The following is a 101329-nucleotide window of genomic DNA, read 5'->3' as shown; positions in this document are numbered from 1 at the left end:
TTTAGGCAATTTTAGGCAATTTTAGGCAATTTTAGGCAATTTTAGGCAATTTTAGGCGAGGCGCGGGTGATTAAAATGCAGGTGATTTACTTATTGCAGCTGTGTAGTTTGGCAATATCTTTAAAATTTTAATTTATGAAAACAGCGATAAAATTTTATCGCCTCTTAGCATTTAAGTTAAGGCACAGAATTCGCATCGCTGCGTTTAAAGCCAAATTTAAAAGCCGCTCGGTCGCCGCCGCACAAGGCTAGAATTTTATCAAGCTTTGAGCCTCCTCCTTTTGTCTTATTCTTTTATCTATTATGTTATTTAATCTTGATATTTTGCCGTGCTTGCTTGCGGGTGACATTGAGCGAGAGAGAATTTAATCTTGCTTTTTCATTTCGCGTAGTTAGCGGAGGAGCTTTGGCGAAGCGTGCCAATCTGAGATTTTAAATTAGTAGCGTTCATAAATTCCACATTTTAAAATTTCAGTGCTTTTATCTTGCAAATGCCGCTTTTAAGTGAAATTTGCTTCGGGTTTTCTTGTTATATAAAGCAGTGAACTTCAAATAAAATGGCAAAATTTTAAAATCTACACGTTTAAACATCACAAGCAATGAGAATTTAAAATTTTGTCTTTCGGAGATTAAGCACGAAGCATGTTAGAAAAAATTTTGTAGGTCAAATTTCATTTTAAGCGATTGCAGATTTAAAGCTTGTATGCAAATACTTTTAAAGCCTGCTCTAGTTAGAATTTATCACTAAACTAGACAGGCTTAGCCTTGGGATTACACTGCGTCAATTTTAAAATTTTGTGCGAGTTGCGCCTAAAATTTTTAAAATTCAATTCTACCTGCTAGAACTCTTAAATTTCATAGCTTAGAATTTTGATGGAGAATTTTGCCGCAACGCTATTTCTTGGGATGCGATAAAACTACGCGGCATGCAAAAGCCGCGTAGAATATTGAGCTAGGCTCGCTGCTGCAAGCCTAGCGAATGTCGTAAGCTAAAAAGGCGCTACTGCAAAGCGTAAAATTTTATTTCAAAGCCTTAAAAAGCTCCACGCCGTCAAGCTGCTCCCACGGATATTCGTCGTTTCCGACCTGTCCGCGCGCGGCGACGTCGGCGTAGAGAAAGCTTCCTTTGCCTGGGCGATCAAGACCGAATTTATCGATAATCCAGCGCGGCGTGAGCGGAAATTTTTCAAGCACGAAAGCGGATAGCTCATCGTCGCTCGCCGCGCCTAAATTTGTCCCCATACAATCGACGCTGACGCTGACGGGCTTTGCGACGCCGATTGCGTAACTGAGCTGGACGATGCATTTTTTCGCAAGCCCTGCCGCGACGATATTTTTGGCGATATAGCGCGCCGCATAAAGCCCGCTGCGATCGACCTTGGTGTAGTCTTTGCTGCTTTGAGCGCCGCCGCCGATCGGGCTGTAGCCGCCGAAGCTATCTACGATCAGTTTGCGCCCCGTTAGGCCGCTATCGTGAAGCGAGCTGTGATTTACGTAGCGGCCGGTCGGGTTGATGTAGATGATCGTTTTGCTTTTGTCGTAAAGCTCCTTCGGAAGCCCTGCAGAATCGATTAAATTTCCGATCAGATCTCGGACGCGCTCGATACTCATACTCTCGACGCATGGCGCGGAAACCACGATCGTATGGATACTTTGCGGCTTGCACTCCTCAAAATTGCTCTTCGTGCCGTAATCGACGCTAACCTGCGTTTTAATATCGACGCCAAGCTCGTTGGGATGGGATTTTGCGTAGGCATAAACGTGATCGCAAAGAAGCCTCGCGTAGGTAATCGCCGCCGGCATAAAATTTTTCGTCTCGCAGCTTGCGAAGCCGAACATTATGCCCTGATCCCCCGCTCCGATCTCACCACCCTCTTGATCGACGCCTTGGTTGATGTCGGGGCTTTGCTGGTTTAAAAATACGTCCACTTGCAAATCCTGCGGATGCAGGCACTGCGCGCGCGTGAAATGAGGGTTGTCGTTGTAGCCGATCTCGCTAAGCGCGCCCTTTACGATGTGGCGGTAATCGTCGTGGGTAAAATCGATCTTAGCGTTTACTTCGCCGCCGATTACTACGTGTTTGCCCGCGATGAAAACCTCCGCTGCTACGCGTCCGTTTGGATCTTGTTTTAAAATTTCATCCACGATGCTGTCTGCGATGATATCGGCGCATTTATCGGGATGTCCGGGGCTTACTACCTCGCTTGTGAAAAGATACATATCTGCTCCTGATTAAAATTTCGGGGTATTTTATCTAACGAGGTTTTAAGATTGACTAAAAATTACGAAATTTCGCCCAAATTTAAATGTGCTTAAATAAAATTTCGATATATTTCAAACGACGTTTTGATTGAAAGGTAAAAAATGAGTTCGATTCAAAAATTAGTAGCCAGCTACAAAGATAAAAATCTAGTTCTGCGCATAGTTACAGGTTTGATAATAGGAGCTATTTTGGGCTTTGCCGCACGTTCAGCGGCAGGTGATATTGCGGCAGAGCACAATTCGTTTTTAATAAACGTAGTAGCTTTTGGGGAAATTTTAGGAAATTTATTCGTAGGTGCCCTTAAGGCGGTAGCTCCGATTTTAGTTTTTATCTTGATTTTAAGCTCGATCGTAAATAAACAATACGGTAGCGCAAGCGGCTTAAAACGCGTGGTTGTTCTATATATCGTAGGCACCTTTTTAGCCTCGTGCGTGGGGGTAGCAGCCAGCTTTTTATTTCCGACGCAGCTTGCTCTAAGCAATGTCGGCGCGGCAGAAAATGCGGTCCCTGCGAGCGTTTGGATCGTGCTAAAAGATCTGCTTTTTAAGGTTGTAGATAATCCGCTAAACGCTATCGCACACGGAAACTACGTAGGAATTTTAACCTGGGCGATAGGTCTTGGCGTCGCGCTTAAATTTTGTACCAACGAAACGAAAAAAATTTTTACCGATCTGAGCGAAGCGGTAACCAAAATCGTGCAATTCGTAATCCAGCTCGCGCCGTTTGGAATTTTCGGCCTAGTAGCTTCTACCGTGTATCAAACCGGCGTCGATGCGCTGCTTGGATATGCGCGAATCGTAGTCGTGCTCGTAGGCGCGATGGCGTTCGTAGCCCTCGTGGTAAATCCGCTCATCGTTTTTGCGGTGATTAAGAAAAATCCGTATCCGCTCGTATTTACCTGCCTGCGCGAAAGCGGCCTCACAGCGTTTTTTACCCGCAGCTCGGCGGCAAATATCCCGGTAAATTTAAATTTATGCAAAAAGCTCGGTATCAGCGACGAGCTAAGCTCGATCTCGATCCCTTTGGGAGCTACGATAAATATGGCGGGCGCTGCGGTGGTAATCGCGATCTTGGCGCTTGCTGCGGCTCATACGCTCGGCGTGCGCCCCGATTTTTGGACGGCGCTACTGCTTTGCGTGGTCTCGGCGGTCGGTGCGTGCGGTGCTAGCGGCGTGCCAGGCGGCTCATTGATGCTGATACCGCTTGCGTGTTCGCTCTTTAATATCTCAAACGACATCGCAATGCAGGTGGTCGCGATCGGCTTTATCATCGGCGTGATCCAAGACTCGGTAGAAACCGCGATCAATAGCTCCACCGACGTGATTTTTACGGCGATCGCGTCGCAAAGTATGCAAAAATAACTAACCTTAAAATTTTACCGCGAATTCCGCTTAGATGGCGGATTTGCGGTTTTTAAAATTTTACTTATTCTTTTTTGATAAAATTATCCAAAAATTTTAAAAGGAAATCGATGAATTGGAATTTAGGCGAGCTGTTTGCAAACGAGGCGGAATTTAGCGGCGCGATAGATAGCGCGGCTGCGCAGGCTAGGGATTTTGAGCTTAAATTTAAAGATAAGCTGCACACTCTTAGCGCGGAGGAGTTTTTAGGCGCGCTTGAGCTTTATGAGGGCATCAGCGAGCAGATCGGCAAGATAATGAGCTTTGCGCATCTTAGTTTCGCGCAAGATACGAGCCTTGGGGCGCAGCAGGCTAAGACGGAGCAGGCTTGCAACGATATTTCGCAGAGCCTGCTTTTTTTTGAGCTCGAGTTTAACGAGCTGGACGCCGCAAAACAGGACAAGTTTATCGCAGGGGGCGGGAGATTTCGATACTATTTGAGCCTGCTTAAGCAGCGCAAGGCTCACCAGCTAAGCTTGCCGCAAGAAAGCGTGCTTTTAAAAACTTCACCCGTAAGCGGCGAGGCGTTTTCGCGACTTTTTGACGAGAGCATGGCGCGGATGAGCTTTGATTTTCGCGGGCAAAAGCTTGGCGAGGAGGAAATTTTAAGCTTGCTTCATAGCTCCGATCGCGAGGTGCGAAAGGACGCCGCAGCCTCGCTAAGCGCGGTGCTAGAGCAAAATTCTCACCTGCTTGGCTACATCTACAATATGATCAAAACCGATCTTAAAATTCGCTGCGAGCTGCGCAGTTACGATAAAGCCGAGGCGGTGATGCACGAGGAAAATCAGATAAACATCGCAAGCGTCGATGCGCTGATCGCAGAGACGGAGCGAAGCTTCGCTCTAGTCGGCAAATTTTACGCCAAAAAGCGCGAAATTTTAGGCTACGACGCGCTGTATGATTACGATAGATACGCGCCGCTCGGCGGCGATGAGAGCGAGTTTAGCTTCGAGCAGGCTAAGCAGATCGTGCTAGCGGCGTTTGAAAAATTTAGTCCGAAATTTAAGCAGATCGCGCTGATCGCGTTTGAGCGAAACTGGATCGACGCGATGCCCGCGCAAAATAAGCAAAGCGGCGCGTTTTCGCATTCGGGTTCGCGCGATACGCATCCCTTCGTGCTTTTAAATTTTACCCGCAAGCGCCGCGACGTATTTACCCTCGCGCACGAGCTGGGGCATGCGATACATCAGTATCTAAGCTACGGCGTGGGCTATTTTAACTCCTTCACGCCGCTTACGACTGCAGAAACCGCGTCGGTTTTCTGCGAGATGCTGGTGTTTGATTATATGCGCGAAAATTTTTCAAATTTAAACGGCTTGCAAAATTTTAAATGCAGCACTTCGCAAGAGGCTCAGGGCGGTGAAATTCCAAACGAGCGCGCCGTAAAACATGCCGCCTCGCAAGACTCTGCGGGTCCGAGCGAGCTTGCAGCAAGCGATACGGATACGCCCTCGCAGACCGCAAGCGACAAGGCCGCGCTAAGAGCGATGCTTGCGGCAAAGATCGAAGATATCTTCGCTACGCTTTACCGCCAGATCGGATTTACGACCTTTGAGCGGCGCGTGCACGCTAGCGCGGATGAGCTAAGCGTAGACCGTATTGATGAGCTTTGGATGGAGGAGTCGCGCAAGATGTTTGCGGGCGAGTTGATCTTACAGGATCATTACAAAAGTTGGTGGAGCTACATCCCGCACTTCGTTCACACGCCGTTTTACTGCTACTCCTACGCCTACGCGCAGCTTTTGGTGCTCGCGCTTTACGGGCTGTATAAGAGCGGCAGGCTCGAAAATTTCGTTCAAATTTACACCGAGTTTTTAAGCTCGGGCGGCAGCGACGAGCCGCAAAAGCTAGTGGCGAAATTCGGGTTTGACATCAATAAAAGTGAGTTTTGGCGCATCGGCATAGAGCAGGTCGCGGCGCTTGTAGATGAGTTTGTGAGGGGTTAGGATGATAGATAAAATTTTAAAAGACGATAAATTTATCGCTGCGAGCAGTGCGAATATAGGCGCGGTTTTGGACTACGTTTTGGCTCTTGGATATGGATTTGGCATCGTTGCGAGGACGGATCAGATAAAATTTGACCCGCCGCTGCCGGAGGAAATTTTAAAAAGCTTCAAAATGCCCGCGATCTTTTTGCAGCTAGAGGAATACACGCTTTCTAGCGCGCATCTTAGCAAGGATGAGCTGGTTTTCGAGGCGGGATTTGGGCCGCAGGATTTTGCAAGCACGCTTAGCGTGCCGTTTTACGCGGTCTTGCAGATCGTCGTGGACGGCAAGCCCATCGCGGTAAATTTTTCTCGTCCCGAATCCGAGTGGCTTAAGCGCGAAAAATCGCGTAAAATTTTTTCAAAATGAGCGATATTTTAGAAGGTCTTAATCCCGCTCAGCGCGAGGCTGTGAGCCACGTGGACGGAGCGATGTTAATCTTAGCGGGTGCGGGCAGCGGCAAAACCAAAACGATCACCGCGCGCCTTGCCTATCTGCTATCAAACGGCGTGCCTGCGGAAAATACTCTCACGCTTACGTTTACGAACAAAGCCGCCGCCGAGATGCGCTCGCGAGCGCTTAATCTGATAAGCGGGCTAAATTTAAGCAGCGTGCCGCTTTTGTGCACCTTTCATAAATTTGGGCTTTTGTTTTTGAAATTTCATATTAGTGAGCTTGGGCGTAGCGCAAACTTCCAAGTAATCGATACTGACGATAAGAAAAAGATCATCAAGGGCTTTGAGATAAATTTGCCCACGTCGCTATTGGCGGCTAAAATTTCAACTTACAAAAATTCTCTGATCGGCCCCAAAGATATCGACGAGCTTCTAAAGGGCGAAGAGGACGAGCTAAGCAGGATGTATAGCGGATTTTACGCGCATTGCGCTGATGCATACAAGCGCTACGAGGCGTATTTGGCGGCGAATAATCTGGTGGATTTCGATGATCTGCTGATATTGCCTTATAAAATTTTAAGCGCCAATGAGCGGCTATGCGATGAAATTTCGCGCCGTTACGCCTATATCACGGTGGATGAGTATCAGGACACCAACGACATTCAATTCAAGCTGCTGCAAAAGCTCTGTACCACGCATGAAAACCTCGCGGTGGTGGGCGATGATGATCAGAGTATCTACGGCTGGCGCGGCGCACGGATAGAAAATATCTTAAATTTTAAAGATCAGTTCTCAAACGTGAAATTTATCAAACTCGAGCAGAACTACCGCTCCACGGATGAAATTTTAAATGCTGCCAACGAGCTCATCTCGCATAACAAAAACCGCCTCGGCAAGAGCCTTACTAGCATGAACGGCGGGGGCGAAAAGATCGAAATTTTGCGTTCAGACGAGGAGGGCATCGAGGCGGCAAAGATCGCAGAAGCCATAAAAAAGCTGCTTTCAAGCGGCGTAGCGCCCTCTCAAATCGCCGTGCTTTACCGCGTAAACGCTCTTTCGCGTGCGCTGGAAGAGGGGCTGAATCGCGCTAAAATCCCGTACAAAATGGTAGGCGGCGTGAAATTTTACGAGCGCGCCGAGATCAAGGATACGATCGCCTATCTACGCTTGGTAAACGACGAGCACGACGATTTTTCGATGAGGCGGATCATAAACGTTCCCAAGCGCGGCATCGGCAAGGTCTCGCTGGCAAAGCTCGAGGAGCTTTCGCGCCTGCGACTTATCAGTCTATTCGACGCTTTTAGTGAGCCTGATGCGGGGCTTAGCGCCAAGGCGGCGCAGGCTCTAGCGGAGCTTAAAAGCGGTATCGCTTCTATCTCCGCGCTAGCCGATACGATCAAAAAAATAGACGCGTTGGAGCCTGCTTTCGGGCTAAAGGCTTACTACGCCTCGCTTCCGGACGGCGCTGATCGGGTAGCGAACATCGACGAGTTTTTGGCTATGCTAAAGGATGAGGCGAGCAATAAGCCCGATTTTGATCTGGCGGAATTTTTAAACGAGCTGAGCCTTCTTAGCGATCAAGACGCCATCATGGGCGATGCGATAAACATAATGAGCGTGCATGCTAGTAAGGGGCTTGAGTTCGAGCATCTTTTTGTAATCGGGCTAGAGGAGGGGTTTTTCCCGCTTTTGGGCGACAGCAATGACATCGAGGAGGAGCGCAGACTCGCATACGTGGCGATTACGCGCGCCAAGCGCACGCTTACGCTTAGCTTTGCCGCTAGCCGCTTTTATCGCGGCAAGCGCGAGAGGCTGGATGCTAGCAGATTTATAGCCGAGGCGGGTTTGGTGGCTAAAGAGCCGCCGCGCGAGCAAAGCAGCGGCTTTAGTAAGGGCGAGCTGATCAAACACAAGCTATTTGGGATCGGACAGATCACGGCGGTAAACGGCGACCGACTCACTATAAATTTCGGCGGAATTTCGCGCGTGATAATGTCGAATTTCGTAGAAAAGATCGGCTCTTATGAATAGATTGTTTTTGGCGGACAAGCCCGCGGGCATCGGCAGCAATAAATTTTTAAGCGCTTTAAAGCGCAAATACGGCGTGAAAAAGGCGGGCTTTAGCGGCACGCTCGATCCCTTCGCAAGCGGCGCGCTGATCGTCGCGTTTGGGCAATACGCGCGCTTTTTTAGGTTTTTGAAAAAGGAGCCAAAAGTTTACGCCGCGGCGCTGTGGCTGGGCGCGCAGAGCCCAAGCGGCGATAATGAAAACATAGGGCGCGTGGAGCAAATTCCGCCGCTTTCGCACAAAATTTTAGACGCTGCGATGGCGCAAATGCGCGGCGAGATAAAATTTATCCCGCCCGCTTTCAGCGCCAAGAAAATTGACGGCGTGCGCGCATACAAGCTCGCTCGCGCGGGCGAAGAGGTGAGCTTGAAAGAGAGCTCGATGCGGGTTTTTGATGCCGAAATTTTAAGTTACGCTCATCCTTTCGTAAGCTTTCGCGTAGCACTCAGCGAGGGCGGATACGTGCGCTCTTTCGCGCAAATTTTAGCAGAAAAGCTAGGCGTTTGTGGCACGCTAAGCGCGCTTAGGCGAGAAAGCGAGGGGTTTTTTGATTTGAAAGATCCGCGCTTTGCGGACGAGGCGGCGCTAAATCCGCTCGAGTTTTTGGATCTTCAGCCGAATTTTTACGACGGCGACGCGCGCGACGTGATCCTGGGCAAGAAGCTCGCCGCAAAGGATCTGGCGAGCTGCGCGGACGGGCGCTATCTGCTTATCTGCGGCGATTTTTACTCGATCATCGAGATTGGCGCGGGCGAGGTGAGGTATCTGTGGAATGACGTCCCGATCGCGGGCGGTGCGTTTTAATCAGCGCCTCTAGCTTGCGGCGGAATTTTGATCGGGCGGCCCTGGCTTGAAATTTGAGCGGTTATAAATACGGCGCGTTTTAAATTTGCTCGCATAGCGCGCCGCCATGTGCGGCTAAATTTTATCACGAGCGGTGGCGGGATTGCGCTCTTTCGTTGCGCACGGATCGTAAATCGGCCTTAAGCGGTATAAATTTCAACGCACGGCGGACGGCAGCCGCTCGCAAAAAAGGAATAAAATTTCGAAACCCAAATTTAAATGCGGCGGAGCGGCGTTTAAATTTACTTGTGCCGCGCGATGGCGACGCGCCGCGAGATTAAAATTTGACGATTTAAAAAGCGCGCAGGTTAGAGCTTAGTGCTGCGGCAAGCAGTCTTTGCTGAATGAAATTCCAGCTCGCGGTAATGCGTAGTTTGCGCCGATGGGTTTGATTTTGCAGCAGGCGACATACCGCTAAACTAAATTTATGACCTAGTGCGGCGTGCAGCGGTGCGGCTAGAATTTTGCCGGCTTGGAATTTTAATCGCTGAGATAGATTTGCGCCGCGGGTTGAAATTTAGCCGCATGCGTCGCAGATTTAAATTTCCGCGCTTTATAAAATTTACGTATCGGGCGCTGCGATCGTGGGTTAAATTCCGCGGCGCGCACTTCACGGCACGCAGTTTTAAATTTTGATTGCACTGGATAGGGCTTGCCGCAGGCTGAAATTTAACTCGCGCACGGATCGGAATTTTAATCGCGCCGGATGAGCTTGCGGCGGGCTAAATTTAACGCAAGCGCGCCTAGGCGCAGAAGGAGTAAAATTTTGAAAGCTTATGCAAAGATCAATGTTTTTTTAAAAGTCGTCGGCACACGCGGCGGTTACCACGAGATCGCCTCGCGCTTCGTGCTGCGCAGGGAGCTGTTTGATGAGATAAGCTTTGAGCGCGCGAGCGGCTTTGCGCTTGAATGCGACGCCGCGCAGATCGCGGACAATATAATTTTAAAAGCCAAGGCGGCGCTTGAGCAGGCGGGCTTTGCGCGCGAGCTTGCGGAGTTTTTCGGCTTGCACAAGATCGTGCTTAAAAAACGTATTCCGATCGGCGCGGGTCTTGGTGGCGGTAGTAGCGACGCGGCGGCGTTTTTACGGCTTGCGAACGAGGAATTAAGCTTAAAAATTTCACGCGAGCGGCTTATAGCGATCGCGCAAAATATCGGCGCGGACGTCGCGTTTTTTGTTAGCGGGCTTGAGGCCGCGAACGTGCGCGGCATCGGCGAGATCATCGAGCCTTTCGAGGACCGGCTGCCTGCGATCGAAATTTTAACGCCAGCGATCTTTTGCTCTACCGGCGCGGTTTATAACGAGTTTCGCGCAAGCTTTATGCAAAATATAAATGCCGCGCAGGCGCAAGAGATGTTGCGTTTAAGCAGCGAGCAGCTGCTGGCGCGATACGGCGGCTTTCAGCTAAACGATCTTTTCGCACCGTGCATAAAGCTATATCCGCAGATGGATAGGTACCGCGATATGTTTCTAAGCGGCAGCGGCAGCAGCGTGTTTTTCTTAAAATAAGAATTCCAAGGTGCGCGGTTAAAATTTAAAAGCTAAATTTAAAGATAAAATTTAAAATTTCGCTCGCCCGCTTTTAAATTTAAGCAAAAACGGGCTAAGCTTAGGACCAAATTTAGAAGGAAAAAGATGAAAGAACTGAGTAAAAATCGCAAGGCATTTCACGATTTTACGATACTTGAAAGCTTTGAAGCGGGCATCGTGCTAAAGGGAAGCGAGGTCAAAGCTCTGCGCGCGGGCAGGGGCAATCTCAAAGATAGCTTTTGTCGCGTGATCCGCGGCGAGCTGTTTTTGCTAAACGCCCATATCAGCTATCTTGAAAGCACCAACGCGCATTTTCGTCCAGACGAGGGGGCGGCGCGAAAGCTTTTGATGCACCGAAAGCAGATCGATAAACTGCTTGGCGCGGTTAGCAAAGAGGGCCTTACCATCGTGGTTTTGTCGCTGTATCTGAATGATAAAAACCGCGTAAAGGCACGTATCGCTTTAGCAAAAGGCAAAAATCTGCACGACAAGCGCGAATCGCTAAAGCGCAAGGAAGCCGACCGCGAAGCGCAAAGTGCGATGAAGCGATACGACAAGCATTCATTTTAAATTCACAAAACTTTGGTTAAAATGCGGGCTTAAATTTAAACCCGAAGGAAATGCAATGAAGAAATTTTTACTATCATGTTTGGCGATTTTTGTTTTAAGCGGCTGCGGAGATGATTCGCAGAAAAAGACGGGCCCTGCCGGCGAGAATCCTACCGCGAGCGAGAGTCAGATGGCAAAAAATTCCGCGCAAGATAAAAATGGCGAGCGTATTGGTGGAGAAAGCGGCGAGGAGGTAGCTTTTACGCCGTTTAAAACGGGAGAGCGCCTTACGCTTAAAAGCGTCGTAGGCGGCGAGGTAACGATCGAGCGCACAGAAAAGGGCTTTAAGCTCGCGGACAGCGATAAAATTTTAATGTTTGATATTTTTGGTACGTACTGCCAGCCGTGCCGCATCGAAGCGCCGCATCTGATGGACTTTCAGCTAAAAAATTCAGCGGATTTTCTGATGGTCGGGCTAATCTATTTTGAGGATATTACGGACGCGCAAGTGATCGAAAATTTTACGAAAAAGTTTAATGCGTATTATTTCATCTCCAATTCAAAACAGAACGAGCGCATAGTGGGTCAAATTTTAAGCGACATCGGTTATCGTCACGCGCTTTCGATCCCTTTTAAGGTAGTACTTAAAGATGGAAAATATCAAAGGCTCACCGACATTAATGAAGGCGATGAGCGGGGCAAGCCGTATTACTTAGGCATGGTCGATACCGATGTGATAAAAAGCGATATCGCCAGGATAAAAAATGGCAACTAAAACCGGCGTGCAGATTCGCACTCGCGCCAAAACAAAATCTTTCGTGCCTCGTCCGTATAAAGTGATTTTACTCAACGACGACGTGACGACGATGGATTTCGTGGTTTATATTTTGATGGAGATTTTTGCCAAAAACTTTAACGACGCCGTAGATTTAATGATGAAAGTTCATAGGCAGGGTCGCGCGGTTTGCGGCGCGTATCCTAAAGAGATAGCCGAGTGCAAGCAACAAGCGGTTTTACAAGCGGCAAAGGCCGCAGGATTCCCTCTTAGATGTGAGATCGAAGAGGATTAAATTTAAAGGAAAGCAATGATAGGATTTTTTTTAAACAAACATTTTGAACAAGCAATCAGCGTCGCAAACGACGGCGAGGACGAATACATTACTACTTCGCACGTAGTTTATGCGATTTTTAAATACAATAAGCCCTTTCACGGGCTCATCGCCAAAGAAATTCCGGATATTAACTACCTAAATATCTTGGATAATCTGGGCGGGCTTTTGGATATGATGCCTAAATCAAGTGGCAAGGCTCCAGCGCAGACGATAGAATTTAAGCAGTTCTATACTGAATTAAATAACGCTAAAGAGCCTAAAAATGAGCTTGATTTTATGCTTAAAATTTTAAATGATAAGGAAAACGACTGCACTAAAATTTTAAATCACTACGGTATCAATGCCGCGATTTTTGAGCTCATTGTGCGAAAGTACAAATCTGCTTTCGATCACCGCGACGAGGTCGTTTCTCGCGACGAAGCCGCAGCGATTAAGCTAAACTCATACGATATCGATGATATCACGCATGCGATGAATTACGACGAAAGTCGCAGGCAGTGGCAGAATACGGAATTTGAGCCTGCGTTTGAGGGCGAAAAGGACGCCATAAACGAGCGCGATATTAAAAAGGACTCGCCTAGCTCACTTTATACGGCAAACCTCAATAAAATCGCGCTTGAGGGCAAGATCGATCCACTCATCGGACGCGAAAAAGAGATCGAAAAGACGCTGCAAACCCTCTGTCGCCGCAAGAAAAACAATCCTATCTTAGTGGGCGAAGCAGGAGTTGGTAAAACCGCGATCATCGAGGGTATCGCACTAAAAATCGTCCGCGGCGAAGTGCCAGAAAAGCTAAAAAACAAGGTGATTTACGCCCTTGATGCTGGCGCGCTGATCGCAGGCACTACGCTGCGCGGGGAGTTTGAGGAGAGGCTAAAGGATCTCATAGACGAGTTTAGCGCCAATCAAAACGCGATTTTATTTATCGATGAAATTCACACGATCGTTGGCGCAGGCACGGGCAATCGCAACGAACTTGATATGTCAAATATCCTAAAACCTTCGCTTGCAAGCGGCGAGCTATCGGTCATCGGCGCTACTACATACGGCGAATACCGCTCGTTTTCGCAGGATAAAGCACTTAGCCGCAGGTTTTGTAAGATCGATGTGAGCGAGCCTAGCATTGACGATAGCGTCGAAATTTTAAAAGGCGTAGCCAAAAAATATGAGGAATTTCACGGCGTAAAATTTAGCGACGAAATTTTGCGTGATAGCGTAACGCTTGCTAAAAAATATCAAAGCGATAAATTCCTTCCCGACAGCGCCATTGATCTCATCGACGAGGTGGGCGCGAGCTTTGCGTTTAAACCGCACGAAGCTCCGCTTGAAATCAGTAAGGATGATTTAGTAAATACACTTTCGATTAGCGCGAATATTGCAAATTTAAGTAGTAGCGTCGATAATAAACAGGTACTAAAAAATCTGGAAGCCAATATCAAGCGTGAAATTTTCGGTCAAGATGAGGCGGTTAGCAGCCTTTGCAAGGCGCTTTTGCGCTCTTACGCCGGGCTTGGAGGCGCAAGCTCCCCAATCGGCGTATTTTTATTTGCAGGTAGCAGCGGTGTGGGCAAAAGTGAGCTAGCCAAGGTTTTAGCCGCGCAGCTTGGAGTGCATTTTGAGCGCTATGATATGAGCGAATATATGGAAGCTCACAGCGTCTCGAGGCTCATCGGAGCACCTCCTGGATACGTGGGCTTTGAAAATGGCGGAATTTTAACGAATAACATTAAAAAGCACCCCTACAGCGTCATTTTATTTGATGAGGTGGAAAAAGCTCATCCTAGCATGACGAATATTTTTTTAGGAATTTTCGATAACGCAAGTCTTACCGATAACAACGGCGTTACGACCGATTTTAAAAATACGATCATAATAATGACGTCGAATTTAGGCACGAAAGAAGCGCCGCAAGTTGGATTTACGAAGGACGAGAGATATAAAGTGGATAGTGCCATAAAAAGCTTTTTTGCGCCGGAATTTCGCAATCGTATCGATAAAATCATAAATTTCAACCGCTTAAGCGGCGAAATTTTAGAAAAGATCGTGGATAAAACTATCGGCGAGCTAGAGTCGCAGCTAAAAAACGTAAAGATTAGCCTAAGCAAGGAAGCAAAAGATTTGATTATCTCGCGCGGCTATTCGGACGAGTTTGGAGCGCGAAATTTAAAGCGCGAGATCAGCTCTCAGATCAGCGATCATATAAGCGGCGAGCTGCTTTTTGGCGCGCTGCAAGAGGGCGGCTTGGTTAGCGTGAGCGTAAAAGATGGCGAGCTAAGCTTTAGCTTTGCTTCTACGCCTTTGCCGCAGATAGAAAAAAAGCAACCCGCACTAGCTCAAAGCAGCGTCGTTAAATAATGGCTCGGTTTTACGATTTTCCAGATCCTATGGATGCGCCCGATTTTGCGCCGCTTGCAAGTGGCGGCGATCTGAGCGAGGATTGTTTGCTTAGCGCTTATAGCGCAGGGATATTTCCGTGGTTTAGCGAGGATGAGCCGATTTTATGGTGGTCGCCCAATCCGCGCGCAGTGCTTGATCCGCGTGAAGTGCGTGTGCAAAAGTCCATCAAGCCCTATCTTAAGCGATATGAAGTGAAATTTGACGCAAATTTTAAGGGCTTCATCGAGCGCTGCAAAGACGTACGAAAAAAAGAGAGCGACGGCACTTGGATCAGCGAGCAGATCGTGCAGGCTTACTCGCGTTTGGCAGCAGACGGCTACGCTCACAGCGTCGAGGTGTACGAGGATGGCGAGCTTGTGGGTGGGTTATACGGGCTAATTTTTGGGCGTGTGTTTTGCGGCGAGAGCATGCTGAGCCTAAAGAGCAACGCTTCGAAAGTCGCGCTGATTAGGCTTTGTGAGGTGCTTGCAAATTTCGGCTTTCTAATCGATTGTCAGATTATGAACGAGCATCTGAAATTTATGGGTGCTAAAGAGATGCCGCGAGCGGAATTTCTCGCTCTATTTGCTGAGCTTAGTGTGCAAGATAGCGGCTTTGAGCGCTTTGCGGATCTTAAAGTTCAGCGCGGAGCGCAGCATTGAGCCAAAGCTTGAAACGCAGTCGCACAAGCAGAGAGTGCGCGGAATTTAGAATTTTAAAGAAATAAGATGTGGCAAAGAGATAAAAGCTCCTCGGTCGGTATGATTATTGTGATGTTTATATTCGTGCCGGCGGCGCTTTTTGTATTTTTGGCGATTTTATATTTTTGGGGCAGCACTGAGCGCAAGCTACCGCGCCTGGATGTCAATGAAACCAACAGCGCGATCCGTGGCGCGATAATCGCAAAAGATAACTACGTCGCGGCAAATTCCGTCAAACTCTATAAAGTTAGCGTCGATGCGCGTAGCATCGATAAAAACAAGCTTGATCTTTTCGTGCGTCTATACTGCATCTACACGGGCGATAGCGAAAAGCGTGTCAAAAGCGCGATCGAGGGCTCTGGCGGCACGACCGTGCTGTCGTATAAGATCGACGCCAAAACCGCCGTGCATCTAAAAGAGCTTGCATATAAGCTAAATTTAAAAAAGGTCTTTGTTAGTTTCATAGGCGCAAACGGCAGACTAAATCCGCCTATCCGCATGAGCGTGAGCGAAAGCGGCGAGAAGCGCAGCTACAATGTCGGTGATTCGCTCACTCCGTTAATCGGCTATATCAATAAAAAAGAGGTTGATGGCATCACCAAGGTTAGCGGAATTAAGGGGATCGAGAAGTACTATGAGTATTATCTAGCGCCGGTTAGAGATGAGTTTATCGTGGGCCCGCGCGATATCGGCGGCAACATCATTCTAGAGCGTAGCAGCAAAAAAACGGGCAGGATCGACGGCTACAATGTCCGCCTAAGCGTGCCGCTAACGCTGCAAAGAAAGATAGAGCGCCTAAGCGATGAGGGCGCGGATAATTACGATGCGCGAGAAATCGTGGTGGGCATTATGAACTCTAAAACGGGCAAAATTTTATCTCTTGCGACCAATGCCCGCTATGATCCATCAAACATCACAAAAAACGATCTTAAGAATTTAAATTTTACCGCGAGCGAATACGCCTACGAAGTGGGCTCGATTATGAAGCCGATAATTTTCGCAATCGCCTATGATGCCAAAGCCGTCAAACCGGGCGAGATCATTAATACCTATAACGGCAGCTATAAGCTTGGTACTCGCACGATCCGCGACACGCACCCGGCTAAGCAGATGAGCGGCGAGGAGATCATCATCCACAGCTCAAACATAGGAATGATTAAAATTTCAGAGCGGTTGGAGGGACAGGCTATTTATGACGGACTTATGAACTTCGGTATGTCGCAAAAAACGGGTATCGATCTGCCGTATGAGCAAAGCGGAAATATCCCAAGCATCAAAAGCCTGAATAATAAAATTTACAAAGCCACGATCAGCTACGGCTACGGCGCGCAGATGACATTCCTTCAGATGCTCAATGCCTATACCGTCTTTAACAACGGCGGCGTCATGATTAGCCCGCGCCTAGTCGAAAATCTCGAAAATAATGGCAAAACTTACACCGTTAACGAAAGCGAAACCCGCCAGGTAATCTCTAAACCTACCGCTGACGTAATAAAAGGAATTTTAATCAAAACGGTTGAGAGCGGCACGGGGCGCAAAGGGCGGGTAGCGGGGCTGCAAATCGGCGGCAAGACGGGCACTGCGCGTATCGCTAAGGGGGGCGGCTATTCGAGCGCCTATAATAGCTCGTTTTTTGGCTTTGCCAACGACGCGGACACCAGCTACACGATCGGCGTTTTGGTGCGCGAGCCTAAAAGGGGCAGCTACTACGCCGCTCAAAATGCGCTGCCGATCTTTAAGCGGGCGGTAGGAATTTTGATAGAGGAGGGCTATCTAAAGCCCGCAGCCGACGCAAACGCCACGCAAAAGGTCGAGATCAAGGATGAAGCGGTTGAAATTAAAGATTAAATTTGCTAAATTTCGCGAGGTTTTTTAAAATTTTGCGGCGACGAAATTTCATGGAATTTAACGCGACTTTTGAAATTTTAAGGCGTTTAAATTTTACGGCGCGGAATTTTGGCGGCATAGAATTTCCGGCGTAAAATTTTAACGGAACGAAGATGGAATTTTATCGTGATGCGGGATTTTGGCACGGTAGTAAAATTTTATCGCGGCTTGAAATTTTGCATGGCGCGGCTCGCTGAGCTAAGGCATTGGAATTTTATCGTGGCTTGGGATTTTGCCGTAGCGCAAAATCCCGCGTCAAGGCAAAATTTTAAATTTGCCATCGCGCAAGCAACATAAGCAAAATGGCGAGCAAGCTTAATTGCTTTAAATTTTTAAGACGCAGCGCTATAAATTCGCGCCGTATGTCTGCACAACTGCGAAATTTGGCGAGTTTGGTTGCGAAATTAACGATGAAATTTAACGCAAAGAAAAGAGGAAAATATGAAAGCAAATGAGGGAAAAATGAAAATAGCGATAATCGGACTTGGCTACGTGGGGCTTCCTTTGGCGGCGGCGTTTGCGGCGAAACACGAGGTCATAGGCTTTGACGTCTCGCAAGAGCGCATAGAGGAGCTGCGCGGCGGGCACGATCGCACGCTGGAGCTTAGCGACGAGGAGCTTGCTGCGGCGATTCAAAACGGGCTTAAATTTAGCGCAAAGCTAGATGATATGAGGCAGAGTAATTTTTATATCGTGTGCGTGCCGACGCCAGTAGATAGGCTAAATCGCCCCGATCTTACGCCGCTAATCAAGGCCAGCGAAAGCGTCGGAGCCGTGCTTAAAAAGGGCGACATCGTCGTGTATGAAAGCACCGTCTATCCGGGCGCTACGGAGGAGGACTGCGTACCGGTGTTGCAGCGCGTAAGCGGGCTTAAATTTAACCGTGATTTTTTCTGCGGATATTCGCCCGAGCGGATAAATCCTGGCGATAAAATTCATACTGTCACGAAGATCAAAAAGATCGTCTCGGCAAGCACTCCCGAGGCTCTAGACGTCGTAGATAGCGTCTATCTTAGCATCCTGCAAAACGGCACCTTTCGCGCTAGCAGCATCAAGGTCGCCGAGGCTGCAAAGGTGATCGAAAACACCCAGCGCGACATCAACATCGGCTTTATCAACGAGCTTGCGATCCTATTCGGCAAGCTCGGTATCAATACCAACGACGTCATTGACGCGGCGGCTACGAAGTGGAATTTCTTAAGCTTTCGTCCGGGGCTCGTGGGCGGACACTGCATCGGCATCGATCCGTATTATCTGGCGCAGAAAGCGACCGAGGTGGGCTATCACCCCGAAATCATCCTCTCAAGCCGCCGTATCAACGATAATATGGGAAGTTACGTCGCTACGGAGGTCGTTAAGATGATGATAAAATACGACGAAAAGGTAAAGGGCGCAAAGGTCTTGATCTTGGGGCTGACGTTTAAAGAAAACTGCCCCGACACCCGCAATACGCGCGTCGTGGATATGATAAACGAGCTTAAAAATTTCGGCTGCGAAGTAAGCGTCTATGATCCTTGGGCGAGCGCCGCCGACGCTAAGAGGTACTACGACATCGATCTGCTGCAAAAGCCCGACTTGCGCAAATTTGACTGTGTCGTAATCGCCGTGGCGCATAAGCAATTTTTCGAGCTTGATTACAGGGGCTCGCTGGTTTACGACGTGAAAAACGTCTATAAAGGCGCACAAGGAAAACTCTGAAATTTAGCCGAGGTTTAAATTTAGACTTCTAAATAGGCGGTTTAGCGGGGATAAGGATGAACGAGGCAAGGCTCGAATAGCTAAAGAAAATTCTAAACGAACGACGTCAAAATTTAGAGCGAGGCTCACAGGAAAATTCTGACGCTCAAAATTCCAATGCCTTAATTTTAATAAAGGAGATATAGATGAGTAGAGGAAGTGTTGATAAAAGGTGTACTTATTACAGGTGGTTTTAAATCGCTACAAGAATATTCTGATTTGCCAAAAGCTACTAAAGGAATACAATGAAAAACCCGCTTTACTACGTAGATTATTGGTATGATTTGATTAAATTCGGCTTTGATCGGAAGCATACTTTTATAACGCTAATCGTTGTTTGCGTTTCATTTATCGCACCGATACTTCTCTTGTACTCCTACTCTATCGTACCAAGTACTCAAAGCATAAGAGATCCATTCGTATTTTCCGGTACTATAAAAGAACTTAAAAGGCACAAAGGACATTATCGTACGAAAGCCAATTGTGTAGTGTCAATCCAAAATAATAATAAAATCATCACTAGACGCTTTGTAGATGTAAAAATTTCAGAAGGAACATATATTTGTGATATATTTTTTAAAGAATATGTATTTAATCGATGTATAATCATAAATATGTCTGATTTTGTATTGAATAAGCTGAGCCGCTGCGATGATGGTTTGGTTTTATTTAAAGATACGACAAACATGAGCTATCTCTACAAAGGAAGAAAAACTAGCGTTATAGCTGGTATAATTTTAGTTTTAATAGCTTTTATATTTACTTTCAAGCTTCATATAGAATATAAAAAATCCAAACTAAAAGATTAAATTTTAATCTCTAAATTTACAGCGCTTGCGCGAGTATAAATTTTGCAAAATCCTCGCGAGAGTTCGGGCATTTGCACACTTCGTAGTATTCATAACCCAGCTCGCGCGCACTAGCCCTATAAAAAATATCCAGCTCAAAATCGGTCTCGGAGTTATCCACGCAAAACGCGATCGGAAATATGAGCGCTTTTTTGCTCTGCAAATCTCGCAAAACGTCCGCGATATTGGGCTCTAGCCACTTCACGGGGCCAAGGCGCGATTGATACGCCAAAATGATCTCTTTAAATTTAATCCCGCGCGCAGCCAGCAGATCTTTTAAAATTTCCACGTGCGCTTCTACCTGCGCCTCGTAGGGATCGCCCGCGGCGATCATTTTTACCGGCAGCGAATGGGCAGAAAATATGAGTGAAATTTGCGAAATTTCATCCGCGCTAAATTTTGCGACGCAGCTTGCGATTAAATTTAGCAAAATTTCGTTGTAAGCGGCGCTGTCGTAGAAGATGTCGATGATTCTATAATTTTTTATACCGAGCTGTTTAAGTGCCGCCTCGGCAGAGCACAGGCTCGATTGCACCGTAGTTTTTGAGAAGTGCGGATACAAAGGCATCAAAATTATCTCGTCAAAATCCGCGTATTTTTTAAACACATCCTCCGCAAAAGGCGGCGTGTAATTCATCGCATAATCGCAAATTAGCTCATCTATCGGTTTTTCATCCTGCAGCGCCGCGTTTTGCGACGGCTCGCCCTGTGCCTGTGCCTCTTGCGGCGGCTCACCTGCGGCGCTTGCGTCCGCCGCACCTTTAAATTTTAATCCCGCGCTTAATTCGGCTCGCGCTAGTTCATTTACCCGCTCACAAAGCGCTTCGGTAATGGAGCATATCGGCGAGCGTCCGCCCAGTTTTTCGTAGTTGCTACGCGCCGCCGCCGCTCTACTTCTTACGATGAGCGCGGCTAAAACGCTGCGCCAAAAATCGCTCTTAACGCCCAAAATAAAGGGGTCGTTAAACATATTTTTTAAAAAAACTTCAACCTCGCTCAGATTGTTCGGACCGCCCATGTTGAGTAAAATTAGGGCTTTTTTCATGAGATGATTTCTCTGATTTTTATCGCGTCCTCAACGCTTGCAAGACCTGCGTTCGTGCTGCTGTCGCACATCTCGCAAAACGCTTCGTGTTCACGCCGTAGCGAAAAGTCATCGCGATCGACGCGCAGATTTACGCGCCCGTCAGGCGTAATTTTAAAAAGAGTTATTGAGACCAGATCGCCGAAATATACGCCGCTATCGGTGCAAATCTCGATACCGTGGCGTCTGATCGGATAGAGATTGGACTGCATTAGCGTGCAATAGCAGCCGCTTTTTGTGTGGAGTGTCGCGCATGCGGCTAGAGTGCGCTCTTTAGAGATATTTTTGCTAAGTTCTATGCAGGCGATCTCGCTGTGAGAAAGCAGCCGCACAAGATCGATATCTCTAAAAAGGGCATTGGCTACGATATCTGCTCTATCATCGTTTGCAAAACCGCTTACGAAGCTCATCGAAAAAATTTTATCCCCCTTGGCAAGCTCGCGTAGCAAGGATACGATGACAGGATTGTAGCGGTCGGAGTAGCCTACGGCTAGGCGCGTGCCGTTAGTGGTGACTGCGTAGTTTATCTCTCTGGCTTCGGCTAGGCTTTGCGCGAGCGGAGATTCTACAAAGATATTTTTGGTAAACGGCAGGCATTTTAAAATCAGCTCTTTATGCGATGGCGGGGGAGCCGTGATGACTACGGCATCGGGCTTAGCGACGTTAAAAAGATCGGTTAGATTATCAAAGATCGGATAGCGCGGGCCGAAATTTTCACTGCTGCCCTTATGATAAAGCGCTACAAGTTCGAAATAATCGCTCCTTCTTAGCTCGCTGAAGTGCTTTTGACCAAGCTCGCCCATGCCTATGATCGCTATCTTTTTTTTCATCGTTATGCCCTAAATTTAATCTTTCGCGCCATTATAACTAAGAATGGTTAAAATTTTATAGTTTTTAAAATCTAATTTAGCTAAAATGCGCCTTTAAAATTTAACTTGAAATCAGGACAAATCATGGATATTAGAAGCGAATATTTAAATTTCTTTGCAAGCAAGGGCCATCAGATCATCCCCAGCGCGCCGCTAGTGCCAGATGATGACAGCTTACTTTTTACAAACGCGGGCATGGTGCCCTTTAAAAGCATATTCACTGGAGCCGTACCGCGCCCGACGCCGCCTATTCGCACGAGCTGTCAGACCTGCATCCGTGCCGGCGGCAAACACAACGACCTAGACAACGTCGGCTATACCGCGCGCCATCATACGTTTTTTGAGATGCTTGGCAATTTCAGTTTCGGCGAGTATTTCAAAGAGCAGGCGATCGCCTATGCGTGGGAGTTTATCACCGAAATTTTAAAGCTTCCTAAAGACAAACTTTACGTCACCGTGCATGAAAAGGACGACGAAGCTTACGAGTTCTGGGCGCGCCACATAGCGCAGGAGCGCATCTACCGCTTCGGCGATCACGATAACTTTTGGGCGATGGGCGATACCGGACCATGCGGTCCGTGCAGCGAAATTTTTTACGATCAGGGCGAGGAGCATTTTCACTCATCCGAGGATTATATGGGCGGCGACGGCGACCGCTTTTTAGAGATTTGGAATTTAGTTTTCATGCAGTACGAGCGCAGCAAAGACGGCAAGCTTAGCCCGCTTCCAAAGCCTAGCATCGACACGGGCATGGGGCTTGAGCGCGTCACGGCGATTAAAGAAGGCAAGTTTAGCAACTACGACAGCTCGCTTTTTATGCCGCTAATTGATGAGGTTGTAAAACTTTGCGGCAAACCTTACGTTTATGAAAGTGGCGCGAGCTACCGCGTCATAGCCGATCATATCCGCTCGGTTACGTTTTTGCTAGCGCAGGGAACAAATTTTAATCGCGAGGGTAGGGGATATGTTTTGCGTAGAATTCTGCGCCGTGCCGTTCGCCACGGCTATTTGCTCGGTATAAAAGAGCCCTTTATGTATCGCCTCGTGGATAAAGTATGCGAGCTGATGGGCGGGCACTATGCCTATCTGAACGAGAAAAAGCAAGCCGTAAAGGAGCAGATCAAACTCGAAGAGGAGCGATTTTTTGCCACTTTGGCAAACGGCATCGAGCTTTTTAACGAGGAGCTTGCGCGCACTAAAGAAATTTTTAGCGGCGAGGTCGCGTTTAAACTATACGATACCTACGGCTTTCCGCTCGATCTGACCGCCGATATGCTGCGCGAGAAAAATTTGCGCGTGGATGAGGCTAAATTTGACGCGCTTATGAGCGAGCAAAGGCAGATAGCTAAAGCCGCATGGAAGGGCAGTGGCGATAAAAACGTCCGTGGCGATTTTAAGGCACTGCTAGAGAAATTTGGTGAGAATAAATTTAGCGGTTACGAAGAGCTTAGCCGCACGAGCAAGGTTTTAGCGCTGCTTAACGAGGATTTTGCGGAAGTGGATGAGCTCAAAGCCGGCGATATCGGCTGGGCGATGTTTGATGTCACTCCGTTTTATGCACAAAGCGGCGGTCAAACGGGCGATAGCGGCGAAGTGGAGTCCATAGCCGATGTGTTTGATACGCAGAAATTTTATGGGCTAAATTTATCCCACTTGCGCCTTAATCGTAACCTAAAAATTGGCGATATCGTCGGGCTCAAGGTTTCTGAGGAGCGTGAGCAGATTGCACGTCATCACAGCGCGACACATCTTTTGCACGCGGCGCTTCGTGCGGTGCTAGGGGCTCATATCGCTCAAGCAGGAAGCTTGGTTGAAGCGGACCGCTTAAGATTTGACTTCTCGCATCCTAAGGCACTTAGCGACGAGGAGCTAGCTAAAATCGAGGAATTTGTAAATAACGCCGTTTGCAAGGGCTGTGCGGCAAAAACTGAGATTATGGATATAGATGACGCTAAAAACAGCGGCGCGATTGCGCTTTTTGGCGAAAAATACGGCTCAAAAGTGCGCGTTGTGAGCTTTGGAGAGATTAGTAAGGAGCTTTGCGGCGGAATTCACGTGCGTAATTTAAGCGAGATAGGACCGTTTTTTATCGTCAAAGAAAGCGGCGTAAGTGCGGGTGTTAGGCGTATCGAGGCAGTTTGTTCGCGAGCTGCTTTAAATTTGGCGCTTCAAAATCGCGCTAAGCTTGCTGAAATTTCTACAGAACTAAAAGGGATTGAGCCTCTCCGCGCGATTGAGAAATTAAAAGATGAGATCAGATCACTAAAAGATCAGATCAAGCATGCAAGCAGTTCCCATGCACTGGCATTTTTAAATGTCGGCGATATCAAACTTTGCGTAGCCTCGGTCGAAAGCGGTGATATAAAAACTATGATAGATGAGTTTAAAAATAGCCACGAAAAAGCGGCGATAATGCTAATGCAAGTGGGTGCAGACGGTAAAATTTCAATCGCAGCGGGCGTTAAAAACGCGCCTATTAAAGCGGGCGAGTGGGTTAAGCTAGCAGCGCAAATTTTAGGCGGCGGCGGCGGCGGACGCGATGATTTTGCAACCGCAGGCGGCAAGGACGTGCTAAAAATCGAAGAAGCAATTAAAGAAGCGACCTCTTACGCAAAAGGTAAAATTTGAACGAAATCGATACCGGCTTCATCAAAGCCTCGCAAATTTTGCCGCTGATTCATATTTTAAGCGTGATTTTTTTGGTCTGCGCGCAGATCTGCGTATTTTTGATCGCGCGGATTTTTATGAATTTAAGCAGTAAAAGTCAAGCGGATGCGAAGGATGTAAAATTTGCAGAAATTTTACGATATATGAAACGCTATGAGCAGTTCTTTGCACTATTTTTGGTGATCGTTTGCGTAAGTGGATTTTTTCTTGCGGACGGCGGAAGTTTTAAATTTTCAGATCCTATGGTAAAAGGTGCGATTGCGACGCTATGGGCTGGCGCCGGCTTTATACTACTAAATTTTATCTACATGCATTATAAAATTTCATCTTTGAAGCGAGCTTTGGATGCAGGAAATGAGCTTGAGGCGAATGAGCATTTAATCATCGTCGTTAAATATTTCATCCCGTTAAATATCGTAGTTACGCTGATTTGCGTTTATCTAGGCGTGACTGTGGGCGAGTTTTGATGATTTATTTAGCTTCCAGCTCGCCTACTAGGGCGCAAATTCTAAAGGATAACGGCGTAGAATTTACGCAAATTCCTTTTAATTTCGATGAAAGCGGCATTAGCAAGGATGATGCACGCACCTATGCTTACCGCGTTGCCGTAGCCAAGAAAACGCAGTTTTTTAAAATTTATAAAAATTATGATAGAGTGCTGTTTGCCGATAGCTCCATACTTGCCGGCGGCGAAATTTTAGGCAAGGCACGTGATGAAGCGGACGCATTAAGGATGCTGCGAGCTCAAAGTGGTGCTAGCTGCGCCGTTTATACTGCGATGATTTTTTGCAGTAAGGCGTTAGAGCTTTCGGCACTTAGCGTCGCAAGCTTTGAATTTGCGGAATTTACTGAAGCGGATTTAAAAGGCTATATCGCTAGCGGCGATTGGCGCGGCAAGGCGGGTGCGATGAGCATCGAGGGCTTTAACGAAAAATATATCTTAAGTTCGCGCGGTTCTAAATTTACTGCGATGGGGCTTGATCTGGAAATTTTAAAGAGGTTTGTATGGTAAGAGTTTTATTTAGTTTTATTACGGTTTGTGCGTTTGCCGCAGGCGGAATTTTTTTGTATTTTTACTCGCAAATCCGCTTGGAATCGGACTCTATCATCGATTATCATCCCGAGCTTACGACTAAAATTTATGATCGCAACGGTAATTTGATAGCCAATGTTTTTAATGAACAAAATAGAATTTACGTAAAATTTGACGAGATCCCAGGTCGCGTGATCGAGGCGCTCGTAGCTATCGAGGATACGGCGTTTTTCGAACATGGCGGTGTGAATGTCGAGGCGATTTTTAGGGCGATTATTAAGGACGTCAAAGCGATGAAATTTGTCGAAGGGGCTTCTACGATTACGCAGCAGATCACGCGAAATTTAGTTCTTTCGAGCGAAAAGAAGCTTGATCGCAAGATCAAAGAAGCGATCCTATCGCTTAAGATAGAAAACGCCCTAAGCAAGGAACAAATTCTAGAGCGTTACTTCAACGAAGTATATTTCGGACACGGATATTATGGCATCCGCACGGCGGCTTTAGGATATTTCAAAAAAGATTTGCAAGATTTGAGTCTTAAAGAGATCGCGATTTTAGTGGGCTTACCGAAAGCTCCTAGCAGCTTTGATCCTACTAAGCACCTGGATTTGTCGCTTTCGCGCGCCAATAACGTGATTTATAGGATGCATGAGCTCGGCTGGATAAATAAGACCGAATATGAGCTTGCGATGAACGAGCAGCCTACGATTTATAATGAAACGCTCACGCAAAACGCAGCGCCGTATGCCGTAGATGAGATCATAAAAGAAGCGGAAAAAATTCTACCGGATGTCCGCACGGGCGGATACCGTATAGATACGAGCCTTGATCTAAAGGCGCAAGCGATGGCGCAAGAGGCATTAGTTTTCGGCTACAATGAAATTTTAAAGCGCAACAAAGACGCCAATGCAAGCAACGTAAACGGCGCTATGGTCGTCACGCATCCGCAAAATGGCGAAATTTTAGCCTTAGTAGGCGGCGTGGATTACGCGAAATCAAATTTCAATCGTGCCAGCCAATCCCAGCGCCAAACTGGCTCCAGCTTCAAGCCTTTCGTCTATCAAATTGCCCTTGATATGGGCTACTCGACGATGACTGAGGTGCCCGATATAGCTAGAGAATTCGACGACGGCAGTGATAAAACGTGGAAGCCGAAAAATTACGACAAGACTTACAGCGGCTATATCACGATCAAAGAAGCTTTAACTCGCTCGCGCAACCTTGCCTCGATCAATCTGATGCAATCTATCGGCGTTGATCGCGCGGTAAAAAAGCTGGGCGAGTTCGGCTTTAAAAACGTCCCGCCCGCCCTGTCGGTAGCTATTGGCAGCTACGGAATTTCGCCGCTTGAATACTCCACGATGTATTCGATGTTTCCGGGGCTTGGGATTACTGCAAAATCAAAATTTATCGTTTCGATTACCGATAAGGACGGCAAAACTCGCTTTATCGAGCCTGAGCGCCGCCGCGTGCTGCGCCCGGAGCAGGCATATCTGATGACTACACTACTAAAAAATATCGTGCAGCGCGGCACCGGTACTCGCGCACGCGTGCAAGGCATCGACATAGCGGGCAAAACAGGCACCTCAAACGATAGCATAGATGCATGGTTTTGCGGCTTTACGCCGGATTTACAGATCATAATCTGGTATGGCAACGACGATTATAAACCTATGCGAAAGGTCGAGGGCGGTGGGCGTACTGCAGCGCCTGTCTTTGCGCGCTTTTTAGCAAACTACCTCAAAGAGTATCCGCAAACTAAACGAAATTTCACGGTTCCAGACGGCGTCTTTAGCAGCTCATACAACGGCAAAGAGGAGTATTACACTAAAATTTCGCCGCTTCCTAAACCTCGCGAAAGTAGCAGCGACGGATCATTTTAAATTTAGAGCAAATCCAAATTTTATCCGTTTTCGGAAGCCCTTACATAGATTGCGTTTATTAAGCACAATATAAATATGCTAATTTATAGTTTGTTTAAGGTTGTATGCGCTAAAATGCGTAATCATTTTATTTAGGGGTTAAGATTGCAGGATTTAGAATTTTAAAGTAAAAAGATAAGAATAGAAAATACTCGTATAAAATTCGGTAAATTTTTTACGAAATTGTGTTTTATATATTTTTTATATTCTCTTAGCGCTTTTATAATTCCCGAAAATATTTTAGATATTTCTCCTGCGTGCTTAAATTTCGTAAATTTTATGAAAAGCTATTTTCCAAATATCGAAATTATCGGTAGTATTAGCCCATACACCCAACTTTTGGAATTTTACGTTAGTATTATGTGGGTATACGGGATTATTATTTTTGCGGTTTCTAGCTTATATTCATTGGTTTATTATATTTACTTTTGCAGATATGATGATGATTTTATCTTGGTTGCAAAAAAGAAGCGTAAAAACGATTGCCCGTTTTTGTTGCTTCCATTTATGTTCGGTCTAGGTATTTTTATGTTTGAGGTTTATTATACCGGATATTTTGCAAGCAGCGGTATAAGCATAAGAACAAGCCATTTTATGCCGGAATTTCAAAGTAGATTTTCAATTTTTGGATATATCTTTTTCTTTCAATCCGGTTTATCTCTTTCGAGTTCCGCAATATTAATGTCTGCATTCGAATTTATTTACAAAATATATTTCTATCTAAAAGGAGTGAAAGATGCAGAGCAAAGTCAATGAAAAGAGCGGCGTATTGAATTAAAAATTTGGAGTATTATCGTATGAAATTTCAAAGTTATAAATCTGAAATGCCTCTTTTTATGATCAAAGATTATTGGACTAAAATCAGTACGGAATGTTATTTAATATTAGCTGTATTTTTAGTTATATTTCTATTTTTCTGCAGAGGAAGTGCTTGGGCATATCAATTTTTAGGAGCTGTTACTTTTTTGGTGGGAATTTTATTTATTAATAAACATAAATTTTTAAATTTCTATTCCGATAGAATAGAATATAATTCTTTATGCAAAAATTATAACGATGTATATTCGGTACATAAAAGTGTAAAGGCTTCTAATTTCGATAAAATCGCTATTTATAAATTTTCTGGACTCGTGATTGAAGACGCGTGCAAATACAATGCCAATATAACTAGGTTTAAAAAATTTCTCTTGCTAATTTTATCGTACGCTTTGCATCCGATAAATCTTCTTTGCTTTTGTGTACTTAAAATTTTAAGAAGAATAGATAGCATAAATTTAAATGTTCTAATTTTATTAGATAGTACTCATAGTAATTATTTTGCCATTCCGCTAACTATGTTAAGTGAGTATGAACGAGTAAATTTGAAAAAGTATTTAAAAGACAAACTAAATCTAAATCTTGATAACATTGAGATCAGGGATAGATTTGTAGATATAAACTTTGGCTCAAGATAAGTTAAAAACTTTCAAAGGAGTTTTTAACTATGATCCTGCCGATGAAAAACAAGTATATAATTCGTTTTCGAATTTCAGAAAAGAAATTTAGAGAAATTTTAAAGTATTTTGCAGAGGATATAGAGGCTACTAAAATAGCAAATTTTACAGGAATCTCTAGAATTTCCATTAATAAGATTCTAAAAAGCATTAGAGTTTTGATCTCTCAAGAATGTGAAAAGATAAGCAAATTTAATGGCGAGATAGAGATAGATGAAAGCTACTTCGGAGCTAAAAGAGTAAGATGTAAGATAGGTAGAGGAGCAAGCGGAAAGCAACCGGTATTCGGTATGTTTAAAAGAGATGGTAAGGTCTATACTCAGATAGTAAAGAACTGCTCTGCTAGTGAACTAATACCAATACTATCGCAATATAGCGAGCTTGATAGCTCTACTATCTATTCTGATTGCTGGAAAGCTTATGACGGATTGGTTGATTACGGAGCTAAAGCTCACTATAGAGTAAAACATTCAAAGAATGAATTTGCTAATGGAAAAAACCATATAAATGGTATTGAGAATTTCTGGGGATATGCTAAACATAGATTATCTAAATTTAAAGGCATCAAGAAAGAGAATTTTTTGCTTCATATTAAAGAATGCGAATTTAGATATAATACTAAAACTACACAGGAAAACCTATATCAGAAACTGTTGAAATTGATAAGAGAGAATCCGCTTAACTTATCTTGAGCCTAAATTTTATATAAAATTTTCTAAAATACCTTATTCCAGTATACTTTAATAAATTCCAGCTTAAGCAGATAAATTTTATCTTTTTATTGACGAGCCTCAATGCTTATCGAAATTTAAATAGGTAAAATTCTCTCCTAATTTCAGTTAAAGGAGTGAGAATGGCAGAATATAAAAAGCTCTGGATGACGCTTGTAGCGGTACTCATCGTGGGCTTTAGTTTCTTGGGTTTTTACGGCGGCGAGGTGTATAGGCAGTCTCCGCCGGTGGTAAAATTTACCGATGCTAGCGGAGCTGAGCTAATCAGCACCGAGCGCATTTACCGCGGGCAGGAGGCCTGGCAGAGCATCGGCGGTATGCAGGTGGGCTCGATCTGGGGTCATGGAGCGTATCAGGCGCCCGATTGGAGCGCGGATTGGCTACATAAGGAGCTGGTTGCGTTTATGGATATCAAGGCGCAGGAGCGTTTCGGCGTGAAATTTGACGCCTTAAATGACGAGCAAAAGGCGCAGATCAAAGCGCTTACAAAGGCCGAGTACCGCACCAACACCGTAAAAGACGGCACCGTTAAGCTAAGCGATGATCGCTTAAAGGCTATGGCGGTCGTAAAAGACGAGTACATGGGTGTTTTCGGAAACGATCCGCGCTTTAAAAAGCTTCGCGAGGATTACGCGATGAAGGAAAATACGCTCGCAAACGAGCAACACCGCGCCGAGCTCGTGGATTTCATCTTTTGGACTGCGTGGGCGGTTTCTACGGATCGTCCGAGCGGAGAGGCGACCTATACCAATAACTGGCCGCACGAGCCGCTGATAGACAATGTCCCTACCACGGAAAACGTCGTTTGGACGATCGCAAGTCTCGTTATTTTGCTTACCGGCATCGGTCTTTTAGTGTGGTTTGGAAATTTCTACGGCAAAAAGGACGAGGATTTCGAGGCTCCTGCGAAGCTTAGCGCCGATCCGATCGCCGCTTTGGCGCTTACGCCGTCGCAAAAGGCGCTTGGCAAATATCTTTTCGTAGCGGTTGCATTGTTTGCATTTCAGGCCTTCATCGGCGGCTTTGTTGCGCACTATACGATCGAGGGTCAGTCCTTTTTCGGGCTGGATATTTCGCAGTATATCCCTTACTCGCTAGCGCGCACCTGGCACGTGCAAGCGTCCATTTTCTGGATCGCTACGGGTTTTTTGGCGGCGGGATTGTTTCTAGCTCCGATCATCAACGGCGGCAAGGATCCTAAATTTCAAAAGCTCGGCGTGGACGTGCTTTTCTACGCGCTTCTTTTCTTGGTCGTCGGCAGCTTCGCGGGCGAATACATGGCGATTGCGGGCAAGATGGATCCAAGCAGCAGTTTCTGGATCGGACATCAAGGATACGAGTATTTAGACCTCGGTAGAATTTGGCAGCTGATACTGTTTGTGGGCCTTGTGATCTGGATGGTACTCGTGCTTCGCGGCTTTATCGCGGGCTTTAGAGCCGAGGGCGATAAGAATTTATTGGCGATTTTTACCGCTTCGGTTATCGCCGTGGGGCTTTTTTACGGCGCTGGACTATTTTACGGACAGCGCTCGCCAATCCCTGTAATGGAGTATTGGCGCTGGTGGGTCGTGCACCTTTGGGTCGAGGGATTTTTCGAGGTTTTCGCGACGGCGTCTTTGGCGTTCGTGTTCGCGTCCTTGGGCTTAGTAAGCAAGAAATTTGCCACCTACACTTCGATTGCTAGCGCATCGATTTTCCTAATCGGCGGAATTCCGGGCACCTTCCACCACCTCTATTTTGCGGGCACCACTACGCCGATAATGGCTGTGGGTGCGAGCTTCTCGGCGCTTGAGGTCGTGCCTTTGGTGCTTTTGGGCTCAGAGGCGTTTCACTATTACAAACTTCAATTCGCGCAGGATTGGGCTAAGCGTTTAAAATGGCCGCTTTACTGCTTCATTGCCGTGGCGTTTTGGAATATGCTGGGCGCGGGCGTTTTCGGCTTTTTAATTAATCCGCCGCTTGCGCTATTTTATATTCAGGGCTTAAATACCACCGCAGTGCACGCTCATACGGCGCTATTTGGCGTATACGGCTTTTTGGCGCTCGGCTTCGTGTGGCTCGTGGCGCTGTACATTTACAAAGACAAAAGCTTCGACGATACGCTGATGAAGATCGGCTTTTGGGCGCTAAATGCGGGTCTGCTTCTAATGGTGCTAATCTCGCTTCTGCCGGTTGGAATTTTGCAGGCATTCGCGGCGATCGACGTGGGTATGTGGTACGCAAGAAGCGCGGAATTTTTGCAAAAAGATAGCCTCTACGGGCTTCGCTGGGCGCGCATCATCGGCGATACGATCTTTTTGGTAGGAAGCGTGTGCTTCTTGCTCCAAATCGTGCGAATGATATTCTCACGCGCTAAATAGAGCTTTCGCGAGCTTTTATCGCTTGTTTGCCTCGCAGGAATTTTATATTCTTGCGAGGCTTTTTAAATTTAGCGCGCTTCGCGCGAGCTTTTTTCCGCAAAGGGGAGCTGCGCGCGAGTCTTTGCCGCGGACGATATCCGCGCGAGCTTTAAGTTTAGCCGCAAATTGCGCTAAATCTTTAAAATTTTAAAATTTCATCCTCTTAAATTTACCCGAGCCAAATTTTAAATTTGCTACAATTACCGCCAAAATTTCAATCTCAAGGAGTGGAAAATGGGTGTGCGAGAGCAAATTTTAGAAGACATTAAAACGGCGATGAAAAGCGGCGATCACTTCCGCAGAGACAGCCTGCGGATGCTTAACGCCGCGCTTAAGCAGGTCGAGGTGGACGAGCGCATCAGCCTTAGCGACGAGCGCGTCTTTAGCATACTTCAAAGCGAGATCAAGCGCCGAAACGACTCTGTGGAGCAGTATCGCGCGGGCGGTCGCGACGATCTGGTGCAAAAAGAGCAGGGCGAGATCGAGATCATCGCGTCCTATCTGCCCGCGCAGCTAAGCGATGCCGAGCTTGCCGCCGAGGTTGGCTCGCTAATCGCCAAGCTCGGTGCGAGCGGCGCAAAGGATATGGGGCGCGTGATGAAAGCCGCCAAAGAAGCGCTCGGCTCAAGAGTGGACGGCAAGCGTCTAAGCGAGGCGGTCAAAGCGGCACTGAAGTAGCCTTAGAGGCTTTGGATTTTAAAAGCTGGAGCTGCTTTTTATAGTCGTTGCAGCTTTACGGAGTGGAATTCTATGCCGGAATTTTACGACGCGGAATTACACGCCAAAATTTCGCTGCTGAAATTTTTTAAGATAGAGCTTTAGCTGCGGAATTTATACGCTAATTTAAAATTTTAAAGGATCATCATGAAAAAATTTATCGCGGTTTTACTAGCTGTCCTGCTTGTGGGATGCCAGTGCAAACAAAACGTAGTGCCTGGGGCAAATGAAACGCCCGAAAAGATTACGGCATTTTTCATAAACGATGGCAAGGAATACATCGTAGGTGAGAAACTCAGCTATGTCCTAACGAACGGCTCGTCGCTTAAGAATATCTCGGAATTTTACGATGGCGGATACGCCAAAGGGCTTAAGCGCGAGTTTGTACAGATCGAAGTAACCGATGCTAAAAACGGCGAGGCGCGCGGTAGCTTCAGTGCTTTTTTAAACTCTGCCGCAGGAGCAGACGTCGCCAAAATCAAAGCTCTAGCGAACCGCATCGAAATCGATGAGAAAAAAGGCGAGATAGAAGCGATTTTCTACTTCGATGCGCGCGTCGTACAGATCAAAAATCTTAGCGAAATAATGAAGCCAAGCGATAGGCTGCGCTCTCCGATTCCGGCAAACATCGAGGTTAGGCCCGAACGCTGCGAGGGCAACGCCCTATTGTATACGATAAGCACCATCGTAGCTGTGCCGATAATAATCGTGGGAACGGTACTGTTTCTGCCCGTGGTGATGATGCAGGAATATAGCCCGCGATAATAAAAGCCGTAAAATTCCGTATCTTGCAGCGAAACTTACAATGTAATGATCGATGAAGCTCGGCGAAATTTGGTATAACTTAGATCGCAAGTTCGATCTATTTATGATCGCATTTTATTTGGCGGCGATGTGGTACGGATTTCTTTTTAGCTTGAATCCGAAAAGCTTAGACGATCTGAAAATCGCAAATGGAATAATCATGGATGTCAGAAGCGATGATGGGCGCGAATATATGCAGATTTTTACGGATGAGCGCAAATTTATCAAAGTCTTTTTAAATGACGATACGGATAACTTAACCTCTTTTTATAAAAATAAAATTTTGCTCAATGCGGCAATTGTTGAAGCTAATTTTAAGCGCTCAGGAGCGGACGAGTGGCAAGGCGTAAATATCAAGCCTTCTATCTCGCTAATCGCATACGAATGGCTGGAAGGCAAGCGAGTTAAAGCTTGGTATCAAAGCCGTCCGTTTCCGTTTCAGGGTCGCGGCACGGCGTATCAGGTTTTATTTTTGGATTATAATGCGAGCGTCGACCCACCGCAGCGCGAGTATCTGATGAAATTCAGATATGACAAATACGCTACGACGGATGATAAATTTACGGCTACGGTATTTGGAGCTTTGACGCTCATTTTTCTTGCGATAATGGCGGGCAAATTTTATCAAGCATGGCGCCAACTGCAATAAACATTGCGCCGCAGAATTTTAACGGCGGCAAGAAAACACGGTGCGCAGTATCGATACGAAACACTTTAAAAGACGCTAGGTTGCGACGTACATTTCATTGCAGATAGCGCGCGAGCAGGATAAGCTTACGGCGATAAATTTAAATCGTCATCAAAAACAGACCGAAACGAGATTTAAAATTTTGATAAATAGCGTGCGCCGAGTTTTGAAATTTTGCGGCTCTAGCTGCGCCGGCAAGCGCAAAATTCTAAATTTTAAACTGCATAAAATTTCAAAATTTAAACTGCGCAAGATTTCAAAATTTTAAATCTCGCGCTCGTTTAGCAGTATCCATAAATTTTAAGCTCCAAATGGGAGCGAATGGGCTAAAATAGCCCATTTATCAGCCCCTTAACCACGTCTGATTTCTCCTTTTTCGCGTCGTTTTTGCTGCTATTATCGTCCTTTTTCACGCCGAAAAGCTTGTCGATGCCCTTGCCGATCTGCTTGTCGAGCTTGCCCTTGAGGTAGTCCGATTGGATATTGTATTTCGGCTCTTTAATCGTGCCGGTGATGTTTATTTCAAGATCGGTTTTTTCGATGTTTGCCTTAACCGGCACCGAAATCGCGCCCGTTTTACTATCCAGCGTGCCGTCCGTTACGTTTAGCTTGCTTTTTTGCGCGCTCATATCGGCGTTGAAATTGATTAAATTTTGCTTGATCGTGCCGTTTACTTTGGCGTCGTTATAGACCTCGCCGCCTAGATCGCGGCCTAAAATTTTGCCGATTTTATCGATCAATCCGCCGCTAGGAAGGCGACCGTTATTGATGATCGCGTCGAATTTTCCGCTGTGCGAGCTAGTATTATACGTAAGATTTGCATTGCCCGTGCCGTCGTAGACGTGATCGATATTTAGAAGCGTCGTAAGCTCTTTGACGATAAAATTTTGGATTTTAAAGTTCGCTTCATCGCCCGCAATCTGTCCGTTTAACTCGCCGCCCGCAACCTTGGAATTTATGGTCGCAAACAGGCTCTTGCCGTCGTGCGAAAGCTCGCCGGTAGCGGCAATCTTGCCGTTTAGTCTGCGATTTAGAAAAAACTCGAGTCGCTGCAAACTCGGGATCAGCAGCGCGTAGTTTGCTTTAAGCGCTTTGTTTTTGAGCTCGTAGGTGCCGTTTAGGCTCTGAAGCTGCGCTAGATCGGAGTTTGCGCTTACGCTAAAGGTCGCGACGGAGTTTTTGATATTCGTCTGAGCCTGTGCGTCCGCTTTCAGATCGCTCGGGAAGTTTTTGTCCGTCGCGCCGTCTAAAAATTTCTTAAAAATCACGCCGCTAGCGAGCGAAATTTGCGCCGTGCCGTTGATGCCGTCTTTTAAGCTTAACTTCGCATCGCCGTTTATCGTGCCCTCTCCGATGGCGCTACCGTAAAACAGAGCCGAAAGCACGGCCAGATTTAAATTGCTCGCCTTAAGCTTTAAATCGCTCAAATTTCCGCTCGCATTCAGGTTGCCGCCCATAGCATTTAAATTTAAGCTTAGATTTTTAAGTTCGTTCTGCGCTAACGCCGCGCTGAGCTCGCCGTTTGCCTTGCCTTGCAGCTTCACTCCCAGGACGTTTTGCAGCGCAGCCAGATCGTTTGCATTTAGCTTCGCGGACAGCTCGCCGTTTTTGTTTTTTAGATCGTATTTAGCCTCCGCATCCGCTTTAAGCGCATCTTTAAACGCCGAAATTTGCGAGTTTGAAAGCTCAAGCGTAGAAAAATCGGTCTTTAAATTTCCGTTTGCTTTAACGTCGCCCGAAATTTTACGCCCGATAAGGCTTTCGAGCTTCGCTAGATCGGGCAAGCTTAGATTAAAATCTGAGTTTAAAGTTTTGTTTTTCAGATCAAATTCCGACTTTTCGGCGCTGATTTTGCCCAGAGTCGAATCGATCTTGCTTGCTGCTCGCAGGACGTCATTTTGCGCCGCGATGTCCGAGTTTAGCGTGATTTGCACGCCCTTTGGGATGGAGATATTCATATCTTTAAACGCAGATTCGTTTAGGATCAAATTTGAACTTTTGATGCTCGCGTTGCCCTCTGCGCCGCCGCTGCTAGCCTTGATGTCCGAGAGCACGTCGATATTTCCTTTTGCGTAGATCGGCAGAGAGACCACGGCAAGGGCTTTTTCGACGTTTAGAGCTTTAGCGTCGATTTGCAGATCAAGCGGCTTAAGGTCTTTTAAATTTGCTAAAAATTTTACGTTGCTATCAAAAATCCGCCCGCTACCGTTGATGCCGAATTTGTCAAGATCGCCTAAAATTTGCCCTTTTAGGCTTAGCCCTTCACTCGTTTTGATGCCGAGCTTGGCTAGATCGTGCGCGTTTGCGTCGTAGATAAGATCGAAAGAGCGCGCAAAAAGCGAGTATTTGCCCTTTACGTTTACGTTCGCAGCGTCATTTACGTTGGCGCTGATGTCCAGATCGCTGAAATTTAGATCGAATTTCTCAAGTTTCACGTCAAGCCCGCTTTTTTCTTTGATCAAATTTTCTACGTAAGGCTTGGTGAGATTGTTGCCAAAATCGCTGAAAAATAGGCAGCCTGCGCATACTATAAGCAGGATTAAAATTCCTGCGATTATGCCGAAAATTTTCATTTCGTCCCCTTAAAAATTTAAAATTTGAGGGTATTATAGCCCTTAAAATTTAACGTTTGAAATCTCAATACTTGAGTTTAAATCACTAAAGTTTTATAAAAATTTTTCATAAACTATTGACAAGATTTTAAATTTTGCATATAATCTTAGCACTCAAACACATTGAGTGCCAATTTTAGAAATCACAAATCAAAGAAAGGACTGAAATGAAATTTCAACCACTTGGCAAGCGCGTTCTAATAGAGCGCGGGGAGGAAACAAAAAAGACCGCTTCGGGCATCATCATCCCAGACAATGCTTCAAAAGAGAAGCCTTCGACCGGCAAAATCGTAGCCGTCGGCAGCGAATGTGAAGGCGTCAAAAATGGTGATACCGTAGCGTTTGCAAAATACGCAGGTAGCGAGATCAGCTTAGACGATAAGAAATTTCTTATCTTAAATTTAGAAGATGTTTTAGGCATAATTAAATAAAAAGGATTAAAAATGGCAAAAGAGATTATTTTTTCAGACGATGCAAGAAACAAGCTTTACGCGGGCGTTAGGAAGCTAAACGATGCTGTAAAAGTTACGATGGGACCTCGCGGTCGCAATGTCTTAATCCAAAAGAGCTTCGGCGCTCCGGCGATCACAAAAGACGGCGTTAGCGTGGCTAAAGAGATCGAGCTAAAAGATACGCTCGAGAATATGGGTGCTTCTTTGGTGCGCGAAGTAGCGAGTAAAACTAACGATCAGGCAGGCGACGGCACTACTACAGCAACCGTGCTAGCTCACGCGATTTTTAAAGAGGGCCTACGCAACGTAACTGCGGGCGCAAATCCGATCGAGGTTAAACGCGGTATGGATAAATTTAGCGCTGCGGTTATCGAGGAGCTAAAAAAATCATCTAAAAAAGTAAGCGGCAAAAAAGAGATCGCTCAGGTTGCTACTATCTCTGCTAATAACGACAGCGCGGTGGGCGATCTGATCGCAGATGCGATGGAGAAGGTCGGTAAAGACGGCGTCATCACCGTTGAAGAAGCAAAATCGATCAATGATGAGTTAAACGTAGTCGAGGGAATGCAGTTTGACCGCGGCTATCTAAGCCCATATTTCATTACAAATGCCGAGAAAATGCTAGTTGAGCTAAGCTCGCCGCTAGTACTTCTATTTGACAAAAAAATTACAAATTTAAAAGACCTATTACCGGTTTTGGAGCAGGTTCAAAAAAGCGGCAAACCGCTTCTAATCATCGCCGAGGATATCGAGGGCGAGGCACTTGCGACTTTAGTCGTAAATAAACTTCGCGGCGTGCTAAACATCTCTGCGGTCAAAGCCCCTGGATTTGGCGATCGCAGAAAGGCGATGCTTGAAGATATTGCAATTTTAACGGGCGGTACCGTCATCAGCGAGGAGCTTGGCAGAACGCTAGAAAGTGCTTCTATGGCCGATCTTGGACAAGCCGAGCGCATCGTGATCGACAAAGACAACACCACTATCGTAGGCGGCGCGGGCAAGAAAAAAGATATCGACGCGCGCGTTTTGCAGATCAAGGCTCAGATCGCCGAGACTACGAGCGATTACGATAAAGAGAAGCTTCAAGAGCGCATGGCTAAGCTTAGCGGCGGCGTCGCGGTCATCAAGGTGGGCGCTGCGACCGAAACCGAGATGAAAGAGAAAAAAGATCGCGTGGACGACGCTCTAAACGCAACTAAAGCAGCCGTAGACGAGGGTATCGTAATCGGCGGCGGCGCTGCTCTAATCAGAGCGGGACTTAGCGTAAAACTAGCTCTAAGCGGCGACGAGCTTATCGGCGCAAACATCGTTAAGCGCGCGCTTTTCGCTCCGCTTCGCCAGATCGCCGAAAATGCGGGATTTGACGCAGGCGTCGTAGCTAATAAGGTCGAGCAAGGCTCAGATAAAAAATTCGGCTTCAACGCCGCAAACGGCGAGTACGTCAATATGTTTGAAGCGGGCATCATCGATCCTGTGAAGGTCGAGCGCATCGCGCTTCAAAACGCGGTATCCGTCGCAAGCCTACTTCTAACGACCGAAGCGACCGTAAGCGAGATCAAAGAGGAGAAACCTGCAATGCCTCCAATGCCTGATATGGGCGGAATGGGTGGCATGGGCGGAATGATGTAGCCCCATAGGAGCGTCATTCGGCACTCCTATGCCATTGCAACGGTGCTGTGAGATTTTGCAGCGCTCTGCAATGCCTTATATGCGGCGATATTTTAGCTACACGCCGCTAAAATGATATGTGCCGCGTTTTAGATACGTCTAAAGCGCGGTGATTTATTATTAATTAACGATTAAGTGGTGTAATTTTTAGTTACCGCTTGATCTCGCGAATTTCGTATCTCACCGCGAATTTGCAGTTTTGCCGTTTTATCCTTTAATTTAAAAGCTTTATATGAGTTTGCTTTTTACCTTAAATTCTGACTTGCCACTCAAAATTTAAGCGCAGAATTCTAAAACTTTAAAATTTTTTAGCTCTCCTTCTTAAACGCTTACAAGATAAAATTTTGCTGTGGCGTCATATTTTTAATGTGATAAAATTCTATTGCCAAACAGAATCCTAGCTGTGGAATTTTTACAGCTTAGCCTTTATCAATGTTTTTATTTGGCGATACGGCTTGGAATTAGAGCTGAAATTTCATAGCCTCACTCATTAAATTTAACGCGGCTTAATCTAAGCTTTGCTAAATTTCGCCTAAAATCCATGGAAAGGAAAACGATGAAAAATTTAGCTCGTATTTTTTTAATTGCGTTCATTTTGACGAGCTTCTCTAGCGCTTTTGCTGCGCAGCAAAGCCACAAATCTACCGCCGCGCAGCAAAACCATAAATCTAAAATTTCATCTCAGAATTTACGAGCCAAAGATCATCCGAGTAAAAATACTTCGGTGAAATCCTCTACCGAGCCGCATGCTAAAAAATCTGCAAATGCTAAAAGCCTTTCAAAATCCAAGCTCACAAAAAATACGCGTGCGTCTAGGAATTTCGCTAAAAATTTCACGCAAAAAAGTGCGAAAAATTTTACTAAAAATCCCGGGCAAAATTCCGCATCGCATTCTGCGAGAAATAAAGCATCTAGGCGCTCAGCTAATCAATCAAGCAGTCAAAATAGAGCTAGTAAGAGTCTAGTCGCGACGCTGATGCGTTTGCCAAAGATCCGTATCTATGAGGACGAGGCGCCAAGCGCCCGCGATACGGAGCAAACTTACAGAGGCGCAGATATGCGGAGAAGCGCAAGCGCGCAAACTCACGGAGGTGCAGATGATCAGACCGGCAAAATTGTAGACGCACAAGCTCGCAAATTAACGACGACTCAAATTGCACAGCCGCAAGCTCGCTACGGCTATAGTGCAACTCGTTCTGGCGCTATGGGGCATACAGCTGCATCTCATTCGAGCGCCACGAAGTATACGGCTCGTCAAAATGCCCGCGCGCCCTATCTTCCCACATCTGCTCGCTCTAGCCGTGCGATAGGGCGCTCTGGCGGTAGCACGCTTGGTAGGATGCCGTCGCCAAAGCGGGGTAATGCGCTAGGGCAAGGTGCTGCGATGCGTTATGATGAGCGTTGGGCGAAGCCCGCTCCACAGCCTTACGAGCCTGCGCCTGAGACCGAGAAAAAGCGCGGGCTGATATTTTCGTCGCAGTGGGGCCCCGCAGCGCCGAAAAGCAAGTGGCAGCAGCACGAAGCCCCGACGGATGACGCTTCGTCGCGCAATGAGTCGGTGATGGATATGCTGCAGGACAAGATGAGCAGGGTCAAGGTGAATATGGAGCTAGTGCGCTAGCCTAGGCGGCACGCCGGCGCAATTTATATGCGTAGGCGGTTTAAATTTTACTGCCTCTGTAAGAACGGCGCTTGCATTGCAAAAACACGAACGCTGATGTTTTTTCGGCTTTGTCGCCGTGCGAAACAATGCTCCCTACTGCTGCAATTAAAAATAAAATTTTCATATTTCATTCACGGGCTTTGAAATTTCACGGCTGCATGCCGCGCTGCTAGGATAAACCGGACTGCACTCGTTTTGCACGAGCAGGCACTGCGACGATACTGCTGTTAAAATTTCACCGAAATTTCAAGAGCTTAATTTCGTAATTTTATGTCGAGGACTTCGCCCACCTGCTAAATTCGCAGAATTTTGCTTAGCTGCGTGGTTTATTAAATTTCGCTTGCCATCAAATTTTGAGAGTTTCATTTGTCGCCGGAATTTTTAGAATTTTATTAAATGACGGAATTTTATAGAGCTCTATTCGCTCAAATTCCGCGGCGAAATGAAATTTTTTGCAAGCGCGAAAGCAAAATTTAGCGGGTGAAATTTTGCAGGCGAAATTCTATGGCGGCTGGCAAGCGCGAATTATTAAATTTTAACCCCGTTTTGAATAAAATAGCGCAAAAAATTCTAAAGGCTTAAATTTGAAAAATCGCTATCCGACCCGCCAAATCTTCGTCGGCTCCGTCAAAATTGGCGGCGACGCGCCCATCTCCGTGCAGTCGATGAGCTTTTCTAAAACGAAGGACGTGGAGGGCACGCTAGAGCAGATTAACCGCCTGTATTTCGCGGGCTGCGACATCGTGCGCTGCGCCGTACTCGATAAAGCGGACGCGGACGCGCTCGCACGTATCAAAAAAAGCTCGCCGCTTCCCATCGTAGCGGACATCCATTTTAATTTTCGCTTGGCGCTGCAGGTTGCGGAGTTTGTCGATGCTATCCGCATCAATCCGGGCAATATCGGCGGCAAGGACCGCATTAAAGAGGTCGTGCGCGCGTGCAAAGCTCGCAGCTTGCCTATCCGCATCGGCGTAAATTTGGGCTCGCTAGAGGAGCAGTTTGAGCAAAAATACGGTCGCAGCGTGGAGGCGATGGTACAAAGCGCGCTGTATAACGCCGCGCTGCTTGAGGATGAGGACTTTAGCGATATCGCGATCTCGCTTAAGACTTCGGACGCGCCGAGCACGGTGGCTGCGTATCGCGCGCTGCGCCCGCTATGCGAATATCCTTTTCATCTGGGCGTAACCGAGGCCGGGACGAAATTTCACGCGAGCATCAAAAGCGCGATAGCGCTGGGCGCGCTTCTGATGGAGGGGATCGGCGATACGATGCGCGTGAGCATCACGGGCGAGCTTGAGGAGGAGATCCGCGTCGCGCGCGCGATCCTACAGGACGCGGGCGTGCAAAAAAGCGGCGTCAATATCATCTCGTGCCCTACCTGCGGGCGTTTGCAAAGCGATCTGTTAAGCGCGATCAAAATCGTCGAAGAAAAAACCGCGCATATAAAAACGCCGCTAAATATCAGCGTCATGGGCTGCGTCGTAAATGCCATCGGCGAGGCGAAGGGCGCGGACGTGGCGATCGCGTTCGGCAACGGGCGCGGCATCGTGATACGCCACGGCGAAGTGGTCGCCAAACTCGAGGAGAGCAAGCTCGTGGAGCGGTTTTTGCAAGAGGTCGAGGACGAGGTGCGGATTCGCGAAGGAGCGTGAGAGCTGCGGGGCGCCTAGCCGGTTAAAGCGGTTAAAAGCCGCTACGGCGCGTGGCTTAGTCCTGCGCTTTCGTGTTTCGTCGCGCTGGGCTCACTGCGGTTCGTCTAGGTTTATCGGTACAGCGCGTCTGAGGCGTGAAATTTTAAAATTTCATCTTTAGGGCAACGTTTTTAAATTTGAGCTTTTGAGAGTGCGGCTTGGAATTTTAGTTTGGAATTTCAGGTTTAAAATTTTAGCTCTAGGATTTCGTTTTGGAATTTTGGGTTTGAAATTTTAACTTTGCAATTCGCCGTGAAATTTTATTTTAAAATTTGAGCCTCGCGATTCGGTGCTAAATTTGCGGCGTGAAATTTCGATACGTAAAATTTTAAACCATAGAGCTCAGCGGCGTAAAATTTCAAGGCACGGCGCGGAAGTCGAGCCGCATTAAATTTAGCGCGATTTATCGCGATAGACGCACTGTTTTGCGAAACAGCGGGCGAGCGTTAAATTTAAATGCCACGGCATTCGGCTCATTGTTTAAGGAGTTTGAAAAATTTCAAATCGCGACGCTCGGTTTAAATTTAGAAAGGTTCGCTCGCTGTAGCTCGGGCGCAAAATTTAATGCCCGAGCTTTAAGGCGCCAAATTTTTAATGGGCGGGCTTAAAATTTTAAAGAATTATAAGCCCTAGCGAAATTTCAAGCTCTATGAAATTTCAAAATTTTAAATCCGCTGCCGCAGCCTTTGGGTGTAGCCTTAAAGTTGCCGCGGTATATGCGGCATAAGAGTTCAGCGGCTTAAAATTACGCGGCTTTCGGAAGCGCGAAATTTTCAAAGCCGCGATAGTTCTAAGGTCTCGTGACGAGCGCTTAAAGCTGCATCAGTTTTCGAAAGCGCTGGACCAGGGCTGCGGATTTAAATTTACGATTTTATAGAGCTTAAAATTTAGACGCGCAAAAGCGCGCGAAACGAGGGGAAGCGATGGCAACGAAGCAGAATGTGCCTGCAAATTTATACGATTTGGATATGGAGCGCGCGATTTTAAGCTCGCTTTTGCAAAACGAGGACGAATACGGCGAGCTGAGCGAGATAATCTCGGTCGGCGATTTTTTCTACAAGCCGCACGCCGACATCTACGAGGCGATCGTCAAATGCTCCTCACACAACGAGCCGATCGCGCCGAGCTTCGTTAAAAAATGGCTAGCCGAGCGCTACGACGATGGCGCATTTACCGAGGTCGTAGCCACTAGCGGCGTGGTCGATGCCCCAAAATACGCGCTCGAGCTGCGCGAAAAATCGATCAAACGCTCGCTAATCAAGGTCGCGCACGAGATCCCTTCGATGGTAAACGAAGCCGTGCGTAGCAAGGACACCGCCGATAAGATCAGCTCCAAAATTTACGAGCTTATCGACGAGGAGCGCCACGGCGGCATCAAAAAATCACACGAGATCATCGCTGACGTAGTAGAGGAGCTGAAGCGCCAAAAGGCACTCGCAGGCTCGGAGCTCGTGGGGCTGGATACGGGCTTTCGCTTCCTAAATGACTGCACGAAGGGGCTAAAGCCCGGCGAGCTAATCATCATCGCCGCCCGCCCCGGCATGGGCAAGACCGCCTTTGCGCTAAATTTAATGATGAAAACGCTGCAAAGCGGCAAAGGCGTCGTATTTTTCTCGCTAGAGATGCCATCCGTGCAGCTGATGTATCGCATACTAAGCGCGCTTAGCTCGATCCCGCTAAGCGACATAATGAGCGCCAAGCTCAGCGACGACGACTGGACGCGCTTCAACGACGCCTGCGACGCGGTGCTGAATATGCCTCTTTTCGTCTATGACAGCGGCTATGTAAACATCCACCAAGTCCGCACCCAGCTGCGCAAACTCAAAGCCGCGGACGCCAATATCGAGCTTTGCGTGATCGATTACATCGGACTTATGACGAGCACGAGCAACTACTCCGAGCGCCACCTGCAAATCGCCGAAATTTCGCGCGGGCTTAAGCTCTTAGCACGCGAGCTCAACATCCCGATCATTGCACTATCGCAGCTAAACCGCTCGCTTGAGGCGCGCTCGAACAAACGCCCGATGCTAAGCGATCTGCGCGAAAGCGGCGCGATTGAGCAGGACGCCGACATCATACTTTTCGTCTATCGCGACGAGGTTTATAAAGAGCAGATGGAGCGCGAGCGCATTTCGCGGCTGGAGGCCGAGGGTAAGGACGCGGGCGAGCCCGTGTTTAGGCGTAATGACTATCAGGAAAAGGCCGAAATCATCGTCGGAAAAAACCGCTCGGGCGAGGCGGGCAGGACGATCGAGGTGGGCTTTCAGGGCAGATTTACCCGCTTCGTCGATACGAGCTTCGGCGGCGAGCCCAGCGAGAGTGCGATCTTTAACGAAAACGACAATCTCGACTACGTCTCGCAGCTGCAAGATCAGGGCTTCGAGGAGCCTGCTGCGCCGCGCCTCGATACGGCGCAGAATTTGCAGCAAAATTTAACGCAGAATTTTAATGAAGCGCAAAATTTTAACGAAGCGCAAAACAGCAGCGTAAGCTTAAATGAAAGATCCGCTAGCGCCCGAAATTCCGGAGTAAATATAGATTTTGATGAGATGCCTAGCTTTGGCGAAAGCGACGAGGAGATAGACGGCGAGTCTAAATTTAGCGCAGAGCAGGGCTTAGCAGAGGTGCGTCGTGCGGCACAGAACGCACCGCAAAAGCAAGAATTTCAGGGGCAAAATTTAGATGATACGAGAGCGGGCGTCGTCGCGCCTCAAACAGAGGGCGCGCATAAAAATTTAACGGGCACTCCGCAGGGCGTAAAAGACACATCGCGGGGCGCAAAAGGCGCGCGGCAAGATGCAAAAGGCGTATCGCAAGGCGCAAAGAACACGCAGCAAGTGAACGCTGCGTATTTTGAAAGCGGCGAGGGCGATGAACTGCCTTTTGAGGCGCAAGAGGATGAGGCAAAATTTAAACCCGCGCCGCCTTTAAATATCGAAGAGATGGGCATTCCAAAGATCAATGAGGCAAACAGGCTCGATGATGACGACGCGCCGCTGGATCTGTGAAATAGCGCTTAGGCTAGCGCTGATCGTTAGCGTTTTTTGTTTCGCACTTTACGCGCAGGATTGGGACGACGTGGGCTTTTGCGCGCTGGCGGCGTTTTGGGCTTACGCGCTATTTTGGGTGCTATTTAGCTTTTTTTACGAGGCGAAGCAGCGCGCCAATGCGGCGCTATTTCGCAGCGGCGGGACTTTGATTAAAATTTTTAGAGGCAGGCTGATAAGCGGGGTTTTTGCCTGCGCGGGCGCGATTATCTTAAGCGCCACTTTGGCGCTAGGCATAGCCGATCTGCGCGGCGCGGAGCTATTCGTGACGCTCGCGGCGCTGCCTGCAGCTCTTGCTCTGATGCGTCTGGTGGTGCTTAAGCTTAGCCTAAAAGAGATTAAAAATCCTAGAATTTTATCGCTCAAACTTAGTATTTTGCTGCTCGCCGCGCTTGCCGTAGCGGTAAATTTCGCTCTAAATTTAGCCTATTTGCGGCTTGCGGACGCTGCGGATCCAGTTGCGCACTCTTTAAATTCTGCGATAAATTTTACCCCGCCCGCCCGCAACGCCGCATCCATGGGAAATTTCGCGACAAACGACGCTTCCGCACCCGTCGGAAATTTTGCAACAGATAATTCCGCTAAGAATTTCACGGCGAACAACGTCGCCATGGTTGTGCGAAATTCCGAGGCGAATAGCATTATCAAGCCCGCGCCGAACGCCGCTAAAAATCTCACCGCTTCGCCCGCAAATTTTAAAGCGGGCTCCGTCAGGGCGGTGCAGGTCTCGGCTGAAAATTCTAAGGCAAATACTGCCGCTGCGCTGCAAATCAACGCTAAAAATTCTACGACTAGCCCCGCCGCAGCGAAAAATTTAGCCCAAAATCCCGCCGCACCGAGTATGGCTGCTGATAGTTCCGCCAAAAATTCTGCGACAAACTCCGCATCGGTAGCCGAAATTTTTGAAATTTTAAAATCTACCGCGCCGCAAGCGCACTTCAAATCCGCCCTGTTAAATGAAATTTACGCTTTGAAATTTTACAAAAACGCGCTGTTTGAGCTGGCGCTGTCGCAGAGCCCTAGCGCGCTAAAAATCGCTCTTTTGTTTCTGATCTGCGCGGGAGATTTCCTCTTTTACTGCGCGATCTTGCATCTTTGCGCCTTCGTGCTTTTTATGCCGCGAGCCGCAGCCGCGCCCAAAATAGGGCGCTTTAGCGGCACGATATTTGCGCTTGCCTACGTCACGCTGTGTCTGATCTGCGCCGCGCAGACGCGCACGGCAGGCAGCGGAGCGGAGGGCACACATCCTAAAAGCGCGGTCGAAACGAGCGTGCAGATCGTGCTGCAAAGCGGCGAGCGGCTGATCTTAAGCGCGCGCGAGGCGGACGTTCTAAGAGGCGAGCTAAACGCTACGCGCTTCGCCGCGGAGGCAAACGCCGCATCTGCGCTGAATAGCTACATCGACGCCGTTTACGACGAGGGCGCGAGGCTCAGCGCGCAGAAAATGGCGGATTTCAATTACTCGTTTCTGAGCGATTATCTGGTGCTGTGGCACGGCGTGTGGGACGATGACGCGGGGGCGTATCTGAATGAGAAATTCGCGGGCTTCGTAAGCGAAAGCTTTCCGAAAGATTTTGGTGAAAACATCGCTAAAATCGCTGCGGCAAACGTCAAAAATTATGAGAGCTCGCTAAATTTTACGCTCAAAAAATACGGCGCGAAAGTCGATCTTAACGTCACGCAGAGCTTCAGCCTAAAAAGCAAGGCGTATCGCGCGAGCGGGACGGGGCTAGGGGCGCTGGGTGGCGTGCTGGGCGCAAAGCTGATAAGCAAGAGCCTCGCTAAAACTGCGGCCAAGACGGGCGCGAAGACCCTTACCAAGGCGGGCGCCAGCGCGACTAGCGGTAGTGCGGGGCTCGTGTGCGGTCCGGGCGCGGTGGTGTGCGTGCCTGCGTTTGCCGTGGCTACGTGGTTTGGGCTGGATTTTGCGTTTGCTAAGGGCGACGAGGCGCTGAACCGAGAGGAGTTTGAAGCTGCGATCGTGCGCGATATGATGGCGGCGAAAGAGGAGCTAAAGCGCGCGCTGGCGGAGGATTTCAACGCGACGATAGATGAAATTTCGAGTAAAATTTTAAATTTAGACGGGAAGTAGGGCGGCGGATTATGCCCGCGCAACTTAGATTCATTGCGAGCGAAATTTTACGGCGGATTATGGAGTTTTCGTGCGTAGCGGGCGGCTAAATTTTAAAATTTCATCTAAGCGCAGGCGGGTGGGATTACGGCGCACTTATTGCACCGCCGTGCCTCTTAAATTTTAAGAAGCAGCTAAAAATTTTTAAATATAATCGTCGCTTAAAACAAGGAGTACTAATGAAAAAATTCTATCTTAAAATTTATATACTCACGTTTATGGTGGCATTAATAGCCATCCCCGCTGCAGCAAAATCGCATTTGACAAGCTTGATAAAGTTAGAGGATTTTAATAACGAAGAGCAAAGGATGCTTTTTAAATCCTGCGATTACGGTGATGGAAAATATAGCTCGTGCAATAAACTCGTTGAAATTTTATCTAAAGAGTGCGACGACGATAGGCGTTATTTAAGTTGCGAATTAAATGCGCTTCTTTTATTGACATTAAATAGAGACGAAGAAGCTATAAATTATCTTGTTAAAAGTTGCGATGCAAATTTAATGACGAGTTGCTTATGCCTTAATTGGGAAGATCTGTATTTCACCGGAAATACAGATAGAGTTTTAAAGAGCTTTAAAAAAATATGTAGTATGGATTCGGAATCTGCACATGAGTATTGCGGATTTTACGATGAACTTAAAATTTGTATGGAAGATAAAGAGTGCAATCCAAGAGGAAAAATGAAAGAAATTTATAATAAACTATATGGGGAGTTGAAATGACAAGGCTATGCTTTATATTTTATTCTATGATATTTTTAGCTTCTATCGCAATAGCGGATAAGCCTACGGCTGAAGAGGAAAATCTTTACAACGAATGCGATAAAGGAAACGGTAAATATAGCTCATGCACTAAGCTGATAAAAATTTTATCTAAAAAATGTGATGGCGGAGATATGATCGGGTGCGCCGATGTGGGTTATATTATGGGCTTTGAACTGGGTATGCGCGAAGCCTCGGTTGCGCCATTAGATAAATCTTGTAAGGCAGGCGTAGCCGAGTCCTGCTACAATCTGGGAATATTTGACATTATGAGAAGAGGCAATATCGAAAGGGCTTTTAGTAACTATGTTATAGCTTGCGAAAAATTTAATGATGAGAAAAAACTACTTAAGTTAAAATCTTGCGAACTAAGAGAAGCTCTAGACGACTGTTTGCGCGACAGCAAAGATCGCGATCCTGTAAAATGTGCTAGAAAGGCATACGGGAAAATTTATCAAAAATACCATGAAAATGAAAATTCAACCAAGGAGTAAAAGATGGCAAATCCAAAGAGGGGGAAAGAGCGATAATGAAAGAATTCTATCCCGTAATTTTGGCGCCTTTAATAACGCAAGCCTCGGCAGAGCGTAACCAAAGCGCAGCCGCTAGCAAAGAGATAAAATTTACGTCGTTTTCTGATTTAAATTTATATTGTTTACGAAGGCTGAAATGAAAGCGCTATTTTTTATACTCGCGTCGGTTCTGTTTTTAAAGGCTGAGAGCGTAAGCGAAATTTATTCTCTAGGGGCGCCTGCGTGCGATATTTACGATTTAAATTTAAAGAAATGCAGTAGCGGTGACGGCGAAGCATGTTATTTGGCGGCTTTAATTCTAAATAATAAATCTTGCGCACGAAAAAACGATGATTTGGCATTGGAATTTTTTGAAAAATCATGCAGTTTGGGATATGCCAAAGGCTGCATTTTTATGGGACAAGCGTATTCGCTTACTTCTTTGGACGAAAAACACGCGAAAATCAAGACATATTACGAAAGAGCTTGCGAGCTGGACGCGAAATTTTGTGATGACTACGGGCTTTTATATTTTTATGGTGAAGGCGTAAAAAAAGACGAGCTTGTGGCAAAAGAGTATTTTAAAAAATCCTGCGATGCGGGAAATCCCGCAGGATGCGGGCACTTTGCCACATCGTTAAACAGAGAGAATGAGAATATAAATGAGGTTATGAAATTTTATGAAATCGGCTGCAACGGAGAGCATTACCCTTCGTGCTACGCTTACGGATTGCTATTGTGGGCTAAAGTAGATAAAAATGAAGGCAAAAATTTTTGTAAAAAGGCTTGCGACAGGGGTAATGTAAAGGAGGCGTGCAAATGGGTGCTTGATATGAGCGAGGAGGAGAAAGAGCAAATTTTATATTTAAGGCGGTATTTGCAGCTGGGCTGCAAAGACGGCGACACGCAAATGTGCAAGGATTTAGGAAAAATAGGGAATTAGGGTAGAATTTTAAATACTAAATTACCCCACTTGCAAGCTCATGAAATTCGGACTTTAAAATTTAATCTTAATTGGGCTATAATCTTAGAATTAATATTCAAAAAGGAGTTTTTATGCAAACACAAAATAATTTTATAAACCGCGAGCTAAGCTGGCTGCGCTTCAATACCCGCGTGCTGGAACAATGCAAAAAGGATATCCCGCTAATTGAAAAATTAAAATTTCTAGCGATTTACAGCACGAATTTAGACGAATTTTATATGATCCGCGTGGCGGGCTTGAAGCAGCTTTTCACCGCCGGCGTTATAACCAGCGGAGATGACGAGATGACGCCTCTCGAGCAGCTACGCGCGATCCGCTCCTATCTAAGAAACGAACAAACCGAGCTTGAGCAGCAGTATTTCGGCATACAAAAGGAGCTTTGCAAAAACGGGCTTTTTATCAAAAGCTACGACGAGCTGCAGCCCGAGCTAAAGCCCGCAGCGGACGAGTTTTTCTTCTCGCAGATAATGCCCGTCATCGTCCCGATCGCAGTCGATGCGACCCATCCATTCCCGCATTTAAATAATCTCAGCTTCTCCCTCGCAGTCAAGCTCTGCGACGAGGGCGCGCCCGAGTCGGTGCATTTTGGGATGATTAGAATTCCGCGCGTGATCCCGCGCTTCGTGCAGGTCGCGCAAAACACCTACGTGCCGATCGGCACCATCGTAAAACGCCACGCGGAGGAAATTTTCCCGGGCTATAAGCTCATCAGCTCCGCAGCTTTCCGCGTCACGCGAAACGCCGACATCGTGATCGAAGAGGAGGAAGCGGACGATTTTATGATGATCCTGGAAGCGGGGCTTAAGCTGCGCCGTAAAGGGGCTTTCGTGCGGCTTCAGATCGAGAAAGACGCCGATGCCGAACTGCTGGAATTTCTAAATTCCCATCTTAAAATTTTTTACAAAGATATATATGAATGCGCCGTGCCGCTTACGCTGGACGGGCTTTGGGAGATCGCTTCCAATAAGGATTTTTCCTTTCTAGCCCATCCTCAATATCTGCCAAAAACTCTGCCCCCCTTTAACGAAAACACCTCCGTTATGAGCGCGATGGAGAAAGAGGATATCCTGCTGATCCATCCTTACGAGAGCTTCGATCCTGTCCAAAAGCTCATCAAAGAGGCCGCCAAAGATCCAAAGGTCATCTCGATCCGTATGACGCTATATCGCGTGGAGAAAAACTCCCCGATCGTTCAAAGCCTGATCGAGGCCGCAAGCGACGGTAAGCAGGTAACGGTGATGGTCGAGCTTAAGGCGAGGTTTGATGAGGAAAACAACCTGCACTGGGCGAAGGCTCTCGAAGACGCCGGCGCGCACGTGATCTACGGCATCACGGGCTTTAAAGTCCACGCCAAGGTAACTCAGATCATCAAAAAAGAGGACGGCAAGCTAAAATTTTATATCCACCTAGGCACGGGCAACTACAACGGCTCGAGCGCTAAAATTTACACCGATGTGAGCTTTTTTACCTGCGGCGACCGCTTCGATAAGGACACGACGAATTTCTTCCACATCCTCTCGGGCTACAACAAAAACCGCAAGCTTGACAACCTCGCTATGTCGCCGATGCAGATCAAAGAGCGACTCCTGGCGATGATAAAAAACGAGGAGAAAAAAGGCTCTGCCGGCAGGATCATCGCTAAGATGAACGCTCTTGTCGACGGCGATATGATCAAGGCGCTGTATAAAGCAAGCGCCGCGGGCGTAAAGATCGATCTCATCGTGCGCGGCATCTGCTGCTTGCGCCCAGCACTTAAGGGCGTCAGCGAAAATATCCGCGTGATCTCGATCGTCGGCAAATACCTGGAGCACGCTAGAATTTTTTATTTCGCGCACGCGCAGCCCAGCCTATATATCGCGAGCGCGGATTGGATGCCGCGAAATTTAGAGCGCAGACTGGAGCTGATGAGCCCGATCTACAACGAAAATTTGCAAAACAAGCTCAAAGAAATTTTAAAACTTCAGCTAAGCGACAACGAGCTTGCATTCGAGCTGCAAAGCAGCGGCGAGTACCGAAAGATCGCGCCGAAAAAGGGCGAAGAAAAGATCGACGATCAGGAATTTTTAGAAGCTTATTTTAGTAAAATTTATAAAAATATCCGCAAACACGACGAAAGCGGCACTGCGCTAACTAAGCTTTTGAAGGAGAGTTAAGTGCGCGCCGGATTTGCGCGCTAGACCGCTTGGCATTAAGCCCGCGCGCAAGCCGAGATCATAAAATATTAGATGCAGAATTTTACACCGTGAATGCGCGAGTAGATTTACAGAAATTTCAAAGGGATTAAATGAAAAGATATCTTTATCTAGCCGTTATAGCTATGTTTTGCATGGGGGGAGTCTTTGAAGACGCGGATAAGCTCTATGAGGACGGCGATTATCCTAAAGCGATAAAAATGTGGCAGCGCAGCTGCGACGGTGGAGATACGCGAAGTTGCTATAGGCTCGGAAACTTATATCGATTCGGCAGGAACGTCACTCAAAACTATCAAAAAGCGGCGAATTTTTATCAAAAAGCCTGCGATGACGGAGATATGACCGGTTGCTATGAGCTTGCAGGACTATACTTTGAAGGCTATGGCGTTAGACAAGATTATCAAAAGGCGGCGAGCCTGCATCAAAAGGCTTGTGACGGCGGCAATATGTTTTCGTGCAATTTGCTTGCAATTTCATACGAATCTGGTATCGGCGTCCCAAGAGACAAGCACAAGGCTATGGTTTTGCGTCAAATGATTTGCGATAACGGTGATGCAGATATGTGCAATAACCTTGCATATTTATATAAAAACGGCGACAAGGTCGAGCAGGACTTGCAAAAGTCGGAGAGCTTATATAAAAAAGCGGCTGTTTTGTACCAAAAGAAGGCTCAAATAAATCAAAAGAAATGCGATGAAGGCGACTTATATGAGTGCCAGCGCCTAGCGGATCTATATATAGACGGCAGGGGCGTAGAGAAGGATTTCAAAAAGGCTGCGGATTTATACCAAAAGGCTTGTGATGGCGGCAGGGCGGCGGCGTGCTTGACTCTGGGAGACTTTTACAAAGCAGGTAATTACCAAAAAGCAGAAAGCCTATATCAAAGCGGGCTAAATTTGCTTAAAAATACTTGCGAGAGCGGGGATGCGGACTCGTGTAGTTATCTCGGGGATTTATACAAAAATGGATGGCATATTAAACAAGATAGATCCTTAGCAAAAGAATTTTACGGGAAAGCATGCGATTTAGCAGAGCAGATCGGCTGCGACGAATACAAGCAATTAAACGAAGCAGAACTCATCGATAATAAACACGGCATCGCACCGAGCGCGCCTTAATCCGTGAAGCTTGCATGCTTTCGCGCAAACAAGGCTACGCAATCAGCGAGCTATCAATTTTTTAGAATTTTAAAATTCTAAATTTTATAAATTATCTTAGGCGCAGCTTCCTAGAAATACCAATCTGCCATGATGTCAGCTATAAACTGCGCGTAGATAAAATTCCACTCACTTATGATAAAATTTTAAAATTTTTTAACTTAAAATTTCAAAATTTATTTACCCCATCATCGTTTAGTATTTCATTAAAATACTTTCAAATTTAAAGTAAAAATTTGTAATTTTAAAAAATATAAATTTAATATACAAAAGCGTAAGGCTGGGATTTCTTTAAATTAAATTAAGCGCTATAATTATAAATGATAAATAAATTCTTTTTAATTTAAATTTAAAGAATTTTTCACTAATATATCGCAGTTTTTAATAACGCATATGAGAAATAGTATTATAAAAGGATCAAAATGAGCTTACTTAGGCTTTCTGTTGCGGCTATAGGTACGCTATGTTTATGTGCAGTCACTTTAGCTGCGCAAGACGATAGCGAAGGTGGCTCCCAAAATTTAGGGCAGATCAATGTTACGGGAAACGTAGAAAGCGACCCGCTTACCAAAAAAGTCGGCGAAACCAAAAAGAGCGCCAAGCAACTTGCCAAAGAGCAAGTTAGCGATAGTAGAGATATGGTTCGTCACGAAACCGGCGTTTCAGTTGTCGAAAGCGGAAGATTCGGTGCTAGTGGTTATTCGATCCGCGGCGTGGATGAAAATCGCGTCGATATCAGTATAGATGGACTTCGCCAAGCAGAAACACTAAGCTCGCAAGGTTTTAAAGATCTATTTGAAGGATATGGAAACTTTAATAACACTAGAAACGGCGTTGAGGTTGAAAACGTAAGACAAGTAGATATCACTAAAGGTGCAGATTCGGTAAAAAGAGGCTCGGGCGCGCTAGGTGGCTCAGTAGCGTTTGAGACAAAGGATGCGAGAGATTATCTAACGGAGAAGGATTGGTATTACGGATTTAAGCGCGGGTATCAAAGTGCGGATAGACAAAACTGGCAAAGCCACGCAGCTGCAGTTCGGTTTAAGTGGTTTGATCTTTTGGCTATTCATACTGATAGAGAAGGACATGAACTAAAAAACTGGGGTTATAAAGACTATGACCCAACCGTCATCAGAAAAGTTAGGGAAAAGCCCGATCCGTATAGAATTTACAAGAAAAGCACCCTTGTCAAATTTGGTTTTCAACCCACCGATACCGATAGATTTAGCCTAGGATACGATAAGTCTAATATAAAATCAGAGGGAATAGACTGGTCGAATCAATTTGCTCTTTATAATACGCAAACCCCTTGGGGAGCATTGACTAACGATATACGACACACTAACGATAGAAGCGAAAGAAAGAATTACTCGTTTTCTTACGAAAATTTCGATGAAACGCCTTTGTGGGATAGCTTAAAATTTAGCTATAACAAGCAACATATTAAGTTAAAAGCAAGAACGGATGAGTATTGCGAGGGTGATAATTGCGCGGGAAATTCAAATCCATCCGGCCTTCATATAAATGAAGACGGAAAAATGGTAGATAAATATGGAGGGGAAGTAAAGACATGGCTAAAGTGGGGATTCATGCCTACGTTAGTAGATAGTCAGTTTGATTTTTCAGATCCGGATAATCCAAAAAACGAATCCCATATATTAGATATGAATGCATATAGCAGTTATAAACCTAATGACGATGCCTATGTCAATTGTGATGAATATGATTGCTCTAAAGGTATGACTCTTTTTGATACGAATAGCGGTACATATAAAACATATTCAATAAATAAAGTAACTACGCCTTATAGTAAAGGCAATTACGGCAAATTATCACCGGTTGGTTCGGATGAGATACTTTTACCTAGCCAAAACGGATACGTAGAAAACAACTGGAAGGATAGAGATTTAAACACCAATACTAAGCAGTTTAATCTTGACCTTACAAAAGACTTTCATATAAAAAGCACAGAACACTCTTTAAGTTACGGAGGGCTTTATAGTAAAAGCGATAAAAGTATGGTAAATAGGGCGGGTTATTCTCCTAAAAATAAACAATGGTGGGCTAAATATTTTACTGGAGTTAGAAATACTAATCCTAAGTTTCCCATATTAGGCACTTGGTATCCAGATAAATGCCAATCATATACCAATGCCTCTACCTATAATGACGCTTGCGGCCACGAAGACAATCCTTTTAGCTTCCTTATTCCAGTTGAGACCAAAACCGGAGCGCTTTATGTGGGAGATGACTTTCGTATAAACGATGTTTTGGCCTTTGATCTTAATTATAGATATGATAAGGTTAAACACAATCCATCTTATACTCCAGGCGTTACGCCAAAAATTCCAACTGATCTATTTATCGGAATGTTTGTTCCTTATACGCCGCTTCCCGGCACTCCATCTCAAAAAGAGATAAAAGCTCACAAAGATGCAAATGCAGAAGCCAACGCCGTATATTTAGCTTCTCAGAAGAGAAAATATTCGGCAAATTCATATTCTTTAGCTACAAGCATCGATCCACTTGATTTTTTCAGACTTCAACTTAAATATGCAAACGGATTTAGGGCGCCTACTTCGGACGAAATTTACTTCACTTTCCAGCATCCGGATTTTTCGATATATCCGAATTTGGATTTGAAAAAAGAAACGGCAAAGACTAAAGAGATTGCCTTTACGCTTCATAATTCGCCAAGCTTTGTTACATTGAATTTATTCCAAACGGATTATAGGAATTTTATAGATTTACAATATAAGGGGGAATTTCAGCTTCCTTATGGAAACGGTGGAAGCAGGCTGCCTACCTCTGTGTATCAAAACGTAAATCGTCCAAAAGCAAGAGTAAGAGGAATAGAGATAGATTCGAGACTGGCTTTGGATCAAATTTGGCAGCAATTGCAGGGTTTTAGCATTGGATACAAGCTAAGTATCCAAAAGGGTAGAATGGACATAGGTAATGGCAAAATAGATACCCCGATGAATGCGATCCAGCCTAGAACGGCGGTTTATAGCGTAAGCTACCAAAGCCCAGGCGATAAATTCGGCGCAGATCTATTTGTAACTGCGGTAGCTGCAAAAAAAGGAGACGACACCTATAATATGTATTGGTATGAGCAAGCGCGAAGCGGCAAAATCGTAAACGGCAAACCTGTAAGCAATAGCGAAGTGGAATGGAGAAGCGGCGCATATACCACGATAGACTTCGTAACATATGTAAAGCCGATCAAATATCTAACTCTTCGTGCAGGCGCATATAATATAACCGATCGCAAATATATCACTTGGGAAAGCGCCAGATCAATAAGGCCTTTTGGAACTAGCAATCTGATAGATCAAGAAACAGGACTTGGTATCAACCGTTTTTACTCGCCGGGTAGGAACTATAAACTGACATGGGAGTTTCAGTTTTAAAATTTAATCAAGTGTTTGACGTCTTATTAAAACAAAAGCCTTTGGAATCAAAATTTATAGATTTATTACTAAATTTAAAAAGATGGCTATAGTAAATCATTTGGTATCATTTAGATTTCCGAATTTTATGCAGCGTGTAAATTTCAAATTTTACGTGACGTGGCAGACCAAAGGCTCCTGTCTGTGATGACATCAGCTTTGTAATTTTGCAATGATGTTTGTGATCTCTTTCAAAAAATCAAGATAGCGAATTTTGGAATTTTAACTGCGGTCTATATGAAGCCTTTAGCTCGCGGAATTTCTCCGTTACTAACGTATAAGGCTCCGATCCCCGTAGCGCCATTTCACGCAATGTAGTTTTAAAAAATCTTTATTAAATAAATCCAAAGCCGCTTGGCTTAACCGCCAAAAAATAAGCGATAAAAAACCAAGCGCAGGCTTCAGGTAAAATTTTAGTGGAATTTAAAATATTTTAAATTTTGAAAATTTGTAGAATTAAAATTTAACGATAAATTTGACCGAGCGGGTCGGTCAAATTTTGATTAAATTTTAGCGCCAAGCGCGCAAAAATGTATTATTTATAAGCCTTGATCGCTTTATCAAGGATTTTCTCCGCTTCCGCGGCGCTTGCGAAGTCCTTTACTTTGACCCATTTATTCGGCTCTAAAAGCTTGTAGGTTTCGAAGAAATTTTTGATCTTATCCAGCGTCGCCTTAGGCAGATCGGCGACCCCTTTGATGCCGTCATATCGCGGATCAATCTTGCTAACCGGCACGGCAAGCAGCTTCTCGTCCATGCCGCTTTCGTCCTCCATCATCAAAACGCCGATTAGGCGGCACGGGATCACGCTGCCTGCGGCAAGCGGGTATTCGTTTAGCACCAAAACATCCGCAGGATCGCCGTCGTCAGCCAAGGTATTGGGCACGAAGCCGTAGTTTGCAGGGTAAAACATCGCGCCGTAGAGCACGCGATCTACGCAGAGCGCACCGCTTGCTTTGTCTATCTCGTATTTGATATTCGAGCCGTAAGGGATCTCGATTACCGCGTTGATTTTATCGGGGTTTGAGCCCACTTTTATCTTTGAAAGATCCATAGTTTTCCTTTATTTAGAATTTAAAATTTTGATATTTTTCACGTCTATCGTCGTTTTGGTAAAATCTTTGTCGATCTCGCCGCTAATTCGCACGAGCGTATTTTCATCCACGCTCACGCCGCGCCAAACGTCATCGTCGATCTCGACCTCGATGCTATCGCCGTTTTGATCCACAAATCTATAATGTTCATGTCTGAGTTGAGATTTTATCCTGCCGTCGATCGTGACAAAAGAATCATCTCTTAATTTAAGCGCCTCTTTGACGCTTGACGATTGAGTTTGCGCCGCGGAGCCGCTTGGCACAAACCCACCCGCAGCGAATGCGACCGCGCATAAAGCCATACTAAGTAAAAATTTTCTAACCATATCTATCCTTAAATTTTAATCTCTGCGTCCGCAAACAGATTCGGAATTTCATTAAATTTAAAAGCCGCTCATATTTAACGCTCGCATTAAATTTGCGACGCGAGCTGCTTTAAATTTACGCTTGAAATTGACTATCTAGCGCAACGGCAAGCTATAAATTTAAAGGCGCACTCGTACCGAAAAGCTCGTTAAATTTAAGCGCGATCTGTGCTGCTTACGATGCAAAAAAGGAGCCGGAAGCGCTTAAAATTTAAACCGCCCAAGCGCGCTAGCCTAATTTTTCGATCTCCTCGGCGATTATAGCGTTTATGTCCGCTACGATCTCCTCGACCGTGCGCTCGCCGTTTACGCTGTAAAATACGCCCGCGTCGCCGTAAAATTTACGGATATCCTCGATCGGCTCTGAAAATACCGCCATGCGGTTTTTAAAGACTTCCTTGTTATCGTCCGCCCCGCGAGCGCGCCCCAAAACGCGCTGCTCGGCAACCTCCTCGCTGACGCATACCTCGATGACGGCGCTAAGGGCTACGTCTTCGTCGCCTTGCAGCACCTCATCGAGTTTGCTCATCTGCTCGACGCTTCTTGGATAGCCGTCGATGATGATAAGATCCTTCGGCGAGCTCTTAATCGCGCCGATTATGACGTTTACGACGACGTCAAGCGGGACTAAATTTCCGCCCGAGATAAAGCTATCTATCTGCTTACCCAGAGCGCTGCCGCTTGCTACCTCGGCGCGAAGCAGATCGCCGGTGGAGTAGTGCTCGATGCTTTGATTCATACGAGCGATCATGCTCGCATCGGTAGTTTTACCGCTGCCCGGAGCACCGATGATTAGAAAAAGGCTTTTCATTTTTGCTCCTTTTTCTGAAGCCTAAGACCTAGCTCGCGAAGCTGCTCATCGGTCACGACGCTAGGGGCCTTGGTGAGCGGACACTGCGCGCGCTGCGTTTTAGGAAACGCGATGACCTCGCGGATACTGCTTGAGCCTGTAACGAGCATCATCAGCCTATCAAAGCCGATCGCGATACCTCCGTGCGGAGGCGCGCCGAAGCTTAGCGCATCAAGCAGGAAGCCGAATTTCTCCCTCTGCTCTGCAGGCTCGATCTTAAGCAGTCTAAAGACCTTTTCTTGAATGTCCGCTTTGTGGATCCTGATACTGCCGCCGCCAAGCTCGATGCCGTTTAGCACGACGTCGTAGGCAATCGACGTGATATCCTCCAAATCAGGCTCATCGGGGTTATTCGGCATCGTGAAAGGATGGTGCATCGCAGAGTAGCTGCCGTCGTCGTTTTGCTCAAACATAGGGAAATTTACGACCCACAAAAACTCAAGCCTGTTCGGATCGATCAGACCGAGCTCGTTCGCGAGGAAAATTCTAAATCTACCCATATAATCAAGCACGATTTTCTTTTTGCCCGCGCCGAAAAATACGACGTCGCCGACTTTAAGCTCGCAGCGCTTGATGAGTTCGTCCAGCTCGCTTTTTTCAAAGAATTTTACCAGCGGCCCCTTTAGACCGTCCTCTTTTACCTGAATAAATGCAAGTCCCTGCGCGCCGAATTTTTTAACGTATTCCTCAAAGCCTTGCATCTGCCGCTTGCTAAATTTCAGATCGCCGCCCTCGACTTTGAGCGCTTTTACGCGATTGGCCTTGCGGTCTTTGGCTAAATTTGAAAAAATTTCGTTGCTCGATTTTTCAAAAATATCGGCTACGTCGATGAAAGGCATATCGTAGCGCAAATCGGGTTTGTCGCTGCCGTAAAGCTCCATCGCGTCCTTATACTCCATATGTCTAAAAGGAGTGACGATCTCGCGGCCGCAGGATTTGAAAATATCCTTTAAAACCTCCTCGGCTACGCTCATTACGTCGTATTGGGTATTGAAGCTCATCTCGATATCGATTTGCGTAAATTCCGGCTGGCGGTCGGCGCGCAGGTCTTCGTCGCGGAAGCAGCGCGCGATCTGGAAGTATTTATCAAAGCCCGAGCACATCAAAAGCTGCTTGAAAAGCTGCGGACTTTGCGGAAGCGCGTAGAAGCTGCCCGGATAGACGCGGCTAGGCACCAGATAATCCCTAGCGCCCTCAGGCGTCGCGCGCGTTAAGATCGGCGTTTCGACCTCCACAAAGCCCAGCCTATCGAGCGCATTTCGCGCGGCGATCGCAGCCTTGGAGCGCATCTTAAATTTATCGAAGCTTCCGTCGGCGCGCAGATCCAAAAAGCGGTATTTCAGCTTCGTTTCTTCATTGACGCTTTTATCGCCGATTACGAAAGGAAGCGGCTTGCTTGGATTTTCGATCTGTAGGTCTTCTACCACGACTTCGATATCGCCCGTTTTTAAATTTGGATTTTCCAGCCCTTCGCCGCGAGCTCGGATCTTGCCGACGGCTTTTAGGACAAATTCGTTTCGTACTTCGTTTGCAATTTCATACGCTTTTTTACTATCTTTGGGATCGCACACGAGCTGAAGCAGGCCGCTTCGGTCGCGCAAATCTATGAAAATAACGCCGCCGTGGTCGCGGTAAGAATTTACCCAGCCGCATACGGTTACATTTTTGCCGACGTCGTTTTTACTCAAATCCGTGCAGTAATGACTTCGCAAAATTACTCCTTTTTAATAAAATTTCAAGAGCCGATTATAGTTAAATTTTGCTTTTACAAAGCTAATTTTTTATAAAATAGCGCCCGAAAGTAGAAAAATGGAAAGCAAAAACAAAATCCACGAAAATTTAAAATTTGCAGGGCTAATAGCCAAAAAATCGGAGGAAATTCGCCCCGTCGCAGAGGAAATTCGCGAAATTTTAAAAGCGCAAGGTATCGAGCTTTTACTTGAAGAGGACGGAGCGGAATTTTTCGGCCTTAAGCCGCATACGCTTGCAGAAATTTTAAAAAAGACCAATTTTTTAATTAGCCTCGGCGGCGACGGCACGCTCATCGGGCTTGCGAGGCTACTAAGCGATAAAAACGCCTTTATTTTGGGTATCAACGCAGGTACTCTCGGGTTTTTAACGGACGTGCAGCCTAGCGAATTCGCAAAATTTTTAAAGGAATTTTTGCGTGGCGAATACGAGATCGAGCGCCCGTTTTTACTCGAAGTGATACTGGAAAACGGCGGCGGTAAAATCGTCCGCAAGACCGCATTTAACGACGTCGTAATCACCCGCAGCCACATCTCTTCGATGGCGAAGATCGACGCGTTTTTAAATAGAAAATATTTCAATACTTACTACGGCGACGGTGTGATCGTAAGCTCCGCCGTGGGCTCGACCGCGTATAATATGAGCGCGAATGGATCTATCGTCTATCCGCTGTGCGACGTGTTTTGCGTCACGCCGATCTGCTCGCACAGCCTGACGCAGCGGCCTTTGATCCTGCCAAAAGAGTATCTCGCAAGCTTCAAAAACGCCGGAAGCTCCGAAGTTAGCGTCGTCATCGACGGACAAGACGTTTTTGATATGGCGGAATTTCACAGCGTAAGCGTTAAAATTTCGCACGCAAAGGCAAATTTAATAAAACGCAGAAGCTACGATTATTTTGACGTTTTAAAAGCCAAACTCAGATGGGGGCACGGCGGATGCTAGAAAGAATTTATATTAAAAATAATCTAGGTTTTTGCGAGAGCGAGCTTAGCTTTGGCCCAGGGCTTAGCGTATTTACAGGTATCAGCGGCGCGGGTAAATCGGTATTAATAGGCGCGATTTTAGCGGTGTTCGGTCTTAACGAATGCGAGGCTGAGCTCATAGAAGCGGACGTAGAGCATAAATTTGATATGGAAAATTTCGGCTTGATAAACGATACGCCAAATATTTTTCGCGTCCTAAAAGAGCGTAGCTTGCGATACTTTATAAATTCCCAATCGGTCTCAAAAAGAAATCTAAGCACGATCGCCGGCGAATACGTGAAATTTTTAGGCGCGAAAAACGCCGGCGAAATGAGTAGCGGCAGCTTGCTAAAATTACTTGATTTTATCGCCGCGAAAAAAGATGCGGCGCACGCTCAAAGCCTATCGGAGCTTCAAAGCGCTTTTGTGGAATTTAGCCGCACAAAAAAGCAGCTGGATGAAATTTTGGATCAAGAGCGCAAGATTGAGGAGTTAAAGGAATTTGCTCGCTTCGAGATTGAAAAAATCGAGCGCGTATCGCCTAAGATCGGCGAATATGAGGAGCTTTTGCAGATCAAAAAAAAGCTTAGTAAGAAAGATAAGATCGAGGAACTTTGGGCTAGGGCGCAGGGCATTTTTGAGCTAGAACGCAGCGTCATCGAAGCGCTAAGTCTTAGCGGGCTGGATAGCGCGTTTTTTGAGGATGCAATGAACGAGCTGCGGCTAAAGCAAGAAAGCTTGAATTTAGACGAGCTCGAAAATATCGACATAGAGAAAATTTTAGATCGCATCGAAGCTCTTAGCGCGCTAAATAGGCGCTACGGAAGCGTAGAAGAGGCTTTAGCTACGCTTGAAGCGCGCAAGAAGGAGCTTGAGCATTACGAGCAGTTAAGCTTTGAAAAAACCAAGTTGCAAGTGGAATTTAAACGTCTTAGCGAAAGCACCACTATCCTTGCTGAAAAAATCAGCGAGGCTCGCAAGGGCACTAAAAAACGGCTCGAGGATCTGATAAATTCCTATCTAAAGCAGCTTTATATGGACGGAGTGGAGCTTAGTTTTAAGCCTACGGCGCTTAGTGAGTGCGGCACAGACGAAATTTGCGTCAGCTTGTGCAAGACGGAATTTAAAAATTTAAGCTCAGGCGAAACGAACCGCTTACGCCTTGCTTTTATTGCCGCGAGCTTGGAGCTTACAAATAATGGCGAGGGAATTTTGATCTTAGACGAGATTGATTCAAATTTAAGCGGAAAAGAGGCGATGAGTATCGCAAACGTGCTGGTAAAAATTTCAAAATTTTATCAAATTTTTGCGATCTCGCACCAACCGCAGCTTAGTTCCAAGGCTGCGTCACACTTTTTAGTAAGTAAAACGAACGGCAAATCTAGCGTGAGATTATTAAGCGAAAATGAGAAAATAACAGAGCTAGCTCGTATGATAAGCGGCGAGACTATTACTGCAGAAGCCCTGGAATTCGCTAAAAAACTAAGGCAAAGCTGAAGGAATTTTAAGCTTAAGTTTAAATCTGAAATTTTTCGCTACAATACCGCGTTTAATTTAAATTTAAGTGTGATTTTGCAAAACGACGTAAAATCCGCTTCGAAAAATTTTATCAAGTGAGTTTTATGATTATAGATACACATTGCCATTTAGACGATGCTAGTTTCGACGCCGATTTGGACGCGGTGATTGAGCGCGCCACGATTGCAGGTGTGCGTAGCATCATCATTCCCGGTGCAGATGTAGCAGACCTAGATAAGGCATGTAAAATTTCGCACGCGCGGAATAATGTGTATTTTGCCGTAGGGGTGCATCCATACGAGATAGATTCTTTCGATATGGAGGTGCTGAAGCGGTATGCTGACGATCCCAAATGCGTGGGCGTCGGCGAATGCGGTCTTGATTATTTCAGACTTAAGCAGCAAGAGAGCAAGGAAACCAAAGCCTTAGAAATCTCCCGCCAAAAAGACGCCTTCATCTCACAAATCGATCTAGCAACACAACTTCAAAAACCACTTATAGTCCATATCCGAGAAGCAAACGAAGATAGCTTTGGAATTCTAAAAGATCGTGCTGGCGATTTATGCGGCGGTGTTTTGCACTGCTTCAATGCCAGCAAGCTTTTGCTAGGTCTTAGCGAATACGGATTTTACTTCGGTATCGGCGGAGTTTTGACATTCAAAAATGCAAAAAACTTAGCTGAGATCTTACCGCAAATTCCGCAAGAGCGCCTATTAATCGAGACGGATGCGCCATATCTAACCCCGCATCCGCATCGCGGCGAGCGCAACGAGCCTGCATTTACGAGACTCGTGGTAGAAAAAGTCGCGGAAATTTTAAGCCTAAGCGTAGAAGAGGTTGAAGCAATAACGACTCAAAACGCCTGTAGGCTTTTTGGCGATAAAATCAAAGGAGAGATATGAAAGCCATAAAATTTATACTGCTAGCCCTACTTTTAGTGGGCGAAGCGTTTGCGAGCCAGCCCGGTCTGATGCGCGCAAATCACGACTATATTTTAAATCAATTCGGCATCGAAAATAACGAATCGAGCAAAAACGTAGTCGCGGGCATATTCCGTGCGATCAATGCAAGCGATCGCAAGCAGTTTAAGCATATCGTGACTTCACAGTCGCACAATGCCTACTTAGTCAAATCCGAGGTCGATAACATCGAAGCTCCGGAATTCTTATTGTATTTGGCAATGGTAGAATCTCATCTTAAAAACACCGTAACTTCGGGCGCTAGCGCAGGTGGTATGTGGCAGCTGATGCCGGCGACTGCGAAAAATTTCGGTCTTAGAGTAGATAGCGCCGTAGATGAGCGTCGCGATCCCGCAGCCTCTACGGATGCTGCGTTTTCGTATATTTTGCATCTGAAGCAAAATTTTGGCAAGTGGTATTTAGCGCTAATGGCGTATAATTGTGGCGATCAAAAGCTTAAAAATGCGATTGCAGCTACTGGCAGCGATGATCTGGACCGCTTGCTAAAAAGCCCCGCACTTCCTAATGAGACTAAGAATTTTATCAAGCGCATTATCAAATACGCTTACATCGCTCAAAATGAAAATATGCGTAAAATTCTGCTTTTTGAAAGCGAGCCGTGGGGCCTAAAGCGTATCGCAGTAGCTCCAGGCACAAAGCTAAGCGCAGTTGCAAAACAGATCGGAATTTCGCCGTCGCAAATGCAGGATTATAACGCGCATATTAAAAACGGAATTTCGCCGCTTAACGGCAAGTACTTCTTTTATATCCCACAAAGCAAATATGCAGAATTTGTCGTAAATCAAGGCGCGTTTCAAGCGTATGAACCACGTCTGAAACAGCGCAAGCCAGCACGAGTGTTAGCAGGTTTGGCGAACGAGCTTAGCCTCAAAGACAAAAACGAAATAGCGCTAAATAATATAAAATTCAACAAATAAGATCGGATCGTAGGTGTCGTACCAGAAAATCGCTCTTTTTAGTGCGCTTTTTGCGCTGGTTCTTGCCGGTTGCTCGTTTCGCACCGCACCGCCTTCTAGATCGTCTGCGGGCGGTGCGGGCAAGATCGGCAAAAACTCTCCCGCCACCATGCGCCCTTATAAAATCAACGGCAAAACCTACTATCCAGAGCAGGTAAGCGTCGGCGATACCCAGATAGGTATCGCCAGCTGGTATGGGCCGAATTTTCACGGCAAATACACCTCAAACGGCGAAATTTACGATATGAACGGCATGACCGCCGCGCACAAAACCTATCCAATGAATACTATGGTAAAGGTCACGAATCGCGACACCGGCGCTACCGCAACCGTGCGCATCAACGATCGCGGTCCATTCGTGGATGGTCGCATCATCGATCTTAGCAAAACAGCTGCTAATTTAGTAGGCGTATTTGCCAAAGGTACGGCGCCGGTAAAACTCGAAGTAGTGGGCTTTTATGGGCATACTATCGCCAAAGGCTCGCCGAAAGCAACCATTGTCGGCGGAAATTTTATGGTGCAAATTGGTGCGTTTAGAAACAGAAGCGGCGCACAAATTTATCAGCGCGATTACCACGGCACAGCGGGATATCCTGCGATAATCAAAGAATTTAGCATAGATGGCGCGCCGATTTATCGCGTCTTTTTAAGCGGATTTAAAAGCGAGGATGAGGCGAGAGATTTCGCGCATAATGGCAAGTTTACTGGAGCTTTCATCGTAAGGGAGTAGCAGTTCTATTTGACGGCTTTTCCTTCATTTTTTGCTTGATAAGGGCTTTGTTAAATTTATTTGTGAGCTACTTGCAGTAAAATTTCCCGTCATCTAATAGTTATCTGCTTTAGCTGCGGCGAAGTGCAAACTACTTGCAAGCTATTCGTAGCAAAAAGTGCGCCTGCCTGCTTGAGCTTTGTTTTTTTAATAGGACGCCGCAGCTGATAAAATTTTATATTGCTAGGGGATAAAGCATGCAAAAATATCCGGAAGTTTATAGTTTAGAAAAGAGTTTGGCTATACTTGAAAAATATAAAGACGAGCTGAGCGCAGAACAATACGAGCAAAACAGATCTATCATCTGTAACCACGCGATAGAGGGTATGTTTGCAAACGAGCAAGATATAATCGATCTTATCAAGGTCGATAAGGAAGAAAAAACGCCCGATGAGATAATAAACGAATATAAAAAAGAGTGGGGCGTTTTATAGCGCAGTAGAAAATATTAAATTTGATAGTGAAATATCAGATGTATTTAAACGCGGCTCATCGATTCTTTGAATTTTAATCGTGCAGGAAAGTTACGACTTCATGCTCTTTTGGCAAAAATTTTCTGCCATCAATGCCGTCATCTCCATATTCCAATAATGCTTCATTTAAAATTTCATAAATTTCACCCATTGAAATATCCCCAATGTCAGAATTTACGCTTTGGAATTTATATTTGATCTTAAATGGATTTTCCGTGAAATACTTACTCGTAGTTTCGTCATAAATTCGCCTTATATCGAGCTCGATATTTTTACCCCTATAATGCAACAGCCAAATAACTTCTCCCGTAAGGCCATCTCTTGGGTCTAGCAAAGGCACTCTGCAAACAAACATAAACCAGGCATCTCTTTGTCTATCTATAACCCAATCCAGCTTATCTAGGTAGTAATCATCATAGGCTATTGAGCCATATTTTAGGCAACAATTATTTATAATATTTGCAACATTGTATCTTTCCAAATCAACTTTAGAAATATGCTCCGCAACAAACGCCATTCTTTCCTCCTCAAGAAATTTAATAATTTAAAGTAGATCGCTCGTATATAGACCGAACAAAGACGAGATTTCAAATTTAATCCTTTCGCTGACGATAATTTATCGTTTAAACAGCCAATTAATATACGATTATCGTTAATTCTTAATATAATCTTTCGTAAAATTCGTTATGAAATTTAAAAATTTCAGGCGCTTTGTCGCTCGCCACCTCTTTTAAATTTAGCGTCCAAAAATACGCAGAATTTCACGCCGTATAGGTAGAAAATCCAGCTTATGTAGATCCACAGAAAGAAAAATAGCGCGACCGAAAACGAGCCGTAGATGCTAAGATAGGTTTTGTTATAAAAGACGTATTGCGCGAAAACCAGTCTTGAAAGCCACCATAAAATCGACGCTACGAGTGATGAGGCAAGCACTGCTTTTGCGCGGATCTCGCGGTTGATCGCCGTAGCGTAAGTGATCGCAAAGATCCCCCAAACGATTAAGTAGGGTAGAATTTTAAGCAAATTTATCCAGCTCGTAAGCTCGGTTTTATTTAGTAGCTCCTGAAGCTCGCCGCTGATATAAAACGATGCTCCAAGCCCCACAGGAGCGAGCGTCATCAGCGTCCAGTAGGTGCTTAGGCTCTTAAAAAAGCTTCGCTCGGGCGAATGCGAAATGCGCGCAATTATCGCTTCAAAATCTCCGAAAAACAACACCGACGTAACTAACACTGCGCAAAAGCCCGTTACGCCAAGGCTTAGCCCGTTAGCCATAAATTCCTCGATATAGTGCGCCATGCTCGCTTGATTTGCGGGCAGAAAGTTTGAAAAGATAAAGCCCATAATCTTGTCGTAGTAGCCTTTGAAGCTCGGCAGCTGCATAAAGACGCTAAGCGAGACCATCAGCACCGGCAGTAGCGCCAAAATCGTGTGAAAGCTAAGGCTTGATGCATGGTGCATGAGCTCGGTATCGTAGAGGCGGAAGAAATTTTTGAGTCGGTTTTGCGCTTGCTTAAGCGCCAGTATTAGTTTTTTCATACGGGCGATTTTACATTAAAAATTTAGAATTTCATATAAATTTGCGCAATTTTTCTTTTGTATCGCGGTATATCGTCTATGAAATTTAAAGCTAAAAAATGCGACTACAAATATATAAATTTATATCTAGAATTTAGTCTAAATTTAGGAAAATTTTTCTAATATGCTAAAAAATAATATTAAATATATCCATAACGAAGGGAAAATAATGGAACGAAGGAAAACGATGAAATTTAAAATTTCATTAGCGGCATGTATGTGTCTGCTATGCAGCAGTTTAGCTGCAGTGCAAAGCGGCAGTAATTCTGCGCCTGAAAAATCGCAGAATATGGGCGTAATCGAGGTAAATTCCGTCGGTGATAATATCAGCGAGAGCGGCATCGACGAGGGCTTTTTGAGCAAAAACGTGCAACAAGGTCTGCTTGCGGGCAAGCGCGCTTTGGATCTTCCGTATCAGATCAACACGATCAGCAAGGAGATCATGAATCACCAAGGCGTCACCGGCTACGAGGAGGCGGTCAAATACTTCCCATCCGCGCAGATTCAGATGCGCGGCGGCGCCACGGTAGGGCGCCCGCAGACGCGTGGCTTTGAGGGCAGCGTCGTAGGCAACAGCTTCTGGGACGGCTTTTATACTATTTCGACGACGGCGATTCCGATGGCGATGTTTGAGAGTTTTCAAGTGCAAAACGGCGTCGCGGGCTCGCTCTACGGCGCGCAAAAATCCGGTCGGGATTTTCAGCTACACGCGCAAGCGCCCGGTAAAAGATCAATACATAATTTGGGGCGATTACATGTCGCGAAGCAATCTAGGTCTTGGACTTGATCTATCCGATAAATTTGAAAAATTCGGCTACCGCACGGTGTTTTACGGATCAAACGGCGACAGACAACCGAAGGGCTCAAATTTGCAGCGCCGCCTAGCCAGCGTCACGATGGAATTTTATCCGACGGGCGATCTTACTTTTGAAACCGCGGCTAGCTATTATGAGCACAATACCAAGGGCTTTGCGGGGCAGTTTGCTCTTGGCGTGCGAGACGGCAAGATCGTAGACGGCATGGAGCTTCCAAAGGCGGTGGATTCTTCAAAACGCGGTCTTGGTCAGAGCTTTGGAGGTATGCATCTAAAAACCACTACCGCAAGCGCAAAATTTAAATTTACGCCTACCGATAAATGGTATTTAGAGGGCGGCTTTCAGTTTCAGCGCGCCGATCGTGATACTCATGGCGTTGTAAATTATATCTTGCCTAGCACACATCCGCAATATACAAAACCGGGCGATTATCAAACCAGACACAGCGGCGGTGCTACGGCGGCATATAGATTCGATCTGCCAAGCGGCTATCTCAAGGCAAATACGCAGTTTAATACGGGCGATATCGAACATGATTTCAGCGTGCAGACCAACGGCTATCACTGGACGCAGGATAGATATAAGATCGCAAGCACCAACTACACCTCGCCTACCATCGGCAATATCTACGATCCTAAAATTTTAGATTACACTAACGCTAAGCGCGGAAGCGGGTTATATCATTTCGCAGTAATAGATATGTATAACGTCTCGGTGCTAGATGATATCACGATAAACGATAAATTTGACATGATGTTAAGCGCATCTAAGGCGTGGATGAGGCAGGAATCCTACAATAATCGTCAGCAAAGACTTGTCAAAGCCTATAGCGATTCGGGATATAGCTGGGCGGGCAGCTTGATCTTTCATCCGATAGAGGACGCTAGCATCTACTACACTTATGCAGATAGCTTACAGCAGGGCTCTACCTATGTTTATCCGGCGAGCAGCCCATATGCGGGAGAGGTCGCCTATACGTCGCCGTATCGCTCCAAGCAGCACGAGATCGGCGCTAAGATCCGCGTAGCCGATATGATCGATTTTAGCGTAGCGTATTTTGATATCCGCAGACCTATCGCGTATCTAAATAGCTCTACCGGACGCTACGGCATAAACGGCGAGCAGCGCAACCGCGGATTTGAGTTTATGAGCGGCGGACGAATTACGCAAAATTTAAGCGTGCTCGGAGGCTTTACCTATATCGATCCTAAGATGCACAACGTAAGCATCGAGGGCGCTAATCGCAAGGTCGCAAACGGCATTCCTAAAATCAATGCAAATTTGATGTTTGATTACGTGATCCCTGGCACCGATAAACTTGCGATCAGTACGAATTTCCACTACACTAGCAAGATGTATCTGGACGATCTAAACACTCAGCACACGCCTAGCTTTTTCGTTACCGATCTTGGTATCAGATATACGAGCGAGCACCTTTTGGGCGATAAGACTACGTTACGCTTCAACGTAAATAACGTATTTAACAAAAAATACTGGGCGGGAATGTATCCTGCGAGCGCCGACGGTGCGGGCGGACTTAACGTAACTAGCGTGCTAGGTTCGGCAAACGGCGTGACGCTGGGCGAGAGCAGAAGCTTCATGCTCTCTGCGGAGGTAAAATTTTAAAATCTAGTGAGTTTAAAATTTTTGCTTAAGCGGCGCGAATGGTTATGGCGCCGCTTTTAAATTTATGAAATTTTATCGCTCTAAGCGGCGAGATTAAATTTAACGAGGCTTGGTTTTAATTCATTTTAAAATTTAAGCCTCGCTTTTGGAATTTCAAACTTTGATTTTAAAATTTCGATCTTAAAATTTTAAGTCGCCGCGCCTCAGCTTGCCCGCAAATTTTATCGCGCGGTTTAAAATTTAGCCGTTTTTGGTTATAATCTTTGCAAAACCACGAAACGGAGAGCAATGAAACAAGTTTTAATCATCGCAAGCGGAAAGTTTGCGCGCCATTTTTTATCCAAAGTTTGTAAAATCAAAGATGTCATCAGATCATATCGCGTCATAGCTAAAAATACGGATGCCGTGCCCTCAGAGCTTGAAAACGAGTCAAATTTTTCGGTCGAAATTTTTGATCCTACTAGCATTGAGCGGTTGCGCGTGGTGCTAGCAGGAGAGGAATTTGACCGCTGCATAGTGATAATGGAGGATGAATTTGACACTAAAGTAACGCTTGAAAATTTAAAGACACTCGCTCCGGATTTAGAACTTTACGTGGCTGATTTTTGGGGACTTTTGCGCGATAATAAAAATGAAGCTCACGTAAAAATCGTAAATACCCTTGCGCTAAATTCCTCGCGCTTCATCGGTTTTTTGCCTGATAGTCCCGTTTTTGCTGATAATATCGGGCTTGGACGCGGAGAGATAATGGAGGTAAAAGTGCCCGTAGGAAGCTCGTTCGCGTATAAAAAAATCAGTACGCTTTCTAATGCCAAATATCAAATTCCGATGATTTACCGCCACAACAATTACATCGTAACGACACCCGGCTCGCGAATATATCCGAATGATACGATTTTAGTCGTTGGTGAGCCTAGTGCGTTGCGAGCGGTGTTTGCTGAAGTAAAAAAGCAAAGCGGGCAATTTCCATCGCCGTTTGGGCTAAATATTTTCGCGCTAATCGATATGAAAAAAATGAGCGGCGACGAGATAGCTAGGACGGTTAGGGCGCTTGAGTTTTTGGATTTGCATATTAGAAATCATAAAATTTATCTGCGAATTTTAAATCCTCTGCTAAACGACACTTTTAGCGAGCTTAAAGCGCTGTGTGAGCGGGATAAATTTGAAATTCTCATCGATTACTCGGGCGAGCTAAATTTAAAGCGCGACGTGAGCGAAAATAAAGCAGGCTTGGTAGTTTGCTCAAGCGGAGTTTTCGAAGCGAAAAAAGCAGCACTTAAAGCGCTTGAAATTCCGGTGTTAAGCCTTGGTGAAGGCGAGCTAAAAGACGTGCGTAAAAGCGTCGTGCTAAGTGCCGGCGAGCGGCTTCGCGAGGAATCAAGTATCGTCTTTGACATCAGCTCGCAGCTAGGGCTAGACGTGTATTTGTATCTTTTCGGCGAGAGCGAAAAGGACGAGTTTGCGCAAAGCTACGTGAGCTTATCGAAGCTTTTTAAGCAGAGTTTATTCGTTATTCCTTGCGAGCGGCAAAATCCGATTTTAGCGCTAGGCAGCGAGCGAGATCTGCTACAATTTGTGCCATTTAATGATAGAATTTTGGCGCGCAAGCTCACATCGATTTTCAATCAGGATTTGGATCAGATGTATTTTAAACTCGGCAAAAATCATCAAATTTTTATCCCGAGCGATTACGGGTATGAAAAGTAATCGAAATTTATGTTACAATTACCCAAAAATCAAAGGTTAGCGTATGAAAATCGATCTTAATTTAGGTAAAAAATACAGCGTTTTTATCGACGAATTGCAAGAGATCAAGCTCAAAGGCAAGGTAGCGATCATCACAAATCCCAAAGTAGGCGGGCTGTGGCTTGATTTTTTATTGCAGCGGTTAAAATGCGAGCAAAAATTTATCATCACGATCCCGGACGGCGAGGAGTATAAAAATACCGCGAGCGTGGAGCAAATCTTAGAGCAGCTTTTTGGCTCCAAGCTTGATCGCAAAAGCACGCTCATCGCTCTTGGCGGCGGTGTCATTAGCGATATAACGGGCTTTTGCGCGAGCATTTATGAGCGCGGCATCGATTTTATCAATATACCTACGACCTTGCTAGCGCAAGTGGACGCAAGCGTCGGCGGTAAGACGGGCGTGAATAATCGCTTCGGCAAAAATTTAATCGGCTCATTTTATCAGCCACGCGCGGTTTATTGCGAGAGCAAATTTTTATCGACGCTTCCTGCGCGAGAGTTCGCGGCGGGTGTTGCAGAGGCGGTAAAGATGGCTGTATGCTTTGATGACGAACTATTTAAATTTTTCGAGACGCACAATCTAAAAAGCGCCGATGAAATTTCGCACGTAATCGCTCGCTGCGTAGAGATTAAAGCAAGCGTTGTAGAGCGAGACGAGCGCGAAAGCGGCATCAGAGTGGCGCTTAATTACGGACACACCTTTGCTCACGCTATAGAAAAAATTACTAATTATAAAAAATTTTTGCACGGCGAGGCTGTGGCGATCGGCATGGTGATGGCAAATGCGCTAGCACGCCGTCTTGATAAATTAAATGAGCTTGAGGAGGATCAAATCCGTAAAGTGCTTCAAAAATTCGCGCTTCCGATAAAATTTCACGTAGAGGATGCGGCGGAATTTTACGAGCTGTTTTTTCTCGATAAAAAAAGCGAAAACGGCAAGACAAAATTTATCCTGCCCGACGGCATCGGTAAATTCTACACTTCCAAAGAGATCGCAAAATATGAAGTAATCGCAGCGCTGAAAGAGTTTGAATGAGAGCGCTTGCGGCTATTTTTTTGATTTTTAATCTTGCATTTTGCGAGGCAAATTCTACGCTCTCCGCCGCGTATACGCGCTTAGAATCTAACGCTAGCTCCGCCGCTAGTGAGAAGAAAGATGAAAATTCTAAGCTATCCGCGTCGCTAAAAGATCAGATCCGTGTTATTGACGATGAGATCAAAAATAATATCTGGATTTCGCGCTTTTCAAATTTCATCGGCTATCAAAATTTACAAAAGCAATCCAGCCAGCTTGAAGCGGAGCTAAAAAAGAGCGCCGGCACCGATAAGATCGCAGAGATTCAAAAAAGACTTCGCGCCGTAAAAGAGCAGCTCATACTGCTAAAAGAGTATGAAAAATCTCCGTTTTTAGATATCATCGCGATGCCCGAAACTCCCGAGCCTGCGCGCATTACAAATCCCTTTTCGATAATTTCCGGTTTTTCTACGATTAGAAATTTGCAAGCTCAAAAGATGGAGCAGAAAAACGCCATCGAAAATATTAAAGCTTTAATCGATAAACTTGAAGCAAAAAGGGCGCTATACGAGCGCTTGATGCAGATCGATACGGACGCAAGCGCCGTGGCGGAGCTTAAAAGCTTAGATTACGAGCTTAGCGAGTTTAGCTCCGCGTACGAGATCGCGCAGACCACGTACGATGTTTACGAAAAAAAGATCAACTCCCAAATCGCCGTGCAGACCGCCGATATAAAAGCGCAGATCAAGCGCGCGGGAAACATCGCCGTATGGATACTCGTAGTCATCGCACTGTCGTTTTTATGCAAGGTAGTGGCGAAAAAATATATCAAAAACGACGAGAATTTTTATATCGTAAATAAAGCTATCAACGTTTTAAATTTCACGCTGATCGCGCTGATACTGCTCTTTTCTTACATCGAGAATATGACGCATTTCGTGACGGTTCTGGGCTTTGCCTCGGCAGGTCTTGCGATCGCGATGAAAGATATGTTTATGAGCTCCTTAGGCTGGCTTACGATCGTGCTTGGCGGCAGCTTTCGCGTGGGCGATCGTATTAGAGTGCATAAAAACGGCGAGACCTACGTAGGCGATATCATCGATATTTCGGTGCTTAGGATGACGATTTTCGAGGACGTTACTATGACTACGTGGAGAGAAAATAAACGCGCGGGCAGGGTAATTTTCATACCGAATAATTATATTTTTACCGATCTTATCTCAAACTACACCCATAGCGGGCTTAAGACCGTCTGGGACGGCATTAGCATACTTTTAACATTTGATAGCAACCATAAAAAGGCGATGTATCTCATAAAAAACATCGTGCGGAAGTATTCCAAAGGCTATACCGACATTGCCAAAAAGCAGATGGGCAAGCTTCGCTCGCAATACAGCATCAAAAATCCAAACGTCGAGCCTAGAATTTTCAGCTTTTTTGAGCCATACGGCATTGAAATTTCGGTTTGGTATATGACGAACTCTTACGCGACGCTCGGGCTTCGCAGCAACATCTCGGCTGAAATTTTAGATGCGCTAAGAAGCGAGCCCGACATCAAGATCGCCTATCCTGCATACACGCTTTTTAACGGCAAAAACTACATGGCGGCAGGCGGAAATTTTGCGGCGCAAGATCTCGGCTTCGAGCAACAAGGTCCGCAGAATTTAAACGCAGCGGCGCAAGGCGCCGGCTTTGCCACAGGAAGCGGATCCGGGAGCGAAATTTGAAAATTTATTTTAAAACGTTTGGATGTCGCACAAATATCTATGACACGCAGCTTATCAAAAGCAACCTCAAATCGGGCGAGATCACGCACGACGAGCAGGGCGCGGACGTCGTCGTGCTAAACTCCTGCACCGTTACGAACGGCGCCGACGCAGACGTGCGAAACTACGTAAATAAGATGAACCGCCTCGGCAAAAAGATATTGCTAACCGGCTGCGGCGCGGTATCGCGCGGCGAAGAGCTGTATAAAAACGGCTCGGTCTTCGGCGTGTTCGGGATGTCGCAAAAGGAAAAGATCGACGAGTTTTTAGGCTCGGAGTCGAAATTTTACGATATCGGAAGTCTTGACGGCGTCGAAAAAAACCTGGTAAGCGACTACGAGGATCACACCAAGGCCTTTATTAAAATTCAGGAGGGGTGCGATTTTAACTGCAGCTACTGTATAATCCCCTCGGTGCGCGGCCGCTCGCGAAGTAGCTCTGAAGACGCGATCTTAAAAGAGGCGGCGAGCCTTGCCGCAAACGGTTTTGGCGAGATCGTGCTAACCGGCACCAATATCGGCAGCTACGGCAAAACCGCGGGCACGAGCCTGGGCGCGCTGCTTCAAAAACTAGGCGCGATACGCGGAATTCGCCGCATTCGCCTAGGCAGTATCGAGCCCTCGCAGATAGATGCGAGCTTTCGCGAAATTTTATCCGAGCCCTGGCTGGAGCGGCATCTGCACATCGCGCTTCAGCACACTTCGCAAAAGATGCTTAGCATAATGCGCCGCCGAAATTCCGCGCTAAGGGATTTGGAGCTTTTTTGCGAGCTTGCGGAACGCCGATTTGCGCTGGGGACGGATTTTATCGTCGCGCATCCGGGCGAGAGCGAAGAGATTTGGCTCGAAGCGGTAGAAAATTTCAAAAAATTTCCGCTCACGCATCTGCACGCCTTTATCTTTTCGCCGAGGCAAGGGACCGCTTCGGCGTCGCTAAAAGACCGCATAGACGGTAAAATAGCGAAGGCGCGGCTAAAGATGCTGCAAAACATAACGGCGCTGAATAATTATAAATTTCGCCTTTCGCACAAGGTGCCCTTAAATGTGCTGATCGAGCGGAAAAACGGAGAGTTTTATGAAGGATATGATCAATTTTATGATAAAATTTGGATCAAAAGCGATGAGGATTTGTCGAAAAAATGGATGGAGATAAGAGATTATGAGGTTAAATTTGATGGAAATTTTGCATAAAATCAAAAAAAGCAAGCTAAATATAATTCTGATTTTTTTAGTGCTGCTTATCGTTTTGCTCTCGATCGTTTATTTTAAAGACGATTCGCGATACATCACCGAGCGCGAATTTAGCGAGCTCGTGCGAAAAGATCAGATCAAACGCGCGCATATCGAGGACGGCAATTTAAATTTTACCTACGACGGCAAACGCTATAAAATTTTAGTCGATCTCGTAGATCTTAAGGAGCTATCAAATCACGCTCTAATCAGCAAAGAAAAGGATGATGGCACGAGCGGTATTAGCGCGATTTTGGTAATTTTTACGTTCGCATTTTTTCTCTTCGTATATTATTTTGAAACCGTTTTGGCGCGTCGCCGCAGGCTGGACGGCGTAGGCGCTGCGCGTCAAGGTGGCGCAAACGCAGAGCTCGGTGATCTTTCGCCAAGCGTTAGCGATGTGAGATTTAGCGACGTCGCGGGCATCAGCGAGGTCAAGGACGAGCTCATCGAGATCGTGGATTTTTTAAAAAATCCCGCAAAATATCGCAATTTCGGCATCAAACTGCCGAAAGGAATTTTAATGATCGGCGAGCCCGGCGTCGGTAAAACGCTAATTGCAAAAGCCGTAGCCGGCGAGGCGGACGTACCGTTTTTTTACCAAAGCGGCGCAAGTTTCGCCGAGGTCTTTGTGGGCGTCGGTGCCAGGCGGGTTCGCGAGCTGTTTGCGAAAGCCAAATCCTGTGCGCCCGCGATAATTTTTATCGACGAGATCGACGCAGTTGGCGGCAAGCGCGGCATCGGACGCAACGATGAGCGAGAAGCGACGCTAAATCAGCTGCTGACCGAGATGGACGGATTTGAGGAAAATAGCGGCGTGATGGTAATCGGTGCAACCAACAAAATAAATATGATCGACGATGCGCTGCTGCGCTCGGGGCGCTTTGATAGGCGCGTTTTCATCGGGCTTCCGAACTACAAAGACCGCATCGAAATTTTAAAAATTTACCTCGAGGGCAAGAGATGCAGCGCAAATATCAACAAAGTAAGCCGCCTCTGCGTGGGCTTTAGCGGCGCGGGAGTAGCGACGCTGGTAAATGAAGCCGCGATCAATGCTCTTAAGCGCGGCAGCGATACGATCGAGCTTAGCGATTTTGAAAATGTGCGAATGAGGGTATTTTACGGCGTGCAAAAAAGCAGAATTCTCACCGAATACGAAAAGGAGATCCAGGCGTTCTATCAGGGCGCAAAGGCGCTTAGCGCGTATTGGTATTCGTTTGATTTCGAAAAAATAGAGCTTTTAAACGATAAATTTTTAAACGAGGATTTCGAGATCGAATCCAAAACGCAAATTTTAAATCAAATCAAAGTGCTTTTAAGCGGCATGGCAGCGCTACAGATCCATAAAAACGACGCTTTTTCAAATTCTGCTAGCGACGTAAAGCAGGCTATCGCGCTGGCGCAAAAGATGGTTTTTGAGCTCGCGATGGGCGATAGTTTCACCCCTAGCGCGCAGAGCGTGAATAAAATTTTGCAAGATTGCTACGACGAGGTAAGCGAGATAATCCGCACAATGCAGGATAAGCTAAATCAAATTTCAAAGCAAATTTTCGTCTATGAGTTCATAACTTTCGAGGATGTTCAAAAGATCTGCGAATCTGATGGTGTGGAGCAAGAGGGCGCTTCTGCGCAGGAGCAAAATTTGCAAAAGCTGGAAAAAGATAGCGAAAGCTCTGAAGAAAAGCCGCAAGACGGCACGCTAAATTTTGATTAAATTTTAAAATTTAAAATTCTAATAAAGGAGAGGAAAATGGTAAAAATAGGTGTTTTAACGATCAGTGATCGCGCTAGCGGTGGCGTTTACGAGGATTTAGGAGGCAAAGAAATAATTGCCGTGATGGATGATTGGCTAACTTGTGAGAAGCAGTATTTTTATGAAATAGTTCCAGATGAGCTGGAGCAGATCAAAGATAAGCTGATTTATCTTTGCGACGAAGCGGGTTGTGATTTGGTGCTAACCACGGGCGGTACGGGTCCTGCTCCGCGCGATGTAACGCCTGAAGCGACCGAAGCGGTAAGTGAGAAATTAATGCCAGGCTTTGGCGAACTAATGCGCGCAGAAAGCCAAAAGATCGTGCCTACGGCAATTTTATCGCGTCAGATAGCAGCGATCCGCAAAAAATCTCTAATTATAAACTTACCAGGCAATCCAAAAGCGATTAAAGAGTGCCTCCTGCCGGTATTTCCTGCCGTGCCGTATTGTATTGATCTAATGGGAGGAAATTACATAACAGCGGATGAAAATAAGATAAAAATATTTCGTCCTAAACGCAAATAATTCGCAAAATTTAGCAGGAATTAAATGATTTATGATATTATTTAGGTGCAAATTTAAGGAAAAATATGAAAATAAATCACAACGATATTTTGGAATTTCATAAGTATTTTAGCAAAATTAGCCACAGCAAAGGTCGTATCCGTATCCGCGTAAGTCCCAAAATTAGGGAGTTGCGAGATAGCGTGAGCGAGGAGAGCCTGAAGGCTAAAATAGCTGCAATTCGCGGGATAAAAGAGTATAAATTTAACTCTCTAATCGGCTCGCTGACGATTCATTATGATGAAAGCGTTTTCCCGATGCACCTTTGGGAGCAGTTTTTAAGCGGCATCAGTTCGCCTGAGCTAGTAGCGCTCGTAAATTCCAATATAGAGGCGATTTCTTGAGCGAAGAAGCATTGCGTAGCACCAAAAAATCGCGTAGAATTTCTAATAAATCTCGGAATTTAAATGAGGCTCAAATTGCAAATATCGCTCTTTTGCTCGAAAAAGAGGCACAAATTTTACAGTTTTATTCGTTGGGCGCAGTTAAATTTCAAGATAAAAAGCTAGGAGAAATTCTATCTTTACGAGCTGGATTACTTGAGCGGATGTTAGACTTTGCAAATTCTTGCGGGCTTGGCGTCACGCCTCCTGAAAATAGCAGTGAGGCACTGGCCGCAAAAGGTCTAAATGAGTTTTTGGCTTCGGCACTTTTGATAGAAAAAAGCTCTATGATGTTTTATGACGATCTAATTAATTCGTGCAAGAACGCGCAATTTAAAGAGCTGCTATATAAGGCGCAGGCGGTTTCGTATAATGAAATTTTGCCGATTTTAAAAGAATTAAATTCTAAATACGAGGCTGATTTAAATTCTTTGAATCTCACTGATTTATTAAATGAAATTTTAAAAAATCCGCAGGGATTAGAGCGGATATTTCAAAAATACGATTTGCAAAATATCTTAAATAGCGCATTTTCCAATTTAATTAAAGGAATTTTGCAGAAAAATTAAATTAGGATTGCAAAAATCTAAAAAAGTCGCTATAATATCAAAATCTATCTAAAGTTGATAAAATGACTTTATAATCTTAACACAAGGAGAATGAAATGCCGATCCCATTTCTAGCAGGTTTTGCGCTTGGTTGCGCGGCGGTTTACGCTTATAACAATCGAGATAAAATCAAAGAAGGTGCGAATAAAATCGTAAGTAGCAAAAGTGTCGAGGAGCTAAAAAATAGCGTCAAAGGCGGAGCGGAAAAATTAAGCAAAAAATCAAAAGAAATTTTTGCGGAAGCCAAAGAAGGCTTAGACGATGTTGCCGAAGCTGTAAAAAGCAAAAGAAAGTCTTGTAGTAAAAAAGCTGCGACAAGTAGCGCTAGCACTGAAACTAGCACTGCAAAAAAAACTAGAAAAAAACCGGGACCGAAACCGGGATTTAAAAGAACTAAAAAATCCACCGCGAGCTCTAAGACTGGCGAAACGCCGGTAGGTGAGATATCCGCAGCATCTACTACTCCGCTTAATATCCCGCAGATCGTAAAAATGGACGATAATTCTTCTGCTAAATTTACGTCCGCAGACGATAAATCAGAAAAATAGAGGCTTAAATGAATAGATCACTTACGACACAGCGTTCGCCGTTGGATCACGTTTTAAGCGGTGCTATAGCGGGGGCGATCGGCGGTTGCGCCGTAGAGCTCGTTAAAGCCAAAGAAGGCAAGAGCAAATCTAAAGCGATTCGCGATGCGCTAGATATTGCGCTAAGCGGCGGTATCATCGGCGGCGGAGCGATTTACAGTGCAAATAAGCTCGTACAAGGCGAGTATCTACGCGCAGCGGCAGGCGTCGCAGTATGCGTAGGCGCGCTCATTGCGGGTAGAAATTTTATTCTTAAGGTAGGCAATGAGTAATCCGTATATCACAAAAAAAGATTTGAAAGAAATTCTAGACGATTACGATTTTGGTGACAACAAATATGCTAGCGGCTCTGCGGGTAGCTTTGCCGGTGACGAAAAGCTCGGCGGTTGGGCTAAATGGATAAACGAACGGGTAAATTCTATGTCTTTTAATAGCTCTGCTTCCAGCAATAATTCGGATAGTAAAGATTCTACTGCTCAAAGCTCAAGCGACGTAAATTCTACTCAAAGCTCACAAAATTCCACTTCCGGTGGAATTTTTAATTCCTTGGGTGGCAGGCAAAACGCGAACGGCTTATTTGGTAGCAACTCATTTATCACAGGCATCGTTCTGGGGGCCGTAGCGACCTATTTTCTCACTGACGAAAACGCGCAAAAAAAGCTTTTTAAGCTCATCGCAAAGGGTACCGAGATGTTTCAGATGGGCATCGAAGAGATGAAGGAACGCTTCGAAGACGCTAAGGCAGAGATGCAAGAGTAGTTTATGCAAAATTTTAAAATTTTACATGAGACTAAAACTAGACTACGCATAAAGGTCGCGAGCTTTAAAGGGCTCGATACGAGCGCGCTGCAAAAAGCTGCTGCGAGGCTTGAAGGCGTAACGGAAGCTAGATTTAACGCTAAAATCGGCTCTTTGATCCTTAAGCTTGACGCAGGTGCAGATAAGGCAGGAATTCTAAAGCAACTTGAAGTTTTAAATTTAAGCGAGCTAAAATCAATTATCCCCTCTAGCCATAAAAATTTGCCAAGCAAAAACGAATTTATTTTAGCGCTTCTTGCGTTGGGCGGAAATTTAATCTTTCGCACTTCGCCTTTAGCGCGCGTATTTAGCATCGTAGCGTGCATGCCTATCTTAAAAGAGGGTATTAAAGAAAGCTTTCGTCACGGGCTTACTTCAAAGGGTTTGGAGGCTGCTGCTGTTGGGATTTCGCTCGCGCGCGGCGATGTATTTGCTGCAAACAGCACCAACGCTATGCTTGCTCTTGGCGAATATATGGAGGAGAGCACCGTTTATAAAAGTGACGATCTAATCCGCGAGCTCGCTCGCCCAGACATCACCGAGGCGTGGGTCGAGATAGATCAAAACGGCAAAAAAACCGAAGTCAAAATCGCCACTTCTAAGCTAAAAGTAGGCGATATCGTAGTCGTGGGTGCAGGCGATATCATAGCCGTGGATGGGCACGTCGTAAGCGGCGAAGCGATGATAAATCAAGCTAATATGACGGGCGAATCGGTCGCGGTGAAAAAATCTCGCGGCGATAGCGTGCTAAGCGGCACGATCGTGGAGGAGGGCAGGATCCGTATCTGGGCAGAAAACGTCGGCGAAAACACCTCCACGCAGCGCATCAAGCATTACATCACGGCATCTCTTAACGAGCGCTCCAGCATCGGCATGCATACGACTCACTTAGCCGACAAGCTCGTTCCGGTAACCTTCGGGCTTGCGGGCGTGTCCTATCTGATAAATCGAAATTTTATGAGCGTAGCTTCGGTGCTACAGGCGGATTACTCGTGCGCGCTTAAGCTGCCTACGCCGGTTGCTTTTAAATCAAGCATCTCAAAGGCGGGCAAAAACGGGATTTTAATCAAAGGCGCCAAGGCTCTTGAGTCGCTTGCGAGCGCCGACACCTTCGTATTCGATAAGACGGGCACGCTTACGTACGGCAACCTGGAGGTCGCCGAGATCATATCGTTTGACGAGCGCTTTAGCAAAAACGATATTTTAAATTTAACCGCGAGCGCCGAGGAGCATTACTTTCATCCCGTAGCCGAGGCGATCGTGGATGCTGCCAAAAAGCACGGTTTTATCCACAAACACCACGACGAGGTGGAATTCGTCGTTGCTCACGGCGTTAAGACCAGCATCGAGGGCAAAAAGCTCATCATCGGCTCGCGCCACTTCCTGGAGGATGACGAGATGATCTCGTTTGCGGCGCACGAAGAGACCATCGATCTTGCGATGCAAAAGGGGCTCGCGCTACTTTACATCGCATTTGACGGCAGACTTTTGGGGCTCATCGGGCTTAGAGACGAGGTGCGCGCAAACGCTCGCGCCGTCATCGCTAGGCTCCGTGAGCTAGGTGCAGAGCAGATCGTCATGCTAAGCGGCGACGTAAAATCAAAAGCCCGCGCCGTAGCCAAAAAGCTCGGCGTAGATCGCTATTATGGCGAGCTGCTGCCTACGCAAAAGACTGAAATTTTAGAGCAATTAAAAGCCGAGGGGCGGAAGGTGGTCTTCGTGGGCGACGGCATAAACGATGCGCCGAGCCTGATGAAGGCGGATATCGGCATCAGCATGCTAAACGGCGCCGAGATCGCCAAGGCTTCCGCGCAGATCGGGCTTTTAAAAAACGATATCGAGGGCGTCGCGCAGGTAAAGGCACTAGCTAACGACACGCTGCGGCTCGTAAATCGAAATTTCAACGCCACCGTGGGGATAAATTCGATCATTTTATTTTTGGCGACCTTCGGCACGCTAAGTCCCGTAGCTACGGCGCTGCTGCATAATGGCACGACGATAGGACTACTACTGAATTCTATCAAAGGGGTAAAATTTGAGCATTGAAGATAAAATTTTGGATCTAAATTTTCAGCGCAAAGCGGCTAAAGTGACGCTGGGAGTGAGTATGGGTATCACGGCTCTAACCGCGCTAAATATGAACTCGCGCATGTCGCAGCTGCATAAAGTTTCGGGTGCAGTGATGCTGGCAAGCGCGATCTGGCACGCTAGCCTTTACGGCTCGCCGTACAGCGAGTTTTTGCAAAATAGAAAAGCAAAGAGCAAGGGCAGAAAGAGATCCATAGCAAATTTAGCCTTGGAAAATCTGCCGGACGGTAAAAGCGCTCCTACAAAAAATGCGCCCCTAAAAAGAAAGCCTCGCGCACGCAAAAGCGCCTAGCGGCATAGTGCGTTGCGGCTTTTGAAAGTGCAAAGATAAACTTTAAAGCCGCTAAATTTCTTTAGACGCAGCCGCCGAATAAAACGTCGTAAGCGGTGAAATTTGCGCCGTTTGCGGCTAAATTTACTATTTTATTAATTATTTATCTATTTATCCATACAATTCCATCAAAATTTTAAGGAGAGACGATGAAATTAGTTTTATTGTTTTCAGTATTGGTTAGTCTTGCTTTGGGACTTGATTGCAGCGCCAAGACCTATTGCTCGCATTTTAGCAGCTGCGAAGAAGCGATGCAATATTTACGTGAGTGTGGCAGGGCTCAGGATGGCGGCACTCAGCATACCGATGGCGACGGCGACGGCGTGCCGTGCGAAAAACAGCTGTGCGGCCGTAATGGTCATAAATTTAGCGGATTTTCTAGCGCGCGCGATGAAAAGAGCGAAGTTTCAAATTTAAAGGGCGCTGCCGACTCATGCGGTGCGGAGAAATTTAATGGTAGCGTTATAGCTATAAAATTTGCTTCATAAGTGCGAAATTTTATCTCGGCGCATCTTTAAATTTATAATATAAAGCGCGCCGTGATCTAATGCCGCCGCGCTCGCTAAATTCGCAACGTTCGATTAAATTTTAATTATAAAAGAGCCGGTAAATTTTACGTTTTGCAGTTGCGGCGGCTCCGCTACTTAAATTTTAATCCGTAAACGCATCATAATATCCTTTAAATTTTTTCACCCGTCTTTACCTGCCGCAAATTTAAATTTCGCTACAATCGCTTTTTAAAATTTTGCGCCGAATGTGCGTAAAGAGGCTAAAAAGCCAAAAAAGCTAAATTTAAAGGATCAAGATGGATTTTCAAATAGACGCCGCAGACGGCGCGGCGCGCGCCTGCACGATCCGCACGGCGCACAGCACGATCCGCACCCCCGTTTTTATGCCGGTCGGCACCGTGGGTGCGGTCAAGGCGCTCGATGCGACGGACGTAGCGCAGCTTCTGGGCGCGCAGATCATCCTCGCTAACACCTATCACATGTATCTGCGCCCAGGCTCACGGGTAGTGGCGGAGTTCGGCGGGCTGCACGGATTTACGAAATTTCCCCGCAGCTTTCTGACCGACAGCGGCGGCTTTCAGGCTTTTAGCTTGCGCGCAAACACCAAAAACGACGAGGGCGGCATAAAATTTAAAAGCCACATCGACGGCAGCATGCATTATTTCACGCCGCGCTCAGTGCTGGATACGCAGTATGAGCTAAACTCCGATATTATGATGATTTTAGACGATTTAGTGGAGCTGCCGCGCGAGCCTGGCGCATTGAGCTTCGATGATAGATCGTGGCTTAAAAAGCGGATCGATCTAAGCGTTGCGCGCACGATAAAATGGGCTCGCGAAGCGATAGATTATCACGAGACCATGAAATCTCGCGGCCTGCACGCGCATCAAAACATCTTCGGTATCATCCAAGGCGGCACCGACCCGCAGGCGCGCAAATTTTGCGCCGAAGCGCTGTGCGAGATGAGCTTCGACGGGCTTGCGATCGGGGGGCTTAGCGTGGGTGAGAAAAACGAGCTGATGTACGAAACCGTAGAGGCCATGATGCCATACGTCGATGCGGCGCGCCCGCGATATTTGATGGGGGTCGGCACGCCCGAGGATCTCGTCGAAAACGTCGCTCGCGGCGTGGATATGTTCGACTGTGTGATGCCTACGCGCAATGCCCGCAACGGCACGCTATTTACAAGCTTCGGCAAGATCAGCATCAAAAACGCGGGCTTTATCAGCGATCACGATCCGATCGATCCGCACTGCGACTGCTACACGTGCAAACGCTTCAGCCGCGGCTACCTAAATCATCTATTTCGCGCGCACGAGCTTAGCTTTTATCGCCTCGCAAGCATTCACAATCTGCACTATTACCTGCGCCTTGCCGCGGATATGAGAGAGGCGATCATGCACGGGCGGTTTGCTGAGTTTAGGCGGGAATTCTACGCCGCACGAAACATAGCGCGGGATTAAATTTCGGCGGGCGAGGATGCGGAATTTAACGTGATAGTTAAATTTAGCCGCTGCGACGAGCGGAATTTTAATACGGCGCGGGCGGCTAAATTTAAACGCGACAAAATTTGGGCAGTGAAATTTTAAGAGCTGTGTAGCGTGGAGCTTGTAGCTTTAAATTTGATTTGAATCCGCGCTTAGACTTTGGCATCAATTATAGTTTTATTTTGGCAAAATTTTATTATGATAGAGCTATGTCTTGGAATTTCGCCGTAGAGTGCGATGTGAAATTTAGCTTTGAATTTCGCGCTGAATTGCGTGGATAAAATTCTGAGTTGATATGCGCTGAGCGCGCGAGATTTAAAGATGGATTTTAGCGGTAGGAATTTAGAGCTGCGATATCAATTGCCATGGATTTTGTCAAATAAAAAAAGAGGGGGAGGCATTGCATCGAAATTTCGCAGGCATTGGTGTTATTTTTGTAAGCGTGCATTAACGCGTATAAAAGACATATATTACTTTAGTGTGTGATTGCACCTACAATTGCGGAATTTTATTGCGATAAAATTTCAATGCGGTAGAATTTTACTTTGATAAAGTTAAAATCTCCGCTAAATTCTGCCTTCGTGCTAAATTTTGCAATGAAATTTTAAGCAGAATTCTATCATAGTAGAATTTCATCGTAACTAAATCTGCGGTAAAATTTTGTAAAATTATTTTTTAATCCACCTTAGCATACAAAATCCAAGGAAATAAAGCGGCGACATAACGATAAAAATTATGATGTATCTCCACGCCGTGCTCGCAAAAAATAGTCCCGTAAGCTCCATAAATTTCATCGACGCGCCAGTATAGCGGTCGCCGATGCCGATGAAAATAATAGCCGCGAGCTCTACGAGCAGCGCAGGAGCAAATAGGATCGAGCCTGCAGTTTTGAAAAATATAAACGCAAACGCCTTGAACTTATAATAAAACGAAATTAGCCCAAATCCGATCACGCCGCAGATGAAAATCTGCTCGAACTCATCCAGCCCCAGGCTCTTATCCTGCAGGATCGTAGAGATGACGCACAGGATGATAAAGACGTTGTAATTCGCCATTTGACGCATCGGGTATTGATCGTGCGTCGCTATGGAGAGTAGGTTTATCGCGCGGTTAAGCGGCAGCAGATAAAATAGTGCAAAACTAAGGAAAATCAGCAGGTCCATCACCATATAAACCGTATCTTGATTGACATAAGCTTCGATCTGCGAAAAAGATAGAAATATGCTTGCGATTTGCGAACGGAATATCAAAATAATGACTATTGGCGCTATGGGCAGGATTATGGATTTAAGCCCTTCCTTGCGGATAGATGAAGTATAAATTTTACTCTCGACGCTTTGCGTAGTGCGCAGATCGTCGGTTTGGACGAACTCAAATCCAAAGAATTTCGGTTTTTTTGCACTAGCAGGCTTGGCTTTGCGGTTAAATTTAAATTTATTAAATTTTTTTGCGACCTTCGTTTCTTTTACGGCAGATATATCGTTTGCAATATTTTCGGTGGAGCTTTGAAAGGATGGCGCTTCGGATATATTGTCTTCTCTAAAATCCTTATCGCCAAAAATTTCATCGTTTTGCTTTGCAGCTTCTTTTGGCTGTGGGGCTACTTTTTGCGCTACGCGGTCTTTGGATTTAGAGCCCTCGACGCGCTTTATATTTATCGCGCTGGATGCTAGTGTGTCGAAGCTTACCTCATCGCCGTCGGTTAGGCTAGGATCGCGCTCGCCTAGCATTTCGTAGCTATACTCGACCCCGCCCGTGGCGACTATGACATTTTCACCTCTGATAAATCCGATAAGTCTCATATACTAACATTCCCCGATTTTTTAATGAGAAATATTAGTCAAAATGAACTTAAAAAACGATTATTCTACGGTCACACTTTTGGCTAAATTCCGCGGCATATCTACGTCGTTGCCAAGTCTGACGGAGATTTCAAGAGCTAGAATTTGTAAAATTATCATCATCTCAAAAAACTCGCTCATCGCGTGACTCTGCTCGCTCGTTTTGATAAAATCATCCGCGATCTCGGGCTCTTCCGGGCTGATAGCTAAAATATACGCATCGCGCGCGGCAAGCTCCTCGACGTTGCTTTTGGTTTTTTCATAAAGCGCATTTTTAGGCATTAGCGCGATCGTAAAAAGATTGGAATCCGCAAGCGCGATCGGACCGTGTTTCATCTCGCCGCTCGGATAGCCCTCCGCGTGCAGATAGGAGATCTCTTTGAGCTTGAGCGCGCCCTCAAGAGCGAGTGGATAGAAAATATCGCGCCCAATAAAGAAAAAGCCGTGTCCGTGCAGGTAATGCTTGCTCATGCGGTAAATTTTATCCTGCAAGCCGTCTTTGATCTTTAAAATTTGCGGGATATGAAGCATCGCCGAAATTTCGCTCGCGTTGTTTTTGGCGGAGACGGTGCCGCGCAGATTTGCAAGATACACGACGAACATCCATAGCACCATAACCTGCGTCGCAAAAGCCTTCGTAGATGCTACCCCCTTTTCGATGCCTGCGCGGGTGAGGATCACGCTGCCTGCCATGCGCACGATTGAGCTATTATCGACGTTGCAGATCGCAAGCGTCCTAAGACCGGCTTTTTTAGCGATATGCAGCGCCTCTAGGGTATCGGCGGTCTCGCCGCTTTGCGAAATGACGATGAAAAGGGCGTTTTTATTCAAAAACGGCTCCTTGTAGCGGAACTCGCTGGCAACTTCTACTTTTGTGCGGATTTTGACTATGCGCTCAAAAAGATACGAGCTTACGAGCGCGGCGTGATAGCTCGTACCGCAGGCGCATAACACGACCTCGTCGATCCCCTCAAACAGCACCTCGTCAAGCTCGTCAAATTTTATCTTTCCGCCCTTGATTACGCGCCCCATCATCGTTTCGGTTACGACTTGCGCCTGCTCGTAAATTTCTTTTTCCATAAAAAATCTAAAGCCCTCTTTTTGCGCATAGCCTTTATCTTTCGGAAGCTCACTAAAGGCGCAATTATGCGGTTTAGAGTTTTTAAAAACGTCGATTTGTCCAAGCTTGGCAACGCCGTAAATTTGATCGTCCAGATACGCAGCCGTATTCGCAAGCCCGATGAGCGGAGCGTCCGAGGAGCTAAAGAAAATTTCGTTTTTATCGTTTTTTGCGACGATCAGCGGAGCTGCGTTTTTAGCAAAGAAAATTTCGCCAGGTGCTGCCTTGGTGATTAAAAGCGTAGCGTATGCGCCTTTTAGCCGTTTAATTGTGGCTTCATATGCCTTAAATGCGTCGTTGCTAGCCTTGAAATTTTTTTCAAAAAGATGCACGATTACTTCGGTATCGGTCTGGCTTAAAAATTTCACGCCGTCCGCTTCGAGCTCATCTTTTAGCTCGATGTAGTTTTCGATGATACCGTTATGCACGACGAAGCTAAAATCCCCAAAATGCGGATGCGCGTTAAGCTCGGTAGGCTTTCCGTGCGTCGCCCAGCGAGTATGCCCGATCGCAACGCCAAAGCCTTGCGAAGTGAAATCTTTCATCTTTTCTTCGAGATTATTCAGCTTGCCGACCGCTTTGAAATACTTTATATTCGCACTCTCGTCCATCACGGCAAGGCCCGCGCTGTCGTATCCTCGATATTCGAGTTCTTTCAGTCCGTTTATTATGATTTTTTTCTTCTCTTCATTTCCTATGTAGCCCACGATTCCACACATTTTGCTTTCCTTATTTGAAATTTGGCGCCCATTTTACTACGCTATTTTAAATTAACGAAATTCGGCTCTAAATTTAGTCCGCTTATCCGTTTTGTAAGCAAAAAATTATATAATTAGCACAAAATTTGGCTTGGAAAATCGATGGAAATTTTAGAAAAATTACAAAGCGGCGAGAGATTAAATTACGAAGACGGCGTGAAATTATGGGATTTAGATCTTTTCGATCTGGGCAAATTCGCCTTTGCTATTCGCAAAGAAAAAAACGGCAAAAACGTCTATTTCAACGCAAATCGCCATATCAATCCTTCAAATTTATGTGCAGATACCTGTAAATTTTGCGCATTTTCGGCGCACCGCAAGAACGAAAACGCCTATACGATGAGCGATGATGAGATCATGCGTATCGTGGACGAGACCGTAGCGCGCGGCACGAAGGAGATTCATATCGTAAGCTCGCACAATCCGTTTGTTACGCCGCAGCAATATTTGGGAATTTTCAAAGCGATAAAGCAAAAATATCCGCTTGTGCATATCAAGGCGATGACCGCGGCGGAGGTCGATTACTGGCGGCGAAAGTGGAAGATGAGCTACGAAGAGACGATAGAGCTGATGATGCAAAGCGGCGTGGATTCGATGCCCGGGGGCGGCGCCGAAATTTTTGACGAGGACGTGCGCGATAAAATTTGCAAAGGCAAGGTCTCAAGCGAGCAGTGGCTGCGTATCCACTCGCTGTGGCATGCGCGCGGGCGTCAGAGCAACGCCACGATGCTCTTTGGACATATCGAAAGCCGCGCTCACCGTATCGATCACATCTTGCGCATCCGCGCGCTGCAAGATGAGAGCCTAGCTCGCGCTAACGGCGGCGGTTTCAACGCCTTCATCCCGCTCGTGTATCAGCGCGAGAACAACTACCTGGACGTTAAGGGCTTTTTGGGCTCGGTCGAAATTTTAAAAACGATCGCGATTAGTAGAATTCTGCTCGACAACGTCGCGCATATCAAGGCGTATTGGGCGACCTCGACCTTAAATTTGGCTCTCGTAGCGCAGGATTTCGGCGCGGACGATCTTGACGGCACGATCGAGAACGAAAGCATTCAAAGCAGCGCCGGCGCCAGCAGCAAAAAAGGGCAGAGCAAGCGCGATTTTATCGATATGATCGGCACTGCGGGCTTTGTGCCGGTCGAGCGCGACAGCTTGTATAACCAGATCAAAATTTACGAATAAATTCTAAAGGAGGAGCAAGTGGAGAAATTCTTTCATCTCGCCGCGGCAAAAACGTCGGTAAGGCAGGAGCTTATCGCAGGGCTTACTACGTTTTTGGCGATGATTTACATCGTGCCAGTAAACGCTAACATTATGAGCATCGCAGGTATGCCGTTTGATGCGCTGGTTACGGCAACCGCGCTTATTACGATAATCGCGACGTTATTTAATGGGCTCTTTGCAAATACCCCCGTTGCGCTTAGCGTCGGTATGGGACTAAATGCATATTTTACCTTTGCGTTGTGCGTGGATGCGAAGATGCCGTGGCAGAGCGCACTTGGCATCGTAGCGATAAGCGGGGCGCTTTTTACCGTGCTTTCGTTTACGAACTTTCGCGTTTGGGTTATCAAATCTATCCCACTTGATCTGCGTCGCGCCATAAGCGCGGGTATCGGCGCTTTTATCTGCTTCATCGGACTTAAGCAGATGGGCGTCATCGCGCCTAGTCAGGCGACGCTAGTAACTTTAGGAAATTTAAAAGATCTAAACGTTTTGCTTGGAATTTTAGGCTTAGCGGTAGTGCTGGTGCTCTTCGTGCTTAGAATCAAGGCGGCGTTTATCTTAAGCATCTTGATTACTTCGTGCGTTGCGTGGGTGGCTGGAATTTCGCCCGCACCTCATGGCATCGTAAGCGCGCCAAGCGGCATAACGCCGATATTTGCTAAGTTAGATATCCCCGGAGCGCTAAAGCTCGCGTTCGTGCCTTTTATAATCACATTTTTCGTCACGCATCTATTCGATAGCATCGGCACTCTAACCGGCGTGGGAAACCGCGCAGGGCTTTTTGGAGAGAATAGTAAAGACGGCATGAAAAAATTATCTAGAAATTTAACCTCCGATGCGATAGGCAGCGTTGCGGGCGCCGTTATAGGAACGAGCACGGTTACTGCGTTTGCCGAGAGCGCCAGCGGCGTGGAGGCGGGCGGTCGCACGGGACTTACCGCGGTATTTTGCGCTATATTTTTCGTGCTGACGCTGTTTATGCTGCCGCTATTTAAGGCGATCCCAGCAAATGCAATCTATCCGATCCTCGTAATGGTCGGGGTTTTGATGTTTAGCGAGCTTGGCAAGATCGATTATAGCGACGCTGGAATTCTAATCCCTGCGTTTTTTATAGTATTTTTGATGCCTTTTACCTACTCGATCACCAACGGCTTAAGCTTCGGCTTTATCGCTTATATCGTAGTTAGACTCGCTCAGCGCAGGATAAAAGATTTAAATTTCGGCGTTTTGACGCTTGGCGCGATTAGCGTTTTAGTATTTTTAATGCATTAAATTTTAAGGAAAGATATGAGATTTTATAGTTTTGACGAGATGGATCGCGACGCAAGAGTTATAGCAAAGCAGGTTAGGGACGAATTTATGCCCGATGCAATCGTGGCGATCGCTAGAGGCGGGCTCACATTCGGTCACGCGCTAGCCAATGCGCTTGATATGCGGACGATATTTTCGATAAATTCCATCCACTACGCGGACACCAAAAAGCTCGACACCATCGACGTTTTCAACGTGCCCGATCTGGAGCTTTACAAGCGCGTGCTGCTGGTGGACGATATCATCGACAGCGGCGACAGTATGGTCGAGATCAAGCGCGTGCTGCTGGAGAAATTCCCGCAAATAGAGCTTAAAACCGCGGTGATTTTTTACAAACCTAAAGCGCTTATCCAGCCCGATTTTAAAATTTCAAAGACGGATGAGTGGATAAATTTCTTTTGGGAAAATTATACGATAGAGGAATGAAGCGGCGTGCGGTTAAATTTAGCGGCTAAATTTTAAAGGATTCGGCGGCTTAAATTTTATAAAATTTCGGCCATAGAATTTAGCCGTAAATCTAAAGTGCCCGCAGCAAGGATGAGAGTGAAGAAGCTTTATCAAAACGAAATTTTCGTGATCTCCATAATATGCCTGTTTCAGGGCATATTTTTGCTTTATGCGATCTCAAATTTAAGCATCAGCTACTACGAAGCCGAAATTTTTTATGAGAAAAAATCCCTCGTTTCGCTAATCGCAAATTTAAGCTGCGAAATTTTCGGGCGCAACGACTACGCCCTGCGCATACCGTTTATTTTGATCCACTTCGCAAACGCCGCGATGATCTATAAAATTTCAAAATTTATTCTAAAGCGCCGCTTCGACAGAGTGGTCGCTACGGCTCTATTTATGGCGCTTCCTGCATCGATGAGTAGCGCGATCTTGCTAAATCCCGCTGGCATCATCGTTTTCTTCACGCTGCTGGCGATCTATTTTGCAAAGAGCGAATACAATATCGCGCTTTTCGTGCTTCTGTCCGTTTGCGCCTTGATCGACCGCGCGTTTTTTATGCTCTACGTCGGCTTTGGAATTTGGGCGCTTTATAGGCGCAAAAAGGAGCTTTTGCTGCTTTGCATAGCGCTATTTAGCTTCAGCGTGATCTTTTACGACGTAAGCTCTGAGGGCAAGCCGAAGGGGTATTTTTTAGATACCGTGGGCGTTTTTGCGGGCGCATTTTCGCCTCTTGTATTTTTATTTTTCATCTACACGATCTATAGAATTTGGATCAAAGAGGAAAAGAGCCTGCTGTGGTTCATCGCCACGAGCGCGCTTTGTCTGACGATGCTTTTTTCGCTAAGACAGCGCGTGGCGCTTGAGATGATGCTGCCGTATTGCGTTATCGCTACGCCTTTGATCATTCGGGTTTTATTTAATTCATACCGCGTTAGATTGCCTAAATTTCGCACCTTTCACAAGATCGCCGTGGGTGTGACGCTGGTAAGCTTAGCGGTGAGTTATTTTGCAGTGATTTTTAGCGATGTGATGTATGAGGCGATGTTCGCAAATAAACCGCAGCGGCATTTCATCTATAAATTTGACGTAGCTAGGCAGCTGGCAAGTGAGCTAAAAAATCGTGGAGTAAAAAGCGTAAGCTGCGAAGACGAGAGGCTCTGCCTGCGCCTGAAATTTTACGGACTGCCTGGTGGGGACAGCGCTTTTATCTATGCGGATGAGCCAGAATATGTATCGGATCATAAAAATTCGATACAAAATATAGATATTTACAAGCGAGGCGTGCGAATTGCGAAATTTTATGTTAAAATATAAACAAAATTTTTATGAAAGGTAAAAATTATGAAAAAAGCATTTACTATGATAGAGCTGATTTTCATCATCGTGGTGGTTGGAATTCTAGCGGCGGTGGCGGTGCCTCAAATCAATCGAAATAGCCTTGTGGAGGCGGCAGATCAAGTAGCTGCTCATATTCGCTATACTCAGCAGCTGGCTATGAATGATAACAAATTCGATCCTAATGACCCGGATTGGTTTAAAAAGCTTTGGAGAATTCAATTTAGTTATACTACCGCCAAAGGTAGTGCCGAAGGTTGGACTTATACGGTGTATTATGATAGCACTATGAGCGGCAATCCTAACGGTAGTGTCGATCTGTCTGATCTGTCAAGAGTCGATTTTGCTACGGATCCACAAAATCCAAATAAAATTTTAAGTGCCGGCTTTCAAAATCAGGCGATGAATAGAAATGCCGAGAGGATTAATAAGAAGCTAAATCTTACAAAAACTTACGATATTAGAAATATCACATTTACTAATTGCGGAGCCCCTACTAATCAAACTATAGTCTTTGACTCATATGGACGTCCTATGGGACAAGTAGCAGACTCTACAGTGCCTTATGATAGGCTTTTTGTAGGTCAAAATCCATGCGTCATCACGCTTACCAATGATGCGAGAGAGACCGCTAGTATTACTATCGAGCCTGAGACCGGATACGTAAGATACACGCTAAATTCTAATACCGGTACAGCCGCGCAATAGGACCAATTAAATTTTAGTCGAATTTAAGCAAGCGCAAGGAGAATAATGAAAAAATACATAATGACGCCGATTTATTACGTAAACGATGTCCCGCACATCGGTCACGCATACACGACGATCATCGCCGATACGATGGCTAGATTTTACCGCCTGCAAGGGCACGAAGTATTTTTTAAAACGGGCACCGACGAGCACGGCCAAAAGATCGAGGAGGCCGCAGCCAAGCACGCTCAGAGCCCAAAGCAGTACGCAGACGGCGTAAGCGCTAAATTTAAAGACCTGTGGGACGAGTTTGACATCAGCTATGATATGTTTTCGCGCACTACCGATGCCGCGCACGAGGCGGCGGTGCAAAACGTATTTCGCAAGATGTATGAAAAGGGCGACATTTATAAGGGCGAATACGAGGGCAACTACTGCGTAAGCTGCGAGAGTTTTTTCCCTTCCGCTCAGCTAATCGACGGCGAGTATTGCCCTGACTGCGGCAAAAAGACTAAAATTTTAAAAGAGGAGAGCTATTTTTTCAGACTTAGCGCCTATGCAGACAGACTTTTAAAATGGTATGAGGACGAAAAGTGCATCCTGCCCCTAGGCAAAAAAAACGAGGTAATAAGCTTCGTAAAAAGCGGACTGAAGGATCTTTCGATCACGCGAACGGGTTTTGATTGGGGCGTTAAAATTCCGCCCGAACTGAACGATCCGAAGCACGTGATTTACGTCTGGCTGGACGCGCTGATGGATTACCTTAGTTCGCTTGGATTTTGCGCGGGCGGCGAGCGGATGGAGTATTGGAGCGACGCGCTGCATATCGTGGGTAAGGACATTTTGCGCTTTCACGCCGTTTATTGGCCTGCGTTTTTGATGAGCCTGGGACTAAATATGCCGCGCAGCATCGCAGCTCACGGCTGGTGGACGCGAGACGGCAAAAAGATGAGTAAGAGCCTTGGCAACGTCGTGGATCCGCGCGAGGTCGCAAACGCCTACGGGCTGGAGCAGTTTAGGTATTTTTTGCTGCGCGAGGTACCGTTCGGTCAAGACGGCGATTTTTCGCAAAAAGCGATCATAAACCGCGTAAATTCCGAGCTTGCTAACGAGCTTGGAAATCTACTTAGCCGTATCGTCGGCATGAGCGCAAAATACTCGGACTACGTCATAAATTCTAAAGACATGATGAAATTTTTCACCGCCGAGATCGAGGAAGCGAACTCCTATCTGAGTGCCGCACTTAACGCGCTTGAGGAGGTCGCTACCAATAGATACTTAGAGGAGCTTTGGAGAGCGCTTGCTCTTGCAAACGCTTCGATCGCGAAATACGAGCCGTGGAATTTGATGAAAAACGGCGAGCAGGCTAAGGCGTTGGCTCTCGTCGCATTGGTCGCAAATATTTTGGTTAAAGTCGCCGTGCTGCTAAGCCCTGCAATGCCGAAGACGGCGGCACGTATCGCAGACACGCTCGGCTTTGAAATATCCACGTTGCTTTATGAAAAGCTAGTGATTCGCGGCGAAATTTTAGATTTTAAGGCTAAGCCGTGCGAGCCGCTTTTTACCAAGATCGATCACGAGCTGATGCCGAAGGCGGACTACGATAGACTGGACGGCGCTGTAAATTCTACAAGCGGTTCCGGTACGGATGCCGCGGCAAAAGGCGCGCCAAGCTTAAACGCAAATGCTTCCGGCTCGGGCGCTACGGCGCAAGAAGCCCAAGGCGCAGCATCTGAAGCGCAGATTAAAATCGACGATTTTAAAAAATGCGTTATAAAAGTCGGCACGGTTTTGGAGTGCGAAAACATTGAGGGCAGCGAGAAGTTGTTGCGATTTATGATCGATTTGGGCGAGGAGAAGCCGCGTCAAATCATCAGCGGTATCGCGAAATTTTACGATCCCGCCGCGCTTATCGGCAAGCAGATCTGCGTGCTGGCAAATTTAAAACCCGCTAAAATTTTTAAACACACGAGCGAGGGCATGATTTTAAGCGCCGAGGACGGCAGCCTTACGCTGCTTAGCACCCTCGCGCCCGTAAAAAACGGCGCGATCGTAGGTTAGCAATGAAGGCTTTAGCGCGCAAGGCTTCGAAGCTCGCTATCTACGGCGCGGCTGGACTCTGTGCGCAAAAAAGCAGCGCTTCGGATAAAATTTTAAAGTTTTACCGCAGCTCCTCCCTCACCGCAAAGATCGGCGCGGGCGGGCTTGTATGCGCCACGCCTTTGGCGCTAAAGCTCGGCGCAGGGGCTGCTTTAAAATTTGCAGCGCGTAAAATTTTAACGCTAGGCGTTTGCGAGCTGTCGAAGTTCGCCGCTTTAAAATGCGCAAAGCTCGGTGCGTGCGCGGTCGTGCGCTCACTTTCACGCACCGATAAATTTACGGACGAGCGCACGAAAAAATATGCGAGTGCGGATGGCGAGAGCTCTAAAGCAAGCGTCACGCCGCGTAGAAAGCGCACGGCAAACGTTTCTAGCGCGAATGTTAAAAAAGACGCCTCGCTTTCCAAAAGTGCCTCTGCTAAAAAAAACGCAGCGATAAAAAGCGTGCCCGCAAAAAAATCTCCGCTTGCTAAAAAACCTACACCTGTCGCAAAAACCGCATCGACCGCCAAAAATATCGCAGTAGGTCTAGTCTCTACATCCACGGCAAAATCGCCATCTGTCGCAAAATCGGCATCCGTAAAAAGCACCGCGCAAAATAAAATTTCTGCAGCTGGCGCAAAATCGGCAGCGGCTAAAAGCACCTCTCAGAACGCAAAATCTCGCCGCATCGCAAAAAATACTGCTGCACCTGCCGCAATCGCCGCAAAAGAAGCCGCTGCATCCGGCGCAACCTCTGCATCTACCGCAAAGCAGCTGCACCGCGCTGCAAAGAGCGCGCCCTTTAAAAGCTCCGCCGCAGGGAAGTCGTAATGGTAAATTTATTAAATTTAACCCGTATCGTAAACGGAACGATGCTAAATAATCCTGCGATCTCCGCTGTCGAGAGCTTTGCGATTGAGCCTGCAAAGGTCGCGAAAAAGGGAGCTTTCATCGCACTCGGCGCAAACGAGCGCGACGTGCGCACCGCGATCGATAACGGCGCGTACGCGATCATTTTCGATAACAATTTCAAGCCGCTTAATGACGAGATCGCCTTTATCAAGGTCGAAAATTTATGCTCGGCGCTCGTACGACTGATAAAATTTCTGGGCGAGACGTGGCGGCACGGCTTCGTGCTGATAAACGAGGTGCAAAGCGAGATCCTGCGCTACACGAGCGTGCCGAAAAATTTGATGTTTGCGCCGCGCATCAAGGGCGAGCTTTTCATCAGCCTGCTGAACGCCAAAGAGAAAAATACCTACTTCACCACCGACGGCGATCTTTTGCAAAGCCTCGGTATCTCGCCCGTCACTATCCCCGCGAGCTATGATTTTAGGCTGCTTTACGGCGGCTCGATATTTTACAGCAGCTTCGTTTTCGGCGGGCTTTATTACTCAAACTTAATCTTTCCGCAGCTATTTTTGCCCGAGCTATGCGGCGTGATCGAGTATCTCTCGCGCAAAAACATACCCTTTAAATTTCAAAGCTTAAGCGCATTCGGCCATTTTGAACCGATTTTTGTGGATAGATTTTTTAACGTTAGCTCGCTTGGCGGCAGCTACCGCGCCTTTATCGCCGAAAGCGATCCTGAGCTTTTTGCGCGTGAGGCGGATTTTTTGCGGGCGAAATTCCGCGAAAAAATTATCGTCTGCGCCAGCTGGGAGGATCGCTTGGACGGCACTAAGATCGACTTTCGCTTCAATAAGCTAAGCGCGCTAAAGAGCCTGCCCGAGTTTCACTACGCGCTGGTTTTTGCGGAAAAGAGCGCGATCTTACAGCTTCTAAATCAAAAACCGCAAGAAAAAAATCTATTTTTTTAAAGGCAGCGGATGCAGAGCTTTGATGAAATTTTAGACGGAAATTTTTGGATAAAGAGGCTTTACGAAAACGGGCTATTGCGCGAGGTAAAGGAGCAGATCGGCACCGAGCTTGAGATAGCGCACGCAAGCTACATCGAGGTAAAAAGAGAGCGCTCGCAGGCGCTGCTTTTTACGAACGTGCGAAACGCGCAGGGCAAACAGATGCCGCCTGTGCTAACCAATATTTTTGGCTCCTTCGAGGCGTTAAATTTAATCCTCGGCCGCGAACCTGACGAAATTGCCGCTGAGATCGAGAGCCTGCTAAAGCCGAAACGTCCGCAAAACTTCGGCGAAAAGCTTGATTTTTTAGCGCACTTAATCTCACTGCGTAAAATTTTTGTAAAGCGCCTTAGCGGTCGCGGCGAGTGCCAACAGGTCGCGCATCTGGGCGCTGATGTAGATTTGGGCGAGCTTCCCGTGCTTAAGACCTGGGAGGGTGACGGCGGCGCGTTCATCACAATGGGGCAGGTCTATACGAAGGATCTAAACTCGCAAACGCAAAATCTCGGCATGTATCGCCTACAAATTTACGGGCGCGACCGCCTGGGGATGCACTGGCAGATCCACAAAGACGGCGCCAGCTTTTTCGACAAATACCGCAAAGCGGGGCGCAAGATGCCCGTATCCGTGGCGATTGGCGGCGATCCACTCTATATCTGGTGCGGTCAGGCGCCGCTGCCGAAGGGGATTTTTGAACTGCTGCTTTACGGCTTCATCCGCCGCAGCCCCGCTCGCCTCGTAAAATCGCTTACGAATGAAATTTACGTTCCCGCGGACGCTGATTACGTGATCGAGGGCTTTGTCGATCCCGCCGTAAGCGAGCCGGAGGGGCCTTTCGGCGATCACACCGGATATTACACGCCGGTAGAGCCATTTCCGGTGATGGAGGTTAGCGCGATCACGCACAAACGCGCGCCCGTATTTCACGCCACCGTCGTGGGCAAGCCGCCGCTTGAGGATAAATTTATGGGATACGCGACCGAGCGGATCTTTTTGCCGCTGTTTCGCACGAGCGCGCCCGATCTGATCGATTATAAAATGCCCGAAAACGGCGTATTTCACAATCTGATTTTGGCTAAGATCGCCGTGCGCTACCCCGCTGCTGCCAAACAGATCATGCACGCGTTTTGGGGCGTGGGGCAGATGAGCTTCGTAAAACACGCCGTTTTCGTGCCGCAGGACGCGCCGAGCTTAGATGAGTACGAAGCGCTTACGAAGTACGTCCTAAACCGCATAGGCGCGCGCAGCCTCGTTTTTAGCGAGGGTGTGTGCGATCAGCTCGATCACGCAAGCCCGAACTCCTGCTTCGGCGGCAAGCTCGGCATCGATACGACGGTTGATCTAAGCTCGCAGGCGCCGCAAATTTTAAGCGATGAGGAGCTACTAGCGAAATTTCAAAGCGAGGAGCCCGCTATTTTAGCGCTTAAGCAGCATTTTTGCGATACGAAAAACCCGCTTGTGCTGATAAACATAGACAAAAAAGAGCTCGTGGAGCGGAGCTGGCGGCGGCTTTTGAAATTTAGCAAGAATTTTAAAATTTTGATTTTTACCGATGCGATAAACGACGCGAGCAACCTCTATATGAGCGTTTGGCGCGTCGTAAATAGCATCGATGCGCTGCGCGATGTGTTTGTGGAGCAGGACGATCGCATCTGCATCGACGCTACGAGTAAGCACGAGTGGGAGGGCTATACGCGCCGGTGGCCGCAGGAGACGCTCTGCAGCCGCGAAGTCGTAGCAAGCCTCATAGGGCGGGGCATCGTGCAGGACGAGCCCGAGCTATTTAAGAAATTTGAAATTTTTTGAGGGCGTGGAACGAAATTTCACGCGGATTTGAAATTTTAAAATTTTAGCTTTGATTTTAAGGCCGCGCGTTAAATTTAGACGGAATTTCGTCTAAATTTACGGGCTCGAAGCGGTAAAATTTGATAAAATTTACCGCCATGCGAGGGCTAAAATTTTAAGGCGCAAAATTTACTGCGGCGGAAATTTTAAAATTTCAAAAATTTTTATAACGGCGCAAAAGCCCGATATAGCGCAAACAGACGCAAATTGAAAGGATAAAGATGATAGAGTGGATACAAAATTTTTTTAGCGGAGTGATTCCGAAGCTGCTGCTAAACGCGACGCTGGAGACGCTGTATATGACCTTCGTAAGCACGGCTTTGGCGTTTATTTTGGGGCTCGTGCTTGCGATCGTGCTTATCCTTACGCGCCGCGGCGGACTTTGCGAAAACCGCATCGTTTACGCCGTGCTGGATGTCGTGATAAACACGCTGCGAAGCTTCCCGTTTATAATTTTGTTGATCGTGCTCTTTCCGCTTACGAAGCTTCTTGTCGGCACGAGCATCGGCACCACTGCGGCGATTGTGCCGCTTACTATCGGCTCGGCGCCCTTTATCGCGCGGCTTATCGAAAGCGCGCTGCTGGAGGTAGATAGCGGCGTGATCGAGGCGGCGAAGAGCTTTGGAGCGAGCAAGACGCAGATTATCTTCCGCGTGATGTTCATCGAGGCGCTACCTAGCATCATCGGCGCGATTACTCTGACGCTTATCGTCATCATCGGATTTACGGCGATGGCGGGCACAGTCGGCGGTGGTGGGCTCGGCGACGTGGCGATCCGCTACGGCTTTCAGCGCTTCCGCCCCGATATAATGTCATACACAGTCGTGATCCTGATCGTGCTCGTGCAGATAATCCAAAGCATCGGAAATTTACTTTATAAAATCACGAAAAAGTAGGCTCAAACCCGTAGCTTAACGAGATATCAAATATTTTCTATTAGTATAAAATTGCAAAAAGTAGATCTTAAACTTATAGACCGTTCGTTTGTATAACCCGTTTACCAAACTATAAAATTATAAGAAAGGTAGGGTTTGCAATGCTATGAATACCGCTTAAAATTCTATATCGTAAGCAGTTAGATTTTTGCCTACCGTCAAGGTTTAAATTTTAGGCTTTGTGTAGCTGAAGCAAAGCTCGTGCCAAGACTTGTTTCGCGTAGAGTAAGCTTTATTTTTATAACAGGTCGCCTCTTTGAAGCGAACGATCGAAACTATGCTGGATAATTTTAAAATTCGCAGGCAAGATTTAGGCGCAGAATTTTAAAATTTAATTGCCTAAAATTTAAATTTAGCCTAAATCTTAATGAGAAGCGTAAGTTGAAATTTGAAATTCTAAGGCACGGAATTTTAAAATTTTAAAAATTTAGACCTTGCGAAATTTTGCTTATAAATTCTAAGACAAGCAGTTTTAAAATTTTATAATTTTAAGTTTTGCAAGATCTTTCTTATATAATTTCACTTTTACTTCGAAATTTCGTAGCTTACTTTTAAAATATAAAGCGCAGGATATAAATAAAAGGCACCAGCCTTAGCAAAAGCTAATAATGATGGTATTGCCGCTTTGACAAGCTTTTTTGGCTTTGGTAAAAGAACCTAATATTACGCCAGTTCTTTAAAAATAAAGCAGACTATGAAATTCCTCTGCGAATTGAGCCTACATTCTTTCGTATTGATAAATTTTAAAGCGGCATAGAATTTTATGAATTATCTTGTAGCGCTTGCGGTAAAATTTCACGCGGGCGGATACGGCGCGTTTAATAATATCGTTATCGCATAAGAGTGAAGCTG

Annotated in this window: 83 protein-coding genes; 71 read left to right on the top strand and 12 right to left on the bottom strand. The window is 46.3% G+C overall.

Annotated elements, in window-relative coordinates; all coding sequences use genetic code 11:
- Positions 1-1020 precede the first annotated feature (1020 nt).
- Positions 1021-2220, bottom strand: coding sequence for a methionine adenosyltransferase (gene metK, locus Q0323_RS08005; RefSeq protein WP_298053338.1), 1200 nt, complete (start codon positions 2218-2220; stop codon positions 1021-1023).
- Positions 2221-2364: 144 nt separating this feature from the next.
- Between metK and sstT the strand changes: the two genes are divergently transcribed.
- From sstT to Q0323_RS07935, 14 genes are all read left to right on the top strand, one after another.
- Positions 2365-3624, top strand: a complete 1260-nt coding sequence (gene sstT / locus Q0323_RS08000) for a serine/threonine transporter SstT (protein ID WP_298053335.1) — start codon at positions 2365-2367, stop codon at positions 3622-3624.
- Between the two features lie 110 nt (positions 3625-3734).
- On the top strand, positions 3735-5612 hold the full coding sequence (locus Q0323_RS07995) for a M3 family oligoendopeptidase (RefSeq protein ID WP_298053332.1): 1878 nt from the start codon (positions 3735-3737) through the stop codon (positions 5610-5612).
- Position 5613: 1 nt separating this feature from the next.
- On the top strand, positions 5614-6021 hold the full coding sequence (locus Q0323_RS07990) for a hypothetical protein (RefSeq protein WP_297960736.1): 408 nt from the start codon (positions 5614-5616) through the stop codon (positions 6019-6021).
- Positions 6018-8078 (top strand): ATP-dependent helicase, encoded by a 2061-nt coding sequence (locus Q0323_RS07985; RefSeq protein WP_298053328.1) that lies wholly within the window; start codon positions 6018-6020, stop codon positions 8076-8078. The genes Q0323_RS07990 and Q0323_RS07985 overlap by 4 nt, the downstream gene beginning before the upstream one ends.
- Positions 8071-8919 (top strand): tRNA pseudouridine(55) synthase TruB, encoded by an 849-nt coding sequence (truB, locus tag Q0323_RS07980; RefSeq protein ID WP_298053325.1) that lies wholly within the window; start codon positions 8071-8073, stop codon positions 8917-8919. Before Q0323_RS07985 ends, truB begins: the two co-directional genes overlap by 8 nt.
- 805 nt (positions 8920-9724) lie before the next feature.
- Positions 9725-10468 carry a 4-(cytidine 5'-diphospho)-2-C-methyl-D-erythritol kinase gene (locus Q0323_RS07975; RefSeq protein WP_298053322.1) on the top strand — a complete coding sequence of 248 codons (744 nt, stop codon included), beginning with the start codon at positions 9725-9727 and terminating at the stop codon, positions 10466-10468.
- 126 nt (positions 10469-10594) lie between these two features.
- The gene (gene smpB / locus Q0323_RS07970; protein WP_005871759.1) at positions 10595-11059 is read left to right on the top strand and encodes an SsrA-binding protein SmpB; all 465 of its coding nucleotides are present in this window, start codon (positions 10595-10597) and stop codon (positions 11057-11059) included.
- A gap of 55 nt (positions 11060-11114) precedes the next feature.
- Positions 11115-11813: a TlpA family protein disulfide reductase gene (locus tag Q0323_RS07965; RefSeq protein ID WP_298053319.1), complete on the top strand. Its 699-nt coding sequence runs from the start codon at positions 11115-11117 to the stop codon at positions 11811-11813.
- Positions 11803-12108 (top strand): ATP-dependent Clp protease adaptor ClpS, encoded by a 306-nt coding sequence (locus Q0323_RS07960; protein WP_297964302.1) that lies wholly within the window; start codon positions 11803-11805, stop codon positions 12106-12108. The genes Q0323_RS07965 and Q0323_RS07960 overlap by 11 nt, the downstream gene beginning before the upstream one ends.
- Before the next feature lie 15 nt (positions 12109-12123).
- Positions 12124-14505, top strand: coding sequence for an AAA family ATPase (locus tag Q0323_RS07955; RefSeq protein ID WP_298053316.1), 2382 nt, complete (start codon positions 12124-12126; stop codon positions 14503-14505).
- Positions 14505-15188 (top strand): leucyl/phenylalanyl-tRNA--protein transferase, encoded by a 684-nt coding sequence (gene aat / locus Q0323_RS07950; RefSeq protein ID WP_298053314.1) that lies wholly within the window; start codon positions 14505-14507, stop codon positions 15186-15188. The genes Q0323_RS07955 and aat overlap by 1 nt, the downstream gene beginning before the upstream one ends.
- Positions 15189-15254: 66 nt before the next feature.
- The gene (locus Q0323_RS07945) at positions 15255-17075 is read left to right on the top strand and encodes a penicillin-binding protein 2 (protein ID WP_297962444.1); all 1821 of its coding nucleotides are present in this window, start codon (positions 15255-15257) and stop codon (positions 17073-17075) included.
- Between the two features lie 501 nt (positions 17076-17576).
- A complete protein-coding gene (locus Q0323_RS07940) occupies positions 17577-18812 on the top strand; it encodes a nucleotide sugar dehydrogenase (RefSeq protein ID WP_298053312.1) in 1236 nt (411 codons plus the stop codon).
- A 284-nt stretch (positions 18813-19096) separates the two neighbouring features.
- Positions 19097-19660 carry a hypothetical protein gene (locus Q0323_RS07935; protein ID WP_291936655.1) on the top strand — a complete coding sequence of 188 codons (564 nt, stop codon included), beginning with the start codon at positions 19097-19099 and terminating at the stop codon, positions 19658-19660.
- Between the two features lie 16 nt (positions 19661-19676).
- Here Q0323_RS07935 and hemH read toward each other — a convergent pair whose 3' ends face one another.
- Both hemH and Q0323_RS07925 read right to left on the bottom strand, forming a co-directional pair.
- Positions 19677-20744, bottom strand: a complete 1068-nt coding sequence (hemH, locus tag Q0323_RS07930; protein ID WP_298053309.1) for a ferrochelatase — start codon at positions 20742-20744, stop codon at positions 19677-19679.
- The gene (locus Q0323_RS07925) at positions 20741-21613 is read right to left on the bottom strand and encodes a Gfo/Idh/MocA family oxidoreductase (protein ID WP_298053308.1); all 873 of its coding nucleotides are present in this window, start codon (positions 21611-21613) and stop codon (positions 20741-20743) included. Before Q0323_RS07925 ends, hemH begins: the two co-directional genes overlap by 4 nt.
- Positions 21614-21736: 123 nt before the next feature.
- Between Q0323_RS07925 and alaS the strand changes: the two genes are divergently transcribed.
- The 12 genes from alaS to Q0323_RS07865 all read left to right on the top strand — a co-directional run bounded on the left by alaS (position 21737) and on the right by Q0323_RS07865 (position 34374).
- On the top strand, positions 21737-24280 hold the full coding sequence (alaS, locus tag Q0323_RS07920) for an alanine--tRNA ligase (RefSeq protein WP_298053305.1): 2544 nt from the start codon (positions 21737-21739) through the stop codon (positions 24278-24280).
- Complete coding sequence (locus Q0323_RS07915; RefSeq protein ID WP_298053304.1) at positions 24277-24786, top strand: hypothetical protein; 510 nt, start codon at positions 24277-24279, stop codon at positions 24784-24786. The genes alaS and Q0323_RS07915 overlap by 4 nt, the downstream gene beginning before the upstream one ends.
- Positions 24786-25331, top strand: a complete 546-nt coding sequence (gene maf, locus Q0323_RS07910; protein ID WP_298053340.1) for a septum formation inhibitor Maf — start codon at positions 24786-24788, stop codon at positions 25329-25331. Before Q0323_RS07915 ends, maf begins: the two co-directional genes overlap by 1 nt.
- Positions 25325-27235: a transglycosylase domain-containing protein gene (locus Q0323_RS07905; protein WP_298024723.1), complete on the top strand. Its 1911-nt coding sequence runs from the start codon at positions 25325-25327 to the stop codon at positions 27233-27235. Before maf ends, Q0323_RS07905 begins: the two co-directional genes overlap by 7 nt.
- 318 nt (positions 27236-27553) lie before the next feature.
- The gene (locus Q0323_RS07900) at positions 27554-28030 is read left to right on the top strand and encodes a hypothetical protein (protein ID WP_298053301.1); all 477 of its coding nucleotides are present in this window, start codon (positions 27554-27556) and stop codon (positions 28028-28030) included.
- A gap of 41 nt (positions 28031-28071) precedes the next feature.
- On the top strand, positions 28072-28728 hold the full coding sequence (locus Q0323_RS07895) for a hypothetical protein (protein ID WP_298053299.1): 657 nt from the start codon (positions 28072-28074) through the stop codon (positions 28726-28728).
- Positions 28729-28757: 29 nt separating this feature from the next.
- Positions 28758-29459 (top strand): IS1595 family transposase, encoded by a 702-nt coding sequence (locus tag Q0323_RS07890; protein ID WP_298053297.1) that lies wholly within the window; start codon positions 28758-28760, stop codon positions 29457-29459.
- A gap of 161 nt (positions 29460-29620) precedes the next feature.
- Positions 29621-31858, top strand: a complete 2238-nt coding sequence (locus tag Q0323_RS07885) for a nitric-oxide reductase large subunit (RefSeq protein WP_298053296.1) — start codon at positions 29621-29623, stop codon at positions 31856-31858.
- 273 nt (positions 31859-32131) lie between these two features.
- Positions 32132-32575, top strand: a complete 444-nt coding sequence (locus Q0323_RS07880; protein ID WP_298053295.1) for a GatB/YqeY domain-containing protein — start codon at positions 32132-32134, stop codon at positions 32573-32575.
- 186 nt (positions 32576-32761) lie between these two features.
- A complete protein-coding gene (locus Q0323_RS07875) occupies positions 32762-33379 on the top strand; it encodes a hypothetical protein (protein WP_291936681.1) in 618 nt (205 codons plus the stop codon).
- A 52-nt stretch (positions 33380-33431) separates the two neighbouring features.
- Positions 33432-34067: a hypothetical protein gene (locus Q0323_RS07870; protein WP_298053292.1), complete on the top strand. Its 636-nt coding sequence runs from the start codon at positions 33432-33434 to the stop codon at positions 34065-34067.
- 97 nt (positions 34068-34164) lie between these two features.
- Positions 34165-34374, top strand: a complete 210-nt coding sequence (locus Q0323_RS07865) for a hypothetical protein (RefSeq protein ID WP_298053289.1) — start codon at positions 34165-34167, stop codon at positions 34372-34374.
- Between the two features lie 58 nt (positions 34375-34432).
- Here the strand turns inward: Q0323_RS07865 and Q0323_RS07860 are convergent, their stop codons facing one another.
- Positions 34433-36679 (bottom strand): hypothetical protein, encoded by a 2247-nt coding sequence (locus tag Q0323_RS07860; RefSeq protein ID WP_298053287.1) that lies wholly within the window; start codon positions 36677-36679, stop codon positions 34433-34435.
- A 206-nt stretch (positions 36680-36885) separates the two neighbouring features.
- On the opposite strand from Q0323_RS07860, the gene groES reads away from it, so the two are divergent.
- The 12 genes from groES to Q0323_RS07800 all read left to right on the top strand — a co-directional run bounded on the left by groES (position 36886) and on the right by Q0323_RS07800 (position 56390).
- On the top strand, positions 36886-37149 hold the full coding sequence (groES, locus tag Q0323_RS07855) for a co-chaperone GroES (RefSeq protein ID WP_298053285.1): 264 nt from the start codon (positions 36886-36888) through the stop codon (positions 37147-37149).
- A gap of 12 nt (positions 37150-37161) precedes the next feature.
- The gene (gene groL, locus Q0323_RS07850) at positions 37162-38799 is read left to right on the top strand and encodes a chaperonin GroEL (protein ID WP_298053281.1); all 1638 of its coding nucleotides are present in this window, start codon (positions 37162-37164) and stop codon (positions 38797-38799) included.
- A gap of 595 nt (positions 38800-39394) precedes the next feature.
- A complete protein-coding gene (locus tag Q0323_RS07845; protein ID WP_298053279.1) occupies positions 39395-40459 on the top strand; it encodes a hypothetical protein in 1065 nt (354 codons plus the stop codon).
- 626 nt (positions 40460-41085) lie between these two features.
- Positions 41086-42153, top strand: coding sequence for a flavodoxin-dependent (E)-4-hydroxy-3-methylbut-2-enyl-diphosphate synthase (gene ispG / locus Q0323_RS07840; protein ID WP_298053276.1), 1068 nt, complete (start codon positions 41086-41088; stop codon positions 42151-42153).
- A gap of 962 nt (positions 42154-43115) precedes the next feature.
- Positions 43116-45200 (top strand): replicative DNA helicase, encoded by a 2085-nt coding sequence (locus Q0323_RS07835; RefSeq protein ID WP_298053273.1) that lies wholly within the window; start codon positions 43116-43118, stop codon positions 45198-45200.
- The gene (locus Q0323_RS07830) at positions 45154-47331 is read left to right on the top strand and encodes a hypothetical protein (RefSeq protein ID WP_298053271.1); all 2178 of its coding nucleotides are present in this window, start codon (positions 45154-45156) and stop codon (positions 47329-47331) included. Before Q0323_RS07835 ends, Q0323_RS07830 begins: the two co-directional genes overlap by 47 nt.
- 218 nt (positions 47332-47549) lie before the next feature.
- Positions 47550-48092: a hypothetical protein gene (locus Q0323_RS07825; RefSeq protein WP_298053268.1), complete on the top strand. Its 543-nt coding sequence runs from the start codon at positions 47550-47552 to the stop codon at positions 48090-48092.
- Positions 48089-48625 carry a hypothetical protein gene (locus tag Q0323_RS07820; protein ID WP_297943412.1) on the top strand — a complete coding sequence of 179 codons (537 nt, stop codon included), beginning with the start codon at positions 48089-48091 and terminating at the stop codon, positions 48623-48625. Before Q0323_RS07825 ends, Q0323_RS07820 begins: the two co-directional genes overlap by 4 nt.
- Before the next feature lie 175 nt (positions 48626-48800).
- Positions 48801-49586: a tetratricopeptide repeat protein gene (locus tag Q0323_RS07815; RefSeq protein WP_298053266.1), complete on the top strand. Its 786-nt coding sequence runs from the start codon at positions 48801-48803 to the stop codon at positions 49584-49586.
- Between the two features lie 113 nt (positions 49587-49699).
- On the top strand, positions 49700-51781 hold the full coding sequence (locus tag Q0323_RS07810) for an RNA degradosome polyphosphate kinase (RefSeq protein ID WP_298053264.1): 2082 nt from the start codon (positions 49700-49702) through the stop codon (positions 51779-51781).
- Between the two features lie 131 nt (positions 51782-51912).
- Positions 51913-52938 carry an SEL1-like repeat protein gene (locus Q0323_RS07805; RefSeq protein ID WP_298053263.1) on the top strand — a complete coding sequence of 342 codons (1026 nt, stop codon included), beginning with the start codon at positions 51913-51915 and terminating at the stop codon, positions 52936-52938.
- Positions 52939-53399: 461 nt separating this feature from the next.
- A complete protein-coding gene (locus Q0323_RS07800; RefSeq protein ID WP_298053261.1) occupies positions 53400-56390 on the top strand; it encodes a TonB-dependent hemoglobin/transferrin/lactoferrin family receptor in 2991 nt (996 codons plus the stop codon).
- A gap of 574 nt (positions 56391-56964) precedes the next feature.
- On the opposite strand, the gene ppa is transcribed toward Q0323_RS07800, so the two are convergent.
- The 4 genes from ppa to aspS form a co-directional block, all read right to left on the bottom strand.
- Positions 56965-57483, bottom strand: a complete 519-nt coding sequence (gene ppa, locus Q0323_RS07795) for an inorganic diphosphatase (RefSeq protein WP_298027869.1) — start codon at positions 57481-57483, stop codon at positions 56965-56967.
- 9 nt (positions 57484-57492) lie between these two features.
- Positions 57493-57849, bottom strand: a complete 357-nt coding sequence (locus tag Q0323_RS07790) for a NirD/YgiW/YdeI family stress tolerance protein (protein ID WP_298053259.1) — start codon at positions 57847-57849, stop codon at positions 57493-57495.
- 268 nt (positions 57850-58117) lie between these two features.
- Positions 58118-58699, bottom strand: a complete 582-nt coding sequence (locus tag Q0323_RS07785) for an adenylate kinase (protein ID WP_298053256.1) — start codon at positions 58697-58699, stop codon at positions 58118-58120.
- Positions 58696-60450 (bottom strand): aspartate--tRNA ligase, encoded by a 1755-nt coding sequence (gene aspS / locus Q0323_RS07780; protein ID WP_298053253.1) that lies wholly within the window; start codon positions 60448-60450, stop codon positions 58696-58698. Before aspS ends, Q0323_RS07785 begins: the two co-directional genes overlap by 4 nt.
- 97 nt (positions 60451-60547) lie before the next feature.
- Here aspS and Q0323_RS07775 point away from each other — a divergent pair, with 97 nt between their 5' ends.
- The 6 genes from Q0323_RS07775 to Q0323_RS07750 all read left to right on the top strand — a co-directional run bounded on the left by Q0323_RS07775 (position 60548) and on the right by Q0323_RS07750 (position 66106).
- Positions 60548-61429 (top strand): NAD(+) kinase, encoded by an 882-nt coding sequence (locus Q0323_RS07775; RefSeq protein WP_298053250.1) that lies wholly within the window; start codon positions 60548-60550, stop codon positions 61427-61429.
- On the top strand, positions 61423-62946 hold the full coding sequence (locus Q0323_RS07770; RefSeq protein ID WP_298053247.1) for an AAA family ATPase: 1524 nt from the start codon (positions 61423-61425) through the stop codon (positions 62944-62946). The genes Q0323_RS07775 and Q0323_RS07770 overlap by 7 nt, the downstream gene beginning before the upstream one ends.
- Before the next feature lie 125 nt (positions 62947-63071).
- Positions 63072-63869, top strand: coding sequence for a TatD family hydrolase (locus tag Q0323_RS07765; RefSeq protein WP_297903343.1), 798 nt, complete (start codon positions 63072-63074; stop codon positions 63867-63869).
- Complete coding sequence (locus Q0323_RS07760; RefSeq protein ID WP_298053244.1) at positions 63866-64864, top strand: lytic transglycosylase domain-containing protein; 999 nt, start codon at positions 63866-63868, stop codon at positions 64862-64864. Before Q0323_RS07765 ends, Q0323_RS07760 begins: the two co-directional genes overlap by 4 nt.
- 13 nt (positions 64865-64877) lie before the next feature.
- Complete coding sequence (locus Q0323_RS07755; protein ID WP_298053241.1) at positions 64878-65633, top strand: septal ring lytic transglycosylase RlpA family protein; 756 nt, start codon at positions 64878-64880, stop codon at positions 65631-65633.
- A gap of 236 nt (positions 65634-65869) precedes the next feature.
- On the top strand, positions 65870-66106 hold the full coding sequence (locus Q0323_RS07750) for a hypothetical protein (RefSeq protein WP_298053238.1): 237 nt from the start codon (positions 65870-65872) through the stop codon (positions 66104-66106).
- A gap of 73 nt (positions 66107-66179) precedes the next feature.
- Here Q0323_RS07750 and Q0323_RS07745 read toward each other — a convergent pair whose 3' ends face one another.
- Complete coding sequence (locus Q0323_RS07745; RefSeq protein WP_298053236.1) at positions 66180-66662, bottom strand: hypothetical protein; 483 nt, start codon at positions 66660-66662, stop codon at positions 66180-66182.
- Between the two features lie 185 nt (positions 66663-66847).
- Entirely contained in the window at positions 66848-67681 is an 834-nt protein-coding gene (locus Q0323_RS07740; protein ID WP_298053233.1) for a YihY family inner membrane protein, read from the bottom strand.
- A gap of 208 nt (positions 67682-67889) precedes the next feature.
- On the opposite strand from Q0323_RS07740, the gene Q0323_RS11275 reads away from it, so the two are divergent.
- The 17 genes from Q0323_RS11275 to tgt all read left to right on the top strand — a co-directional run bounded on the left by Q0323_RS11275 (position 67890) and on the right by tgt (position 85001).
- Positions 67890-68507: a Plug domain-containing protein gene (locus Q0323_RS11275; RefSeq protein ID WP_366939565.1), complete on the top strand. Its 618-nt coding sequence runs from the start codon at positions 67890-67892 to the stop codon at positions 68505-68507.
- A complete protein-coding gene (locus Q0323_RS07735; RefSeq protein ID WP_366939564.1) occupies positions 68476-70161 on the top strand; it encodes a TonB-dependent receptor in 1686 nt (561 codons plus the stop codon). The genes Q0323_RS11275 and Q0323_RS07735 overlap by 32 nt, the downstream gene beginning before the upstream one ends.
- 288 nt (positions 70162-70449) lie before the next feature.
- Complete coding sequence (locus Q0323_RS07730; protein WP_298053231.1) at positions 70450-71868, top strand: TrkA C-terminal domain-containing protein; 1419 nt, start codon at positions 70450-70452, stop codon at positions 71866-71868.
- Positions 71869-71911: 43 nt separating this feature from the next.
- Positions 71912-72943 (top strand): 3-dehydroquinate synthase, encoded by a 1032-nt coding sequence (gene aroB / locus Q0323_RS07725; protein ID WP_298053228.1) that lies wholly within the window; start codon positions 71912-71914, stop codon positions 72941-72943.
- Complete coding sequence (locus Q0323_RS07720; protein WP_298053226.1) at positions 72940-74649, top strand: mechanosensitive ion channel family protein; 1710 nt, start codon at positions 72940-72942, stop codon at positions 74647-74649. Before aroB ends, Q0323_RS07720 begins: the two co-directional genes overlap by 4 nt.
- Positions 74646-75878 (top strand): tRNA (N(6)-L-threonylcarbamoyladenosine(37)-C(2))-methylthiotransferase MtaB, encoded by a 1233-nt coding sequence (mtaB, locus tag Q0323_RS07715; protein ID WP_298053224.1) that lies wholly within the window; start codon positions 74646-74648, stop codon positions 75876-75878. The genes Q0323_RS07720 and mtaB overlap by 4 nt, the downstream gene beginning before the upstream one ends.
- A complete protein-coding gene (locus Q0323_RS07710; protein WP_298053222.1) occupies positions 75847-77631 on the top strand; it encodes an AAA family ATPase in 1785 nt (594 codons plus the stop codon). Before mtaB ends, Q0323_RS07710 begins: the two co-directional genes overlap by 32 nt.
- Before the next feature lie 36 nt (positions 77632-77667).
- Positions 77668-78195 carry a molybdopterin adenylyltransferase gene (gene mog, locus Q0323_RS07705; protein WP_298053221.1) on the top strand — a complete coding sequence of 176 codons (528 nt, stop codon included), beginning with the start codon at positions 77668-77670 and terminating at the stop codon, positions 78193-78195.
- Between the two features lie 65 nt (positions 78196-78260).
- Positions 78261-78578, top strand: coding sequence for an HMA2 domain-containing protein (locus Q0323_RS07700; RefSeq protein ID WP_291936786.1), 318 nt, complete (start codon positions 78261-78263; stop codon positions 78576-78578).
- The gene (locus Q0323_RS07695; RefSeq protein WP_298053219.1) at positions 78575-79186 is read left to right on the top strand and encodes a hypothetical protein; all 612 of its coding nucleotides are present in this window, start codon (positions 78575-78577) and stop codon (positions 79184-79186) included. The genes Q0323_RS07700 and Q0323_RS07695 overlap by 4 nt, the downstream gene beginning before the upstream one ends.
- A gap of 95 nt (positions 79187-79281) precedes the next feature.
- Positions 79282-79773, top strand: coding sequence for a hypothetical protein (locus Q0323_RS07690; protein ID WP_298053216.1), 492 nt, complete (start codon positions 79282-79284; stop codon positions 79771-79773).
- 8 nt (positions 79774-79781) lie between these two features.
- On the top strand, positions 79782-80084 hold the full coding sequence (locus Q0323_RS07685; RefSeq protein ID WP_177386687.1) for a Cys/Met metabolism pyridoxal-phosphate-dependent enzyme: 303 nt from the start codon (positions 79782-79784) through the stop codon (positions 80082-80084).
- On the top strand, positions 80077-80571 hold the full coding sequence (locus tag Q0323_RS07680) for a hypothetical protein (RefSeq protein WP_298053213.1): 495 nt from the start codon (positions 80077-80079) through the stop codon (positions 80569-80571). Before Q0323_RS07685 ends, Q0323_RS07680 begins: the two co-directional genes overlap by 8 nt.
- A gap of 3 nt (positions 80572-80574) precedes the next feature.
- A complete protein-coding gene (locus Q0323_RS07675; protein WP_298053210.1) occupies positions 80575-82656 on the top strand; it encodes a heavy metal translocating P-type ATPase in 2082 nt (693 codons plus the stop codon).
- Entirely contained in the window at positions 82646-82990 is a 345-nt protein-coding gene (locus Q0323_RS07670; RefSeq protein ID WP_298053207.1) for a hypothetical protein, read from the top strand. Before Q0323_RS07675 ends, Q0323_RS07670 begins: the two co-directional genes overlap by 11 nt.
- A gap of 188 nt (positions 82991-83178) precedes the next feature.
- Positions 83179-83517 (top strand): excalibur calcium-binding domain-containing protein, encoded by a 339-nt coding sequence (locus tag Q0323_RS07665; protein ID WP_298053205.1) that lies wholly within the window; start codon positions 83179-83181, stop codon positions 83515-83517.
- A gap of 317 nt (positions 83518-83834) precedes the next feature.
- Positions 83835-85001 (top strand): tRNA guanosine(34) transglycosylase Tgt, encoded by a 1167-nt coding sequence (gene tgt, locus Q0323_RS07660; RefSeq protein WP_298053202.1) that lies wholly within the window; start codon positions 83835-83837, stop codon positions 84999-85001.
- 692 nt (positions 85002-85693) lie between these two features.
- On the opposite strand, the gene Q0323_RS07655 is transcribed toward tgt, so the two are convergent.
- Together Q0323_RS07655 and glmS are read right to left on the bottom strand one after the other, a co-directional pair.
- Entirely contained in the window at positions 85694-86827 is a 1134-nt protein-coding gene (locus tag Q0323_RS07655; protein WP_298053200.1) for a hypothetical protein, read from the bottom strand.
- Positions 86828-86887: 60 nt separating this feature from the next.
- On the bottom strand, positions 86888-88705 hold the full coding sequence (gene glmS, locus Q0323_RS07650) for a glutamine--fructose-6-phosphate transaminase (isomerizing) (RefSeq protein ID WP_298053197.1): 1818 nt from the start codon (positions 88703-88705) through the stop codon (positions 86888-86890).
- A 141-nt stretch (positions 88706-88846) separates the two neighbouring features.
- On the opposite strand from glmS, the gene mqnE reads away from it, so the two are divergent.
- From mqnE to Q0323_RS07600, 10 genes are all read left to right on the top strand, one after another.
- Positions 88847-89929 (top strand): aminofutalosine synthase MqnE, encoded by a 1083-nt coding sequence (gene mqnE, locus Q0323_RS07645; RefSeq protein ID WP_298053194.1) that lies wholly within the window; start codon positions 88847-88849, stop codon positions 89927-89929.
- A gap of 18 nt (positions 89930-89947) precedes the next feature.
- The gene (locus tag Q0323_RS07640; RefSeq protein WP_177386696.1) at positions 89948-91243 is read left to right on the top strand and encodes an NCS2 family permease; all 1296 of its coding nucleotides are present in this window, start codon (positions 89948-89950) and stop codon (positions 91241-91243) included.
- A gap of 15 nt (positions 91244-91258) precedes the next feature.
- Positions 91259-91708 carry a phosphoribosyltransferase gene (locus Q0323_RS07635; RefSeq protein WP_005871628.1) on the top strand — a complete coding sequence of 150 codons (450 nt, stop codon included), beginning with the start codon at positions 91259-91261 and terminating at the stop codon, positions 91706-91708.
- Positions 91709-91819: 111 nt separating this feature from the next.
- The gene (locus Q0323_RS07630; protein ID WP_298053192.1) at positions 91820-93046 is read left to right on the top strand and encodes a hypothetical protein; all 1227 of its coding nucleotides are present in this window, start codon (positions 91820-91822) and stop codon (positions 93044-93046) included.
- Between the two features lie 27 nt (positions 93047-93073).
- A complete protein-coding gene (locus Q0323_RS07625) occupies positions 93074-93775 on the top strand; it encodes a type II secretion system protein (RefSeq protein ID WP_298053189.1) in 702 nt (233 codons plus the stop codon).
- Between the two features lie 45 nt (positions 93776-93820).
- Entirely contained in the window at positions 93821-95818 is a 1998-nt protein-coding gene (gene metG, locus Q0323_RS07620) for a methionine--tRNA ligase (RefSeq protein WP_298053186.1), read from the top strand.
- A 2-nt stretch (positions 95819-95820) separates the two neighbouring features.
- A complete protein-coding gene (locus tag Q0323_RS07615) occupies positions 95821-96669 on the top strand; it encodes a hypothetical protein (RefSeq protein WP_298053184.1) in 849 nt (282 codons plus the stop codon).
- Positions 96669-97658: a hypothetical protein gene (locus tag Q0323_RS07610; RefSeq protein ID WP_298053182.1), complete on the top strand. Its 990-nt coding sequence runs from the start codon at positions 96669-96671 to the stop codon at positions 97656-97658. The genes Q0323_RS07615 and Q0323_RS07610 overlap by 1 nt, the downstream gene beginning before the upstream one ends.
- Before the next feature lie 9 nt (positions 97659-97667).
- Positions 97668-99503, top strand: coding sequence for a menaquinone biosynthesis decarboxylase (locus tag Q0323_RS07605; RefSeq protein ID WP_298053180.1), 1836 nt, complete (start codon positions 97668-97670; stop codon positions 99501-99503).
- Between the two features lie 260 nt (positions 99504-99763).
- A complete protein-coding gene (locus Q0323_RS07600) occupies positions 99764-100438 on the top strand; it encodes a methionine ABC transporter permease (RefSeq protein WP_298053177.1) in 675 nt (224 codons plus the stop codon).
- The last annotated feature ends 891 nt before the right edge of the window (positions 100439-101329 follow it).

This window comes from uncultured Campylobacter sp. (genome assembly GCF_938030145.1).
In the GTDB taxonomy this organism is placed as follows: Bacteria; Campylobacterota; Campylobacteria; order Campylobacterales; family Campylobacteraceae; genus Campylobacter_B.
This window is presented reverse-complemented; position numbering and strand designations above follow the sequence as displayed.

Excerpts from the sequence above, each read along its gene's own strand:
- metK (WP_298053338.1), bottom strand. The coding sequence starts at position 2,220 with ATGTATCTTTTCACAAGCGAGGTAGTAAGCCCCGGACATCCCGATAAA.
- sstT (WP_298053335.1), top strand. The coding sequence starts at position 2,365 with ATGAGTTCGATTCAAAAATTAGTAGCCAGCTACAAAGATAAAAATCTA.
- Q0323_RS07995 (WP_298053332.1), top strand. The coding sequence starts at position 3,735 with ATGAATTGGAATTTAGGCGAGCTGTTTGCAAACGAGGCGGAATTTAGC.
- Q0323_RS07990 (WP_297960736.1), top strand. The coding sequence starts at position 5,614 with ATGATAGATAAAATTTTAAAAGACGATAAATTTATCGCTGCGAGCAGT.
- Q0323_RS07985 (WP_298053328.1), top strand. The coding sequence starts at position 6,018 with ATGAGCGATATTTTAGAAGGTCTTAATCCCGCTCAGCGCGAGGCTGTG.
- truB (WP_298053325.1), top strand. The coding sequence starts at position 8,071 with ATGAATAGATTGTTTTTGGCGGACAAGCCCGCGGGCATCGGCAGCAAT.
- smpB (WP_005871759.1), top strand. The coding sequence starts at position 10,595 with ATGAAAGAACTGAGTAAAAATCGCAAGGCATTTCACGATTTTACGATA.
- Q0323_RS07965 (WP_298053319.1), top strand. The coding sequence starts at position 11,115 with ATGAAGAAATTTTTACTATCATGTTTGGCGATTTTTGTTTTAAGCGGC.
- Q0323_RS07960 (WP_297964302.1), top strand. The coding sequence starts at position 11,803 with ATGGCAACTAAAACCGGCGTGCAGATTCGCACTCGCGCCAAAACAAAA.
- Q0323_RS07955 (WP_298053316.1), top strand. The coding sequence starts at position 12,124 with ATGATAGGATTTTTTTTAAACAAACATTTTGAACAAGCAATCAGCGTC.
- aat (WP_298053314.1), top strand. The coding sequence starts at position 14,505 with ATGGCTCGGTTTTACGATTTTCCAGATCCTATGGATGCGCCCGATTTT.
- Q0323_RS07945 (WP_297962444.1), top strand. The coding sequence starts at position 15,255 with ATGTGGCAAAGAGATAAAAGCTCCTCGGTCGGTATGATTATTGTGATG.
- Q0323_RS07940 (WP_298053312.1), top strand. The coding sequence starts at position 17,577 with ATGAAAATAGCGATAATCGGACTTGGCTACGTGGGGCTTCCTTTGGCG.
- Q0323_RS07935 (WP_291936655.1), top strand. The coding sequence starts at position 19,097 with ATGAAAAACCCGCTTTACTACGTAGATTATTGGTATGATTTGATTAAA.
- hemH (WP_298053309.1), bottom strand. The coding sequence starts at position 20,744 with ATGAAAAAAGCCCTAATTTTACTCAACATGGGCGGTCCGAACAATCTG.
- Q0323_RS07925 (WP_298053308.1), bottom strand. The coding sequence starts at position 21,613 with ATGAAAAAAAAGATAGCGATCATAGGCATGGGCGAGCTTGGTCAAAAG.
- alaS (WP_298053305.1), top strand. The coding sequence starts at position 21,737 with ATGGATATTAGAAGCGAATATTTAAATTTCTTTGCAAGCAAGGGCCAT.
- maf (WP_298053340.1), top strand. The coding sequence starts at position 24,786 with ATGATTTATTTAGCTTCCAGCTCGCCTACTAGGGCGCAAATTCTAAAG.
- Q0323_RS07905 (WP_298024723.1), top strand. The coding sequence starts at position 25,325 with ATGGTAAGAGTTTTATTTAGTTTTATTACGGTTTGTGCGTTTGCCGCA.
- Q0323_RS07900 (WP_298053301.1), top strand. The coding sequence starts at position 27,554 with ATGAAAAGCTATTTTCCAAATATCGAAATTATCGGTAGTATTAGCCCA.
- Q0323_RS07895 (WP_298053299.1), top strand. The coding sequence starts at position 28,072 with ATGAAATTTCAAAGTTATAAATCTGAAATGCCTCTTTTTATGATCAAA.
- Q0323_RS07890 (WP_298053297.1), top strand. The coding sequence starts at position 28,758 with ATGATCCTGCCGATGAAAAACAAGTATATAATTCGTTTTCGAATTTCA.
- Q0323_RS07885 (WP_298053296.1), top strand. The coding sequence starts at position 29,621 with ATGGCAGAATATAAAAAGCTCTGGATGACGCTTGTAGCGGTACTCATC.
- Q0323_RS07880 (WP_298053295.1), top strand. The coding sequence starts at position 32,132 with ATGGGTGTGCGAGAGCAAATTTTAGAAGACATTAAAACGGCGATGAAA.
- Q0323_RS07875 (WP_291936681.1), top strand. The coding sequence starts at position 32,762 with ATGAAAAAATTTATCGCGGTTTTACTAGCTGTCCTGCTTGTGGGATGC.
- Q0323_RS07870 (WP_298053292.1), top strand. The coding sequence starts at position 33,432 with ATGAAGCTCGGCGAAATTTGGTATAACTTAGATCGCAAGTTCGATCTA.
- Q0323_RS07860 (WP_298053287.1), bottom strand. The coding sequence starts at position 36,679 with ATGAAAATTTTCGGCATAATCGCAGGAATTTTAATCCTGCTTATAGTA.
- groES (WP_298053285.1), top strand. The coding sequence starts at position 36,886 with ATGAAATTTCAACCACTTGGCAAGCGCGTTCTAATAGAGCGCGGGGAG.
- groL (WP_298053281.1), top strand. The coding sequence starts at position 37,162 with ATGGCAAAAGAGATTATTTTTTCAGACGATGCAAGAAACAAGCTTTAC.
- Q0323_RS07845 (WP_298053279.1), top strand. The coding sequence starts at position 39,395 with ATGAAAAATTTAGCTCGTATTTTTTTAATTGCGTTCATTTTGACGAGC.
- Q0323_RS07835 (WP_298053273.1), top strand. The coding sequence starts at position 43,116 with ATGGCAACGAAGCAGAATGTGCCTGCAAATTTATACGATTTGGATATG.
- Q0323_RS07830 (WP_298053271.1), top strand. The coding sequence starts at position 45,154 with ATGAGGCAAACAGGCTCGATGATGACGACGCGCCGCTGGATCTGTGAA.
- Q0323_RS07825 (WP_298053268.1), top strand. The coding sequence starts at position 47,550 with ATGAAAAAATTCTATCTTAAAATTTATATACTCACGTTTATGGTGGCA.
- Q0323_RS07820 (WP_297943412.1), top strand. The coding sequence starts at position 48,089 with ATGACAAGGCTATGCTTTATATTTTATTCTATGATATTTTTAGCTTCT.
- Q0323_RS07815 (WP_298053266.1), top strand. The coding sequence starts at position 48,801 with ATGAAAGCGCTATTTTTTATACTCGCGTCGGTTCTGTTTTTAAAGGCT.
- Q0323_RS07810 (WP_298053264.1), top strand. The coding sequence starts at position 49,700 with ATGCAAACACAAAATAATTTTATAAACCGCGAGCTAAGCTGGCTGCGC.
- Q0323_RS07805 (WP_298053263.1), top strand. The coding sequence starts at position 51,913 with ATGAAAAGATATCTTTATCTAGCCGTTATAGCTATGTTTTGCATGGGG.
- Q0323_RS07800 (WP_298053261.1), top strand. The coding sequence starts at position 53,400 with ATGAGCTTACTTAGGCTTTCTGTTGCGGCTATAGGTACGCTATGTTTA.
- ppa (WP_298027869.1), bottom strand. The coding sequence starts at position 57,483 with ATGGATCTTTCAAAGATAAAAGTGGGCTCAAACCCCGATAAAATCAAC.
- Q0323_RS07790 (WP_298053259.1), bottom strand. The coding sequence starts at position 57,849 with ATGGTTAGAAAATTTTTACTTAGTATGGCTTTATGCGCGGTCGCATTC.
- Q0323_RS07785 (WP_298053256.1), bottom strand. The coding sequence starts at position 58,699 with ATGAAAAGCCTTTTTCTAATCATCGGTGCTCCGGGCAGCGGTAAAACT.
- Q0323_RS07775 (WP_298053250.1), top strand. The coding sequence starts at position 60,548 with ATGGAAAGCAAAAACAAAATCCACGAAAATTTAAAATTTGCAGGGCTA.
- Q0323_RS07770 (WP_298053247.1), top strand. The coding sequence starts at position 61,423 with ATGCTAGAAAGAATTTATATTAAAAATAATCTAGGTTTTTGCGAGAGC.
- Q0323_RS07765 (WP_297903343.1), top strand. The coding sequence starts at position 63,072 with ATGATTATAGATACACATTGCCATTTAGACGATGCTAGTTTCGACGCC.
- Q0323_RS07760 (WP_298053244.1), top strand. The coding sequence starts at position 63,866 with ATGAAAGCCATAAAATTTATACTGCTAGCCCTACTTTTAGTGGGCGAA.
- Q0323_RS07750 (WP_298053238.1), top strand. The coding sequence starts at position 65,870 with ATGCAAAAATATCCGGAAGTTTATAGTTTAGAAAAGAGTTTGGCTATA.
- Q0323_RS07745 (WP_298053236.1), bottom strand. The coding sequence starts at position 66,662 with ATGGCGTTTGTTGCGGAGCATATTTCTAAAGTTGATTTGGAAAGATAC.
- Q0323_RS07740 (WP_298053233.1), bottom strand. The coding sequence starts at position 67,681 with ATGAAAAAACTAATACTGGCGCTTAAGCAAGCGCAAAACCGACTCAAA.
- Q0323_RS11275 (WP_366939565.1), top strand. The coding sequence starts at position 67,890 with ATGGAACGAAGGAAAACGATGAAATTTAAAATTTCATTAGCGGCATGT.
- Q0323_RS07735 (WP_366939564.1), top strand. The coding sequence starts at position 68,476 with ATGTCGCGAAGCAATCTAGGTCTTGGACTTGATCTATCCGATAAATTT.
- Q0323_RS07730 (WP_298053231.1), top strand. The coding sequence starts at position 70,450 with ATGAAACAAGTTTTAATCATCGCAAGCGGAAAGTTTGCGCGCCATTTT.
- aroB (WP_298053228.1), top strand. The coding sequence starts at position 71,912 with ATGAAAATCGATCTTAATTTAGGTAAAAAATACAGCGTTTTTATCGAC.
- Q0323_RS07720 (WP_298053226.1), top strand. The coding sequence starts at position 72,940 with ATGAGAGCGCTTGCGGCTATTTTTTTGATTTTTAATCTTGCATTTTGC.
- Q0323_RS07710 (WP_298053222.1), top strand. The coding sequence starts at position 75,847 with ATGAGGTTAAATTTGATGGAAATTTTGCATAAAATCAAAAAAAGCAAG.
- mog (WP_298053221.1), top strand. The coding sequence starts at position 77,668 with ATGGTAAAAATAGGTGTTTTAACGATCAGTGATCGCGCTAGCGGTGGC.
- Q0323_RS07700 (WP_291936786.1), top strand. The coding sequence starts at position 78,261 with ATGAAAATAAATCACAACGATATTTTGGAATTTCATAAGTATTTTAGC.
- Q0323_RS07690 (WP_298053216.1), top strand. The coding sequence starts at position 79,282 with ATGCCGATCCCATTTCTAGCAGGTTTTGCGCTTGGTTGCGCGGCGGTT.
- Q0323_RS07685 (WP_177386687.1), top strand. The coding sequence starts at position 79,782 with ATGAATAGATCACTTACGACACAGCGTTCGCCGTTGGATCACGTTTTA.
- Q0323_RS07680 (WP_298053213.1), top strand. The coding sequence starts at position 80,077 with ATGAGTAATCCGTATATCACAAAAAAAGATTTGAAAGAAATTCTAGAC.
- Q0323_RS07675 (WP_298053210.1), top strand. The coding sequence starts at position 80,575 with ATGCAAAATTTTAAAATTTTACATGAGACTAAAACTAGACTACGCATA.
- Q0323_RS07665 (WP_298053205.1), top strand. The coding sequence starts at position 83,179 with ATGAAATTAGTTTTATTGTTTTCAGTATTGGTTAGTCTTGCTTTGGGA.
- tgt (WP_298053202.1), top strand. The coding sequence starts at position 83,835 with ATGGATTTTCAAATAGACGCCGCAGACGGCGCGGCGCGCGCCTGCACG.
- Q0323_RS07655 (WP_298053200.1), bottom strand. The coding sequence starts at position 86,827 with ATGAGACTTATCGGATTTATCAGAGGTGAAAATGTCATAGTCGCCACG.
- glmS (WP_298053197.1), bottom strand. The coding sequence starts at position 88,705 with ATGTGTGGAATCGTGGGCTACATAGGAAATGAAGAGAAGAAAAAAATC.
- mqnE (WP_298053194.1), top strand. The coding sequence starts at position 88,847 with ATGGAAATTTTAGAAAAATTACAAAGCGGCGAGAGATTAAATTACGAA.
- Q0323_RS07635 (WP_005871628.1), top strand. The coding sequence starts at position 91,259 with ATGAGATTTTATAGTTTTGACGAGATGGATCGCGACGCAAGAGTTATA.
- Q0323_RS07630 (WP_298053192.1), top strand. The coding sequence starts at position 91,820 with ATGAGAGTGAAGAAGCTTTATCAAAACGAAATTTTCGTGATCTCCATA.
- Q0323_RS07625 (WP_298053189.1), top strand. The coding sequence starts at position 93,074 with ATGAAAAAAGCATTTACTATGATAGAGCTGATTTTCATCATCGTGGTG.
- metG (WP_298053186.1), top strand. The coding sequence starts at position 93,821 with ATGAAAAAATACATAATGACGCCGATTTATTACGTAAACGATGTCCCG.
- Q0323_RS07615 (WP_298053184.1), top strand. The coding sequence starts at position 95,821 with ATGAAGGCTTTAGCGCGCAAGGCTTCGAAGCTCGCTATCTACGGCGCG.
- Q0323_RS07610 (WP_298053182.1), top strand. The coding sequence starts at position 96,669 with ATGGTAAATTTATTAAATTTAACCCGTATCGTAAACGGAACGATGCTA.
- Q0323_RS07605 (WP_298053180.1), top strand. The coding sequence starts at position 97,668 with ATGCAGAGCTTTGATGAAATTTTAGACGGAAATTTTTGGATAAAGAGG.
- Q0323_RS07600 (WP_298053177.1), top strand. The coding sequence starts at position 99,764 with ATGATAGAGTGGATACAAAATTTTTTTAGCGGAGTGATTCCGAAGCTG.